Annotated in this window: 118 protein-coding genes, 2 tRNA genes and 1 pseudogene (2 of these 121 only partly in view); 52 read left to right on the plus strand and 69 right to left on the minus strand. The window is 61.3% G+C overall.

Annotation, left to right across the window (positions count from 1 at the left end):
- On the plus strand, positions 1–14 hold the 3' portion of the coding sequence (locus DZG07_RS14885) for an FUSC family protein (RefSeq protein ID WP_119821753.1). Its footprint begins 2,053 nt before the window's first position; 14 of the gene's 2,067 nt are visible here — the last part of the coding sequence; its start codon lies beyond the left edge, outside the window; the stop codon is at positions 12–14.
- Between the two features lie 12 nt (positions 15–26).
- Here the strand turns inward: DZG07_RS14885 and DZG07_RS14890 are convergent, their stop codons facing one another.
- Positions 27–1,148, minus strand: coding sequence for a DUF2336 domain-containing protein (locus DZG07_RS14890; protein ID WP_119818220.1), 1,122 nt, complete (start codon positions 1,146–1,148; stop codon positions 27–29).
- A 154-nt stretch (positions 1,149–1,302) separates the two neighbouring features.
- On the opposite strand from DZG07_RS14890, the gene DZG07_RS14895 reads away from it, so the two are divergent.
- Together DZG07_RS14895 and DZG07_RS14900 are read left to right on the plus strand one after the other, a co-directional pair.
- On the plus strand, positions 1,303–1,758 hold the full coding sequence (locus tag DZG07_RS14895; RefSeq protein WP_119821754.1) for a MaoC family dehydratase: 456 nt from the start codon (positions 1,303–1,305) through the stop codon (positions 1,756–1,758).
- Positions 1,758–2,639: a CoA ester lyase gene (locus DZG07_RS14900; protein WP_119818223.1), complete on the plus strand. Its 882-nt coding sequence runs from the start codon at positions 1,758–1,760 to the stop codon at positions 2,637–2,639. Before DZG07_RS14895 ends, DZG07_RS14900 begins: the two co-directional genes overlap by 1 nt.
- Here DZG07_RS14900 and DZG07_RS14905 read toward each other — a convergent pair.
- Positions 2,636–3,244: a flavin reductase family protein gene (locus DZG07_RS14905; RefSeq protein WP_119818226.1), complete on the minus strand. Its 609-nt coding sequence runs from the start codon at positions 3,242–3,244 to the stop codon at positions 2,636–2,638. The genes DZG07_RS14900 and DZG07_RS14905 overlap by 4 nt on opposite strands.
- A 5-nt stretch (positions 3,245–3,249) precedes the next feature.
- Positions 3,250–3,834, minus strand: a complete 585-nt coding sequence (locus tag DZG07_RS14910; protein ID WP_119818229.1) for a nitroreductase — start codon at positions 3,832–3,834, stop codon at positions 3,250–3,252.
- A 180-nt stretch (positions 3,835–4,014) separates the two neighbouring features.
- Here DZG07_RS14910 and DZG07_RS14915 point away from each other — a divergent pair, with 180 nt between their 5' ends.
- Positions 4,015–4,905, plus strand: coding sequence for a hypothetical protein (locus DZG07_RS14915; RefSeq protein ID WP_348626378.1), 891 nt, complete (start codon positions 4,015–4,017; stop codon positions 4,903–4,905).
- 92 nt (positions 4,906–4,997) lie between these two features.
- Here DZG07_RS14915 and thrS read toward each other — a convergent pair whose 3' ends face one another.
- The 3 genes from thrS to DZG07_RS14930 all read right to left on the minus strand — a co-directional run bounded on the left by thrS (position 4,998) and on the right by DZG07_RS14930 (position 7,715).
- On the minus strand, positions 4,998–6,977 hold the full coding sequence (gene thrS, locus DZG07_RS14920; RefSeq protein WP_119818231.1) for a threonine--tRNA ligase: 1,980 nt from the start codon (positions 6,975–6,977) through the stop codon (positions 4,998–5,000).
- A gap of 108 nt (positions 6,978–7,085) precedes the next feature.
- Positions 7,086–7,460, minus strand: a complete 375-nt coding sequence (gene yidD / locus DZG07_RS14925) for a membrane protein insertion efficiency factor YidD (protein ID WP_119818234.1) — start codon at positions 7,458–7,460, stop codon at positions 7,086–7,088.
- Positions 7,461–7,553: 93 nt separating this feature from the next.
- Positions 7,554–7,715, minus strand: coding sequence for a hypothetical protein (locus tag DZG07_RS14930; protein ID WP_162931628.1), 162 nt, complete (start codon positions 7,713–7,715; stop codon positions 7,554–7,556).
- Between the two features lie 96 nt (positions 7,716–7,811).
- On the opposite strand from DZG07_RS14930, the gene DZG07_RS14935 reads away from it, so the two are divergent.
- Positions 7,812–8,711, plus strand: coding sequence for a LysR substrate-binding domain-containing protein (locus tag DZG07_RS14935; RefSeq protein WP_119818237.1), 900 nt, complete (start codon positions 7,812–7,814; stop codon positions 8,709–8,711).
- Positions 8,712–8,716: 5 nt separating this feature from the next.
- On the opposite strand, the gene DZG07_RS14940 is transcribed toward DZG07_RS14935, so the two are convergent.
- Positions 8,717–9,160 carry an iron-sulfur cluster assembly scaffold protein gene (locus DZG07_RS14940; RefSeq protein ID WP_119818240.1) on the minus strand — a complete coding sequence of 148 codons (444 nt, stop codon included), beginning with the start codon at positions 9,158–9,160 and terminating at the stop codon, positions 8,717–8,719.
- A gap of 236 nt (positions 9,161–9,396) precedes the next feature.
- Here DZG07_RS14940 and folE point away from each other — a divergent pair, with 236 nt between their 5' ends.
- The 3 genes from folE to DZG07_RS14955 all read left to right on the plus strand — a co-directional run bounded on the left by folE (position 9,397) and on the right by DZG07_RS14955 (position 11,590).
- Positions 9,397–10,035, plus strand: coding sequence for a GTP cyclohydrolase I FolE (gene folE / locus DZG07_RS14945; protein WP_091916694.1), 639 nt, complete (start codon positions 9,397–9,399; stop codon positions 10,033–10,035).
- Positions 10,036–10,078: 43 nt separating this feature from the next.
- Positions 10,079–10,534 carry a phosphoribosyl-AMP cyclohydrolase gene (hisI, locus tag DZG07_RS14950; RefSeq protein ID WP_091916693.1) on the plus strand — a complete coding sequence of 152 codons (456 nt, stop codon included), beginning with the start codon at positions 10,079–10,081 and terminating at the stop codon, positions 10,532–10,534.
- Between the two features lie 84 nt (positions 10,535–10,618).
- Entirely contained in the window at positions 10,619–11,590 is a 972-nt protein-coding gene (locus DZG07_RS14955; protein WP_119818243.1) for a patatin family protein, read from the plus strand.
- Here the strand turns inward: DZG07_RS14955 and recJ are convergent, their stop codons facing one another.
- From recJ to DZG07_RS14980, 5 genes are all read right to left on the minus strand, one after another.
- Positions 11,591–13,375, minus strand: coding sequence for a single-stranded-DNA-specific exonuclease RecJ (gene recJ / locus DZG07_RS14960; protein WP_119821756.1), 1,785 nt, complete (start codon positions 13,373–13,375; stop codon positions 11,591–11,593).
- Positions 13,376–13,463: 88 nt separating this feature from the next.
- Entirely contained in the window at positions 13,464–14,441 is a 978-nt protein-coding gene (gene glpX / locus DZG07_RS14965) for a class II fructose-bisphosphatase (protein WP_119818246.1), read from the minus strand.
- A 297-nt stretch (positions 14,442–14,738) separates the two neighbouring features.
- Entirely contained in the window at positions 14,739–16,052 is a 1,314-nt protein-coding gene (locus tag DZG07_RS14970; protein ID WP_119821758.1) for a homoserine dehydrogenase, read from the minus strand.
- 50 nt (positions 16,053–16,102) lie between these two features.
- Positions 16,103–17,320, minus strand: coding sequence for an LL-diaminopimelate aminotransferase (locus DZG07_RS14975; protein WP_091916687.1), 1,218 nt, complete (start codon positions 17,318–17,320; stop codon positions 16,103–16,105).
- Between the two features lie 69 nt (positions 17,321–17,389).
- Complete coding sequence (locus DZG07_RS14980) at positions 17,390–17,770, minus strand: hypothetical protein (RefSeq protein WP_091916685.1); 381 nt, start codon at positions 17,768–17,770, stop codon at positions 17,390–17,392.
- A gap of 107 nt (positions 17,771–17,877) precedes the next feature.
- Here DZG07_RS14980 and phaC point away from each other — a divergent pair, with 107 nt between their 5' ends.
- The 4 genes from phaC to DZG07_RS15000 all read left to right on the plus strand — a co-directional run bounded on the left by phaC (position 17,878) and on the right by DZG07_RS15000 (position 21,935).
- A complete protein-coding gene (phaC, locus tag DZG07_RS14985; RefSeq protein ID WP_119818249.1) occupies positions 17,878–19,710 on the plus strand; it encodes a class I poly(R)-hydroxyalkanoic acid synthase in 1,833 nt (610 codons plus the stop codon).
- A 268-nt stretch (positions 19,711–19,978) separates the two neighbouring features.
- Positions 19,979–21,262 (plus strand): YcbK family protein, encoded by a 1,284-nt coding sequence (locus DZG07_RS14990; protein ID WP_119818251.1) that lies wholly within the window; start codon positions 19,979–19,981, stop codon positions 21,260–21,262.
- A gap of 78 nt (positions 21,263–21,340) precedes the next feature.
- Positions 21,341–21,415: transfer RNA gene (locus tag DZG07_RS14995), tRNA-Glu, on the plus strand.
- Positions 21,416–21,647: 232 nt separating this feature from the next.
- On the plus strand, positions 21,648–21,935 hold the full coding sequence (locus DZG07_RS15000; RefSeq protein ID WP_162931629.1) for a flagellar FlbD family protein: 288 nt from the start codon (positions 21,648–21,650) through the stop codon (positions 21,933–21,935).
- A 51-nt stretch (positions 21,936–21,986) separates the two neighbouring features.
- Here the strand turns inward: DZG07_RS15000 and DZG07_RS15005 are convergent, their stop codons facing one another.
- Positions 21,987–23,090, minus strand: coding sequence for an FAD-dependent oxidoreductase (locus tag DZG07_RS15005; RefSeq protein ID WP_119818254.1), 1,104 nt, complete (start codon positions 23,088–23,090; stop codon positions 21,987–21,989).
- Between the two features lie 70 nt (positions 23,091–23,160).
- On the opposite strand from DZG07_RS15005, the gene DZG07_RS15010 reads away from it, so the two are divergent.
- Positions 23,161–23,508 carry a barstar family protein gene (locus tag DZG07_RS15010; protein WP_119818257.1) on the plus strand — a complete coding sequence of 116 codons (348 nt, stop codon included), beginning with the start codon at positions 23,161–23,163 and terminating at the stop codon, positions 23,506–23,508.
- A complete protein-coding gene (locus DZG07_RS15015) occupies positions 23,505–24,755 on the plus strand; it encodes a cytochrome P450 (RefSeq protein WP_119818260.1) in 1,251 nt (416 codons plus the stop codon). Before DZG07_RS15010 ends, DZG07_RS15015 begins: the two co-directional genes overlap by 4 nt.
- Positions 24,756–24,875: 120 nt before the next feature.
- On the opposite strand, the gene DZG07_RS15025 is transcribed toward DZG07_RS15015, so the two are convergent.
- From DZG07_RS15025 to DZG07_RS15040, 4 genes are all read right to left on the minus strand, one after another.
- A complete protein-coding gene (locus DZG07_RS15025) occupies positions 24,876–25,223 on the minus strand; it encodes a cupin domain-containing protein (RefSeq protein WP_119818263.1) in 348 nt (115 codons plus the stop codon).
- 12 nt (positions 25,224–25,235) lie between these two features.
- Positions 25,236–26,519 (minus strand): O-acetylhomoserine aminocarboxypropyltransferase, encoded by a 1,284-nt coding sequence (locus DZG07_RS15030; RefSeq protein ID WP_119818266.1) that lies wholly within the window; start codon positions 26,517–26,519, stop codon positions 25,236–25,238.
- 147 nt (positions 26,520–26,666) lie between these two features.
- Complete coding sequence (locus tag DZG07_RS15035; protein WP_119818269.1) at positions 26,667–27,188, minus strand: CoA-binding protein; 522 nt, start codon at positions 27,186–27,188, stop codon at positions 26,667–26,669.
- Positions 27,189–27,231: 43 nt separating this feature from the next.
- Complete coding sequence (locus DZG07_RS15040) at positions 27,232–28,050, minus strand: enoyl-CoA hydratase (RefSeq protein ID WP_119818272.1); 819 nt, start codon at positions 28,048–28,050, stop codon at positions 27,232–27,234.
- A 149-nt stretch (positions 28,051–28,199) separates the two neighbouring features.
- On the opposite strand from DZG07_RS15040, the gene DZG07_RS15045 reads away from it, so the two are divergent.
- The 3 genes from DZG07_RS15045 to rpsI all read left to right on the plus strand — a co-directional run bounded on the left by DZG07_RS15045 (position 28,200) and on the right by rpsI (position 29,824).
- On the plus strand, positions 28,200–28,646 hold the full coding sequence (locus tag DZG07_RS15045; RefSeq protein ID WP_091916671.1) for a PaaI family thioesterase: 447 nt from the start codon (positions 28,200–28,202) through the stop codon (positions 28,644–28,646).
- 234 nt (positions 28,647–28,880) lie between these two features.
- The gene (gene rplM, locus DZG07_RS15050) at positions 28,881–29,345 is read left to right on the plus strand and encodes a 50S ribosomal protein L13 (RefSeq protein WP_091916849.1); all 465 of its coding nucleotides are present in this window, start codon (positions 28,881–28,883) and stop codon (positions 29,343–29,345) included.
- Between the two features lie 2 nt (positions 29,346–29,347).
- The gene (gene rpsI / locus DZG07_RS15055) at positions 29,348–29,824 is read left to right on the plus strand and encodes a 30S ribosomal protein S9 (RefSeq protein WP_091916670.1); all 477 of its coding nucleotides are present in this window, start codon (positions 29,348–29,350) and stop codon (positions 29,822–29,824) included.
- Positions 29,825–29,901: 77 nt separating this feature from the next.
- Here the strand turns inward: rpsI and DZG07_RS15060 are convergent, their stop codons facing one another.
- The 4 genes and pseudogenes from DZG07_RS15060 to DZG07_RS24425 form a co-directional block, all read right to left on the minus strand.
- Positions 29,902–30,873, minus strand: coding sequence for a hypothetical protein (locus DZG07_RS15060; protein ID WP_197716859.1), 972 nt, complete (start codon positions 30,871–30,873; stop codon positions 29,902–29,904).
- 172 nt (positions 30,874–31,045) lie between these two features.
- Positions 31,046–31,486, minus strand: a complete 441-nt coding sequence (locus tag DZG07_RS24415) for a hypothetical protein (RefSeq protein ID WP_348626422.1) — start codon at positions 31,484–31,486, stop codon at positions 31,046–31,048.
- Positions 31,472–31,795: pseudogene (locus DZG07_RS24420) on the minus strand (glycerophosphodiester phosphodiesterase family protein); the annotation flags it as partial. The pseudogene DZG07_RS24420 and the gene DZG07_RS24415, both read right to left, overlap by 15 nt.
- A 15-nt stretch (positions 31,796–31,810) precedes the next feature.
- On the minus strand, positions 31,811–32,068 hold the full coding sequence (locus tag DZG07_RS24425; RefSeq protein WP_348626380.1) for a hypothetical protein: 258 nt from the start codon (positions 32,066–32,068) through the stop codon (positions 31,811–31,813).
- Positions 32,069–32,260: 192 nt separating this feature from the next.
- On the opposite strand from DZG07_RS24425, the gene DZG07_RS23880 reads away from it, so the two are divergent.
- The 4 genes from DZG07_RS23880 to DZG07_RS15085 all read left to right on the plus strand — a co-directional run bounded on the left by DZG07_RS23880 (position 32,261) and on the right by DZG07_RS15085 (position 35,337).
- Positions 32,261–32,509: a hypothetical protein gene (locus tag DZG07_RS23880; RefSeq protein WP_162931630.1), complete on the plus strand. Its 249-nt coding sequence runs from the start codon at positions 32,261–32,263 to the stop codon at positions 32,507–32,509.
- A 9-nt stretch (positions 32,510–32,518) separates the two neighbouring features.
- Positions 32,519–33,487 carry an agmatinase gene (gene speB / locus DZG07_RS15075; RefSeq protein WP_091916666.1) on the plus strand — a complete coding sequence of 323 codons (969 nt, stop codon included), beginning with the start codon at positions 32,519–32,521 and terminating at the stop codon, positions 33,485–33,487.
- 71 nt (positions 33,488–33,558) lie between these two features.
- Positions 33,559–34,497, plus strand: a complete 939-nt coding sequence (gene argC, locus DZG07_RS15080) for an N-acetyl-gamma-glutamyl-phosphate reductase (RefSeq protein WP_119818277.1) — start codon at positions 33,559–33,561, stop codon at positions 34,495–34,497.
- Positions 34,498–35,337, plus strand: a complete 840-nt coding sequence (locus DZG07_RS15085) for an aminoglycoside phosphotransferase family protein (RefSeq protein WP_119818279.1) — start codon at positions 34,498–34,500, stop codon at positions 35,335–35,337.
- Here the strand turns inward: DZG07_RS15085 and DZG07_RS15090 are convergent.
- The gene (locus DZG07_RS15090) at positions 35,327–36,418 is read right to left on the minus strand and encodes a COX15/CtaA family protein (RefSeq protein WP_119818282.1); all 1,092 of its coding nucleotides are present in this window, start codon (positions 36,416–36,418) and stop codon (positions 35,327–35,329) included. The two genes, DZG07_RS15085 and DZG07_RS15090, sit on opposite strands and share 11 nt — an antisense overlap.
- Before the next feature lie 206 nt (positions 36,419–36,624).
- Here DZG07_RS15090 and DZG07_RS15095 point away from each other — a divergent pair, with 206 nt between their 5' ends.
- On the plus strand, positions 36,625–36,840 hold the full coding sequence (locus DZG07_RS15095; protein WP_091916662.1) for a DUF2842 domain-containing protein: 216 nt from the start codon (positions 36,625–36,627) through the stop codon (positions 36,838–36,840).
- Positions 36,841–36,843: 3 nt separating this feature from the next.
- On the opposite strand, the gene DZG07_RS15100 is transcribed toward DZG07_RS15095, so the two are convergent.
- Positions 36,844–37,902 (minus strand): polysaccharide deacetylase family protein, encoded by a 1,059-nt coding sequence (locus DZG07_RS15100; RefSeq protein WP_119818285.1) that lies wholly within the window; start codon positions 37,900–37,902, stop codon positions 36,844–36,846.
- 88 nt (positions 37,903–37,990) lie between these two features.
- Between DZG07_RS15100 and DZG07_RS15105 the strand changes: the two genes are divergently transcribed.
- A complete protein-coding gene (locus DZG07_RS15105) occupies positions 37,991–39,208 on the plus strand; it encodes a GNAT family N-acetyltransferase (protein WP_119818288.1) in 1,218 nt (405 codons plus the stop codon).
- Positions 39,209–39,236: 28 nt separating this feature from the next.
- Here DZG07_RS15105 and DZG07_RS15110 read toward each other — a convergent pair whose 3' ends face one another.
- Positions 39,237–41,408: an exopolysaccharide transport family protein gene (locus DZG07_RS15110; RefSeq protein ID WP_119818291.1), complete on the minus strand. Its 2,172-nt coding sequence runs from the start codon at positions 41,406–41,408 to the stop codon at positions 39,237–39,239.
- A 252-nt stretch (positions 41,409–41,660) separates the two neighbouring features.
- On the opposite strand from DZG07_RS15110, the gene DZG07_RS15115 reads away from it, so the two are divergent.
- The 5 genes from DZG07_RS15115 to DZG07_RS15135 all read left to right on the plus strand — a co-directional run bounded on the left by DZG07_RS15115 (position 41,661) and on the right by DZG07_RS15135 (position 47,929).
- The gene (locus tag DZG07_RS15115) at positions 41,661–42,224 is read left to right on the plus strand and encodes a polysaccharide biosynthesis/export family protein (RefSeq protein ID WP_091916658.1); all 564 of its coding nucleotides are present in this window, start codon (positions 41,661–41,663) and stop codon (positions 42,222–42,224) included.
- Between the two features lie 41 nt (positions 42,225–42,265).
- Complete coding sequence (locus tag DZG07_RS15120) at positions 42,266–43,483, plus strand: glycosyltransferase family 4 protein (RefSeq protein ID WP_119818294.1); 1,218 nt, start codon at positions 42,266–42,268, stop codon at positions 43,481–43,483.
- 43 nt (positions 43,484–43,526) lie between these two features.
- Positions 43,527–45,059 carry an undecaprenyl-phosphate glucose phosphotransferase gene (locus tag DZG07_RS15125; protein WP_091916847.1) on the plus strand — a complete coding sequence of 511 codons (1,533 nt, stop codon included), beginning with the start codon at positions 43,527–43,529 and terminating at the stop codon, positions 45,057–45,059.
- Positions 45,056–46,369 carry an O-antigen ligase family protein gene (locus DZG07_RS15130; protein WP_245429493.1) on the plus strand — a complete coding sequence of 438 codons (1,314 nt, stop codon included), beginning with the start codon at positions 45,056–45,058 and terminating at the stop codon, positions 46,367–46,369. Before DZG07_RS15125 ends, DZG07_RS15130 begins: the two co-directional genes overlap by 4 nt.
- A 192-nt stretch (positions 46,370–46,561) precedes the next feature.
- Positions 46,562–47,929, plus strand: coding sequence for a site-specific integrase (locus DZG07_RS15135; RefSeq protein ID WP_245429494.1), 1,368 nt, complete (start codon positions 46,562–46,564; stop codon positions 47,927–47,929).
- 701 nt (positions 47,930–48,630) lie between these two features.
- On the opposite strand, the gene DZG07_RS15140 is transcribed toward DZG07_RS15135, so the two are convergent.
- The gene (locus DZG07_RS15140; protein ID WP_119818297.1) at positions 48,631–48,999 is read right to left on the minus strand and encodes a hypothetical protein; all 369 of its coding nucleotides are present in this window, start codon (positions 48,997–48,999) and stop codon (positions 48,631–48,633) included.
- 133 nt (positions 49,000–49,132) lie between these two features.
- On the opposite strand from DZG07_RS15140, the gene DZG07_RS15145 reads away from it, so the two are divergent.
- Positions 49,133–49,588 (plus strand): hypothetical protein, encoded by a 456-nt coding sequence (locus DZG07_RS15145; RefSeq protein WP_119818300.1) that lies wholly within the window; start codon positions 49,133–49,135, stop codon positions 49,586–49,588.
- Between the two features lie 144 nt (positions 49,589–49,732).
- Positions 49,733–50,584 carry a hypothetical protein gene (locus DZG07_RS15150; protein ID WP_119920267.1) on the plus strand — a complete coding sequence of 284 codons (852 nt, stop codon included), beginning with the start codon at positions 49,733–49,735 and terminating at the stop codon, positions 50,582–50,584.
- 38 nt (positions 50,585–50,622) lie between these two features.
- Here DZG07_RS15150 and DZG07_RS15155 read toward each other — a convergent pair whose 3' ends face one another.
- From DZG07_RS15155 to DZG07_RS15175, 5 genes are all read right to left on the minus strand, one after another.
- Positions 50,623–50,916: a hypothetical protein gene (locus DZG07_RS15155; RefSeq protein ID WP_119920268.1), complete on the minus strand. Its 294-nt coding sequence runs from the start codon at positions 50,914–50,916 to the stop codon at positions 50,623–50,625.
- 102 nt (positions 50,917–51,018) lie between these two features.
- Complete coding sequence (locus DZG07_RS15160) at positions 51,019–52,167, minus strand: AAA family ATPase (protein WP_119818308.1); 1,149 nt, start codon at positions 52,165–52,167, stop codon at positions 51,019–51,021.
- Between the two features lie 91 nt (positions 52,168–52,258).
- Entirely contained in the window at positions 52,259–52,402 is a 144-nt protein-coding gene (locus tag DZG07_RS23885) for a hypothetical protein (protein ID WP_162931631.1), read from the minus strand.
- Positions 52,403–52,490: 88 nt separating this feature from the next.
- Complete coding sequence (locus tag DZG07_RS15170) at positions 52,491–52,682, minus strand: hypothetical protein (RefSeq protein ID WP_119920270.1); 192 nt, start codon at positions 52,680–52,682, stop codon at positions 52,491–52,493.
- 81 nt (positions 52,683–52,763) lie between these two features.
- Complete coding sequence (locus tag DZG07_RS15175) at positions 52,764–53,042, minus strand: hypothetical protein (protein WP_119818316.1); 279 nt, start codon at positions 53,040–53,042, stop codon at positions 52,764–52,766.
- Positions 53,043–53,263: 221 nt separating this feature from the next.
- On the opposite strand from DZG07_RS15175, the gene DZG07_RS15180 reads away from it, so the two are divergent.
- The 5 genes from DZG07_RS15180 to DZG07_RS15195 all read left to right on the plus strand — a co-directional run bounded on the left by DZG07_RS15180 (position 53,264) and on the right by DZG07_RS15195 (position 56,081).
- Positions 53,264–53,959, plus strand: a complete 696-nt coding sequence (locus DZG07_RS15180) for a hypothetical protein (protein ID WP_119920271.1) — start codon at positions 53,264–53,266, stop codon at positions 53,957–53,959.
- 27 nt (positions 53,960–53,986) lie between these two features.
- On the plus strand, positions 53,987–54,826 hold the full coding sequence (locus tag DZG07_RS15185; RefSeq protein WP_119818322.1) for a recombinase family protein: 840 nt from the start codon (positions 53,987–53,989) through the stop codon (positions 54,824–54,826).
- A complete protein-coding gene (locus DZG07_RS15190) occupies positions 54,823–55,224 on the plus strand; it encodes a hypothetical protein (protein ID WP_119818325.1) in 402 nt (133 codons plus the stop codon). Before DZG07_RS15185 ends, DZG07_RS15190 begins: the two co-directional genes overlap by 4 nt.
- On the plus strand, positions 55,224–55,388 hold the full coding sequence (locus tag DZG07_RS23890) for a hypothetical protein (protein WP_162931632.1): 165 nt from the start codon (positions 55,224–55,226) through the stop codon (positions 55,386–55,388). Before DZG07_RS15190 ends, DZG07_RS23890 begins: the two co-directional genes overlap by 1 nt.
- A gap of 616 nt (positions 55,389–56,004) precedes the next feature.
- Positions 56,005–56,081, plus strand: a tRNA-Pro gene (locus DZG07_RS15195).
- A gap of 139 nt (positions 56,082–56,220) precedes the next feature.
- Here the strand turns inward: DZG07_RS15195 and DZG07_RS15200 are convergent.
- Positions 56,221–56,679 carry a YidB family protein gene (locus DZG07_RS15200; RefSeq protein WP_091917791.1) on the minus strand — a complete coding sequence of 153 codons (459 nt, stop codon included), beginning with the start codon at positions 56,677–56,679 and terminating at the stop codon, positions 56,221–56,223.
- Between the two features lie 144 nt (positions 56,680–56,823).
- Here DZG07_RS15200 and DZG07_RS15205 point away from each other — a divergent pair, with 144 nt between their 5' ends.
- Both DZG07_RS15205 and DZG07_RS15210 read left to right on the plus strand, forming a co-directional pair.
- A complete protein-coding gene (locus tag DZG07_RS15205; RefSeq protein ID WP_091917792.1) occupies positions 56,824–57,081 on the plus strand; it encodes a GlsB/YeaQ/YmgE family stress response membrane protein in 258 nt (85 codons plus the stop codon).
- Between the two features lie 180 nt (positions 57,082–57,261).
- Positions 57,262–57,525 carry a DUF2188 domain-containing protein gene (locus tag DZG07_RS15210; protein ID WP_119821760.1) on the plus strand — a complete coding sequence of 88 codons (264 nt, stop codon included), beginning with the start codon at positions 57,262–57,264 and terminating at the stop codon, positions 57,523–57,525.
- A 21-nt stretch (positions 57,526–57,546) separates the two neighbouring features.
- Here DZG07_RS15210 and DZG07_RS15215 read toward each other — a convergent pair whose 3' ends face one another.
- The 7 genes from DZG07_RS15215 to DZG07_RS15245 all read right to left on the minus strand — a co-directional run bounded on the left by DZG07_RS15215 (position 57,547) and on the right by DZG07_RS15245 (position 63,019).
- Positions 57,547–58,281 carry an MOSC N-terminal beta barrel domain-containing protein gene (locus tag DZG07_RS15215; protein ID WP_119818327.1) on the minus strand — a complete coding sequence of 245 codons (735 nt, stop codon included), beginning with the start codon at positions 58,279–58,281 and terminating at the stop codon, positions 57,547–57,549.
- A 136-nt stretch (positions 58,282–58,417) separates the two neighbouring features.
- On the minus strand, positions 58,418–58,957 hold the full coding sequence (locus tag DZG07_RS15220) for a MerR family transcriptional regulator (protein ID WP_091917795.1): 540 nt from the start codon (positions 58,955–58,957) through the stop codon (positions 58,418–58,420).
- Between the two features lie 247 nt (positions 58,958–59,204).
- Positions 59,205–59,528: an integration host factor subunit alpha gene (locus tag DZG07_RS15225; protein WP_091917796.1), complete on the minus strand. Its 324-nt coding sequence runs from the start codon at positions 59,526–59,528 to the stop codon at positions 59,205–59,207.
- Positions 59,529–59,745: 217 nt separating this feature from the next.
- Positions 59,746–60,717, minus strand: a complete 972-nt coding sequence (locus DZG07_RS15230; protein WP_119818330.1) for a beta-ketoacyl-ACP synthase III — start codon at positions 60,715–60,717, stop codon at positions 59,746–59,748.
- 14 nt (positions 60,718–60,731) lie between these two features.
- Positions 60,732–61,790: a phosphate acyltransferase PlsX gene (gene plsX, locus DZG07_RS15235; protein WP_119818332.1), complete on the minus strand. Its 1,059-nt coding sequence runs from the start codon at positions 61,788–61,790 to the stop codon at positions 60,732–60,734.
- A 108-nt stretch (positions 61,791–61,898) separates the two neighbouring features.
- A complete protein-coding gene (locus tag DZG07_RS15240; protein ID WP_091917799.1) occupies positions 61,899–62,456 on the minus strand; it encodes a DUF177 domain-containing protein in 558 nt (185 codons plus the stop codon).
- A gap of 23 nt (positions 62,457–62,479) precedes the next feature.
- Positions 62,480–63,019 (minus strand): ubiquinol-cytochrome C chaperone family protein, encoded by a 540-nt coding sequence (locus DZG07_RS15245; RefSeq protein WP_119818335.1) that lies wholly within the window; start codon positions 63,017–63,019, stop codon positions 62,480–62,482.
- Positions 63,020–63,159: 140 nt separating this feature from the next.
- Here DZG07_RS15245 and DZG07_RS15250 point away from each other — a divergent pair, with 140 nt between their 5' ends.
- On the plus strand, positions 63,160–63,669 hold the full coding sequence (locus tag DZG07_RS15250) for an outer membrane protein assembly factor BamE (protein ID WP_091917801.1): 510 nt from the start codon (positions 63,160–63,162) through the stop codon (positions 63,667–63,669).
- Between the two features lie 80 nt (positions 63,670–63,749).
- Here the strand turns inward: DZG07_RS15250 and DZG07_RS15255 are convergent, their stop codons facing one another.
- The 4 genes from DZG07_RS15255 to ribH form a co-directional block, all read right to left on the minus strand.
- Positions 63,750–65,891, minus strand: coding sequence for a sodium-translocating pyrophosphatase (locus tag DZG07_RS15255; protein WP_091917802.1), 2,142 nt, complete (start codon positions 65,889–65,891; stop codon positions 63,750–63,752).
- Positions 65,892–66,115: 224 nt separating this feature from the next.
- Positions 66,116–67,339: an MFS transporter gene (locus DZG07_RS15260; RefSeq protein ID WP_119818338.1), complete on the minus strand. Its 1,224-nt coding sequence runs from the start codon at positions 67,337–67,339 to the stop codon at positions 66,116–66,118.
- Entirely contained in the window at positions 67,339–67,836 is a 498-nt protein-coding gene (nusB, locus tag DZG07_RS15265) for a transcription antitermination factor NusB (RefSeq protein ID WP_091917804.1), read from the minus strand. Before nusB ends, DZG07_RS15260 begins: the two co-directional genes overlap by 1 nt.
- Before the next feature lie 2 nt (positions 67,837–67,838).
- Positions 67,839–68,294: a 6,7-dimethyl-8-ribityllumazine synthase gene (gene ribH / locus DZG07_RS15270; RefSeq protein WP_119818340.1), complete on the minus strand. Its 456-nt coding sequence runs from the start codon at positions 68,292–68,294 to the stop codon at positions 67,839–67,841.
- A 244-nt stretch (positions 68,295–68,538) separates the two neighbouring features.
- Here ribH and DZG07_RS15275 point away from each other — a divergent pair, with 244 nt between their 5' ends.
- Entirely contained in the window at positions 68,539–68,934 is a 396-nt protein-coding gene (locus DZG07_RS15275) for a DoxX family protein (protein ID WP_091917806.1), read from the plus strand.
- 3 nt (positions 68,935–68,937) lie between these two features.
- On the opposite strand, the gene DZG07_RS15280 is transcribed toward DZG07_RS15275, so the two are convergent.
- The 4 genes from DZG07_RS15280 to glyA all read right to left on the minus strand — a co-directional run bounded on the left by DZG07_RS15280 (position 68,938) and on the right by glyA (position 72,650).
- Positions 68,938–69,555: a riboflavin synthase gene (locus DZG07_RS15280; protein WP_119821762.1), complete on the minus strand. Its 618-nt coding sequence runs from the start codon at positions 69,553–69,555 to the stop codon at positions 68,938–68,940.
- Entirely contained in the window at positions 69,555–70,676 is a 1,122-nt protein-coding gene (gene ribD, locus DZG07_RS15285; protein WP_119818343.1) for a bifunctional diaminohydroxyphosphoribosylaminopyrimidine deaminase/5-amino-6-(5-phosphoribosylamino)uracil reductase RibD, read from the minus strand. The genes DZG07_RS15280 and ribD overlap by 1 nt, the downstream gene beginning before the upstream one ends.
- 3 nt (positions 70,677–70,679) lie before the next feature.
- Positions 70,680–71,150: a transcriptional regulator NrdR gene (nrdR, locus tag DZG07_RS15290; protein WP_091917808.1), complete on the minus strand. Its 471-nt coding sequence runs from the start codon at positions 71,148–71,150 to the stop codon at positions 70,680–70,682.
- A 186-nt stretch (positions 71,151–71,336) separates the two neighbouring features.
- Positions 71,337–72,650 carry a serine hydroxymethyltransferase gene (gene glyA, locus DZG07_RS15295; RefSeq protein ID WP_091917809.1) on the minus strand — a complete coding sequence of 438 codons (1,314 nt, stop codon included), beginning with the start codon at positions 72,648–72,650 and terminating at the stop codon, positions 71,337–71,339.
- 518 nt (positions 72,651–73,168) lie between these two features.
- On the opposite strand from glyA, the gene DZG07_RS15300 reads away from it, so the two are divergent.
- On the plus strand, positions 73,169–74,698 hold the full coding sequence (locus DZG07_RS15300) for an ABC-F family ATP-binding cassette domain-containing protein (RefSeq protein ID WP_119818346.1): 1,530 nt from the start codon (positions 73,169–73,171) through the stop codon (positions 74,696–74,698).
- A 24-nt stretch (positions 74,699–74,722) separates the two neighbouring features.
- Here the strand turns inward: DZG07_RS15300 and DZG07_RS15305 are convergent, their stop codons facing one another.
- The 5 genes from DZG07_RS15305 to DZG07_RS15325 form a co-directional block, all read right to left on the minus strand.
- A complete protein-coding gene (locus DZG07_RS15305) occupies positions 74,723–76,363 on the minus strand; it encodes a Na+/H+ antiporter (protein ID WP_091917811.1) in 1,641 nt (546 codons plus the stop codon).
- A gap of 101 nt (positions 76,364–76,464) precedes the next feature.
- Positions 76,465–77,718 carry a L,D-transpeptidase family protein gene (locus tag DZG07_RS15310; RefSeq protein ID WP_091917812.1) on the minus strand — a complete coding sequence of 418 codons (1,254 nt, stop codon included), beginning with the start codon at positions 77,716–77,718 and terminating at the stop codon, positions 76,465–76,467.
- Positions 77,719–78,068: 350 nt separating this feature from the next.
- Entirely contained in the window at positions 78,069–78,584 is a 516-nt protein-coding gene (locus tag DZG07_RS15315; protein WP_091917813.1) for a winged helix DNA-binding protein, read from the minus strand.
- A gap of 220 nt (positions 78,585–78,804) precedes the next feature.
- Positions 78,805–79,227, minus strand: coding sequence for a DUF6163 family protein (locus tag DZG07_RS15320; protein ID WP_091917814.1), 423 nt, complete (start codon positions 79,225–79,227; stop codon positions 78,805–78,807).
- Positions 79,224–80,267: a 3-hydroxyisobutyryl-CoA hydrolase gene (locus DZG07_RS15325; RefSeq protein ID WP_119818349.1), complete on the minus strand. Its 1,044-nt coding sequence runs from the start codon at positions 80,265–80,267 to the stop codon at positions 79,224–79,226. The genes DZG07_RS15320 and DZG07_RS15325 overlap by 4 nt, the downstream gene beginning before the upstream one ends.
- A gap of 140 nt (positions 80,268–80,407) precedes the next feature.
- Here DZG07_RS15325 and hemB point away from each other — a divergent pair, with 140 nt between their 5' ends.
- From hemB to DZG07_RS15355, 6 genes are all read left to right on the plus strand, one after another.
- Entirely contained in the window at positions 80,408–81,439 is a 1,032-nt protein-coding gene (gene hemB / locus DZG07_RS15330; protein ID WP_119818352.1) for a porphobilinogen synthase, read from the plus strand.
- 54 nt (positions 81,440–81,493) lie between these two features.
- Positions 81,494–82,636, plus strand: a complete 1,143-nt coding sequence (locus DZG07_RS15335; RefSeq protein ID WP_119818355.1) for a serine hydrolase domain-containing protein — start codon at positions 81,494–81,496, stop codon at positions 82,634–82,636.
- A 57-nt stretch (positions 82,637–82,693) separates the two neighbouring features.
- On the plus strand, positions 82,694–84,121 hold the full coding sequence (locus DZG07_RS15340) for a hypothetical protein (protein ID WP_119818358.1): 1,428 nt from the start codon (positions 82,694–82,696) through the stop codon (positions 84,119–84,121).
- Between the two features lie 83 nt (positions 84,122–84,204).
- Positions 84,205–84,675, plus strand: coding sequence for an RDD family protein (locus DZG07_RS15345; protein ID WP_119818360.1), 471 nt, complete (start codon positions 84,205–84,207; stop codon positions 84,673–84,675).
- A gap of 140 nt (positions 84,676–84,815) precedes the next feature.
- Complete coding sequence (locus DZG07_RS15350; RefSeq protein WP_091917820.1) at positions 84,816–85,574, plus strand: arginyltransferase; 759 nt, start codon at positions 84,816–84,818, stop codon at positions 85,572–85,574.
- A 56-nt stretch (positions 85,575–85,630) separates the two neighbouring features.
- A complete protein-coding gene (locus DZG07_RS15355) occupies positions 85,631–86,530 on the plus strand; it encodes a DMT family transporter (RefSeq protein ID WP_119818363.1) in 900 nt (299 codons plus the stop codon).
- 7 nt (positions 86,531–86,537) lie between these two features.
- Here the strand turns inward: DZG07_RS15355 and DZG07_RS15360 are convergent, their stop codons facing one another.
- The 3 genes from DZG07_RS15360 to DZG07_RS23895 form a co-directional block, all read right to left on the minus strand.
- The gene (locus DZG07_RS15360; protein WP_091917822.1) at positions 86,538–86,954 is read right to left on the minus strand and encodes a VOC family protein; all 417 of its coding nucleotides are present in this window, start codon (positions 86,952–86,954) and stop codon (positions 86,538–86,540) included.
- A 122-nt stretch (positions 86,955–87,076) separates the two neighbouring features.
- Complete coding sequence (locus tag DZG07_RS15365; RefSeq protein ID WP_119821764.1) at positions 87,077–87,496, minus strand: DoxX family protein; 420 nt, start codon at positions 87,494–87,496, stop codon at positions 87,077–87,079.
- 132 nt (positions 87,497–87,628) lie between these two features.
- A complete protein-coding gene (locus DZG07_RS23895; protein ID WP_091917823.1) occupies positions 87,629–87,814 on the minus strand; it encodes a hypothetical protein in 186 nt (61 codons plus the stop codon).
- Between the two features lie 357 nt (positions 87,815–88,171).
- Here DZG07_RS23895 and DZG07_RS15375 point away from each other — a divergent pair, with 357 nt between their 5' ends.
- Positions 88,172–88,513: a helix-turn-helix domain-containing protein gene (locus DZG07_RS15375; protein ID WP_244538037.1), complete on the plus strand. Its 342-nt coding sequence runs from the start codon at positions 88,172–88,174 to the stop codon at positions 88,511–88,513.
- A gap of 184 nt (positions 88,514–88,697) precedes the next feature.
- On the opposite strand, the gene parC is transcribed toward DZG07_RS15375, so the two are convergent.
- The gene (gene parC / locus DZG07_RS15380; RefSeq protein ID WP_119818369.1) at positions 88,698–90,974 is read right to left on the minus strand and encodes a DNA topoisomerase IV subunit A; all 2,277 of its coding nucleotides are present in this window, start codon (positions 90,972–90,974) and stop codon (positions 88,698–88,700) included.
- A 231-nt stretch (positions 90,975–91,205) separates the two neighbouring features.
- Here parC and DZG07_RS15385 point away from each other — a divergent pair, with 231 nt between their 5' ends.
- Complete coding sequence (locus tag DZG07_RS15385; RefSeq protein ID WP_119821766.1) at positions 91,206–92,396, plus strand: hypothetical protein; 1,191 nt, start codon at positions 91,206–91,208, stop codon at positions 92,394–92,396.
- Between the two features lie 89 nt (positions 92,397–92,485).
- Here the strand turns inward: DZG07_RS15385 and aspS are convergent, their stop codons facing one another.
- Positions 92,486–94,276, minus strand: a complete 1,791-nt coding sequence (gene aspS, locus DZG07_RS15390; RefSeq protein WP_162931633.1) for an aspartate--tRNA ligase — start codon at positions 94,274–94,276, stop codon at positions 92,486–92,488.
- Positions 94,277–94,479: 203 nt separating this feature from the next.
- Here aspS and DZG07_RS15395 point away from each other — a divergent pair, with 203 nt between their 5' ends.
- Together DZG07_RS15395 and rnd are read left to right on the plus strand one after the other, a co-directional pair.
- Entirely contained in the window at positions 94,480–95,727 is a 1,248-nt protein-coding gene (locus DZG07_RS15395) for an MFS transporter (RefSeq protein WP_091917856.1), read from the plus strand.
- A 70-nt stretch (positions 95,728–95,797) separates the two neighbouring features.
- On the plus strand, positions 95,798–96,952 hold the full coding sequence (gene rnd / locus DZG07_RS15400; RefSeq protein WP_119818372.1) for a ribonuclease D: 1,155 nt from the start codon (positions 95,798–95,800) through the stop codon (positions 96,950–96,952).
- 18 nt (positions 96,953–96,970) lie between these two features.
- Here rnd and DZG07_RS15405 read toward each other — a convergent pair whose 3' ends face one another.
- The 13 genes from DZG07_RS15405 to DZG07_RS15470 all read right to left on the minus strand — a co-directional run bounded on the left by DZG07_RS15405 (position 96,971) and on the right by DZG07_RS15470 (position 109,503).
- Positions 96,971–97,390, minus strand: a complete 420-nt coding sequence (locus tag DZG07_RS15405) for an MAPEG family protein (RefSeq protein ID WP_091917826.1) — start codon at positions 97,388–97,390, stop codon at positions 96,971–96,973.
- 125 nt (positions 97,391–97,515) lie between these two features.
- Positions 97,516–98,055 (minus strand): hypothetical protein, encoded by a 540-nt coding sequence (locus DZG07_RS15415; RefSeq protein WP_091917827.1) that lies wholly within the window; start codon positions 98,053–98,055, stop codon positions 97,516–97,518.
- Positions 98,056–98,060: 5 nt separating this feature from the next.
- Positions 98,061–99,563 (minus strand): IMP dehydrogenase, encoded by a 1,503-nt coding sequence (guaB, locus tag DZG07_RS15420; RefSeq protein WP_119818378.1) that lies wholly within the window; start codon positions 99,561–99,563, stop codon positions 98,061–98,063.
- Between the two features lie 208 nt (positions 99,564–99,771).
- Positions 99,772–100,773 carry a N(2)-acetyl-L-2,4-diaminobutanoate deacetylase DoeB gene (doeB, locus tag DZG07_RS15425; protein ID WP_119821770.1) on the minus strand — a complete coding sequence of 334 codons (1,002 nt, stop codon included), beginning with the start codon at positions 100,771–100,773 and terminating at the stop codon, positions 99,772–99,774.
- Positions 100,774–100,785: 12 nt separating this feature from the next.
- Complete coding sequence (doeA, locus tag DZG07_RS15430) at positions 100,786–101,967, minus strand: ectoine hydrolase DoeA (protein WP_119818380.1); 1,182 nt, start codon at positions 101,965–101,967, stop codon at positions 100,786–100,788.
- 40 nt (positions 101,968–102,007) lie between these two features.
- Complete coding sequence (gene eutC, locus DZG07_RS15435) at positions 102,008–103,000, minus strand: ectoine utilization protein EutC (protein WP_119818383.1); 993 nt, start codon at positions 102,998–103,000, stop codon at positions 102,008–102,010.
- A complete protein-coding gene (gene eutB / locus DZG07_RS15440; protein WP_119818386.1) occupies positions 102,997–103,992 on the minus strand; it encodes a hydroxyectoine utilization dehydratase EutB in 996 nt (331 codons plus the stop codon). Before eutB ends, eutC begins: the two co-directional genes overlap by 4 nt.
- 6 nt (positions 103,993–103,998) lie before the next feature.
- On the minus strand, positions 103,999–104,778 hold the full coding sequence (eutA, locus tag DZG07_RS15445; RefSeq protein ID WP_119821772.1) for an ectoine utilization protein EutA: 780 nt from the start codon (positions 104,776–104,778) through the stop codon (positions 103,999–104,001).
- A gap of 5 nt (positions 104,779–104,783) precedes the next feature.
- Positions 104,784–105,440, minus strand: coding sequence for an ectoine/hydroxyectoine ABC transporter permease subunit EhuD (gene ehuD, locus DZG07_RS15450; RefSeq protein WP_119818389.1), 657 nt, complete (start codon positions 105,438–105,440; stop codon positions 104,784–104,786).
- 1 nt (position 105,441) lies between these two features.
- Entirely contained in the window at positions 105,442–106,101 is a 660-nt protein-coding gene (gene ehuC / locus DZG07_RS15455; RefSeq protein ID WP_119818392.1) for an ectoine/hydroxyectoine ABC transporter permease subunit EhuC, read from the minus strand.
- A gap of 189 nt (positions 106,102–106,290) precedes the next feature.
- On the minus strand, positions 106,291–107,145 hold the full coding sequence (ehuB, locus tag DZG07_RS15460) for an ectoine/hydroxyectoine ABC transporter substrate-binding protein EhuB (RefSeq protein ID WP_119818395.1): 855 nt from the start codon (positions 107,143–107,145) through the stop codon (positions 106,291–106,293).
- 66 nt (positions 107,146–107,211) lie between these two features.
- Positions 107,212–107,997: an ectoine/hydroxyectoine ABC transporter ATP-binding protein EhuA gene (ehuA, locus tag DZG07_RS15465; RefSeq protein ID WP_119818398.1), complete on the minus strand. Its 786-nt coding sequence runs from the start codon at positions 107,995–107,997 to the stop codon at positions 107,212–107,214.
- A gap of 120 nt (positions 107,998–108,117) precedes the next feature.
- Positions 108,118–109,503, minus strand: a complete 1,386-nt coding sequence (locus DZG07_RS15470; protein ID WP_119818400.1) for a PLP-dependent aminotransferase family protein — start codon at positions 109,501–109,503, stop codon at positions 108,118–108,120.
- Between the two features lie 84 nt (positions 109,504–109,587).
- On the opposite strand from DZG07_RS15470, the gene DZG07_RS15475 reads away from it, so the two are divergent.
- Both DZG07_RS15475 and DZG07_RS15480 read left to right on the plus strand, forming a co-directional pair.
- A complete protein-coding gene (locus DZG07_RS15475) occupies positions 109,588–110,085 on the plus strand; it encodes an Lrp/AsnC family transcriptional regulator (protein ID WP_091917837.1) in 498 nt (165 codons plus the stop codon).
- Between the two features lie 119 nt (positions 110,086–110,204).
- On the plus strand, positions 110,205–111,696 hold the 5' portion of the coding sequence (locus DZG07_RS15480) for an NAD-dependent succinate-semialdehyde dehydrogenase (RefSeq protein WP_119818402.1). The gene runs 2 nt beyond the window's last position; 1,492 of the gene's 1,494 nt are visible here — the first part of the coding sequence; it begins with the start codon at positions 110,205–110,207; only part of the stop codon is in view: it crosses the right edge, with 1 base visible at position 111,696.

Below are 111,696 nucleotides of genomic sequence, written 5' to 3' on the forward strand. Positions count from 1 at the left end.
AGGTAGCCGACTGACGAAGCGATCGGTCAGGCTGCGGCGATAGCCAGGGCATGCCCGCGCGCATTGTCCCGCAAGGCTTCGATGTGGATAGCCTTCAGCAGGCCAGCGAGATCGCCCGGCGCAGACGGCCCACCCAATTCCCTGAGCATCAGCCAACTTACTTCCTGGACGCCGGCCACGCGCTTGCCGTTGGCAACTTCGCGCCAGATCTTCAGCGCCCGCAGGATGACCTTGTGTGTCGATGCCGCAAGGCCCGCCTTGCGAAACAGCGCGGACAGCGCAACGTCATGTCCGCCGGCCAGCAGCGCCCTTATGCGTGTTTCCGCCTGCTCCGTCAGCGCCACGATCGCGGCGCCGAAGAAGTCCACCTTGCCATGGGCAATGGTGCGGATGAGAAAGCTAGCGGTAAGATCGCCGCGCAGGCGCAGATGCTCGATCAGTGCGGCGAATTCGTTGGCCTGCGTGTTCTCGATCAGTGTCAGGGATGCCTTGACGCAGGCGTCGCGCATGACGCGCTCGGCTCTTGCAGAGCCCATGAGTGCGGCAACGAGCGGCGAGCGCTTCAATGCCTCGCCAACCTTGACCAGTAGCATATGGCGGCATTCGGACGGCAGGCGCGGATCGGCAATCAGCGCTTCGCGAACCAAAGCAAGATCGCCGTGACGCTCGGCCATCCGGCGGAAGCTGAGCGAGGCGATATCGGCGCCGCTGTTGGCGAGCAGCATCGCGCAGGCTTCGGGTTCGCCGACTTCGGCGATGGCGGCCGATACGGACATCGAGACAAAGGGACGGTCGGCGATGAGCTTTTGCGTCGCCTTCTGGCCCGAAGCGACGCGGTCGATGAGATCGCTATCGGTCAGCAAAGGCGAGCGCGCGAGAACCAGCCCCGCAACTTCAGGCTGGTCATTGGCCAGAACGCTGATGACCTGCAAAGGCGCGTGATGGCTCATCGACAGGGCCTCGGCCATAGCCAGTCGGACCTTGGCTGAGGGATCGTCGAGCAGAAGCGTGAGTGCGGCCTCCGCGGCGCATCGATCCTCGAACGGCAATTCTTTCTGGACATACGCCCGCGCCAATGCACTGGCCGCAGCTGCCCGCTCGGCGACCCGCGCCGTATCGATCCATTTCAGGAAATGCCCGACAATCATTCACGCCACTCGATTTTCCCACCGGAAGATTCTTCCAGCCCCGCAAATGACGTTAGGGAGAAATGGTTTACGAACGGTTCACCATATCCGTTAACCTGCTTGCGGGGGATGCAGGCAGCGACTATCAAACCCACGCGCAATGGAGGATGTGATCATGGCGGGACAGTTTCTCAATGAATTCGTGGTCGGCCAGGTCATCCGCCATACGCTGACCAAGACTGTCACCGAGAGCGACAACATGCTGTTCTCGGTCATGACGCTCAACCCGCAGCCGCTGCATATCGACTTCGACTTCGCCGCCAAAAGCGAATGGGGCAAGCCGCTGGTGAACTCCCTGTTCACGCTAGGTCTGATGATCGGCATTTCCGTGCATGACACGACGCTCGGCACCACCGCCGGCAATCTCGGCATGACGGAAACGGTGTTTCCGCATCCGGTCTTTCATGGCGATACGATCCGGGTCGAGACCGAAATTCTCTCCGTGCGCGAATCGAAATCGAAGCCGGATCGCGGCATCGTCGAGTTCCAGCACCGCGCCTTCAACCAGAACGGCGCGCTGGTGGCGAAATGTACCCGCCAGGCGATGATGCTGAAGAAGGCTGCCGCCTGATGCGCTCGCTGCTGTTCGTGCCTGGCGATTCGGAAAAGAAGCTTGAGAAGGGATTTTCGTCGGAGGCCGATGTCGTCATCGTCGATCTCGAAGATTCCGTGTCGGCGCAGAACAAGATTGCGGCACGCAAGATAGCTGCCGATTTCATTCGCGGCGGGCAAGGCCAGGATGGTCCGGCCGTCTATATCCGCGTCAACGATCTTTCGACCGGCTTGACCGACGACGACCTCGCGGCCCTCGTTCCAGCAAAGCCCGCAGGCATCATGCTGCCGAAATCCAACAACGGCGCCGATGTCCAGCTACTGGCGGTCAAGCTGCGTGTCTATGAGGTGGAAAACAACTTGGCCGATGGCGGCATCGCCATCCTGCCGATCATCACCGAGACGGCAGCCGGCGTTCTGGCGGCGGCAAGCTATGCCGGTGCAAACGCACGCCTTGCCGGCCTGACCTGGGGCGCGGAGGATCTTTCTGCGGCTGTCGGGGCGCGCGCGACGCGCGACGAGCATGGCCGCTACACAGATGTCTTTCGCCTCGCCCGCGCCATGACGATCCTCGCGGCTTCCTCGGCCGATGTGGCCGCAATTGACACCGTGTTTCCGAATTTCCGCGACATGGATGCCTTCCGCACCGAATGCATCGAGGCCGAACGCGACGGTTTTACTGGCAAGATGGCGATCCATCCGGCGCAGGTGCCGGTCATCAACGAAGCCTTCACCCCCTCGCCCGAGGCGGTCGCGCATTCGCGAGTCGTGATCGAGGCATTCCAGGCCGCCGGCAATCCCGGCGTCGTCGCCATCGACGGCCAGATGTACGACATGCCACATCTGCGACGCGCCGAGCGGTTGCTGGCGCGTGCGCAGGCGGCCAAAATCGCGGTCTAATCTTTCTCCCAGCGCGGACGGCGCATGACGAAAGTCTCTGAGATCGCCGAATAATCCATATAGCCAAGCCGGCTAACATTTCCGGCCTTGACCATATCGAACAGACCGTCTGTCAGGAACGCATCGTCGATGAAGATGCCAACCACCTCGCCAGCGACCACCACCGCGCCCGAATCGCTGCCATCGAGCATCTTCGGCCTGAAAATCTCGGTCACCTTGCATTCGAGAGCTGCCGGCACCCCGGCAACGCGCGGCGGCTTGACCATTTGCGACGGCACCATTTCCAGCCCGGCATAGTCGAACTCATTGGTGCCGCGTGGTGCGTTCACGCTTGTAAGATTCATCTTCTCGGCATGATCGCGCCCGACGAGATTGGCGACGAATTCGCCGGTTTCCGCCGTAAACGTAGCGCTGTCCTTCTCCCCGCCCGATGAAAACCAGACGAGGAAGGGATTGGCCGAAAACGCGTTGAAATAGGAATAAGGCGCGAGATTGAGCGAACCGTCGCGCCCGATCGACGAAATCCAGCCAATGGGGCGTGGTGCCACGATCGCCTTGAACGGATCATGCGGCAGGCCGTGCCCTTTCGACGGTTCGTAGAACAAGGCTCTCAGCCCTCCCAGGGACCGGAATAGTCGCCGTAGAGCGAGGTCACATCAGGCCGGGGCCGTTCCGGCACAGTGCCATCGAACGAGCCGATATGAATGAAGCCGACGACGCGCTCATGCGGGGCAAAGCCCAGAATGCGCCGCCCTTCCTCCGTGTCCGAATACCAGTTGGTGATCCAGTTGGTCTTGTAGCCGAGCGCATTGGCCGCGATGACGAGGTTCATGGCGGCCGCTCCTCCGGACAGGAACATCTCCCATTGCGGGATCTTCATGTTTTCCTTCGGGCTCGATACGACGCCGATGACCAACGGCGCACGCGAGAATCGCGCCAGCTCCTGATTGCGTCGGCCTTCCGTCAGCGGCCCTTCGCGCTTTTCCGCGAGTGCCGCCAGTTCTTCGCCGATGCGATGGCGTGCCTCGCCGCGATAGACGATGAAGCGCCACGGCTCCAGCCGGCCATGGTCTGGCACGCGCGAGGCTATACGAATCATCGTCTCGATCTCGGCGTCACCGGGCGCCGGTTCACGCAGTTCGGGTATGGGGGCCGAGCCCCTGCTCAACATGAAATCGATGATCGGTGAGGCCACGGCGTCATTCTCCTGATGTTGCTGGCTGAAGCGACCGGAGTGCAGACGGCGGCTTGGGCTGAATATGCCTTGAAATTGCCACCGCATTGGGCTTCAAAGCAAGCCATGCTCGCCGGATTCCTCCGACCTTTCGCATTCATCTTTGGTGCCTCAGTGTTCACACTGGCATCCGGGCTTGCCATGGCACAGCAGGCAGACCCATTGAAGGGCGTGAAGCTTCCCGATCTGTCGAGCTACGCCTCCCCGCATAGCGGCCGATCGTTGGCCCAAGGTGAAGGCGGCCAACTCACTCTCGCCGCCAAACTGACCGAAGCGAGCGGCGACATCGGCCGCGGGCTGATCTGGCGCGTGTTCCGGCCGGAGCCCGGCCCGGACGGCAAGCTGCCGCTAGTCGCGTCGGCTCAGGGCGGCACCAGCATGTTCCAGCTGGAACCGGGCAGCTATCTCGTTCATGCCTCGTTCGGCCGCGCCGGGGCAACCAAGCGCATCACTGTCGGCCGCGAAGCAAAGCATGAAAGCCTCGTGCTCGATGCAGGTGGCCTGAAGCTCGATGCCGTGCTTGCCGGCGGCGTGCGCATTCCACCGGAAAAGCTGCGCTTCTCCATCTACGAAGCTGAACCCGGTGCTGACGGCGACCGTGCGCTGATCATCCCGGACGTGAGCCCCAATTCCATCGTTCGGCTCAACGCCGGCGTCTATCACGTCGTTTCCACCTATGGCTCGGTCAATGCGGTGATTCGTTCCGACATCCGCGTCGAGGCCGGCAAGCTGACCGACGCGACCGTCGAACACCGTGCCGCCGAGCTGACGTTGAAACTGGTGCGCGACGAAGGCGGCGAAGCGATCGCCGACACGTCATGGTCCGTGCTGACGGGATCAGGCGACCCGGTGCGCGAAAGCGTCGGCGCTTTCGCCTCGATGGTGCTGGCCGAAGGCGAATACACCATCGTCGCCAAGAATCGAGACCGCATCTACCAACGCGATTTCACCGTCGTCGGCGGGCACAATCAGGATGTCGAGGTTCTGGCCAACGACGCCAATGCTGCCGACCCGAACGACGGGGCGGACTGATCCGTCAGTTCCCGCCAACAGTCAAATCTTCGGAATCATGAAAAAGGCGGGGCAAACACATGCCCCGCCTTTTTCGCATCGGTCAAAAAACCTTAGCCTTCTGCCAGCGCCCGCCTGCGATCCGGCGTGATCGCCTCCTCGGCCAGTGCCGCCACGGCCTCGTCCAGCGTCATCGACGTCTGGTCACGCGAGCCGAGCCGGCGGACGTTTACCGTCGCCTCTTCCGCTTCGCGCCTGCCGCAGACGAGGATGACCGGAACCTTGGCCAGCGAATGCTCGCGGACCTTGTAGTTGATCTTCTCATTGCGCAGGTCGGCTTCGGCTGACAGGCCGGCAGCCTTCAGCTTCTTGACCACGGACTGCGCATATTCGTCGGCGTCCGAGGTGATCGTCGCCACGACCACCTGCAGCGGCGCGAACCACAGCGGGAAATGACCCGAATAATTCTCGATCAGGATGCCGAGGAACCGCTCCATCGAGCCGCAGATGGCGCGGTGGATCATTACCGGCTGTTTCTTCTCCGAATCCGAGCCGATGTAGAAAGCGCCAAAGCGTTCCGGCAGGTTGAAATCGACCTGCGTGGTGCCGCATTGCCATTCGCGGCCGATGGCATCCTTCAACACATATTCGAACTTCGGGCCGTAGAAGGCGCCCTCGCCCGGATTGATCGACGTCTTGATGCGATTGCCCGAGCGCGCCCTGATCGTCTCCAGCACATTGCCCATGATTTCCTCGGCATGGTCCCATGCCTCGTCGGAACCGACACGCTTGTCCGGGCGTGTCGACAGCTTCACGCTGATCTCGTCGAAGCCGAAATCGGCATAGGTCGTCAGGATCAGGTCGTTGATGCGGAGGCACTCGTCGGCAAGCTGTTCTTCGGTGCAGAAGATATGCGCATCATCCTGCGTGAAGCCTCGCACGCGCATCAGCCCATGCAGCGCGCCGGACGGCTCGTAGCGGTGCACATTGCCGAATTCGGCAAGCTTTACCGGAAGATCGCGATAGGACTTCAGGCCGTGCTTGAATATCTGTACATGGCCCGGGCAGTTCATCGGCTTCAGCGCGAAGACGCGATCGTCGTCGGTGTCATCGCCGGCAACCGTGACCTTGAACATCGCATCGCGATACCAGCCCCAGTGACCCGACGTCTCCCAAAGCGACTTGTCGAGCACTTGCGGCGCGTTGACTTCCTGATAGCCCTGCGTGTCGAGGCGGCGGCGCATGTAGCTGACGAGGTTCTGGAACATCTTCCAGCCCTTGGCATGCCAGAAGACGACGCCCGGCCCCTCTTCCTGGAAATGGAACAGGTCCATTTCGCGGCCAAGACGGCGATGGTCGCGCTTCTCGGCCTCTTCCAGCATATGAATATACTGGTCGAGCTGCGCCTGGTCGGCCCAGGCCGTGCCATAGATGCGCGTCAGCATCGGGTTGTTGCTATCGCCGCGCCAATAAGCGCCAGCAACCTTCATCAGCTTGAAGGCCGAGCCGATCTGGCCGGTGGAGGCCATATGCGGTCCACGGCAGAGGTCGAACCAGTCGCCCTGCGCATAGATCTTCAGGTCGTCGCCCTCGGGAATGGCGTCGATCAGCTCGAGCTTGTAGGCCTCGCCCTTGTCGCGAAAAACCTGCTTGGCCTTTTCGCGCGTCCACACCTGCTTGGTGAACGGCTTGTTGCGGCCGATGATCTCGCGCATCTTCTTTTCGATGACGGGAAAATCCTCGGGCGTGAACGGCTCGTTGCGGGCAAAGTCGTAATAGAAACCGTTCTCGATCACCGGACCGATGGTGACCTGCGTTCCCGGCCAGATTTCCTGCACTGCTTCTGCCAGCACATGCGCCGTATCGTGGCGGATGAGTTCGAGCGCGCGCGGATCGTCGCGCAGCACGATCTCGACCTTGCCCGACTTGCCGAGCGGGTCGGAAAGATCACGCAGCGTGCCATCGACGGCATAGGCCACGGCCTTCTTGGCGAGCGACTTCGAGATCGATTCGGCAAGTGCCGCACCGGTCATCGACGCGTCGTATTCGCGCACGGAGCCATCGGGAAATGTGAGGGAAACGTTCGACATCATATTCTCCTATCCAGTCCCGCAAACGAGCGCGGGTGGTTAAATTGCCGGATGCGTCCGGCAGCGACGGCCTTTTAGGGGGAGATTGCCACGCCGTAAAGGCGAGAGCGTTCAGCTTTGCGTATCTTGCGGCATTTTTCCGATGCGCCAGTAACGCCACGGCGTGAACCAGCGATACCGCGCCGTCAGCCGTTCGGGCACCCGGTCGATACCATGCGTGCCCCATGGGCCGCAGCGCATCACCCGGAAAAACCCCATCCAGCCGCCCGCCCACAGGCCGTGGCGGGCGATGGCCTCATGGGCATACTCGGAACAGGTCGGAAGGTGCCGGCAGGAATTGCCGACGAAGCCGGACAGCGTGAGTTGGTAAAGGCGAACGAGCGACGTGCCGAAAACCCGGCCCGGCGTTTTGCGCCAGGGGCCGGGCCAGTTCCTGCCGCGCGCGACCGGCCGGGTCGCGTGCGCATGGTGGTGATCGTGGCTCATCCGCCTATTTCAACGCTCCGTCAGCGCCGTAGATGTCGTTTCCCACGCTGTTTTGCAACTGTCCGCCATTTCGACCCTCTGCTCCTGTGCAAGTCAGATGAGGCTGTCGTTGCGCGCAGGCCGCGCGGGCCGCTCCGGGTAACGCACTTCGACCGGATGCTCCTCGCGGCTCGGCCGATCGTGCCGGGAACGCAGCGGCATGGTCTGAAAAGTCAGGATGCGGATGACGTCGCCGAAGATGTTTGTAAGGTTCATGGCCGTAGCCTCCTTGTTGCGCAAGGATTAGACCGCGCCTGTACTTCGTCCTCAAACGAGTATAATTTCGCGCTTGGATAACTTGGGGTTATGCAAATGAAGCGTGGGCGGCTTCCTCTGACGGCCTTACGGAGCTTCGAAGTGGCGGGCCGATTGCTGAGCTTCAGCAAGGCTGCGGAGGAACTTTTCGTATCGCAGGCCGCGATCAGCCGGCAGATACGCGAACTTGAGCAGTTCACCGGCTATGCGCTGTTCGAGCGCCACCACCGCCGCGTCTCGCTGACCGAGAATGGCACGCGCCTGCTGGAACAGTTGACGACGAGCTTCGACGACATTGACCGGCGCCTGACCGAACTGCGCGAGGCGCTGCCGCATGAGACGGTGGCTGTCAGCGTCGAGCCGTCCTTCGCGGGTACATGGCTGGTTCCCCGGCTCAATATTTTCAGCCGGTTACGCCCTGATATCGATGTCTCGCTGAGCGTTGACCCGCGCCTGATCGAATTCCGCAGTCACGAAGCGCAAATCGCGATCCGCTTCAGCGCGACCGAAACATCCTGGCCACGCACCGAATCCACGCGCCTGCTCGACATTTCGGTGGCGCCGGTACTGTCTCCCGAGCTTCTCGCGTCGGGGCCGCCTCTCCTCACCCCCGGCGACCTTCGTCATCACAGCTTGCTGCACGACGAAAACCGCAATGGCTGGTCGCGCTGGTTCGAGGAAGCGGGCATTCACGACATGGCGCCGCAGCGCGGTCCGATTTTCACGGATTCTGCGCTCGCGACCCAGGCCGCCGTGCTGGGACACGGCATCGCGCTCGGCGATATCGCGTTGATCAGCCGGGACCTGCAGGCCAAGAGACTGGTAATGCCCTTCCCGATCGAGGTGCCCTATGGCGCCTACTGGCTCGTTGCGCCGGATTTCAAGGAACTGAGCGAGGCGGCGCAGGCTTTCGCGAGCTGGATTCAAGGGGAATTGAAAGCCGAGCAGGCGGGGTGACCCGATCAGGCCGCGTCGGCGTGTTTCTTCTCGATCTGGCCGATGGCGTCGACAACTGCGTCGAAGGTCAGCATGGTCGAGGCGTGGCGGGCCTTGTAGTCGCGCACCGGCTCGAGATATTTCAGTTCGTCGAAACGACCTTCAGGCGGCGCGCCGTTTTCCTTCAGCATCTTGCGCATGGTCTCGCGCACTTCGCGCAGTTCCTCGGCAGTTGCGCCGACGACATGGCGCGCCATGATCGAGGACGATGCCTGGCCGAGCGCGCAGGCTTTCACGTCATGGGCGAAGTCGGTAACGACGCCGTTTTCCATCTTGAGATCGATGGTGACGGTCGACCCGCAAAGCTTGGAATGAGCCGTCGCGGTGGCGTCTGGATGATCGAGCCGGCCGATGCGGGCGATATTTCCGGCGAAGCCGAGAATTTTCGCATTGTAGACATCGTCAATCATTGTTTTCCAATCCGTCGCCGTTTCGCAGACAGCCTTTGCCGTTTGTACATCTTCCAATCGCCCGGCAAGCCCTTATATAATGCTGGTGTTCCGCTAACGGCAAGGCGACCAACAATGCTGAACCTACGGAACTCAAGTCACGCCGCTTTCGGGCCGGAATTTCCGAACTCCCGCAAAAAGGCTGTGGTCCGTTCAACTCGTCCCTCCTGTGAGAGGGGCTACGGGAGACATCCTTCATGGACGCCGTGATCAAGAAATTGATGCCGAAATCAGAATATCTCGACAAGCCGGAGACCAACAGGCCGTCTCAGGCCGAGGTCGAAGCCGCAGTGCTCACGCTTCTGCGCTGGACCGGCGACAATCCGGACCGCGAGGGTCTTAAGGACACGCCCAAGCGCGTCGCCAAGGCGTATCGCGAGATGTTCAACGGCTACGACATGTGCCCGGCGGAAGAGCTCGGCCGCACTTTCGAGGAAGTAGCCGGCTATGACGATCTCGTCCTGGTCAAGGACATCCAGTTCCATTCGCATTGCGAGCACCACATGGTGCCGATCATCGGCAAGGCCCATGTCGGCTATCTGCCGGATGGCAAGGTGGTTGGCCTGTCCAAGATCGCACGCGTCGTCGATATCTTTGCCCACCGCCTGCAAACGCAGGAAGCGATGACGGCGCAGATTGCCGGCGTCATTCAGGAGGTGCTAAACCCGCGCGGCGTTGCCGTCATGATTGAAGCCGAGCATATGTGCATGGCCATGCGCGGCATTCGCAAGCAGGGTTCCACCACCCTCACCTCAACCTTTACCGGCGCTTTCAAGGACAGTCCCGAAGAGCAGGTCCGGTTCGTGACAATGGTGCGGAACGGCAGTTCGTCCTGATCAAAATCAGATGATTGCCGGGTCCGCGAAAAAGGAGCCGGCAATGGCCCCCATCGCATTTGACGCTACATCGGACAAGAAGACGCTGGAGGAAGGCAAATCCTTCGCGCCGCGCTTCGATGCCAACGGCCTCGTGACCGCCGTGGTGACGGATGCCCGAGACGGCATGCTGCTCATGGTCGCGCATATGAACGCCGAAGCACTGTCCCTGACGCTGGAGACAGGCATCGCGCATTACTGGTCACGCTCGCGCAACGCGCTCTGGAAGAAGGGCGAAACCTCCGGAAACATGCAGCACGTTGCCGAAATCCGCACAGATTGTGATCAGGATGCAGTGTGGCTTCGCGTAAATGTGTTGGGCCACGATGCAACCTGTCATACCGGCCGGCGTTCGTGTTTTTACAGGACGGTGACTGCAAAAGACGGAGTTGCCATCCTAAGTGATGATGGCAGCAGGCCGCTGTTCGACGTTAAAAAGACATATCCAGACGCCAAGTGAACCGCTTAAACTTGAACCGTCGCATAGATTCACCTTTTCGATACGGCCCATGCCTATCATCGGGGTGGGACATGGGAGATTTCGATGCTCGAGTGGGCGTCACTACGCAATAGAGCCGATGTGCGGGAAGCCAATGGCCCCGCTTCGTCCGGCGGCATACAGGAACCGCAGCTCCAGAAGAAATCCGGCATCTCGCTGGCGCTTGGCGGCGGCGCGGCCCGCGGCTGGGCGCATATCGGCGTGCTGAGGGCGCTCGACGAGGCCGGCATCGAGATCGACATGATCGCCGGCACCTCGATCGGCGCACTCGTCGGCGGCTGTTATCTCGCTGGCAAGCTCGACGAACTGGAAGATTTCGCGCGCAGCCTGACAAGGCGCCGCTTCTTCGGCCTGCTCGATCTTCATCTCGGCGGCAGCGGGTTGTTCGGCGGCATGAAGCTGACCGCGCGCATGCAGGAACATATGTCCGGCCTGCGCTTCGAGGATTTGCCGAAGCCTTTCGTCTGCGTTGCTGCTGAAATCAGCACCGGCCACGAAATCTGGCTGTCGAACGGCTCGCTCATCACGGCCATGCGCGCTTCCTACGCGCTGCCGGGCGTTTTCGAGCCGGTGGTTGCCAACAAGCGCATCCTCGTCGATGGCGCGCTGGTCAATCCGGTTCCGGTTTCGGTCTGCCGCGCTTATGAGCAGCCGCTCGTCGTCGCGGTCAATCTGCACTACGACCTTTACGGCCGTGCAGCCGTGATCAAGCACAACGCCGGCGAATTGGTGATCGAAAAAGACGTGCCCGCCGCCGGCCGGAAAAATGCCGACGCGCGCGCAAAAGAAACCCGGCTCGGCATCACTGGTGTCATGGTCGAGGCCTTCAACATCATCCAGGACCGCATCTCGCGGGCGAGACTAGCCGGCGACCCGCCGGATATGTCGATCCAGCCGAAGCTCGGCCATATCGGCCTGTCGGAATTCCACCGCGCCGACGAAGCGATCCGCCTCGGCTATGAAGCGACCAAGGCACATATCACGGAGCTCGAGCGGCTGCAGACCGTACTGGTGTAATCAGGCCGGCGCTGCATCGATGATGCGGAATTGCGCGGACCTGTTGCCGTTCCAGTAGTTCGAGGACAGCGAACCCGCGACATGCACCGTCCCGCCACGGCTCTTGAACAGAAAATCTCCCAGAACCGTATCGAGAGCACGAAACGCTATCGCCTGTATGCGCCCGCCGCCATCCGAGCGCAGATCGACCCTGATATGCGATGACCCGACAAGGCGCGCATCGACGATCTTATGACGCGGAAGAACGAAGACCGGCGCGACATGGCCGGCACCGAACGGTCCCGCTCTTTCCAGCGTGTCGAGCAGCGCGGTCGTCGCACCGTCGGCTGCAAGTGCAGCGTCGATTGCCAGGCTTTCCTCGCCTTGCAGGCGAAATACGTCGGCTGCGGCGCGCTCCTCGAAAAAGGCACGCAGTGCGCCGAGCTTTTCGCGCTCGACGGTGATGCCCGCCGCCATGGCATGGCCGCCGCCCTTGACGATAAGCCCGCGCTCGGCCGCCTCGCGCACCAGCTTTCCGAGATCGAAGCCCGAGACCGAGCGTCCCGAGCCTGTGCCCACACCATTGGGATTGAAGGCGATGGCAAAGGCCGGACGACGGGCATGATCCTTCAAGCGCGAGGCCAGCAGCCCGACAATGCCAGGATGCCATTTCGGCCCGGCCGTCACGATCACAGCGGGGCCGGTGCCGCCGGCGAGTTCGGCATCGGCCTCGGCGCGGGCCTCGGCAAGCATATCCTGCTCCATCGCCTGCCGTTCCTGGTTCAGCCGGTCCAGCGTTTCGGCGATCGTTCCCGCCTCGACCGGATCATCCGTCGCCAAAAGCCTGCTGCCGAGCGCTGCGTCGCCGATGCGCCCGCCGGCATTGATGCGCGGGCCGATCAGGAAGGCCAGATGAAAGGTGCCGATCGGCTCGCCGATGCGCGAGACACGCGCCAGCGCTGCGATGCCGACGTTCTTCTGCTGGCGGATGGCGAGTAGACCTTTCACCACGAAAGCGCGGTTCACGCCGGTCAGCGGAACCACGTCGCAAACAGTCGCCAGCGCCACCAGATCGAGCATCGAAAGAAGATCAGGCGGAGGAGTGTCGAGATTCCTACCGCGCAACACTTTTGCCGTCTGCACGAGCGCCAGAAACACCACGCCCGCCGCGCACAGATGTCCCTGTCCGGAAAGATCGTCATCGCGGTTCGGATTGACGATGGCGCTCGCCATAGGCAACGGCCCGCCGACCTGATGGTGGTCGAGCACCACGACATCGGCGCCGGCCTCGCGCGCGGCATCGATGGAGGCCGCACTGTTGGTACCGCAATCGACGGTGACGATCAGCCGTGCACCACGCGACACGAGTTCGCGCATCGCCTCAGGATTCGGGCCGTAACCCTCGAAAATCCTGTCGGGAATGTAGATTTCGGCCTCGATGCCGTAATGGGCAAGAAATCGCTTCAGAAGCGCCGAGGATGCAGCCCCATCGACATCGTAGTCGCCGAAGATCGCTACCTTCTCACGCCGCACGACGGCGGTGGTGATGCGTTCGGCCGCCGCTTCCATGTCCGTCAGGGAGGCTGGATCGGGCAGAAGATCGCGGATGGTCGGGTCGAGAAAACGCTCTGTATCCTCGGCAAGAACACCGCGCCCGGCGAGCACGCGCGCCACGATGTCGGGCACGCCGTGACCTTGCGCGATGGCAAGTGCTGCCATCTCCTGGCGCTCGCTCAGCCGATGCTCCCAGGCAAGCCCGGTCGCGGAGCGCTTGACGCCCAGAAAGTAGCGCCTTTGCGCAGTCATGCCCGCGATCGACCTATCGTCCATCGATACACGATAGGCGATCGCCCGCGAAAACCAAGCTCAGCAAGGGTAAGTCGGCCAACAGTCCTCAGAATTTATCGAGATCCTGATGGCGCGCCTTGATCTCACGCACCGTCTTGGACGACGAACGCAGCACGATCGTGTCGGTGGTGATCGAATTGCGGCCGAATTTCACGCCGGCAAGCATATTGCCGTCGGTCACGCCCGTTGCTGCGAAAAGCACGTCGCCGCGCGCCATTTCCTCGATGCGATAGACTTTTTCGGGGTCCGAAATGCCCATCTTGGCAGCGCGCGCCACCTTTTCCGGTGTATCGAGGATAAGACGGCCCAGCATCTGGCCGCCGGTGCACCGAAGTGCCGCCGCAGCCAGCACCCCCTCCGGTGCGCCGCCGGTGCCGAGATAGATGTCGATGCCGGTCTCGTCCGGGTCGGTGGTGTGGATGACGCCGGCAACGTCGCCGTCGCCGATCAGGCGGATGGCAGCACCGGTGTTGCGCACCGCTTCGATCAACTTGGCATGGCGCGGACGGTCGAGAATGCAGGCGGTGACTTCCGAAACCGAAACGCCCTTGGCCTTGGCCACGCTCTTGATGTTTTCCTCGGGCGTCGCGTCGATATCGATGACGCCATCGGGATAGCCGGGGCCGACGGCGATCTTGTCCATATAGACGTCAGGCGCAAACAGCAGGCTGCCCTTTTCGGCAATGGCGATGACGGCCAGCGCATTCGGCAGGTTCTTCGCGCAGATGGTCGTGCCTTCCAGGGGATCGAGCGCGATATCGACTTCCGGGCCGTCGCCGGAGCCGACTTCCTCGCCGATATAGAGCATCGGGGCTTCGTCGCGCTCACCTTCGCCGATGACGACGGTGCCCTTGATCGCAAGGCGGTTCAATTCGGCGCGCATGGCGTCGACCGCAACCTGGTCGGCAGCCTTTTCATCACCCCTGCCCCGAAGCCGTGCAGCCGCTACCGCGGCGCGCTCCGTTACGCGAACGAGTTCCATGGTGAGGATCCGGTCGAGACCGGCGACAACGCTTTTCGCCATAGTTTGAGTATTCCCGTGTTCTTGATCTTGATACGCCCGGGACCGGGCAGCCGGACCCTTGTGTCAAAGTGAAATGACAAGGGCAAGACCCGTCGGTCCCGTTCTTGGCAAACGGGGAAACATCAATCGATTAAGCTAAGTGGAAGCAATGCAGAGCCTGCCTGATAACTCGCTCTGCCGAGTCGAATGGCGTGGTTTTCGAGAACCGGAGCGGAGCGGACGTTCGGGTCCGTGAGCACCGGAAGCGCAGAAGACTGCGTCAGTCGGCCGGCAGAGTAGAGTTAGCAGGCAGGCTCTTTAACCCGCCCGCTCGATGCGGATCACTTGCGGCTTGTCGGTCAGGTGACCGTCCTTGGTGATGCCATCGACGGCCTTGCGAACGGCGGCTTCCGTCGTCTCGTGGGTGACGAGGATAACCGTCTTCGACGCATTTTCTTCGGTGCCGACCGCGTGCTGGACAATCGATTCGAGCGAAATGTCGTTGTCGGCCATACGCTTGGCGACGGCGGCAAACACGCCGACGCGGTCATGCACGGTGAGGCGAATGAAATAGCCGCCCTCATGCGCGCGCATCTTGGCGCGTTTGTAGGGTTTCAACTCCTTGGCCGGACGGCCGAAGACCGGGCCGTGCTGGAAGCCAGGGCGGCTCTTGGCGATGTCGGCTATGTCGCTGATCACGGCCGATGCCGTGGCGTTGCCACCCGCACCCGGGCCGGACAGCAGAAGTTCGCCCAGAATATCGGTCTCGACAGCAACGGCATTGGTCACGCCATGAACCTGCGCGATCACCGAAGCGGTCGGCACCATGGTCGGGTGCACGCGTTGCTCGATGCCGCTATCCGTCTGCTGGGCAACGCCGAGAAGCTTGATGCGATAGCCAAGTTCGCCCGCCGCGCGGATATCGGCCTGCGAAATGTTGCTGATGCCTTCCATGTAGATGTCGTCGGCGGAAATCTTGCAGCCGAAGGCAAGGCTGGTCAGGATCGACAGCTTGTGCGCGGTGTCGTTGCCCTCGATGTCGAAGGTCGGGTCGGCTTCGGCATAGCCGAGGCGCTGCGCATCCTTCAGGCAGTCTTCGAAGGACAGGCCTTCGGCTTCCATGCGCGTCAGGATGTAGTTGCAGGTGCCGTTCAGGATGCCGAACACGCGGGTGACGCTGTTGCCGGCCATCGCCTCGCGCATGGTCTTGATGATCGGGATACCGCCGGCGACCGCCGCTTCGTAGTTCAGCAGAACGCCCTTCTTCTCGGCGATCTCGGCCAATGAGACGCCATGCTTGGCAAGCAGCGCCTTGTTGGCGGTCACGACGTGCTTCCCGGCTTCGAGTGCTGCCTTGACGCAGGCGCGCGCCGGTCCCTCGTCACCGCCGATCAGCTCGACGAAAACGTCGATATCGGCGCTCTTGGCCAGTTCCACCGGATCGTCGAACCATTTGGCGGCCGCAACATCGACACCCCGGTTGCGCGAACGATCACGCGCGGAAACTGCGGTCACCACCAGCTGGCGTCCGCACTGGCGGGTGAGTTCGGAAGCCTTCTCCGACAGAACGCGCACGACAGATGCGCCGACCGTGCCGAGCCCGGCTATTCCAATACGCAAAGCTTCGGCCATGATGGCAGCGCCCCTCTTCTCGGTCATTCTGGATGGTTGGCAGCGACGGCTCAGCGATGCGCCGACAGCGGTACCACATTGTTGGGCTGCTTGGCGGTCGTCGCCAGAAAGCGCTTGATGTTACGGGCGGCCTGACGAATGCGATGCTCGTTTTCGACCAGTGCGAGGCGCACATAGTCGTCGCCATGTTCGCCGAAGCCGACACCCGGCGCTACCGCCACGTCGGCATGCTCAATGAGCAGCTTGGAGAACTCGAGCGAACCGAGTTGCTTGAATTGCTCCGGGATCGGCGCCCAGGCAAACATCGTCGCAGCCGGCGCCGGGATTTCCCAGCCGGCGCGGCCAAAGGCATCGACCATAACGTCGCGGCGCTTGTGATAGACCTCACGCACTTCGGCGATGTCGGCACCGTCGCCGTTGAGGGCGGAGGTTGCGGCGACCTGGATCGGCGTGAAGGCACCGTAGTCGAGATAGGATTTGACGCGCGTCAGTGCCGAGATCAGCCGCTCATTGCCGACGGCAAAGCCCATGCGCCAGCCCGGCATCGAGAATGTCTTCGACATGGACGTGAACTCGACGGTAACGTCGATCGCGCCCGGCACCTGCAGCACCGAAGGCGGCGGATTGCCGTCGAAGTAGATCTCGGAATAGGCCAGGTCCGACAGGATGATGATGTCGTTCTTCTTCGCGAAGGCCACCACGTCCTTGTAGAAGTCCAGCGTGGCGACATGGGCCGTCGGGTTCGACGGATAATTGAGGATCAACGCCAGCGGCTTCGGGATCGAATGGCGCACACCGCGCTCGAGCGCCGGGATAAAGCTGTCGTCCGGCTTTGCCTGCAGCGAGCGGATGACGCCGCCCGACATGATGAAGCCGAAGGCATGGATCGGATAGGTCGGGTCCGGGCACAGCACGACATCGCCAGGTGCTGTAATCGCCTGCGCCATATTGGCGAAGCCTTCCTTGGAACCGAGCGTGGCAACGACCTGAGTGTCCGCATTCAGCTTCACGCCGAAACGGCGGGCATAATAATTAGCCTGAGCGCGGCGCAGGCCCGGAATGCCGCGCGAGGAAGAATAGCGGTGGGTGCGCGGGTCGCGCACCACTTCGCACAGCTTGTCGACAATTGCGGTCGGGGTGGGCAGGTCGGGATTGCCCATGCCGAGATCGATGATATCGGCACCGCGCGAACGGGCGCTGGCCTTCAGCCGGTTGACCTGCTCGAAGACATAAGGCGGAAGCCGGCGAATCTTGTGAAACTCTTCCATGACAAATCCAGCAAAGTGGCCATCAAACGTGACGCGCGTATATACCCAATCACAGGGCGGGTCGAGGTATCAGTTGCCTTCGATCTCGGCCAGGGTTTCCTGTGCGTGCGTGGCGGCGATCTTCTTCAATCGAGGCTGGTCGTTGGGCACGCTGCCCGTGCCGGCGGCTGCCTGCGACCCTTGCGCCGACTTCAGCTCGGAAAGCTTCGCCGTCTTCTGGTCCGCCGTGAATTGCTGGTTCGCGACCTTCGGCGGAATGTTCAGGTTTGGAAACGTGCCGGTGTCGTTGGCCTGACCGGAGGAAAGGCCGGAAGGCTTTGCCGTCGAAACCGGAACGCCCTCGTCGATGCTGGTGCAGGCCGACAGCTGCAATGCCGCCAGCGCGATGCCGGCGCCCGCAAGCACCACCCGCAACCTGGAAAAAATGCCGCCGCGATCAAGCTCTGTCATATTATTTCCTCTGCGACCCTATTACACGAAGAAGGGTCGTTGTTGGACCTCTTTCGACGTCCCATGATAACATGTCAAGAATACGCCTTGGAGGATGTGCCCGAACCATGTCGAAGACAGCCGATTCTGGCAAGACAGACGCCGATCCGACACCCTCCGTCGAGCAATATCTCGTCAAGGACCCGGAGCGTTTCGCGCTGAACCTCGCACGGATGGTCGAGCAGGCAGGCAAGGCTGCCTCGGCCTGGGCCGAGCCGCGCGAAAAGGGCGAGATTCGCGACAGCGTAGCTGAGCCGATGGCCGACATGGTCAAGACCTTCTCCAAGCTCACCGAATACTGGCTTTCCGACCCGTCGCGCGCGCTTGAAGCCCAGACGCGTCTCTTTTCCGGGTACATGAACGTCTGGTCGAACGCGATCCAGCGCGCCGGCGCCGGGGAACGTGCGGAGGAAGGCATCAAACCGGAAAAGGGCGACAAACGCTTCCAGGATCCGGAATGGGCCAAGAACGCCTTCTTCGACTTTCTCAAGCAGACCTATCTCGTCACATCGCGCTGGGCGAATGATCTTGTCGAACACGCCGACGGGCTGGACGAGCACACCCGCCACAAGGCCAGCTTCTACGTAAAGCAGGTTTCCAACGCGATCTCGCCCTCGAACTTCATCCTCACCAATCCGGAGCTTTTCCGCGAAACGGTGATGAGCAATGGCGAAAACCTCGTGCGCGGCATGAAGATGCTGGCCGAGGATATCGTTGCCGGCAAGGGCGACCTGAAGCTTCGGCAGGCAGACTATTCGCAGTTCGAGATCGGCCGCAACATGGCAATGACGCCGGGCAAGGTGGTGGGGCGCAGCGATGTCGCCGAAATCATCCAGTACGAACCGGCGACCGAAAAGGTGCTGAGACGGCCTCTGCTGATCTGCCCGCCATGGATCAACAAATTCTACATACTCGACCTCAACCCGCAGAAATCATTCATCCGCTGGGCCGTCGAGCAGGGCCACACCGTCTTCGTCATCTCCTGGATCAACCCGGACGAACGCCACGGCCTGAAAGGTTGGGAAGCCTATATTCGCGAAGGCCTGCAATATGGGCTCGATACGATAGAAGCTGCGACGGGCGAAAAAGAGGTCAATGCGATCGGCTACTGCGTCGGTGGGACACTGCTGGCTGCGGCGCTCGCACTGCTCGCTCAGGAGGGCGACAACCGGATTCAGTCGGTGACCTTCTTCACCACACAGGTCGACTTCACATTCGCCGGCGACCTGAAGGTGTTTGTCGACGAAGACCAGATCGCCGCGCTCGAGCGCTCGATGAACGGCAAGGGCTATCTCGACGGAACCAAGATGGCGACGGCCTTCAACATGCTGCGCTCGGGCGACCTGATCTGGCCCTATGTCGTCAACAATTACATGCGCGGCAAGGATCCCCTGCCCTTCGACCTGCTTTACTGGAATGCCGATTCGACACGCATGGCGGCAGCCAACCATTCGTTCTACCTGCGCAACTGCTATCTCGAAAACAATCTCTCGCAGGGCCGCACGGAACTGGCCGGCCGCACCATCTCGCTGGGCGACATAACGATTCCCGTCTACAATCTCGCGTCGCGCGAAGATCACATCGCACCCGCACTTTCCGTGTTTCTCGGCTGTCAATATTTCGGCGGACCGGTGGAGTATGTGATGGCCGGATCGGGCCATATCGCCGGCGTGGTCAACCCGCCTGCGGCCAACAAATACCAATACTGGACCGGCGGTAAACCAACGGGAAAATTCGACCAGTGGATCGAGAAAGCCAAGGAAAACCAAGGTTCCTGGTGGCCGCACTGGCAAAACTGGGTCGCCGAGAAAAACCCTGCGCAGGTGCCGGCAAGAATACCCGGCGAACACACAAAGACTCTCGGCGACGCGCCGGGCAGCTATGTGAAGGTGCGTGTGTAACACACTGTAATGTGCGGTGAGTTGACCTCTTGGTCAAAGCGGGCGAAATGGTGGCCCGGCAAACTTGATCCGGCCATTTTCGAATTCGATTCCGCTTCAGCGGACAGTTCGTCAGATCGCAAGGTTCAGGCAGGCCGGTGGAGGCAGAATCGTTTCGGTTTTGATTTTTTGAGTGCCGCTTCCTGAATAGGCGCGGCTGAGAAGGCAGAAGGGGACGGGCTTGACTGTAGCAAGGTCGCGCTTTGCGAAAGGGGGGAGCCGTGCCGTTGTGGCAGCGCTGTTCTCCGTTCTGCTGGCGTCCTGCACGTCGACCACCGACCCTAGCCTCGAACTCGGCTCTCCCGGCTTCAACGCGCCCGGAACCGCACCCGCTCAGGCAGCCGAGGCCGCCACGGGTGGTTCGAGCCTTCAGACCAGTTCCGTTACCACCTCTCAGCAGACAGACGCCGGCAGCCCGGCCGTGACGACAGTCATGGAAGAAGGCGACACGGCATTGCCTGCCGAAGTCGCCTATCTGCCGGCCGCCAAGCCCGTCACCGAAAATCCCGCGTTGCAATCGCAAACCGCGGTGAATGCCGAAGCATCGACGCAAACCGCAGCTGCCGCCGCCCCTGCTGAACCCGCGCCGGCATCTGCGCCCGCCGAGCCTGTTGAACAGGCAAAAGTGGTTCAGGCTCCCGTATCGACGGGACGCAACGGCGAAGGTCCCGTAGCGGCAAAACCGGTGCAAGTGGCAAGTGCCGCCACCGAAATGAACAATCCGGTCTATGTGACCGCCGGCGAAGCACCTCAGGCCGAACAGGCCGCGACGAAGAAAAAAGGCTTCCTTGCCTCATTCTTCGGCGCATCGTCCGCTTCCGCGACATCCAAACCCGTCATTGCGCAGCCGAAACAGTCACCTACTGCAGCCAAGGAAGCGGCAGCTGCGGCCGTTCCGATACCGGTAGCTGAAGAGAAAGCCAAGCCGATCATTCAACTGGCTTCCGCTGATTCCGCTGCAAAGCCGCTTGCGCTCGCCTCGCTCAGCGGCGGAAATTCTGCCTCCGACAGCAGCGAAAACGCCCTACCCGGCGTGCGCCAGACCGCCCTTTTCGAAATCAAGCGCAAATCAGGCCTCGACGATGACAGCGATGTCGATCTGCACGAGGAAGACGACGAGCCGATCCAGGTAGCGTCTGCCGCCGGTTTGGCGCGCCTTGCCCCCAATGGCCTTCTCAAGCAGACTGAGAACGTCGATGTTGCCTGCCTGAAGCCTTCGCTAGTCCGTGTCCTGAAGGTGGTCGAACAGCACTACGGCAAGAAGATGATCGTCACCTCGGGCTACCGCAGCCCGAGCCGCAACCGCCAGGCGCGCGGCGCCAAGAATTCGCTGCATATGTATTGCGCGGCCGCTGACATTCAGATCCCCGGCGTCGGCAAATGGGAACTGGCCAATTACGTCCGCTCCATGCCCGGTCGTGGTGGCGTCGGCACCTATTGCCACACGGAATCGGTGCATATCGACGTCGGCCCGGAGCGCGACTGGAACTGGCGTTGCCGCCGCCGCAGGTGAGATAAAAAAAGTTTGTAAAACGGGCTTTTGACGGGTTGCCCATAACAAACAAGCTGACTATAACCCGCTTCGTCTTCCGCGCCCATCGTCTAGCGGTTAGGACACCGCCCTTTCACGGCGGTAACAGGGGTTCGATTCCCCTTGGGCGTACCACCTTCTTTTCCTTGGACAATTCGAGCATTTGTTCACCGGCTGGCTCGGCATGGGAAAGACGTTTGCCTTGCAAATCGCGTCAGTCTGGATTCGGGCATCGAACCATTGCGCTCGCGCAACCGTTGGTAACCTTCTGGCAAACATAAATTAGTTCGCGGTTGCAAATCAAAGCCGTTTGCGCAAGACTTCAATTCCTCAGATGTACGTGGGTCTCATTGAAGCCGCAAATGGCGTGAGGCAGTTCATCCGGCCTGGGTTCTTGGCACGCGAGATGTTTCGCGCTTTGCAGGGGCTCAACATGTGGATTGCACTCACCGATTTTGACGGCAAGCAGATTTTTTTCAACACCACCCATCTGGTTTCCATGAAAGAACATGGTCCGGGCACGATCATCACTCATGTCGTCGGCCAGACGGTCGTCAGCGAAAGCCCCGAAACCATTCGAAAGGTTCTCGGTCTCACGCAGACAACGGCGATGACAAACCCGCTGCACCGCTACGGTGTGGAAGGACGAGCCTGACGACGCACGAATCAGGCTGCATCATCGCTTTATCCAACTGCTCGCGCCGCGTTACACCGTCTCGGCGCGCAGCCAGGATATGAGGCTCTCGGTATCGTCGGCCTGCACCGCGGACGCCACCCGGCGGCCCACCGAAGCGCCGAACTTGTAGCCGTGACCTGAACATGCCGAGACCACGAGGCATTTGCCGAGCGAGCGCGCCAGAAAGCGTTCGTCGGCGGTGAAGGTATAGGCGCACGTCACCACCTCCTTCACCACATATTCTTCTATGCGCGTCATCGGCGGCGAGAACAGGTTGCGTATAGCCTCCCCCTCGCCCTTCACCGGCTGCCTGTTCCAGTTAGCATCGCTGGTCTTGACCTTGTGCAGGCCCGAGCCGAATTTCAGCCCCGCGCCGCCCGAGGGCGGAATGATGTAGCCGTCGGTCTTGCCGCCGACATCCAGAATCACCGGCGCTGCCTCCCAGGCGGCCTTCAGGTCAGCCGGAGGATCGAGATAGACGACCGCGGTGCGATAGGTGGTGAGTTCGAAGCCGAGTTCCGGGAACAGTTTTAGAACCCAGGCGCCTGCGGTGACGATGACGCGGTCGCCCTGCATCGTCTCGCCCGTTTCGAGCGTGACCGTTCCGGCTTCCTGATCGATTTCGACGACCTTGCTGTTCTCATAGACATTCGCGCCATTCGCCTTCAGCCAGCGAACGAGACCGGCGGCGATCTTGCGGCAATGAAGCGCTCCGCCTTCCGGGGAAAAGAAGGCGTAGTTGAAGCTGCCTGCTTCAAGGAAAGGCCAGCGGGCAACGGCATCCGCAGGCTCGACCATTTCTAACGGATAGCCACCGGCCTCCAGCCCTTCGCGATAGTCGTCGGCCTCGTCCCCCGGCTCGCGCGAGACGCACATGAAGCCGCGCGGATCGTAGTGCGTTTCGCCGATATCCGCCCAGAGTTCGTCCCAGGCCTCATAGGCTTCGGTTATCAGCCGACCATAGCCGGTCGAAGCACCATAAGCGCGGCGGATGATGCGGTGATGATCGCCTGAGGCAGCAAGCGGGTTGGGAATCGCCCCTTGCTCGACAATGGTGACCTGGTGTCCCGCCTTGGTGAGCGCCCATGCGGTGGAAAGGCCGGCGATGCCCGCGCCAACGACGATGATGTTCATTCTTTTTCCTGCCCGATTGTGACACCTATCTTGGCATCAAGCTCATGCGGCGCGCAATCGGAGGAATCTTATGAACATCGTTGCGGTTTCCATCGACTGCTCGCGGATTGCGGACAAGGCAAGCTTTCACGCCGTCTTCGCGGAGGCGTTCGGATTTCCATCTTGGTATGGGAACAACATGGATGCCTGGATCGATTGCATGAGTTCATTGGACGATCCAGATGCGGGCATGACGTCGATTTCCGTGCCACCGGACGGCGCAGTTCTCATCAAGCTGGAAAAGGCCGGCGGCATGAAGGCGCGGGCAACGCGACAATTCGACGACGTTGTCGAATGCGCCGCGCTGGTGAACTGGCGTCGCGTCCAAATGGGCGCTAGACCGCTACTCTTTCTTGCCTTCGACGACAAAGACATATGATGATTGCACAACCTTCCTATTTGAGTTTCGACCCTGCCACCCGCCGCTTGCGGCTCGACCCGCACGAGCAGCGTTTTGTCCAGAACCCCTACGAAGCCTACGCCTGGCTGCACGGCACATCGAACGCGTTCTTCTGGGAGGAGTTCGGCTTCTGGTGCTTTGGTGGGTATGACGACGTCAGCCGGCTGCTGCGCGACCGGCGCTTCGGCCGCCAAAATCCGGCCGGCATTCCCGACAGCCGCGGGACCGATCGGGACCGCACCCATCTCAAAGCCTTCGACGCGATCGAGGCCAATTCCATGCTCGAACTCGAGCCGCCAGTCCACACCCGCTTGCGGACACTGGTCAACCGCGCTTTCGTCTCGCGGCAGGTCGAGCGGCTGCGCCCGCGCGTCGAAGCGCTGGCCAACGAGCTGGTCGACCGTTTCGAGCCGGCAGGCAAAGCCGATCTGCTGCCGGCTTTCGCAGCCCCCTTGCCCATCACCATCATAGCCGAAATGCTCGGCGTGCCGGTGGAAATGGGACCGCAACTGCTCGACTGGTCGCACGACATGGTGGCGATGTACATGCATGGCCGCACGCGCGAGACCGAGGAAAAGGCCAACGCATCGTCGCGCGCGTTCTCCGATTTCCTGCGCAGTTACGTGGCCGAGCGCCGCAAGAACCCCGGCGAAGATCTGCTCAGCCTGCTGATCTCGGCGCAGGAAGACGGCCAGAAACTGTCGGAAGACGAGCTGGTTTCATCGACGATCCTGCTGCTCAATGCCGGCCACGAGGCGACAGTCCACCAGACCGGCAATGCCGTGCGCACCATACTCGCGCAGGGCGGCGATCCACGCCGGTTCTTTGGCACAGCGGAAGGGACCGCCGCAGCGGTGGAAGAATGCCTGCGCTTCGATGCGCCCCTGCACATGTTCACGCGCTATGCCTATGGCGAGATCGAGCTCAGCGAAGGCGTGACGGTCAAGCCAGGCGAGCAGGTCGGGCTGCTTCTCGGCATGGCCAATCACGATCCCGTATCATTCACCGAACCGGAGAAATTCATGCCGGGCCGCGGCGACCAGAAAAACGTCTCCTTCGGCGCCGGCATCCATTTCTGCATCGGCGCACCCTTGGCGCGGCTGGAACTGCAGAGTTCGCTGAAGGTGCTGTTCGACAGGCTGCCAGGTCTGGCGCTCGCTGAAGAGCCACGTTTTCGCGACACTTATCATTTTCATGGGCTGGAAGCGTTGCGGTTGCGGTTCTGACGTACGGTCGTGTGGGCGACTACCGGATAATCGCCCACATTGAAGACAGCAGCGTGCGCATTCTGATTGTCCGCGTCGGCAATCGCAGGGATGTGTATAGCCGGTAAGAAGGCGCGACACCTACACCTTGATCACATAATCCTTGCGTGTCGTCTCAAGCACTTCCCAGCTTCCCCTAAAGCCGGGCCGCAGAACAAAACGGTCGCCCGCCTTGACCGTACGCGCCTCGCCGCCATCTTCGGTGATCACCGAGACGCCGGAGAGGATGTGGCAGAACTCCCACTCGTCATATTCGATGCGCCATTTGCCGGGCGTCGATTCCCAGATGCCGGCGTAAAGGCCGCCTTCGGCCTCCTCGGCATTCCAGGTGCGGAATTTGGGATCGCCGGAGATGACACGCCCTTCGGCCGGCGCGCCGTCCTCCGGCTCGATGCTGGTCGTGTCGATCGTCAGGAATTTTTCGGACAAGCCCTTACTCCGTTACGCCTTCGCCAGGCCCTGTTCGAGATCGGCGATGATATCGGCGACATCCTCGATGCCGACCGAAAGCCGCACCACGTCAGGCCCCGCGCCGGCAGCGATCTTCTGCTCGTCGGAAAGCTGGCGGTGCGTCGTCGAGGCGGGATGGATAACCAGCGATTTCGTGTCGCCGATATTGGCGAGATGCGAGAACAGCTCCAACCCCTCGACCAGTTTCACGCCCGCCGCATAACCACCCTTGAGGCCGAAGGTGAAGACCGAACCGGCGCCGAGCGGCGAATATTTCTGCTGCAGCTTGTGGTTCTTGTCGTTGGGCAGGCCGGGGTAGGACACCCAGGCAACCTTGTCGTGTTTCGACAGCCATTCGGCAACCTTGAGCGCATTGTCGGAATGGCGTTGCATGCGCAGCGGTAGTGTTTCCAGTCCGGTCAGGATCAGGAAGGCGTTGAAGGGCGAGATCGATGGGCCGAAGTCGCGCAGGCCCAGAACGCGCGCTGCGATGGCGAAGGCGAAGTTGCCGAAGGTTTCGTGCAGCACAACGCCGCCATATTCCGGGCGCGGCTCCGACAGCATCGGATAATTGCCGGATTTCGACCAGTCGAAGGTGCCGCCATCAACGATGGCCCCACCCATGGAATTGCCGTGGCCGCCGATGAATTTCGTCAGCGAGTGCACCACGATGTCGGCGCCATGCTCGATCGGCCGCAGCAGATAAGGGCTTGCCATGGTGTTGTCGACGATCAGCGGAAGGCCATGCTTGCGTGCGATGTTACCGATTGCCTCTATGTCGACGAATTCGCCACCCGGATTGGCAAGGCTCTCGATGAAGATGCCGCGCGTTTTGTCGTCGATCTGGCTTTCGAAGGTCGAGATGTTGTCCGTGTCGGCCCAGCGCACTTCCCAGCCGAAATTCTTGAAGGCGTGGCCGAACTGGTTGATCGAACCGCCGTAAAGCTTTCTCGCAGCGATGAAATTCTCGCCAGGGCGCAGGATGGTGTGGAACACCAGCAATTGCGCGGCGTGGCCGGATGCGGTCGCAAGCGCTGCCGTTCCGCCCTCGAGGGCAGCCACACGCTCCTCCAGCACGGCCTGCGTCGGGTTCATGATGCGGGTGTAGATGTTGCCGAACGCCTTCAGGCCGAACAGCGAGGCGGCATGATCGACATCGTCGAAGACATAGGCCGTCGTCTGGTAGATCGGCGTGGCGCGCGCGCCCGTCGCTGGGTCGGGCTTGGCGCCGGCATGAACGGCTAGCGTGTTGAAACCGGGAATCCGCTGGGACATTTTTTCCTCCGAAAAGCTCTTCTGAAAATTCGTTGCTATTCTTGGCGGAGCCCTGCCCGGAATGCAAAGAACAAAATACTTCAACGGCATACGTGCTGAGCCGCAACGGCACGAAAAAGCGCCCGGCACGCAATGATTTTGCGAAAACTACTTCTGGCGAACGCCGAAGCTTTGGAAACCGGCGCGCATGATCGGCTTTTTCGAGGACAGAACGCCCGAATTGACGCCATTCCAGCCGATCTCGCCGGCAAGGCGGGCGTATTCGATTTTCGGGCAGCGGTTCATCACCACCTTGAGGCCGGCAGCCTCGGCGCGCGCCGCTGCCTCGTCGTTGCGCACCGTCAGTTGCATCCAGATCACCTTCGGCAAGAGATCGAGCGCCAGCGCCTCGTCAACGATTGCCGGCACGGCATTGGAAGCCCGGAAGATATCGACCATGTCGATCGCGCCCGGAATGTCCTCGAGCTTCGCGTAGGTCATCTGGCCAAGGATCTCCTTGCCAGCCTGCCCCGGATTGACCGGGAACACGGTGAACCCCTTGGCGATCAGATATTTCATCACGAAATAGCTCGGGCGTACATCGTTTGCCGACGCGCCGACGACGGCGATCGTCTTCACCGAATTCAGGATGCCGGAGATGTAGGAGTTGTCGTAGGAATCGTGGTTCATGATGCCTGCTTGTTTGAGCGGAAGGATGCAGCCGTCAAGGCGCCTACTCGCCCGTCCATTTCGGATCGCGTTTTGCGAGGAAGGCGCCGATGCCTTCCTCGGCGTCGCGGGCCAGCATGTTTTCAACCATGACGCGCGAGGCGTATTCGTAGGCGTCGGAAAGCCCCATTTCGGCCTGCGCATAAAAAGCTTCCTTGCCGATCTTCAGCGTCAAAGGCGATTTTGAAGCAATGGTTTGAGCGTATTTGTTCACGATTTGATTCAGGTATTCGCGTGGCACGACGCGATTGACCAGGCCGAATTCACGCGCTGTCGTCGCGTCGATCGTCTCGCCGGTCAGCAGCATTTCCATCGCCTGCTTGCGCGAAACGTTGCGCGACAGCGCCACCATCGGCGTCGAGCAGAACAGGCCGATATTGACGCCCGGCGTGCAGAATGTCGCCTCGTTCGAAGCAATGGCAAGATCGCAGCTCGCGACAAGCTGGCAGCCGGCAGCCGTTGCCAGCCCATCGACCTCGGCAATCACCGGTTTGGGATGGCGCACGATCGACTGCATCAGTTGCGCACAGGCGCCCATGCTGCGTTCGAAGAAGGCCCTGCCCCGGTCGGCATCCGCGCGGTGCAGTGTCATTTCCTTGAGGTCGTGACCGGCGCAGAACAGTTTGCCGCTTGCTGCCAGGATGATTACGCGCACCGCCTTGTCGTCGCGGGCGCGGTCGAATTCGGCTTGAAGTGCTGCCATCGTCGCGATCGACAGCGCATTGGCCGGCGGATTGGACAGCGTCAGGCGCAGCACGCCTTCCTTCAGCACCGAGGTTACCGGCCCTTCCGGCGCAGGTTTTATGGCGACGATCTCAGCCAATATTCATCTCCTTCGTCTCGCCCAAAGAACTAACACGCTGCCGGTTGAAGAACAGGGGGCAAACGTGTTTTCTGGCGACGCTTTCAGGCAGATATAAGCAGCCGGACCCACCGCCGGTAGAACCAGACCCCGCGACAGGAGCAGATCAGATGCCGGCCCAGCAGAAACTCGAACCGAAGATGACGGCCGGCGAAATCAACGATCTGCTGAAATCCGTCTACCCGCAGCTGAACGGCGATCTTACGGCCTTCGAGGCGGTCGAAGTGTTTCCCGGCGGCTGCACGGTGAGGCTGAATGCCGACGAACGCCACCTGCGCCCCGGCGGCACCGTGTCCGGCCCTTCGCTGTTCACGCTGGCCGATATCGGCGGCTATGTCTGCGTTCTTTCCCATGCCGGACCCGACGCGCTGTCGGTGACCACCAATCTCAACATCAACTTCATGCGCAAGGCCGAAGCCGGTCCGATCGACGGCCATTGCCGCATACTGAAGCTCGGAAAAAGCCTGATGGTCTACGACATAGATATCGTCGCCGGACCGGACGGGCACACGGTCGCACATGCGACAGGAACCTATTCGATACCGCCGAAGCGCTGAAATTTGCGTGGTAAAATAATACCCTATACCTAGCGCATTGTTTTTATTGATTTTACTCAGAAAGCGGCTGTTTTTCGTCACTTGACCTTCGGGATGCCCGCAGCCTATAAGCCGACATCGAAACAGCGGCCACATCGGCCGTCGTTTTGTTTTTGAAGCGGCGCGCAGGCGGCGTTTCAATCCAAGCAACAAGAAACGCCTTCTCCGGAAGGTCCGAACCGAAAGCATATGACCATGACAACCTTTTCGCAGAAGCCTGCGGACGTGGTGAAGAAGTGGGTGCTGATCGACGCCGAGGGTCTCGTCGTTGGTCGTCTCGCCTCTATCGTCGCCAACATCCTCCGCGGCAAGAACAAGCCCACCTTCACCCCCCATGTCGACGATGGCGACAATGTCATCATCATCAACGCCGACAAGGTCGCATTCACCGGCAAGAAGTTCACCGACAAGGTGTACTACTGGCACACCGGCCATCCCGGCGGCATCAAGGAGCGCACCGCGCGCCAGCTGCTCGAAGGCCGTTTCCCGGAACGCGTCCTTGAAAAGGCCGTCGAACGCATGATCCCGCGCGGTCCGCTTGGTCGCCGCCAGATGAAGAATCTGCGCGTCTATGCCGGCGCCGAACATCCGCATGTCGCCCAGCAGCCTGTGACGCTCGACGTCGGCGCGCTGAACGCCAAGAACAAGAAGGCTTCGTAATCATGGCTGAGCTCAACTCGCTCGCAGAACTCGGCACCGCTGCCGTTACCGCACAGCCGGCTGCCCCGGTCTATGTCCAGAAGCTGGACAAGCAGGGCCGCGCCTATGCCACCGGCAAGCGCAAGGACGCGATCGCTCGCGTCTGGGTCAAGCCGGGTTCCGGCAAGATCGTCGTCAACGGCAAGGAATTCGCGGCTTATTTCGCCCGTCCGGTGCTGCAGATGATCCTCAACCAGCCGATCGTGGCTGCTGCCCGCGTCGGCCAGTTCGACATCATCGCGACCGTCGTCGGCGGTGGTCTTTCCGGTCAGGCCGGTGCTGTCCGTCACGGCATCTCCAAGGCGCTGACCTACTACGAGCCGGGCCTTCGCGGCGTGCTCAAGAAGGGCGGCTTCCTGACCCGCGACAGCCGTACCGTCGAGCGCAAGAAGTACGGCAAGGCCAAGGCCCGTCGTTCGTTCCAGTTCTCGAAGCGCTAATCGCTTTCGAATTTCAGGTGCTGCTTGCCAGTGCCGAACGAAAAGGCCCCGCTTGCGGGGCCTTTTTGTTTGAACACTTACCGTAAAATGGCTGGCAGCGCGGAATTGCCCGTGGGGGCTGCCGCCGGGATATTCGGCCCCTTGCCGTTCGCCGCATCTGGCATCGCTGACGAACTGTCGACGATTGGGCTCTTTTCTGCTTCGACACCGAAACACACCGCAAACGAAGCATCCATGATCGCCAGCTTCACCGCCTGGGCGGCCATGTAATCCTGAAGAAAGCCCTGCGACACCCACATTACCGAATGGTTCTTCTGGCCATGCCATCCGAGGCTGCCGGCATCCTCGGCCTCGCGAAGCTTTCGCGCGAGGTGAGCCCGCGACAGGGTCAACCACATGCCCAGATTGGTGACCGAGGTTATATCCGTCGAAATACGCGCGGCCTTGATGTCGGCTTTTCGCATCCCGGTTATCAGCCTCTCAATGACGATGCCGCCCTCGTTGAGCCACGAGAAAAGGGAGAAGGTGTTCTTGGGTTCTCTCACCGCGCGGGACTTGAGAAGGCCATCGGAAATGAGTGGCAGAAGCCGGCGCGCGCCGTCAGGCGCGGCCTGGAATGTCGCGAGCCGGTTTTTGCCGTCGAGACTGTCGAGCGTGGTGAGCCCTATCGTCAGCCAGACGCCTATCGCGTCGACACTCAAAGCCGTCGGATGAAACGTCACCGTCCGCTTGTCCTCGATGTCGGAACCATAGCTCGCGAAGCCGTAGTTCAGCATCTCCTTGACGAAGGCGCTGGCGGTATTCTTGCTGGCGACCGAATGGTAATCGATCACTTCGAAAAAGCGGGCAGTGCTTGTCCCGGTCGGGCTGCCGCCTGGATTGCTGCGAAAGTAAAGCGCAACCGCAACCATCGCCATCAGCCAGCGCTGGTGGGTCGCAAAGACTGCTGCCAGCCGCGGATGTTCTTCGGAAACCTGCAAAAATGCCCGCGACTGCCGCTGAATCACGGGAAACAGCGCGGGATGGCTGACAATTTCATCTGCATTCATAGAAGGAAATCCTCAAACCCGCCTTCTACCAGAGCGTGTTCCACGAACACTGTCCAGTTGCTTTTCCAAGATGACGGAATATTGAGAATGTTTGGCTAATATTCGACTTTCCTAACGAGCAAAGCAAATACGATGACTTTCGCGCTGGCGCGTAAGACTATCGTGCTCGACGTCAATTCGTCAGATCATAGGGCGTGCGGTAGCCATTGGCCGTCAGCCAGTCGATCGCCGCTTCGGGCTCGTCTGTCTGGATAATCGTCGCGCCCTGCTCCGCCCAGAAACCATAGGTTTCCTCCGGCAGGCTTGCGAATGTCGCCAGCTCATCGCCGCGGCCGCCGGCCAGCAGGCCGCTTTCCCTGTTCACGATCGGGTAGGTGTTGACCCAGAGGTGCCAGTCGCCCCGGGCAGCAACCGCACGGGCACGCGAACCGAACAGCGGCCCGCCATCGGCTATCATGCGTTGGCCCTGCTGGCGCCAGACAACCATTTCGACCGCATCCGCCGCAAAAGCCTTCGTGGCCGTCTCGATGAAACGCGCGTCCCTGACCGCATCGTCGGCAATGATCGGCATGAAGTGAACGCCCTCGCCCACCTTCGCCATTACTGCCTTCATCTCGGCGATCTTGTTGGTGTTCCAGAGGTTCTGCTTGATCACCACCTGCCGCTCTATGCCCAGATCGCGGGCGACCGCGACCATTTCCGGCAGCGCATCGACGCCTAGCTTGTTGTCGATATTGACCATGATCCGGCCCTTGGCAGAGGCAAGCATATCGCGCAGCGTCGGCACTGTTTCGTCGGTCACTTCGCCCGTGCCTTCAACGATCAGCCGGCAGCCCTTCAGGTCGGCAAGCTTATACTTCACCAGTTCGCCCTTGCAGGTGGTGGTGCGGTCGAGCCAGCTGTCATGCAGCACGACGAGTTCACCGTCCTGCGTCTTCTAGACATCGAACTCGACCATCTCGACGCCCAAGTCGATCGAGTGACGGATCGCGGCAATTGAATTCTCCGGGCGGGTGATTTTTCCACCGGCCTTCCAGCCAGCGCGATGAGCGACGATCATGACGTGGTCGCGCCACTGGTTGGCGTGCTCGAAGCGATCGATGATCTGATCGATACGCGCGTTCTGGGCCGACGCCGGCGTCGAGACTTGCAAGAGGAAAGCGGCCACAGCCGCACCCAGCCACATCATCCGCATGAGAATCGTTTCCTCGCCGGTTTGATGTGGCGAGGAGATAAAGGCAGCGCGTGACAGCGCGGTGAACGCCGCCGGCTACATTTTCGCGGCCCGCCGGACCGCAGGCATGCACCGGTGGGCGAAAAAAAAGTCGACAAACGGGAAAGATGAGCCGATGAAGGCGCTCTGCGAAACGAATCCCGTCGCTGGAAAATGAGAAAGCGCGACCAGGAGAGCGCAGAAACCCCGCCAGGAACGAGCATTTCGAACCATTCGGCGGCGGTCGCCAAAGGCCGCATTCGCGGCAAGATCAATGAAGGAGCTCCCATCGAGGAATGCCGTCTGCGTCAAGATGGTCCGCTTCCTGTCCCGGTGATAATAGAGCCGGGGCGAATTCATTTCCCCACCGAAGCCGCGCAATTTCCGCGCCGCTTCATCAGCCCGTCACAAGACAAGTTTTAGGAAATCGTGATGCCTGCAAAATCCATTGACCATGCTTTCACGGCCAACAAGAACACCGGTCGCTCGGGCGATCCGACCTATGCCGGTGCGCTCTCTTTCATGCGCCGCCGCTACACCAAGAACGTAAAGGGCGCCGACGCCGTCGTCTGGGGCATTCCGTTCGATGCCGCCGTCACCAACCGTTCCGGCGCGCGCTTCGGCCCGCAGGCGATCCGCCGCGCTTCGGCGATCTTCGACTGCGATCCGCAATATCCGTTTCATCTCGATCTGTTCGAGAATCTCGGCGTCGTCGACTATGGCGACTGCCTGCTCGACACCGGCAACCACCAGAAGACGCCGGGAGCTATCGAGCGCGAAGCGACCAAGATTCTGAAATCCGGTGCATTCCTTTTGTCGCTCGGCGGCGATCATTTCGTCACCTGGCCGCTGCTGAAGGCCCATGCCGCCATTCACGGCCCGTTGGCGATGGTACAGTTCGACGCCCATCAGGACACCTGGGACGATGACGGCAAGCGCATTGACCATGGCTCGTTCGTGGCCCGTGCCGTACGCGAGGGCATCATCGACCCGGATCGCTCGATCCAGATCGGCATCCGCACCCATGCGCCCGACGATTTCGGCATCAAGATCATCTACGGCTATGAAGTCGAAGACATGCGCGCATCCGACATCGCCTATGCGATCGCCGAGCGCACCGGCGGCAAGAAGACCTACGTCACCTTCGACATCGATTGCCTCGACCCGGCCTACGCGCCCGGCACAGGCACGCCGGTTGCCGGCGGACCATCAACGGCCAAGATATTTTCGGTGCTGCGCCAGATGACGCAGATCGACATTGTCGGTGCTGATGTCGTAGAGGTTGCGCCGGCCTACGACCATGCCGATATTACCGCGATTGCCGGGGCGACGGTGGCGATGCAATATCTCGGTCTGCTGGCCGAGCGAAAGGCTCGCGAAAACGCCTTGAAGGCGGGTTGACCAAATTGAGGAGATGAATCCGGTTTCGGCTTCATCTCCTTGGAATTGCACAGTTTAACGGACGACAGGGCATGAAACCGAAAATCTTCATCGACGGCGAACACGGCACGACGGGCCTTCAGATCCGCACGCGCCTTGCCGAACGATCCGATCTCGATGTCCTGTCTATCCCGGAAGCCGAGCGGCGCAACAAGGACATGCGCGCCGATTTCCTGAAGTCGGCCGACCTTGCCATTCTCTGCCTGCCGGATGACGCCTCGCGCGAGGCCGTCGCAATCCTGGAAGGCAAGAACTCGACGCGCATCATCGACACGTCGACGGCGCATCGCGTTCATCCCGACTGGGCCTACGGCTTTGCCGAAATGGACGGCGCGCAGCGCGCGCTGATCGCCAAGGCGCGGCTCGTCGCCAATCCCGGCTGCTATCCGACCGGCGCGATCTCGCTGATCCGCCCGCTGGTGGCTGCTGGCATCCTGCCGGCGGATTATCCCGTCAGCGTCAACGCCGTCTCGGGCTACACCGGCGGCGGCAAGCAGATGATCGCGCAGATGGAAGACCCGGCAAACCCGGAGCATATCGCCTCGCCGCATTTCCTCTACGGCCTGACGCTGGCGCACAAGCACGTTCCCGAGATGAAGCAGCATGGCCTGCTCGACCGCAAGCCGATCTTTGCACCGTCCGTCGGCCGTTTCGCGCAGGGCATGATCGTGCAGGTGCCGCTGCATCTGGGCGACCTCAATGGCGCGGTGACGCTCGGCGGCATCCATGCGGCGCTGGCAGCGCATTATGCCGGCCAAGACATCGTCGAGGTCGTGCCGCTTGCCGAAAGCGCCAAGCTGGCGCGCCTCGATCCAACGGAACTCAACGACACCGACCTGATGAAGCTCTATGTCTTTGGCACCGACGGCCAGGGTCAGGTCAATCTGGTGGCGCTGCTCGACAATCTCGGCAAGGGAGCCTCGGGTGCTGCCGTCCAGAACATGGATCTGATGCTCGGGCTGAAGCACTGAATGGACCGGCCTGCCTTTCCGGGTCGCTGGAAGATCAGCGACCCGGTCCTCATTGCAGAAACATTTTCGAGCCGCATCTGGAAGGTGCGCCAGGAAAATGGCGACCCTGCCGTGGTCAAAGCGCTCAAGCCGTTCGATGACGTCGCCGACGAATTGCGCGGCGCGCATTATCTGTCGTGGCGAGACGGCGCCGGAGCAATCCGGCTGCTAGGCTTCGAGGGGCATGACATGCTGCTCGAGTATGCCGGCGACCGGCTGCTCACCGACGAGTTGAACGAGCATGGCGACCGGCACGCGACCGATATCGCGGTCGAGGTGATGGCTGAACTGTTTTCAGCATCCGACACCCCTCCTCCGGTTGAGCTGCAGCCCCTCAGGGAACGTTTCGCCAGCCTGTTCACGAAAGCCAAGGCCGATCGCGACGCTGGAAATGACAGCCCTTATCGGGAAGCAGCGGAGATTGCCGAACGCCTGCTGTCGAACCCGCATGATCTGCGCGTGCTGCACGGCGACCTGCATCACGACAATATCCTGCACGGAAAACGCGGCTGGCTGGTGATCGACCCGAAAGGCCTTCTCGGCGATCCCGGCTTCGACGCGGCGAACTTCTTCTACAACCCGCTCCATCGTCACGATCTCTCGCTGGACCCGGAGCGCATCGCCTATATGGCCGAGGTTTTCGCCCGCGTGCTCGGACAAAACCCGCGCGCGATCCTCGATCATGCCATTGCATGGGGCTGCCTGTCGTCATCCTGGCACGCGGAAGACGAAAACGAAGCCGAAGAGACGAGCGAGCTTGCCGTCGTGGCGGCGGTACGTGCGGTGCGGGCTAACTTCTGACGGAAATCTCGGTCGGCAAGGGATAAGCACCCTTGGTGCCGCGCCAATGCGCGGTCGCGAAGATCAGCACGATCATGGCAAAGCCCTGATGCAGCAGCGCCCAGTGAATGTGTGCCTGCGCCAGCAGGGTGCCGACGCCAATCGCCGCCTGCCCCAGAATGAGCGCCACCAGCACCCAGGCCCGGCGGGCATGCGTGGTTCCCGGAAGCGCCCGCATCGTCACCAAGGCATGCCAGATGGCCGCGACGAGGACCGAATAGGCGAACATGCGATGCACGAATTGCACGGTCTTGGGATTTTCGAACAGGTTGCGCCACGCGGGATCGATGATGAACAGGTCCCCCGGAATGACGGCACCGTCCATCAGCGGCCAGGTGTTGTAGGTGAGGCCGGCATGCAGGCCGGCGACAAGGCCGCCGAGGTAAATCTGAATCAGCACCAGCAGCACCATGATGCCGGCGAAGCGTTGGACGCCACGATTTGCCGGCGCCTCCGAATAGGTCGCCACGCCGCGCGCGATATAGGCCGTCGCCATGATGATGATGCAGGCCAGCGTCAGATGCGTCGCCAGCCGGTATTGGCTGACGGATACGCGCTCGGAAAGCCCGGAGGCGACCATCCACCAGCCGATCGCGCCCTGCAGCCCGCCCAGCGCCAGAAGCCCAACGAGGCGCGGCTTCAGCCCGCGCTCGAGGCGGCCCGACAGCCAGAAGAAGGCTAGAGGAATGGCGACAAGGAAGCCGACGCCGCGGGCGAGCAGGCGGTGCGCCCATTCCCACCAGAAGATGCCCTTGAACTCATCCAGGCTCATGCCCTTGTTGATCTGCTCATACTGCGGAATCTGCTGGTATTTTTCGAACTCTTCCTGCCATTCGGCCTGGTTGAGCGGCGGGATGACGCCGTGGATCGGCTTCCATTCGGTGATGGAGAGCCCGGAGCCGGTCATGCGCGTGGCGCCGCCGACCATCACCAGCGCAAACAGCACGACGAGCACGACATAGAGCCAGCCGCGCACATAGGTGCGGTTGCGCTGTTCGCGGTCGTGCGAGGCAAGCGGTGCAGCGTTGGCGATTGCGGCCATGGCTCTCAATTCCAAACCGTTAGAAACGCGGCGATTGGTGGACCATCGGGACAGCTCTTACAAGGCTATCATGCACGCGACACGCCGTCGCGCTCAAGCAATTCCCGGAAAAGTGTGCAGCGGTTTTCCGCCCGGAATGGCGCAATGGCTTCTCTCGGGTTGCGCAGCGACCTGAGAAGTTTTAGGAGGACGGCGAAGGAAGAACCATGCCCATTCGCCTGAAAAAACTCATCGGAACCGTGCTGCTGATCGTGCTGGTCATCGTCTACGCGCTGGTCGCGACGACGGTGGCGGTGGCGCAGCTGTCGGAATCCGGCCCACTGGTGCATCTGGCCTTCTTCCTGTTCAGCGGCATTCTTTGGGTGGTGCCGGCGATGGGCATCATCAAGTGGCTGATTATCGAGCCACGGCCGAAGCCCTGACCCTCATACAGTCACGAGCATCTTGCCGGCATTCGCCAGGGGCGTCGTGATACCCGACAGCATCGTGCGGATATAGGAAACGCGCTGGTAGCGGCCGTTGATCGAGATGCGCGGCAGCGCATGCAGGTGTCCGGCGTGGTCGGCCCGCAGCACACCATGGCGCGTCGTCACCGCCGAGGCATAGCCGGCAGCCTTCGCCAGCGCCACCTCGCGCTCGCCCACCGCGCTCGGATAACCGTAAGGGTACGCCATATGGCGCGGTTTCTCGCCAAGCTCGGATTCGAGAATGCGCCCGGCATCGATGATCTCGCGCCTTGCCGTCTCTTCGTTCAATCGCTTGAGACTGTAATGGTGCACTGTGTGCGCGCCGATCGTCACCAGCGGGTGGGCGGCAGCAGCCCTCACCTCTTCCCAGCCCATCAGCGTCTTCCTGCCCGGCCCGGTCGGATCGACGCCGCATGAGCGCGCCAGTTCGTGCAAGGCCGTGCGCTGGTCCTCCTCGCGCACGTCGATGGTCAGATATTCCTGAAGCCGCGCATTGGCCTCTGCCCGCTTGGCTGGCGACGAGCAGTCGATCGTCACACGGCCCTCGGCCGTATTCAGGAACAGCATGTCGCGGGCGTTGACGATGTCGTCGATCACCTCCCACCACAAATCCACGGTGCCGTCGATCAAGGCCGGCGCGATGTAGATGGTGATCGGCACACCGTGCCTTTCCAGCACGGGCAGCGCCTCTGTTAGATTGTCGCGGTAGCCGTCATCAGCGGTGAGCGTGGCGAACTGGCCGCCCTTGCCGCCGCGCTTCACGCGCTCCAGCGCCTCGTCCATCGTCACGAATTCGGTGCCGCCTGCCTTCATGTCGGTTATCAGCGCATCGAGAAAGGCCGGCGCGATGTTGAGGTGGCGATTGGCGCCGTCGGGTCTTTCAAGGTTGGCGGTGACCCGATGCAGCATCAGGATCGCGCCGATGCCGCCGACGAGCGGACGGGCGAGCGGCGCCAGGCCGGAATATCCGACCGCGTTCAGCACCAGTCTGCGCAACGTATCGCCCCCGTCGATCATTAATTCACCTTTTGGCGTTACAATCCGTTGAAACAGCGCCTTCCTACGGCAAGACAGGCGACCAGCATTAGCCGCGAAGGATTGAGGTATGGTTGACGCCACCGCGTCATTTGGAATCGAACCGTCCGCGCAAGGGCGTGCTTCGGCTCGCCAGGATGCCCGTGCGACGCAGGCGGAGATTTCGACGGCCACGCCCGAAGCACTCTCCTCCTATGCGCGGCTCTGCGCAAACGGCGTCTTCGCGCCCGCCCAGAGCGCGCTCTGGGTCGAAAACTGGGTCAGGCAGATACGCCCCGACAGTCTGATCGCAACGATCACCAGCAATGAGCAGGCGGTCTTCGCCCTGGCGCTGGAAGTCGTCAAGGTCGGGCCATTTCGTGTCGCCCGCTTCATGGGAGGCACGCATGCCAACGGCAATTTCGCACCTGCCCTCCCGAGATGGCTCCAGTCGGCCAGCGAGGCCGACATCATCAGCCTGACGCAGGCTATCGGCAAGGCGCGGCCGGATATCGATGCCCTTATGCTCCAGCGCGTCGCCACCGACCTCGACAGCACTGCCAATCCCCTGCTCGCCCTTCCCCATGCCCCCACCCCGAACATCGCGCTCAGCGTCAATCTTGATGGCGGGTTCGACGCCGTTCTGGAGCGCACGAGCGCCAAGCGAAAGCGCAAGAAGCATCGGGCGCAGACGCGGAAATTCGAGGCAGCCGGCGGCTATCGGCGTCTCATCGCGCAAACCAGCGATGAAACGCAGCGCCTGTTCGACGCATTCCTTGCGATGAAGGTGGAACGCTTCCGCAAGATGGGTATCGCCAATGTTTTCGAAGAGCCTGACCTGCAGGCATTTTTCCATGCCCTGTTTGCAGAGAGCGTGAAAACCCACCAACCGATCTTTACGCTGGAAGCGCTCGAAGTCGGCGGCGTGTTGCGCGCGGTCACCGGCACCAGCCAATGCGGCAAGCGCCTCATCTGCGAGTTCGGCGCGATCTCCGACGATGAACTGGCGGCCACCAGCCCCGGCGAGTTCCTGTTCTATGACAATATAAATGCCGCCTGCGCTGACGGTTTCGGCATCTACGATTTCAGCGTCGGCGACGAGCCGTACAAGCGGCTCTGGTGCGATATCGAAACGCGCCATGTCGACATCGTCCTGCCGCTCACGGCCAAGGGGCGGATGTTCGCGGCCAGCACGCGAGCAACCGCGCGCCTCAAGGCGTTCGTAAAGAACAGCCCGTTTGTCTGGAAGATCGCAAAGGCGGTGCGCAAGCGGGCTGCAGGCGGAACGGCGACGCCGGCAGAAGAGTGATCCAACGGAAACGAAGGGAATGCGGCGCTTACGCCACGTTCCTGCCGGGGACCGGCGAAGTCGGCAATTCGTAGCCGGCAGGCGTCACCAGGATAAAGCCGTGGTAGCCGCCTTCGCGCAGGTTGTCGGCGGCTGACAGAACCTCGTCGTCCGGCTCCAGCATGCTGATGAAGATTTCCGTACCCTCGCCGACAAGCCGGCGGATGCCATCGGCATCGATCGGGCCGCATTCGACCACGACGATGTCGTAAGCGGTCGTCAGCGATTCCAGGATGATCGGCAGGCGATCGGCGGCGCGCATGGCTCGAACCGGATCGGCAGTGCCTACCGGAATGACGTGGCAATCGGAATAATGGTCGGCATGGATGACTTCGGTGAACTGCGCCTGCGCCGACAGCAGATTGGTTATGCCGGGATAGTGGCCGCTGTCGAGCATCGGACGCGAAGCAGCACCCGATGCGGTAAGATCGAGAAGCAGCACCCGCAGTCCGGCATCCGAGACCTCGCGGGCAACCATGACCGAGGTCGCAGCCGCCTCGTCGCCCTCGGGCGACACGAAAATCGCGCGCATGGCGCCACCGGCAATCAGCTTTTCAGCGGCGCGCTCGATGCCGATCTCGCCCAGCATGCGCTCAGGCCTGGACAGTTCGCCGTGATCATCCTCGATATCCGGCTCCGCTTCGGAAGAAACGATCGGCGCGGCCTGATCATATTCCTTCGCGGTCGGTTCCTCATGCGGCTCCGTTTCGAGGACGGGCATCGCCACCTGCTCGACCGGCTCGAAATGCGCACCGGGCGCCGGGCGCATTGCACGGCCGGAGAACAATTCCTGCAGAAGCGTCACCACAGCCATAAGCAGCAGCGAGGCGACGAAGGCAGCACCCACGATAGGCACGATCTTCGGGAAGTATGGCTCCGCGGGAACGACGGCGCGCGAGAAGATGCGGGCATCGGCCGGCAGATAGTTGCGATCCTTGCGCGATGCCGCCTCGCGATAGCGGGTCATGTAGGATTCGAGCAGTTGCCGCTGCGAAGTCGCCTCCCGCTCCAATGCGCGCAGTTCGACCTCCTGCTCGCCGGAGCGTGCGGAAGCGGCCTTCAATGTATTGAGATCGGCCACGATCTGGCTCTCGCGCATTTGCGCGGTCTGCGCCTCCGTCACGATGCTTTTCAGCACATTCTGGGCTTCGATGCGGATTTGACGGTCGAGGTCTGCAAGCTGCGAATTAAGCGCGCGAACGCGCGGGTGATTCCCCAGCAGTGTCGTCGACAGGTCGGCGATATCGGCCTTGAGCTGCACCTGGCGCTCGCGCAGCCGCTGTATAAGCGGCGACGACAGGACGCCCGGCAACGCATCGACCGAACCGCCGCCTTGCAGCACCTTGCGCATGCTTTCGGCGTTTGCCTCGGATGCCGCACGGCTGGCACGCACCCGCGACAATTCGGAAGACAGTTCGGAAAGCTGCTGCGTCGACAGGACCGCGTTGTTCTGTCCGATCAGCAGATCCGACTTGCCGCGATAGTCGGCAACACGCGACTCGGCTTCCTTGACGCGCTTGCTGAGGTCGGCGATCTCGGGCGCCAGCCAGTCGGTGGCGTCGGAATTCGACAGGAGCTTGGCATCCCGGCTCACCGACAGATAGGCGTCAGCAACGGCGTTCGGCACCTCGGCTGCAAGCCTTGGGTCTTCAGACGAGAATTCGATGACGATAACGCGTGACTTTTCAACGCGATAAACCTTCAGCTTCTCGCGGAATGCCTTCAGAACGCGCTCGTCGGCAGGAATTTCATGCGGATCGCTTTTCAGGCCCGCGATCACCAGCAACCGCGTCGCGAGCGACATATTGGCGGCGGGATCGAACTCCGGCAGCTTCGAAAGGCCGAGCTTCTGCGATACCTGCTTGAGGATGTCGGTCGACGAGATCACCTCGACCTGACTGGTTACCCCTTCCTCGTCGAGAATCGGGCGGTCAGCCTCTGCATTGCCCGTATCCGGCCGGGTAAACACGGATTCGCGGGTTTCGATCAGGATGCGGGTTTCGGCCTTGTAGTGCGGCGTCGCCATCCAGGCGAGGACGAAAGCAATTCCGGTAACAACGAGCGCGACCAGCAGGATGCGCAGCCAGTTCCTCGCCAGCGAGGCGAAGAGCTTTCCAAGATCGACATCGATATCGTTGGCAGTTGATTGAGCGCCTGACATGCATCCTGCTCCAGTATCGGATGCTTCTTATGGTAAACATCTATGGTAACCCATCGGTTAAGATGCTGGAAAGAATCTGTTTTCCTTGATTGATAGAGCGTTAATGAGCCGACCCTAATGCAACTATACGTAGTCGGATCGACCCAAAAGAGCAGCGGGCTTTACCGGGCATTAACCCTAACAGGATGATAACAGCGACATCGAAGTCGCTGAACTTGAGTCCAGCGCTCAGCCAAAGGTGTCCGTCCGGCCATGAAAAGCTTTCGCCCCGCCTTTCACGCACTGCTCGTCGCGGCATTGCTTGCCGGCTGCTCCAGCTATCGCCCAGCGCCGGCAGCCTTCCATGAAGCGCTTGACCAACCCTACCGGCTCGGCGCTGGCGACCGCATTCGTGTGACGGTGTTCGAACAGGAAGGCCTTACCAACACCTACAGCGTGGATCAGTCTGGCTACATCGCCTTCCCGCTGGTCGGTGCGGTACCGGCGCGCGGCAACACCGCCCAGCAGGTCGAGGCGGCGCTTGCCGCCAAGCTGCGGCAGGGTTTTCTGCGCGACCCGGATGTTTCGGTCGAAATCGATCGCTACCGTCCGATCTTCGTCATGGGCGAAGTGGGCGCTGCCGGCCAGTATTCCTACGTTCCGGGCCTGACGGTGCAAAAGGCGATCGCCATTGCCGGCGGCTTCTCGGCGCGCGCCAACCAGGCGAATGTCGATATCACCCGCGATATCAACGGCAAGGTGATGACCGGAAGGGTCGTGACTTCAGACCCTCTCCTGCCCGGCGACACAATCTACGTTCGCGAACGTCTTTTTTAATCCATCGTCCGTAAGATTGGTTTCGACTTACGGAAGAGACCATGAACCAGCATGCAAATGGCAGCGAGAGGAGCGCGGGCGAACGGCTTCGTATCGTTCACTGTTTTCGCTCGCCGGTCGGCGGCATCTTCCGTCATGTCCGCGATCTCGCCGAGGCTCAGGTAGCGGCCGGGCACCAGGTCGGCATCGTCTGCGATTCGACCACCGGCGGCGACTATGAGGAACGCCTGTTTTCCGGCATGAAGGACATGCTGGCGCTCGGCATATGGCGCACGCCGATGCAGCGCCATATCGGCCCCGGCGATATGACCGCCGCCTGGCGCACATACAGGATCATCAAGGAATTGCAGCCGGACGTCCTGCACGGACATGGCGCCAAGGGTGGCGTCTATGCCCGCATGTTCGGCTCGCTGTTGCGGGTTTCAAGGTCTCGCGTCGCCCGCCTCTATTCGCCGCATGGCGGCAGCCTGCACTACGACGAAACGACCACGACGGGAAAAATGTTCTTCGGGCTCGAACGCCTGATGGAGCGTTTCACCGATCACCTGCTGTTCGTTTCGGATTATGAGCAGCGAACCTTCCGCCGCAAGATCGGCACGCCGCGCCCGCCGCACGGGCTTGTCTACAACGGTCTTCGCGCCGCCGAATTCGAACCCGTCCCGGCTGCAGCAGACGCCGCCGATTTCCTCTATATCGGCATGATGCGCGATCTGAAGGGCCCAGACCTCTTCATTGACGCGCTCGCCGCCACCGAGGCAAAACTCGGACGCAAGGTCACCGCCGTGATGGTCGGCGACGGCGAGGATTTGCCGCGTTACCACGCACAGGTGAAGCGCCTCGATCTGGCCGACCGGGTGCGCTTCCTGCCGCCCATGCCGGCGCGAAAAGCCTTTTCACTGGCGCGGTTTATCGTCGTTCCCTCGCGCGCCGAGGCGATGCCCTACATCGTGCTCGAAGCGCTCGGTGCCGGCATGCCGATGATCGCGACTGCCGTTGGCGGAATCCCCGAAATCTTCGGCATCGGCTCGCCGGCGCTCGTCTATCCCCTGACCAGCCAACTGACCGATAAGATGAGCGAAGCGCTTCTCGATCCCGACGCTTACCGCGCCCTCATGCCGACACCGGTCGAGCTGAAAGCCAGGTTCGGCGCCGACGTCATGGCCGCGCAGATCGAAAAGACCTATTTCGCGGCCCTCGGCCGGAAGATTTCCGAGCCGAAGGATGGTCTGAAGCGACCGATAGTCTCAAGGGTTTCTTAGCCCCTGACTGTTAGATATGATCCGTAATCTGCGGGTCTTGACCATGAACGAGATTGAACCTCCACACCGCTTTTCGATCAATGCGGTCCGGAAAGTTGACGCTGGCTCCTCAGGCCAGCCCGTCAAGCTCAACAAGGTTGCGCTACAGGTCGCCTCGCAATATCGCCGTGATACGATGTCGCCGATCATGGTCAGCGGCGTCATGCGCCTCGTTGAATTCATGCTTCTGTTCCTGCCGGGCTTCGCGCTCTTCGCGTTCCATGTCGGGCTGACCACGCATCTGTTCTGGCACTATCCGGTCATTATCGGCGCGGCTTCGCTGCTGATGGTGATCCTCCTCGAGTTCAACGATCTGTACCAGATCTCCGCGCTGATGCGTCCGCTCTCCAGTTTCGGGCGCATCCTGCTGATGTGGTCGGCCACCTTCGCGCTGCTGGCGCTTGCCGGCTTCTTTCTCAAGATTTCGGAAGGGTTCTCGCGACTCCTGTTCGGCTCCTGGTTCGTCATCGGTTTCGCGCTGATCTTCGGCTTGCGGCTGATCCTTTCGCGCGTGATCCGGCAATGGGCGCGCAACGGCCGGATGGAACGCCGCGCCGTCATCGTCGGCGGTGGCAAATCCGCAGAATCCCTCATTCGCTCGGTCGAGCAGCAGCCCTATAACGACATCCGCATCTGTGGCATTTTCGATGATCGTGACGACAAGCGCTCGCCGCCCATCGTCGCCGGTTATCCCAAGCTCGGCAATGTCAGCGAGCTGATCGAATTCGCGCGCATCGCCCGCATCGACATGCTGATCGTGTCGCTGCCGATCACCGCCGAAGCGCGCGTGTTGCAGCTTTTGAAGAAGCTCTGGGTGCTGCCGGTGGATATCCGGCTGTCGGCGCATTCCAACCAGCTGCAGTTCCGGCCGCGATCCTATTCGTTCATCGGCTCGGTGCCGATGCTCGACATATTCGACAAGCCCATCAACGATTGGGATTCGGTCGCCAAGCGCGCTTTCGACATCATCTTCAGCCTGTTCGGCATCATCGTCTTCTCGCCGGTGATGCTGGCAACCGCAATCGCCATCAAGCTCGACAGCAAGGGGCCGGTTCTGTTCAAGCAGAAGCGCCACGGCTTCAACAACGAGATCGTCGAGGTCTACAAGTTCCGCTCGATGTACACGGACATGTCGGACCCCTCCGCAAAGAAGAGCGTCACCAAGAACGATCCGCGCGTCACCCGCGTCGGGCGCATCATCCGCAAGACCTCGATCGACGAGTTGCCGCAATTCTTCAATTCGCTGTTCGGCAGCCTGTCGCTGATCGGCCCTCGCCCGCATGCCATCGCCGCCCAATCGCACAACCTTCTCTACAACGAAGTCGTCGACGGTTATTTCGCCCGCCATCGCGTGAAGCCCGGCGTCACTGGCTGGGCGCAGATCAACGGCTGGCGCGGCGAGATGGATACCGACGAGAAGATCAGGATGCGCACCGAATATGACCTGTTCTATATAGAGAACTGGTCGCTCTGGCTGGACCTGAAAATCCTTTGCCTGACGCCCGTGCGGCTGCTCAACACGGAAAACGCCTATTGAGCGCGATCACCCATGAACTGCCGCGAGCCGCGGTCAACGCCAAGCTGATCGCGCTGATCTCGTCGGGCGCGGTCGGCCTTGGCGTGCTTCTGTCGGGCTTCGTCATCAACGAACCGGCCCCGTACGAACTCTATATGGCCGGACTGATCGCCATATGGGCGTTGTTCGGCCTCCGCCTGTCGCGCTCCGTCGTGCCGCTTCTGGTGCTGCTGGTCACCTTCAATATCGGCGGCATGATCTCCATGAGCCAGATGTCGGACCTGATGAACACGCCGCTCTATCTGGCCGTGTCGCTGTTCCTCGCGTTTACGGCCGTGTTCTTCGCTGCCGTCACGGAGATGCAGCCCGGTCTCTACCGGGTCATCTTCCTGGCCTATGTCATTGCGGCGGTGTCGACTTCGCTGCTTGGCATACTGGGTTATTTCCACGCCTTCCCCGGTGCGGACATGTTCACCAAATATGAGCGCGCCGCCGGCGCTTTCCAGGACCCGAACGTCTTCGGGCCTTTTCTTGCTTTGCCCGGCATCTACCTGCTTCACCGCCTGCTGACCGGCAGCCCTGCGAAAATGTTCATTTACGCAGTGCCGCTGCTCATCATCGTCGGCGGCATCTTCTTCTCGTTTTCGCGCGGCGCCTGGGGGCTTTTCGGCGCGTCCGCGATCCTGCTCACCGGCGCACTGTTCCTGCAAAGCTCGAGCGGCCGCTTCCGCCTGCGCATCGTCGTCATGAGCGTTGCGGCATTTCTGTTTCTGGCGCTGGCCCTGCTGATCGCGCTGCAGATACCGAGCGTTGCCGAACTGTTCACCGCACGCGCCCAACTCGCGCAGGACTACGACAGCGCCCGCCTCGGCCGTTTCGCCCGCTATGGCATCGGCTTCATGCTGGCACTTGAAAAGCCTTTCGGCATCGGCCCACTGGTCTTCGGCCAGATCTACGGCGAGGACACGCACGACATCTGGCTGAAAGCGCTGATGGATTACGGCTGGCTCGGCTTCGTCTCCTGGCTGACCATGATCTGCTGGACGCTAGCAGGTGGCTTCCGCATCCTGTTCCGTGACCGGCCATGGCAGCCTTACGTCCTATGCGCCTATGTCGTGCTGATCGGCCATATCGCACTCGGCACCTTCATCGACACCGATCACTGGCGGCATTTCTATCTCCTGCTCGGCCTGATCTGGGGCGGGATAGGGCTGGAATACCGGCACCAGCACGCCATTCGCGCAGATGCACAACGAACTCGGTCACAGCCGCGAATTTCGGTTGACCGACAAAGGCATATGCAGATAGACAGCAACCGGTCCGGAGTGTAGCGCAGCCCGGTAGCGCACTTGACTGGGGGACATGATTTTAGGGGTCTCACCGGGTCTCAAGTCAAATCATCATACCCCTTATTTTCGTTGAAATTCTGCGGTTTTAAGCCTATTGTGACCCTCTGATATTCGCATGGGGTAACACTCCTTATCACCCGGTTTTGTTACCCCTGCATTACCCCGGAGGCGCAGGTGGCAAGCAACAAGGCACTCACTGCTCTCGCTATTGAGAAGCTGAAACCGGACCCGAACAAGCGAATGGAAATTCCCGTTGGTGGCGTCTCGGGTCTGTATCTCGTGATCCAGCCGAGCGGCAAAAAGTCGTGGGCGCTCCGCTATCGGTTCAATGACAAGCCGGCAAAGCTGACACTGGGCGAAGTCCTCTTTCAGCGCATAGGCAAGGCTCCCGATAAGCTGTCTCTAGGCGTGCCAATGACCCTCGCGGAAGCCTTCACCATGGCCGCGAACATTCGGCAGGCCATTGAGGAAGGCCGCGACCCATCGGTTGAGAAGAAAACCGAACGGGCAAAGCAAAAGCTCTCCGACGACGATCTAGTGCGGACGCTAGGCGCGGCCTACGTCGAGCGCTACGCCAAGCCGAAAAACCGCTCATGGGCCGAAGTGGAGCGGCAATTCAAAGCCGAGATAAACCCGAAGTGGGGTGACCGCCGCGCCCGGGACATCACCAAGGCGGACGTAAAGACGCTGCTAGACGGGATCGTCAAACGCGGCTCCCCGGTTACGGCCAATCGTGTGCTTGCCACGCTGCGGACCTTTTTCGGATGGCTCGTCGCTCAAGACGGGGACATTTCCGTTTCGCCGTGCGACGGCGTTAAGCGCCCCGTGGAGGAAAAGGAACGCGAGCGTGTCCTGAGCGATGGGGAAATCCGCCTCTTTTGGAAAGCCGCAAGCGGCATGGAGTATCCCTTCGGGCCTATGTTCCGGCTCCTTTTGGTCACGGGACAGCGCCGGGCCGAAGTCGCAAAGATGACCCGGAAGGAACTGGACCTAGACGACAAGAAGCTTTGGACCCTGCCGAGCGACCGGACCAAGAACGGCGAACTGCACCGCGTACCGCTGTCCCCGCTCGCAGTTGAAATCATCGAAACCGCCTTGCCCATGAGCGGCGGCAAAGCCGGCTATCTTTTCACCATGACCGGAGGTGAGACCGCTTCGACGGGCTACAGTCGCGCCAAGGACCGGCTAGACCTAGCCATGGCCCGGATCATGGCAGAGGAAGCAAAGCAGCGTGGCGATGACCCGGAAGGCGTTGAGCCACTACCGCATTGGACCCTGCACGATCTGCGCCGCACGTGTGCGAGCGGCATGGGCGAACTAGGCACCGCACCGCACGTGATCGAAGCGGCCTTGAACCATAAGTCCGGTCTGATCAAAGGCGTGGCGAAGATTTACAACCGCTACACTTATGACAAGGAGAAGCGCGAGGCGCTGGAAAACTGGGCCGCGTTCCTGACCGGCCTTGTCAGCGACAAGCCTAGCGCGGACGTTCTGCCGATGGCGCTGGCTGAGACACGTAGCCGGGCCGCTGAACGCGCCTAGGGCCTGCAACGGCTGGGTCTGCCCGGTTTCACGCACAAGGACTTGGACCGCAAGTCCGGCATCTGAAGGCCGTAGGGGAAAGCAGGCCGAAACCTTTCTTGTCTAGGCTCCCGGCGTCTTCGCTCGCGGTCAATGCCGGTCGGGTTCAACGTGATCCTCCGCTTTGACAGACGCGCACATGACTTAGAGACAAGGCAAGACGGGCAGAGGTCTTCTGTTATCTTATTGATATTATTATTCTTTCTTTCCCGCACCAAAGCCATGTTACCCGAACGGGTATCGTCAGGGTAACGGCAAGCACACTGCGCACGGCAGGGGGGTGGGGGTCTTTTGCGCGAAGCAACCCTACCCCGGGGGGTTCCCCCATGCCAGTACCGGAGAGCGACGGGGCCTTGGAGGCTCCAACACCCTAGGTCTACCGATGAAACTCGAAATCACTTTTAGAACAATGACTTAGGAAATTCAAAAAATACAAAAAGCAAAATCCAAAACCAGTACGGCGGGTCCATGAAACTTAGCCAGCGCCGGTTACACTCTGCTAGCGATTTGATTTGATTTCGGAAATCGGCAAACGGCCCGCGAGGGTCGCTTCGCTCCCCGCTCCCTGTCCGGCAAAAGGGGCTCGGAAAGACGGCCACAATAGCCCGCAAAGCCTTAGTCGCAGCCGTTTCAGAGCCGTCTAACGCGCTTGCGGCAATGCCTCACCGGCCCTTGGCCGCTGCATATGCATTCCGCGCCGCTTCCGGCTGGGGAGCGACATTGGAAAGCTCGTAGCGGCTCCCTTTTATCGCTGCGAACCAAGCTCGTTCGACCTCGCGAGCCGCCTCCCGTGCGCTGGGCTCAACGCCTGAAAGCTTTCCGATATTCCGGCTGACATCGTCACCATGAGCTTGCATCGCCCAAAACCACGAGCCCTGTTGCGGGCCGGTGTCAAACAGATAGATGCGGCCAACGCTGCCTTGGAAGTCAGCGACCTCGCAAACAAAGTCGCTTTCCTTCTCAGGCCACGTCTGCCGCCACTTCAGGCGCAGGATGATCGCTTCCGGGGTGCTGGGTGTGTCGTCGCTCATGACGGGAACGATACGTCTTAAATGAGAACGAAGCAAGAACAAATTCCTATTCACTCAGCGCTGCCGCCGCCCAGCGGAGCACAGCTAGATTGCAGATTTGCGGAATGTTAAGTTGTGCGCATAGGGGGAAACTATGCATTTTGTTGGAATAGCACTTGTCGCAATAGTTCTGGTCGCAATGTTTCCAAGAGCAGCGGGCTTCATTTTGCTTGCTGTGGCGGGGCTGATAGTCTTCTTCGTATTGAATATCCTAGAGGCACGCCGGAACCGTGAGAACGTTCTGGAGCGTATGAGCATCGGAGTAATCTATAGCGAGGCGGAATGCTCATCTGCCTATCCAATTCAGGTAACGTTCTCCAATAAATCAACTAAGACGGTTACGAAATACTCAATCGATCTGACGGCACATATCGCCGGGCGATCCAGTGTAGTGTTCAGCCAAACGATACAGGATGATAAGATTATCAATCCGGGTCAGGTTTACTCCTCGTGCTGGAGGCTATCCGGCCTCGATCAAGCCGGCACCGTGCGCGGCGTGCCACCTCGCGAACTGCAATGGTCCTATCGTTATGGAAGGGTGGATTGGTAAAGACACCTTCATTCCGCCCGAGGCTGGTTCTGAGTTATCCCCATCCCCAACAGTTATCCCCATGGTCACGGAATATTCACTGTTCTTCCGCTTGTCAGGGAAACGTTGTTAGTTAAGTTCGCCCGCATTGGGAGATGGGGCTAGATGACAACACCAAAGCCATTCGCGTTCGTACTCATGCCGTTTGATGCGGCATTCGACGATATATACAAACTCGGGATCAAAGAGGTGGCTTCTCAGCTTGGCGTGGTCGCCGAACGGGTGGACGAACAAATCTACGCAGAGGGAATGCTTGAACGGATTTACCGACAGATTGACGCGGCAGATTTCATCATTGCAGACATGACGGGCCGTAACGAGAACGTCTTCTATGAGGTCGGCTACGCGCACGCCAAAGGCAAGCTTTGCACTCTTCTGACAAAGTCCACGAAGGACATCCCGTTCGACCTGAAGCACCATCGGCATTTGGTGTATGGAGATTCCATTCAAACCCTTCGCGCAAAGCTGGCTACAGAAATTGCGTGGTTGAAATCCGAGGCAGAAAAAAAGAAGTCATCGTATTTCAGCGTGTCAGTTAAGTCGGCGGAAGGGTCGCTGACAAAAGTCTCTTGGGCGGACACGGGTTCTATTGAAATAGTTATCGATATTCACAACAACACGGACAAGAAGTCTCCCGAGATAGAGGCAATTTACCTTCACACGCGAAAAGGATGGAAGTTTTCGCAATCGCAAGAGGAATGCCCGTCCACCGATTCAAACTTGGAAGACTATGAAAAGCGGAATTTTGTAAAGGCCTCCAACAATCGATTGTCTCCGGGCGGCTGGGCTCAAATTCGTGTTTCGGGCGAACGAACCTTATGGACGAACTTCGGCAAAAAGGAGCGCAAAGAGAGCTACACAATCAGGGGCAGAGTGTTGCTTGAGATCGTGACCGCAGAAGGCACCTTTCAGCAGAAGTTGAACCTAGAGATAGAACTGGACGAAATTCCATTTTAGCGAAGAAGATCGGGGACGTTTCCATACGCCCCTTCCCACTACAGTCCGGTGGGAGGACCGTTGTCCAACACCTTCTCCGCACTAAGTTTGCGGATGCCGTATTTATCCCGAGTCCCTGCTACGCCGTTGATCTCATCCAGTAGATCATCGCACATGGCTTTCAAGGCTCTTAGAGCGGATTTGGCCCGGATTGACCCTCTCTTATCTGGCCTGAAAAGGATCGCCAGCGTAAGCGTTTTGCTGTCACGGTAAACGGGTTCGCCTAAGCGGAAATCCACTTCCTTATTTTCATTGTTGATACCTTCGAATTCTGGAAACACAGGGTCTTGCACGCCTTCCTCCTATTCGTGGGCTGTGCGGTTTGTGCGGGGCTCTATAGAGAGCCCCTCCGCACGTACAAACCCGCACCAATGCCAAGTTTGTGCGGTTTCGCACTAAATCCGCACATAAACACCATCCGCACCTAATTCGATTTTCTTGTTTGTTTTCAATCGTGTAAGTGCATCATCGAAGGTGCGCTTTTTCTGCTTCGACGCCTTGAGCAGATCGGTATAGGACAGCCCCTCTGGATGTTTGTCCAGCGCTGCCAAAACCGCACTATCTGACCTTGGCAACGATCGCTGCTTCGCCGGCTGGTCAAGAAAGTCACTCCACTCGGGATCAACCTTCCATGTCAGGACAGCCGACTTGCCGGCGGACACAAGACGGAAGTTCATCGCGCCGAACGGTTCTGCGTCCTTCTGCTTTTCGCCTTTGATGTACCCGGTGGGGGTTTTGGGATCGCTATGAACTTCGATTGCGGTATCCGCCGCGCCCATCAGCACCGTGGAACCGCGCGTACCCTTACGGCTGTCTTTGCCCGTGTGATGGATCACCAACACCGTGCAGCCGGGAAACGCAGAGCGGAGTGCGTCGCAGCCAGTTACGAAGGCATTCATATCCTTCGCTGTGTTCTCGTCCCCATTGCCGAAGTTGCGAGCCAAGGTGTCCACGATCAGCAAGCCCGGACGATACCCTTTCGAGCCAATTGCGGTGACGAAATCCCGGACCACGCGCGGGTTCGCAACATCAATGCCGTGGGGCTGGAAAAGCAACCGTTTCGGTTCCCGCTGACGGTCGTCCTGCCAAGCGCGGTTGCGGAGTTTCAGGCCCGATACGCCTTCGGAATAGATGTAAACCACGTCCCGTTGCTGCACGGCGTGGCCGGCCCACGGTAGGCCCGTGGCGATAGAGCTAGCCCAGTCGAGGCCAATGAAGGATTTCTTGCTACCGGCAGGGCCAAACAGGACGACGAAGCCGCTTTGCGGCAAAAGCCCGTCGATTAGCCATTCAGGGTCTGGCAGGTGCGCGATGTCGGAAACGGTCAAAAGTCGAAAGTTCGGAGCCGAGCCGGGCTTGTTGTCATTCTCTGGTTCGCCTGCCGGGTTCTTAAGTCTAAGTCGCTTATCTGGCCCACGTTCGTAGTCAGAAAGCGATGCAAACTTCGATATGGTAATAACCGAAATATCCCCGGTCGTCCTATTTACAATCTCTGCTCGTTCTTGAAGTTCTTCATCTGAAAGTCTATATTCAACTTGTGTCATACGGATGATCCTTTCTCGTTTGGGTTGTCCTTTTTACAGTGAGTGTCAACTACAAGGGGCTGGGAAACTGGCCCCTTTTCTTTTGCCTTGCTCATATAAGATCGTCGGGCTCGTTCTCCCAACACGAGGCGACCTGCGACGGCCAGCGGTGCGGGTTGATCCGAATGACCCCACCAAACGCCTCAGCCGCAGCTTCGAGCCAGTCAGCGATCTCCAGCCCATCCATAAGCCGCATAGGAATGATTTCCTTCTCGGCGGTATGAAGATGCCCCGGACGAGCCGCGTGCGCGTCCACGGGCCCGCCTGCCCCGCTGGGGGCCATTTCACGCTTCATGGTATGTCCCTGTGGTCAGGACACTGTTTGCCATCTCCGCTAACTTCGCCCGGCGCGCGTATTCCGCGATCATGGCTTCAAGCAGTTCCGGGAACTGGTTTTCCGGGGCGGTAGACGCCGCGTCGAGTTGCGCCTTCGTCAGCGTGGTCAGGTCCGTTGTCGTCAAGATCATGTTTTCCATTGTCGTCTCCTTTGCTGTTTGCGAGCGCGGCTAAGCGTTGCTCGCGGTTGATGATGCCGGCATGTGTGTTGGTCAGCGCCTTCATGCGGCGGCCTCTAGGTGAGGCAGCGGATGCGCCTTGCGGACCCGCTTCGCCGTACGCATGGTCAGATATCGGGACACCCAGCGAACACCCTCGTCGTAGTCGATAGCCGACTTACGGCCCGGCACTCTGACCCGGTTGGGCCCGTTGCCCTTTTGCCAAATGCCGCGATAGAGCCACTGAACGCTGACGCCAGTTAGGGCCGCGAACTCACGGACGGTGAAATACCCGCGCTGTCCCGGCGTCGTTAGCTGCTCAAGCTTCTTCTTACTTTGCATAAGTTCTCCTTTTCAATTTAGGGGAAATTTGAAGTTCTTATTCTATTTGGTCTCACAGTATTTATCAACTTCCTCGTGATTACACCCGGAACAATGGCAGCAAAATCCACGAGAAAGTGGATCGATTTCCTGAAATATGCTAAAAGATAGCTTGGTTTTGACGCTACAACGTCAATCTATACTCAATTGGTCTCAAACGATAACAAAAGGAGGCTCATCGCATGGCTAAGAATTTCTCAAAAAAGATGGAAAACTACGAGGCCCGCAAGAAGGAGCTTCATCAGCAGCTTCAAAGCACCATCGAACGCCTGCCGGCAGGGTTGCTTTCCGGCGGACGACCCGTCGTAGATGAAGGCGATAGCAGCACATGGAGGTATTCAGCCGATCCCGAGCAACGCCGCTGGTACAAGGAACTCTACGGAGAGCCGCTGTTTGACAGCGAAGGGCTGACGGCTGGCGAAAAAGTCCGCCTCTACGCAGAAGGTCGGCGTCAGATCGACGCTGTCACCCCGGATCATGTTGCGGAGAGCCGCAAGCTCGCCAAGCGCGGCAACAAGGCGTCGGACGCACTCTGGAACGACTTCCGCGTGACCTATCCCGAATACGCGAACAACCCGGATGCCGTGGGTAGGGCTGCGGAGCGGCTGGCGGCATCTTCCGGCATGACGACGGCTGACTTGATTGATCTCGCAAAGCGCAGACCGAACGAGGTTATCGAGCGCATAGCCGACGAGCTTTACAACGACAACAGCGGCCAGAGCTACGATTACGGTTCCGACTACAGCGGCTATTCCGATTACAGCGCCAACGTTCCCTCAGGCCGTCCCGCCCGCCAGCCGGCGAAGGCCGATGAACCGGAAGCGGACATGTTCGAGGAAATGTCGGACTGGCAGGTCCGCAACGGCTTCCACCGCTAATCAACTCAAGGATGAAAGGAAAATCTCATGGCAGCAACCTACGCTTACTCACGCCCGACCGAGCACCTTGGCGCGACGGTTGAAATTCGACGCCAGCAAGAGGCGTGCCGGCACTTCGCCAGCCTGTACGCGCTGAAGATCACGACGCAGGAAGGTGGCGGCTGGATCGAAGAACAAAGCCCGCTCGACCGACACCGGTTTGAGGTTCTTATGACCAAGCTCCAGCCGAACGATACCGTCATCGTGGCAGAACCCGGCGTGCTTGGGGCTTCACCTTCGGAGCTTCTGGCGACCGTTTCCCGGCTTATCGCTTCCGGCGTCCGCGTCTTGGTTGTCAGCCTTGCGGGGGAAATCAACCTGCCGGTTCTCCGAGCATACGTTACTCCGATGCTGAAGCTGGAGACCGCACTGGCGAAAGAGAAGTCCGAACGCGTTCAGGACGTGGAGAAGTTTCAGGCTGATCTGGACGATTTCCAGAGCCGCTATGAAAAAAGCATCCTATCCGCGCTTTCGGCCCGGGGGATCAACCTCGTGTCCCTGCTCCGCCCTGAAGACGCTGGCGAAGTCGCACCGAAGGACATAGCGACCGCGCAGAGCCTTCTTAAGATGCGCGTGGACCTCGACCTGACCCAAGAGGAAGCCGGCGCACTCGTAGCGCCGAACCTGTCGAAAGCGACTGTCTCACGGCTCGAAAACGAAGGCCGTGGCGCGAAGCTTGGCGAATACCGCACCGCCCTGATCCTCGAAACGCACAAGCGCAAGAAGGCTGAGAAGGCGAAACTGCCGGGCAGCGGCCCGACACCAATGGAGCTCGAAGCATACCAGCGGGCCGGCATTCCAACGGCAACCATGGAGGCAATGAAATGAAGATCGATCTTGATAGAGGCGTTCATATCCGCCGGCACCAAGATATGGGCGGCATGCACGTTTACATGTACGCAGACACCCCCGGCGTTTATCTTAACGAGGATGGCGTGAGGCTGCCTGAAGCCATCGCGGAAGGGGCCGGTTATCCTGTCGCGGAACATGCCCGGGCACGCCTGAAGAAAGAACGCATGGATGCGGCAATCGCTGAAGTCGAGGCCCAGCTTGATATCGCCACGGAGGGCGCAGTGCTCGCCGCTCGCGGCGGCTATCAGGTGCTTTCCAGCGGGGCGAACCGGGCCAAGGTGATTGATGACACCGGCGCGCTACTAACACCCGTGCCGATACCGCATCACGAGGCCATGGCGCTGCTGGCGTTGCTTGTCCCGGAGGATGCCTGATGGCCCGGCGACGCTTCAAGTTCAAGCCCGGCGTGCTCGCCAACATGCAGACAACTGACGCCCGGGCCAGCGCAAGGCGAATGGTGGCAGCGGGCCTTTCCCGATACCTCAGCGCTGCCGAGCGTCAGTTGATTGGCGACACCGACCCCGACGAGGACGAGTAGACTTGAAGGCTCCGGGCAGTGATACCATTTGATCCGCATGTGCCCGGGTAACGCTTCCGGGGTAACAAGGAGAAGAACCTATGACCAACCAAAATGAGGCCCCGGTGCTGGCAGACGACCGCCACACCGCTCGTGACTGATGACTGTCGAGGCGGGGACAAACCCCGCTGAAGAACGCTTCCTGAACGGGAAGCAAGTCCGCGCCCGGTACGCGGGCATAAGTAAGATGACGCTGCACCGCTGGGTTAACGGCTACACGGACCAAAGCGGCAAGCACCATCCCCCACATTTCCCTGAAGCTATCCGCATCGGCCATATGCCGTTGTGGCGGCTGTCCGATCTGGAAACGTGGGAGCGCAGCCGAGCCGCAACCCGGCACTGACCGCGTTTAAACGACCTGAAAAAGCATCTGCCCCGTTAGGCCGTGATAAGCCGAGCGGGGTTGCTTTTTGCCCCTTTCCTTTTGCAACGCCATGCGCTATCCGTTCGCTCGGTCGAACGGGCGCACCCCTTGCTCATTCGGCTAGTTTGTTACCCTCAGCGTTACCCCGGCAAATAAAGCGGGTTTTCACAAAGGGACAAAAATCAGGCTAAGTCATTGTTTTGACGGCCAAATCGGAGTGTAGCGCAGCCCGGTAGCGCACTTGACTGGGGGTCAAGGGGTCGTCGGTTCGAATCCGGCCACTCCGACCAATCTTCCCTTGAAATTTCCCCAGCAAATCATCGCCAAAATCCTCGGCAGCGCATTCGCGGCCGGCAGAGACAAAAAATCCTGCTCCGGAAGGCCGAAGCAGGATCTGCAATCGATCTGTTGGCGGAAAAGCTTTTCTGCCTATTTCCGCCAGGCCGAAGCAACCTGTTCCTGACTTGGAACCTGTCCGCCCGGTGTCAGCTTGTCGACAAGGCCCGGAAGCGCCGTGGAGAGCTGCTTGAGCAGCTCGTCTTCACTGATGCCGGTTCTCTCGGCGATCATCTTGATCGTCTGCGCGCCGAGCGCCTTGCCGAGATCGTTGGCGGCGATTGGCTTGTTCTCGCCGGTGCCGACCCAGGAATCGGCGGCGGTACCGTGTCCGGCTTCCTTCAGCTTGTCGAGCAGCCCGCCAAGGCCGCCGAGAAGGCCACCATCGGCTTCAGCCGTGGTATCGGCAGGTTCCGGCTCCTGAGGAGCCTGAGGTGCTGCTGGCTGGCTGCTTTTGCCGCTCAGCATCTTGCCGACCAAGAGTGCGCCGAGCGCGATAACCAAGGGTTTAGCGATATTGCCGCCAGGTACGGCGTCGTCGAAAAGTCCCATATTGGCCTCCATGTGCCAGGATTGTCGCCCCCGCACCTACAATAGTGGCACTGTGCAGCGGCTTTTCAAGCCCACAACCGAACAGTTGTGTTTATTTCGTTCCTGTGGAACTCTCGGTCGTCTGACGTTGGAGGAGAATTCTGTATGTCGGTCATCGCTTGGATCATTCTCGGCCTCATTGCGGGCTTCCTGGGCAGCAAAATCGTCAACAAAAGCGGACAAGGCATGCTGATGGACATCGTCCTCGGCATTGTCGGTGCGGTTGTCGGCGGTGTTATCTTCAACTTCTTCGGCGCGGCCGGCGTAACCGGCCTCAACATCTACAGCCTGATCGTCTCGGTTATCGGCGCCATCGTCGTGCTGTGGCTCTATCATACGCTGGCCGGACGCAGCAGCGTCTAGCCGACGGCCTGTCAAAAGCGCTCGCTTCGCAGCGAAGCGGGCGTGCAGTGCCAATATCGGGGGTTTGCCGCGTGTCTCGGCGCGGATATGTTTTTGTTTATCCGCAGCCCGCGAAACGCCTGTTCAGTCGGGAACAACGGACAGCCGCATTCGTTCATCCGCTCAGACAGGAGCATGACGATGACAAAAGTGACTTATCAGATCGTGGAGCATGATGGCGGCTGGGCCTACAAGCTCGGCGACGTCTTTTCCGAAACCTTTCGCACCCATGAAGCGGCGCTGAACGCTGCCAAGGCAGCGGCCTCCGAGCAGCAGCTTGCCGGCAAGACCGAAGGCATTTCCTATCAGGACGCCGACGGCAGATGGCATGAAGAGATCGCACAGGGCAGCGACCGTCCCGAAGCCGACGTCACCGACAGCGGCCGGAAAGACGACCGCGGCTAGCGCCCTCCCCAACCGGAACGATCAGGCGAGAACGACTTCATCTCCGACGCGCAGAGCGCCGGGCGTCGTGACATTGACCTGTATGCCGAAGCCGCCGCCGCCGTGGCGCGCGATGGTGTGGAGCACCGGCGGCGCGAAAGGCAAGCCGCCCTGCGCCAGCGCGACGAAACTGCAACGTTCGCAAGGTTCGACAACGATTGCTCTGGCTGAACCGATGGCAAGGCTGCGGTTCAGCCATTCCTTCTCGATGAAGCCTTCGAGCTCCGGCTCGGTCTCGATCACCACATTGGCGCGAAACCGCCGGACATCCACCTGAACGTCGGCAGGCGCCAGAGACGCCAATCTTGCCAGCGAGGCGGTTGTCAGCACATGCAGGTGGGCGCGATCGTATCGGGGCGCGGATGCAGCAGTCTCGCCTTTCGGGAATGGGTCTTCATAGCGCCGGAACTCCACCGGAAATCCGAGAATTTCGGTTGCCGCCGACGCCGCTTCCGGCGTGCCGACGGCCCGCCACACTCCATCACCGGCCAACACCTCGACTGCGTCGTCCACCAGCCGCGACTGCATTTCCGGCGCGACGCGCCATCGTTTTTCCTTTTCCGGAGCAGCCACCTTGCCGGCCTCGACATCGAAGAGGCCCCAGCGCCGGTCCCCGACAATCCCATGCGCATCGAGAGCCGCTTCCTCCAGCCGCTCACCGCGCAGTGAACTGACCGGATATCGCCATAACTCGATGATCTTGCCGACTTTTGTCATGGCCGCAGCGTAATGGTTTCATCCGTGAACGAAAGCCGGGAAGGATCGAAATTCCGTCAGCAGAAAACAGATTTTCGTTATGCCACCGCAAGCTCACACACCGGGCTCGATGATTCCGCAAAAGAACCGCCTCAGTTCAACGCACCTGGTCGAGCAGCCGCTTGCATTCGAGAAGGTCGAAAAGCGCTTCCTGAAGCAATGCACGGTTGTCGCGGGACAGTTTTCCGCTGTCCGGCTGCACCGGGCCTTCGTCGTCGGCCTTGCCAAGTCCGAAGAAGCGACGGTTCGGCTTGGCCTTCGGCTCGCCAACCAGCATCTCGTCGTCGGTGCGCGGTTGAGCGCCGGCGGTCATTGGCGCGGCCTCAGCCTGCTTGCGCTGGGCGATCGCTTCCACGGCGGCAACATCGCCGTTGCCTATGGCGACAAGGAACTGATTGCCGTTCTCGCGCAGCAGCTTCTGCACGCCCTTGATGGTGTATCCCTGATCATAAAGCATGTGGCGGATGCCCTTGATCAGTTCGACATCCTGAGGCCGATAATAGCGGCGGCCGCCGCCACGCTTCATCGGCTTGATCTGGTTGAAGCGCGTTTCCCAGAAACGCAGGACATGCTGGGGGAGATCGAGGTCTTCAGCGACCTCGCTGATGGTACGGAAGGCGTCGGGGCTCTTGTCCATGGGGCGCAACTCTCGCTCGGAACGCCTGTCCGTTACGAGGATTTCGCAACGCGGCTCTTTCCAACAGTTCGAGCGCAATCCTTTCCGACATCGGTCCCGCCACTCAGGATCACGCCCGGAAACCGATTCGTACACTATTTCAGCGCGTTGCGCGCTAACATTCAAGCCCGGCCTGAATCAGACCAGGGTTTGTCAACCGTATTCAGAAAGATCGACCGCTGAGATAAGGCAAAAGGCGCCGGCAAAACTACTTTGCGGCTTTGTCCTTGCTGTTCTGATGGGTGCGCAGGATGCGGCTCTTCAGGACATTGGATGCCTTGAAGGTCATGACGCGGCGCGGCAGGATCGGCACTTCCTCGCCCGTCTTGGGATTGCGGCCGATGCGCTCATTCTTGTCGCGGACATGGAATGTCGCGAAGGACGACAGCTTTACTGTCTCGCCGCGTACGATCGCTTCACAGATTTCGTCGAGCACTGCCTCGACCAGTTCGGCGGATTCGGTTCGGGAAAGCCCTACCTTGCGGTAGACGGCTTCGGCTAGATCGGCGCGCGTAAGCGTTTTTCCCCCCATGCGACCGTCAACCATCCTCAAACAACAGATTTCGTTACAAACGCCGAGACGTTAGAAAATTGACCCGTCTAGGTCAAGGCCCTGAATGCTTTGACTTTTCCGAAACCGACGAATCTGATTCATGCTGCGTTGCGTCAAAGCGAGCCGGTTTCCATTTGGCCGGCAAATCGACCGCAAATTGCAGCCGGGAACCCTTATCGCAACCCGAATCTGCCTGCTACCAGCGCAAAAGCACCGCGCCCCAGGTGAAACCGCCACCCATGGCTTCCAGCAGCACGAGATCGCCTTTTTTGATGCGTCCGTCGGCAACTGCCACCGAAAGCGCCAGTGGAACGGACGCTGCAGACGTATTGCCGTGCAGATTGACCGTCACGACGACCTTTTCCTCGGCAATGCCGAGTTTTTTGGCGGATGCGTCGATGATGCGCTTGTTGGCCTGATGCGGCACGAACCAGTCGAGATCGTCGGAGGTGATGCCGGCTTCCGAATAAGTCGCCTCGATCACGTCAGTTATCATGCCGACAGCATGTTTGAACACTTCGCGGCCTTCCATGCGCAGCATGCCGACTGTTCCGGTGGTCGATGGGCCGCCATCGACATAGAGCTTGTCCTTGTGGACGCCGTCCGAGCGCAGGCTGGCCGCGAGGATGCCGCGATCGGCGATCGTGCCCTCGCCCTCCGCCGCCTCGATCACCAGCGCGCCTGCGCCGTCGCCAAAAAGCACGCAGGTCGAACGGTCGTTCCAGTCTAGAATGCGCGAAAACGTTTCGGCGCCGATGACGAGAACGCGCTTGGCGAGCCCGCCGCGAATGTAAAGGTCGGCCGTCGTGATCGCATAGACGAAGCCCGAGCACACCGCCTGCATATCGAAGGCAAAGCCGTGATGCATGCCGAGGCGGTTCTGGATTTCGACGGCGGTTGCCGGGAAGGTGTTGTTGGGGGTCGAGGTGGCGAGCACGATCAGGTCGATATCGGTCGGCGTCAGGCCGGCATTGTCGAGGGCTGCGCGCGCGGCCGCCTCGCCCAGCGATGCCGTCGTTTCGTCGTCTGCCGCAATGTGGCGCTGGCGAATGCCGGTGCGCTGGGCGATCCACTCGTCGGAGGTCTCGACCATGCCTTCGAAGTCGGCATTCTTCATGATGCGGCGCGGCAGCGCAGACCCGATGCCACGCACAATCGATCTGATCATAGAATATCCTGTTCCTAATTCTCGTCCGCGAGTTCCGACGATCTCGTCGCCTGCGGGTGGCGGGCGTGGAAAAGATCGAGATCAGCCTCTATGCGGTCGAGAAGCCCGTTCCTGACCATGTCATAGCCGAGTTCGATCGCCGCTGCGAAACCTTCCGCGTCGGCGCCGCCGTGACTTTTTACCACAATGCCGTTGAGCCCGAGGAAGACGCCGCCATTGGCGCGGCGCACATCCATCTTCTCGCGCAGCGTATCGAAAGCTCCCTTGGCGAAGAGGTAGCCGATCTTGGCCATCAGCGTCCTGCTCATCGCAGCGCGCAGGTAGCCCGCGATCTGGCGTGCCGTGCCTTCGGCCGTCTTCAGCGCGATGTTGCCGGCAAAACCCTCGGTGACAACGACGTCGACGGTGCCCTTGCCGATATCGTCGCCCTCGACGAAACCGTGGTAGTCCATCGCCATCTTGCCGGCTTCGCGCAGCAGGCGGCCGGCTTCCTTGACCTCCTCCTGGCCCTTGATCTCTTCGACGCCGACATTGAGCAGGCCAACTGTCGGGCGCTCCATGCCGAACAGGGCGCGCGCCATGCCGGTGCCCAGGATGGCGAAGTCGACCAGCTGATGCGCGTCAGCACCGATTGTCGCGCCGACGTCCAGGACCACGCTTTCGCCGCGCGCCGTCGGCCAGATCGCGGCGATCGCCGGGCGGTCGATGGTTGCCATGGTGCGCAGGCAGAATTTCGACATGGCCATCAGCGCGCCGGTGTTGCCGGCAGAGATGCAGGCTTCCGCCTCACCGTTCTTGACGGCCTCGATCGCTTTCCACATGGAAGACTTCCAGCGGCCATGGCGCAGTGCCTGGCTCGGCTTGTCATCCATCCTCACCGCGATGTCGCAGTGGAAAAATTCGGTGATTGCCGCCAGTTTCGGATATTTGTTGAGTTCGGGACGAACGGCATCCTCGCGCCCATACACCAGGAAGCGCACGTCGGTACGGCGCTGGGCGACCGTCAGAAGTGCGGGAATGAGGACTCCCGGCCCGTGGTCGCCGCCCATGGCGTCGATGGAAATTCTGATCACGCGGTATTCATCTCACGTTTATCGAACGGCGGGCCTTGGTTAAGGCTTCGCGAAAATAGCGGTTTTAAGCCGCCACACAACCGACATTTCACGCGAAACACACGCCATTCAGCGTTTTTGCGTCAGCGCGCGAAGCTTTCGTTGCAATTCGTTCTCGACCGGCTCTTCGGCCAAGTTATGGCTTGGTTGGCGTAATTCAGCGCCCTTCTTGCGCGGATAGGGATCGATCGCAAGGCCAAAAAATTCTTCGGCGAGCGCGCCGACGTCGATGGTCTCGCCGGAAAAGAGTTCCGGGCTGTCGGGACCGTCCGCATCAAGCATGATCTCCCCGCCCTCGCCGAAACCGTGCCGTGCGAGTTTCGAATCCTCCGGCAGGAAAAGTCCCGAAACTTCTTCGCTGACATGCGTTTCGATCGGCTCCAGCGTGACCACGCAAGCCTGCACGATGTCGGCCTCGACAGTTCCCGAAACCCTGATGCCATTGCGTTTCCAGGCGGTGACCAGCAATTCGGCCCGGTAGCGCTCGACCGTTTCCAGCCCGTGCTCTTCGGCAAGAGCCGCACGCTGCTTCTCGTCGGCCTCGATCACCACCGGCATGCCCTTCTGGGGCAGCCGCGCAACGTTGGCCACGAAGGAAACCGGGCTTACTGGCATTTCATGTTTCATGACGGTCTCCTTTCCTTGTTTCATCAGGCAGCACCCGCGACCGGAAAGCGGACCGATCCCGAAAGGATCGCCTCCGACGCCTGCTCGCGCAGCATATTGTCCGCCTCTATCACATAGGCTGCAAGGGCGTCTGCCTGCGGCCAGGCTTCGCTGTCGGGCCTTATGTTTCGGGCCAGTGCTGCGGTGAGCGCTTCCCTGTCGCCGCGCTCGAGCGCATCGGCATAAGCGGCCGTGCGCCCGTAAAACATGCGGCCGAGCTTCTTCATCCGCTTCGGCACGCCCATATCGCCTATTCCGAGATCCCGCAGGGAGTGCTCGACTTCGGCGAAGAAATCATCGGTCAGGATCTGCGCGACCTCGCGTGCCGCGCCAGCCTCGCCGTGCAGGCGCTGCTGAAACAGGAACATATGCAGGGAAAGCATCTCGAAACGCCCAAGCGGCGTGTCGGGCGCATCCCAATCAGAATAAAATACCGGCTGCCGCGCCGCCGCCACGATTTCGGCGTAGAGCGCGTCCGTTATCGTACGATTGCTGCGTTCGCGGCCGAAAAGGCGTTTGAACATGACGGGCGGGTCTCCTCGGGGAACCGTTTCGCGGGGTGGCGTTGTTGCATCGGCGCGCAAGCTGGTTTACCGGTTTTGCGGCTCCGTGCAAGGTGGGGGCGGCAAGACATATTGCCAAGATCGATTTGAAGGAGTTGTTGTTGGGCTCGCTGAATTTCAAGACCATTTATTCGCCTGCCGCCGTCGGAGCGGCTTGCATGCTTGCCGCAGTGGGGCTTTCCGGCTGCAACTCGTCAAAGGTTCTGGGCGACCTGACGCCAGGCGAGACCCTGACGCAGGGCTATGTCATCGACCAGCAGCAGATCGATCTCGTGCCCGTCGGCTCCAGCCGCGAACAGGTTATTCTGGCGCTCGGCAGCCCGTCGACCACCGCGACCTTCGACAACGAGGTGTTCTATTACATTTCGCAGACGCGCAGGCGTTCGGTCGCCTTCCTGAATCCAAGACTGGTCGACCAGCGTGTTCTGGCCGTCTATTTCGGCCCCGACGGCCGCGTCACGCAGATCGCCAACTACGGCAAGCAGGACGGCAAGATCTTCGACTTCATCGCGCGGACCACGCCGACCGGCGGCAAGGACCAGAACTTCATCGGCCAGCTCATTGCCGGCGCGGGTGGCAAACCGACCCTGCCGATCGGAACGACGCAGTAAGCGCTGCCACTTCATTGACCAATCAAAAACCCGCGGGATCGCTCCCGCGGGTTTTTTCGATTCGAGCGAACCGTTGGCTCTTATGAGTGCGCCAACACTGCCAGCAGCAGCAATGCGACGATGTTGGTGATCTTGATCGCCGGGTTGACGGCCGGACCGGCGGTATCCTTATAGGGATCGCCGACCGTATCGCCGGTCACCGAAGCCTTGTGCGCTTCGGAACCCTTGAGATGCTTGACGCCGTCCTTGTCGGTGAAACCGTCTTCGAACGACTTCTTGGCATTGTCCCAGGCACCGCCACCCGAGGTCATCGAGATGGCGACGAACAGGCCGTTGACGATAACGCCGAGCAGCGAAGCGCCGAGTGCGGCAAACGCCGAAGCCTTGGAACCGGAGATGAGCAGCACGCCGAAATAGACGACGAGCGGCGCCAGCACCGGCAGCAGCGACGGGATGATCATCTCCTTGATCGCCGCCTTGGTCAGAAGGTCGACGGCGCGGGCGTAGTTGGGCTTGGAAGTGCCCTTCATGATGCCCGGATCCTCGCGGAACTGGCGGCGAACCTCCTCGACGATTGCTCCCGCAGCACGACCGACGGCGGTCATGGCGATGCCGCCGAAGAGATAGGGAATCAGGCCGCCGAAGATCAGGCCGGCAACGACGTAAGGATTGGAGAGGTCGAAGGAGACTTCGCCCATGCCCTGGAAGTAGGGATATTTGTCGCCATTGGCGGCAAAGAACTTCAGGTCGTTCGAATAGGCCGCAAACAGTACCAGCGCGCCGAGGCCGGCCGAACCGATGGCATAGCCCTTGGTGACCGCCTTGGTGGTGTTGCCGACAGCGTCGAGTGCGTCGGTGGAGTGCCGCACTTCCTTGGGCAGGCCGGCCATTTCAGCGATACCACCGGCATTATCCGTGACCGGGCCGAAGGCGTCGAGTGCCACGATCATGCCGGCAAGGCCGAGCATGGTGGTTACCGCGATCGCCGTGCCGAACAGGCCGCCGAGCTGGTAGGTCGAAATGATGCCGCCGACGATGACGATTGCCGGAAGTGCAGTCGATTCCAGCGAAACCGCCAGGCCCTGGATGACGTTGGTGCCGTGGCCCGTCACCGAAGCCTGGGCGATGGAATTGACCGGGCGCTTGTTGGTGCCGGTGTAGTATTCGGTGATGACGACGATAAGACCGGTCACCAGAAGGCCGACAAGGCCGCAGACGAACAGGTTCTGCCCGGTGACGGTGACGCCGCCGCCGGTACCGATCTCGCCCCAGCCGACGGTGAGCGACGTTGCAGCACCCAGGCCGATGATCGAAAGCAGGCCGGTGACGATCAGCCCCTTGTAGAGCGCGCCCATGATCGAGCCGTTGGAGCCGAGCTTGACGAAGAAGGTGCCGATGATCGAGGTGATGATGCAGGCGCCGCAGATGGCCAGCGGATAGAGCATGACGCTGCCGAGAACGGCAGTGCCGCCGAAGAAGATCGCCGCCAGAACCATGGTGGCGACGACGGTCACCGCATAGGTCTCGAACAGGTCGGCTGCCATGCCGGCGCAGTCGCCGACATTGTCGCCGACGTTGTCGGCAATGGTCGCCGGGTTGCGTGGGTCGTCTTCCGGGATACCGGCTTCGACCTTGCCGACGAGATCGCCGCCGACGTCGGCGCCCTTGGTGAAGATGCCGCCGCCGAGACGGGCGAAGATCGAGATCAGCGAAGCGCCGAAGCCGAGCGAGACGAGCGCGTCGATGACTGTGCGGTCATCGGGCGCCAGGCCCATCGGGCCGATGAGAACCCAGTAGTAGACGGACACGCCGAGCAGCGCGAGGCCTGCCACCAGCATGCCGGTGATGGCGCCCGACTTGAAGGCGATGTCGAGGCCGGCTGCCAGGCTGTTGGAGGCTGCCTGTGCCGTGCGCACATTGGCTCGCACAGACACATGCATGCCGATGAAACCGGCCACGCCCGAAAGCACTGCGCCGATCAGGAAACCGATTGCTGCGGTCGCCGATAAAAGCCACCAGGCCAGAAGGAGAACCACCACGCCGACGATGGCGATGGTTGTGTATTGACGCGCAAGATAAGCCTGTGCCCCCTCCCGGATGGCGGCTGATATTTCCTGCATGCGTGCATTGCCCTGGTCGGCTGCAAGAACCGACTGTGTCGCCCAGATGGCGTAAAGGACAGAAAGCAGGCCGCAGGCAATGACGACGTAAAGCATGGTCATTATGCCGATCTTCCCTGATTGTGAGCCCGGTAGAACCCCTCCCCGGGCGCTGCGATGAAGACCGGTTGGCCGTGTAGCCGGAATCCGGTCTGCGACTATTTGTCCGCAACGGATCGGCCAACGTCAAGTCAGTGTTGAGTTTTTGCCGGATTTTTGCCGTTTTTGATTAGGCCAAGCGACTGCCAAGCCTAGAGCCTCACGACAGGCGGGGAGTATCCAGGCCCTTACGGGCGCCGCACGGCAGACGTGTCCGGCACGTGCCTGCGCGAAACAACCAGCCATACCAGCGCCACGAGGCAGATCGCCGTCACCGGGAACACCACCCAGTTCAGCATCTCCCAGCCATAGGCGTTGTAGACCTTGCCGGACATCAGCGAAGCGAAGGCGACACTGCCGAACAGGACGAAATCGTGAAAGCCCTGTGCCCTGCCCTTTTCGGACGGGTGATAGGTTTCCGCCACAAGCGCGGTCGCGCCGATGAAGGCAAAATTCCAGCCGAGACCGAGCAGGATCAGCGCTGTCCAGAACTGCCAGAGCTGGATGCCCGAAAGCGCAACCAGCGCGCAGCCGATCAGCAGGATGAAGCCCGTCGCAACAATCGTATTTACGCCGAAGCGGTGGATCAGCCGGCCCGTAAAGAAACTCGGCGCAAACATCGCCATGACATGCCAGGAAATGCCCAGCGTCGCCTCGTCCGGCGAAAAACCGCAGCCGACCATGGCAAGCGGCGCGCCGGTCATGACGAAAGTCATCAGAGTGAAGGACCCGACGCCGCAAAGCAGCGCCACGATGAAGCGTGGCTGCGAAATGATCTCACCGAGCGGGCGGGCACTTCGGTGATCGACCGCTTTCTTGTGCGTATCCGGGCTCGTGCGCAGAAACGACAGAACGATCGCGCCGGCCGCCGAAAGCACGAGGATCGCCGCGAAGGAACCGGCAAACATCACCGGCGCGAACAGTTCGCGCGTGAAGATGACGATCTGCGGCCCGAGGATCGCGGTAATCACGCCGCCGGCCAGCACGAAGGAAATGGCGCGCGCCTTGAATTCGCGCGGCGCATTGTCGGCAGCCGCAAAACGGAACTGCTGGACGAAAGCGCCGCCAATGCCGACGATCATCAGGCCGGCAGCAAACAGCCAGAAGTTGGATTGGAAGAGCGCCAGCGTCGCAACGAGCCCGCCCAGCGCCGTCGCCAGCGTACCAGTCATAAAGCCGTTGCGCTGACCAAGCCATCTCAACACCGCCGCTGCCGGCAGCGAGCCCAGCGCAACGCCGAGGTTGAAGCCAGTAACAGGAGCGGTTGCTAGCGACTTGTCGGCGCCGAGCAGATAATGGCCGGCAAGCGCGCCGAGCGAGATGCAGATGGGAGCGGCCGAGCCGACAATTGCCTGCGAGGCTGCGAGGATGATCGCCGTTCGCCGTGCGTTGCTTTGCGCGGCGTCGCTCATCAGGCGTCTTTGCCGCGTCCTTCGCCGCGCACGCGGCGCGACACCCGGTCGAGCACGGCGTTCACCAGCTTCGGCTCGTCTTCGACATAGAACGCCTTGGCAATGTCGACATATTCCGAAACGATGACGGCAACCGGCACGTCCGGACGCTGCATCAACTCGTAGACGCCGGAACGCAGGATAGCGCGCAAAGTCGAATCGAGACGGGAAAGCGGCCAGTCCTCGGTCAAAGCCTGACGGATGACCGGATCGACCGTCTTCTGATTCTCGACGACACCGGCAAGGATAGCGCGGAACCACTGCGCATCAGCTTCGCGATAGAGCGCGCCGTCGACTTCCTTGCCCAGCCTGAAGGCTTCATATTCGGCGGTGATTTCGAGCAGGCCGGCACCCGCCACATCCATCTGGTAGAGCGCCTGCACGGCGGCAAGGCGGGCCGCGCCACGCTTGTTGGCCTGGCGGATGGGGGGCTGACCGTTTTCGGCTGGCTCAGTCACGATCAGGCTCCAAGGCGTTCGCGCAGGGCGATCATGGTGAGTGCGGCGCGCGCTGCGAAGCCGCCCTTGTCGCCCTCATGGCGCTTGGCGCGCGCCCAGGCCTGGTCGTCGTTTTCGACGGTCAGGATGCCGTTGCCGATCGCAAGCGATTCCTTGACCGCGAGGTCCATCAGCGCACGGCTCGATTCGTTGGCGACGATGTCGAAATGATAGGTCTCACCGCGAATGACGGTGCCAAGGGCGACATAGCCGTCATATTCCGTGCCGCCTTCCTCCGCGCCATCGAGCGCAAAAGAGATTACGGCAGGCACTTCCAGCGCGCCGGGAACCGTCACGACATCATAAGTCGCACCCGCATCGTCGAGCGCAGCCTTGGCGCCTTCGAGAAGCGCGTCGGCGAGGTCGTCGTAAAAACGGGCCTCGATTATGAGCAAATGCGGTTTTGTGGAACTGGCCATGAACGTCTCCGGGAACGTCGGTGACTTAGGCCGAAGCCGGTCAGTTCGCAAGCGGAAGATTGCCGGACGACCGTTCGAGGCGCTCCATCTGCGGCATCTTCGGCTGCGATGAAGGACGCGCTCTGAAACCGCACGCTCCGGGGCTCTTATGAAATGAGAAACAAATTCCGGCATCATCGATGTCGGAAACAGCGTTTTCCATTCGTCCTATGTGGGCCAAACGACACCGTGGAGGACCAATCAAATGAGCAAGACCGTTGCAATTCTCATCGCAAGGCTGATTTTCGGCGGCGTTTTCGTCATGGCCGCGAGCTTCAAGTTTCTCGGCATGGAAGCGACAGCCGGCTACATCGCCGCGGCGGGTTTTCCGTTTCCGCTGTTTCTCGCCTGGGTCGCCGCCTTCTTCGAGGTCGCGCTCGCTCTCGCATTGCTGACCGGCGCGTTCTTCTCGGAAGCCGCCATCCTTGCGGCAGTCTATGTGCTGTTCCTGGCCTTTGCCTTTCACGGCCCGTCGCACTGGGAAGGCAATCAGGCGGAATTCGGATTCTTCATCGATCACTTCACCTTCATCGCCGGCCTTTTGTTCGCCGCGGTTCATGGACCGGGCGAAAAGCTGGCAATCAGGAAGAGCGTTTTTTGAGCCTCAAAGCCCCTCTTCCGCCGCCTGCGAAAGCCGCGCCGCATAGCGCGCCATGGTGTCGATCTCGAGATTGACGCGGTCGCCGACCTTTCGCTCGCCCCAGGTGGTGACGGTCAGCGAATGGTGGATCAGGAGCACGTCGAAGCGGGTGCGCTCGACCTTGTTGACGGTGAGCGAAGTGCCGTCGAGCGCCACGGAACCCTTGGGCGCGATGAATTTCGCCAGCTCGCGCGGCGCTTCGAGCGTGAAGCGCACGGCGTCGCCCTCGTCCTGCCGCGCGACGATTTCGGCCATGCCGTCGACATGGCCGGAAACGATGTGGCCGCCGAGTTCATCACCGATCTTCAATGCGCGTTCGAGATTGATGCGCGTACCGGCGTCCCAGCCAGCGGCAGTCGTCAGACGCAGCGCTTCTTCCCAGGCCTCGACCTCGAACCAGCGGCCGTTCGCGCCGGCTTCCGGCAGGGTGACGACGGTCAGGCAGACACCGCCGCAGGAGATCGATGCGCCGATGTCGATGGTTTCCGGGTCGTAGGCTGTGTCGATGCGCAGCCTGACGCCCTCGCTCAGCGGCGAGACGGAGGCGACTGAACCAACATCGGTGACAATTCCGGTAAACATCAGAAATTCCTTGTCCATTCGGCATAGCTGTCGTCGCCGAAGCGCGCCTGGCGCGTAAGGCGAAACCCTGCCGGCATATGGTTCTCATCAACCGGTGCTGCAATGCCGCCCGCGCCCAGTTCGATTGGACCACGAAAAATCACGATGCGGTCGACCGTATCGTCGGCGAGGAAATTGCGCGCCGTCTCCGCCCCGCCCTCCACCATGACATTCATCATGCCAAGTGCTGCGAGATCCTCCAGCAATTCCGGCAGCGCGATGCGGCCGTCATAGGTGTCGGTGGCGAGCAATTTTACCCCGAGCGCTTCAAGTGCGGCTTTGCGCGCCACATCCGCTTCCGGCCCAACGGCCACGAATACGGGAACGGCTTCCGCCGTCCGTGCCAATTTGGAAGCCGGATCGAGCCGTGCCTGCCGGTCGAGCACGATGCGCACCGGCGAACGGGCCTCCAACCCCGGCAACCGTACCGTCAGTTCCGGGTCGTCGGCGAGCGCCGTGTTGATGCCGACCACGATCGCATCGGCCTCGGCGCGCATCAGATGCACCTGCCGGCGCGAGATCGCACCTGTGATGGCGATCTGCCCCTCGCCTAGCCGGCCAATCATGCCGTCGGCGGAAAGCGCAAGTTTCAGAGTCACTTGCGGACGTTTTTTCAGAGATCGAGTCAGATAACCGGCAAGCTGATCGGCAGCCTCGTCGGCCATCACCCGCTCGACTACCTCGATGCCGGCTTCGCGCAGGATGGCATAACCCTTGCCGGAAACGCGCGGGTCAGGGTCGCTCGCAGCACCCACAACGCGGGCCACGCCTGCCGAAACCAGCGCATTGGCGCAAGGCGGCGTGCGACCGTGATGGGCGCAGGGTTCGAGCGTCACATAAGCGGTCGCGCCACGCGCTTTTTCCCCGGCTTCGGCCAGCGCCTCGGCTTCCGCATGCGGCCTGCCACCGATGGCAGTCACGCCGCGCCCGACGATGACCGGGCCGTTGCCGTCGTCACGAACGAGCAGCGTGCCGACGGCGGGGTTCGTCGCCGTCAGGCCGGCATGTTTTCGCGACATGCGAAGGGCTGCAGCCATGAAGCGGCGGTCAGTCGCCTGCTGGTCCTTATCGCGGCCAGCCATGGCTCAGCCGAGGTCCTCTTCGTCCTCGCCCTTGAGCTCGCCGAGAACGTCATGAAAGTCCTTGGCCTCACGGAAATTGCGATAGACCGAAGCGAAGCGGACATAGGCGACGTCGTCGAGCGACTTCAGCGCCTCCATGACCAGACGTCCGATCTCGCCAGTCGTCACTTCGGTTTCGCCCGAGCTTTCGAGCTGGCGCACGATGCCGGTTACTGCACGGTCGATGCGTTCGGGATCGACATTGCGCTTGCGCACGGCGATTTCCATCGAACGCAGCAGCTTGTCGCGGCTGAACGGAACTTTTCGGCCGGACTTCTTCACCACGACCAGGTCGCGCAACTGCACGCGTTCGAAGGTGGTGAAGCGCCCGCCGCAGTCGGGGCAGACGCGACGCCGCCTGATCGCCGCGCCGTCTTCGGCGGGGCGGGAATCTTTGACCTGTGTGTCTTCCGACTGGCAGTAGGGGCAGCGCATGTCTCAGCTTTGTCCTTCGCGATTCCTCTCGCGAAAGGCTTAGAGCATGATTGCGAAAAGTGGAAACCGCTTTTCGGTGCTGCCTGCGTCGCAAGCGAAGACAGAGCGTTCGTTTTTGCGCCGCAAATGAAATTTCGTTTTACACCGCAAATGAAAAGGGCGGGAAAACCCGCCCTTTTCAACCGTTCACCCCAGATAGGGATAAAGCGGGAAGCGGTCGGTGAGTTCGACCACCTTCTTCTTCACGGCAGACTCGACGGCCGCATTGCCTTCATCCGAATTCGCGACCTTCAACCCGTCGAGCACTTCGGCGATCAGATTGCCTATCTCGCGGAACTCAGCCTCGCCGAAGCCGCGCGTCGTGCCGGCCGGCGTGCCGAGGCGAACGCCCGAGGTGACGAAGGGCTTTTCCGGGTCGAAGGGAATGCCGTTCTTGTTGCAGGTGATGTTGGCGCGGCCAAGGGCTGCCTCGGCGCGCTTGCCGGTGGCGTTCTTGGGGCGCAGGTCGACCAGCATCAAATGGTTGTCGGTGCCGCCCGAAACGATATCGAGACCCGTTCCCTTCAGGCTATCGGCCAGCGCCTTGGCGTTGGCGACGATGTTGGCGGCGTAGGTCTTGAATTCCGGCTTCAGCGCCTCGCCGAAGGCGACCGCCTTGGCGGCAATCACATGCATCAGCGGGCCGCCCTGCAAGCCGGGGAACACCGCTGAATTCATCTTCTTGGCGATTTCCTCGTCATTGGTGAGGATCATGCCGCCGCGCGGGCCGCGCAGGGATTTGTGCGTGGTCGTGGTCACGACATGGGCATGCGGCAGCGGCGACGGGTGCTGGCCGCCGGCAACGAGACCGGCAATGTGGGCCATGTCGACCATCAGATAGGCGCCGACTTCGTCGGCGATCTCGCGGAAACGCTTCCAGTCCCAGATGCGGGAATAGGCGGTGCCGCCGGCGAGGATCAGCTTCGGCTTGTTCTCGCGGGCAAGGCGCGCAACCTCGTCCATGTCGAGCAGGTGGTCGTCCTGACGCACGCCGTAGGAGACGACCTTGAACCATTTTCCCGACATATTGACCGGCGAGCCGTGGGTCAGGTGACCGCCCGAATTGAGGTCGAGGCCCATGAAGGTGTCGCCCGGCTGCAGCAGCGCCAGGAACACCGCCTGGTTCATCTGGCTGCCGGAGTTCGGCTGGACGTTGGCGAAATTGCAGCCGAACAGTTTCTTGGCGCGCTCGATGGCGAGCGTCTCGGCGACATCGACGAACTGGCAGCCACCGTAGTAGCGCTTGCCCGGATAGCCTTCGGCATATTTGTTGGTCATGATCGAGCCCTGCGCTTCCAGCACGGCGCGGCTGACGATGTTTTCCGAGGCAATCAGCTCGATCTCATGGCGCTGACGGCCAAGCTCGTTGCGGATGGAGCCGAAAATCTCCGGATCGGCATCGGCGAGCGTCGTGCCGAAGAAGGATTCGAAATGTTGCGAGGCGGCCGAGTCTCTTGCCATGTCAGGTAAATCCTTAGCTGGGGCGGTGCTCTGTTGCGCGGACATCATCCCTTGGGGAAGGAGATCATGTTCCATGCGGCGCGCCATTAGCACACTTGCTTGGACCTCGCCACGTTCGCCGCGCGAAATTTGGTGGTCGCTTTGCGGCAGAACGGCGCGGCGCACCCGAAAAGCGTGCCCTGCCCGCTTCCACGCCGGTTGCATATTGCGCCCAGCGCGGGTATTTCTGGCCTGCAACTCGTCATGATCAAGAAAGGAGGGCTGCGTGAATACGTTTTTTCGTCATCATCGTCAGCGTGGCCCAGTCAACGCCCTGCAAATGCGTTTGCAGGGCTGACCAGAACGATCGCCGACAAAGCATCTCTCCCGGTCTGCCCTTCGTGGTGACGCAGCTCTGAGCCTTGAGGTTTAGCGCCTGCGTATCGTGAATTTTCACCGAGTTTTGACTGCCAGAATCCGCATTTTGCAGTGCTCACCGCGGATACGGCACGTCGCTCGGCACAGACCAGAGAACGACAATGGCTTTGATCAATCTGCGCAATCTCGGCGTCACGCTTGGCGCTCCGCTCTTTTCCAATCTCAATCTTTCTGTCGAGGCCGGCGACCGGCTTGGCATCGTAGCGGCCAATGGCAGAGGCAAATCCACGCTTCTGCGATGCATAGCCGGCAGCTTCGAGCCGACGGCCGGTGACATCACGCGTTCGCGCGGCCTGCGTATCGGCCATGTCGAGCAGGATATCCCCGCCAAGCTGCTCGATATTCCCTTTTATGAGGCCGTCCAGGAGGTTTTGTCCCCGGAACAGGCTCATTCGGAGAGCTGGCGCGTCGATGTCGTGCTCGACTCCCTCGACGTGCCGGAAGCGATGCGCGAAAAACCCCTCGCCCAGCTCAGCGGCGGCTGGCAGCGGCTTGCCATGCTCGCCCGCGTCTGGGTGACCGATCCCGACGCCCTGCTCCTGGACGAACCGACAAACCACCTCGACCTCGCCCGTATCCGGCAGCTGGAAGACTGGCTGAACGCGCTTCCGCGCGATGTTCCGGTGATCATTTGCAGCCACGACCGGGCGTTCCTCGACGCCACGACCAATCGCACGCTGTTCCTGCGTGCCGAGCGCTCGCAGGTCTTTTCGCTGCCCTATTCACGAGCCCGCGCCGCTTTGGACGAGGTCGACGCCTCCGAGGAGCGGCGATACCAGAAGGACATGAAGGTCGCTCAACAGCTGCGCCGTCAGGCCGCCAAGCTCAACAATATCGGCATCAATTCGGGCAGCGACCTGCTGACGGTCAAGACCAAGCAGCTCAAGCAGCGCGCCGAGCGCATGGAGGATGCCGCTCGGCCCGGATATCAGGAGCGATCGTCGGGCGCGATCAAGCTTGCCAATCGCGGCACGCATGCAAAGATCCTGATCACGCTCGACGATGCGTCCGTTGAGACGCCGGACGGCACGCTGCTGTTCAAGACCGGCAGGAAGTGGCTCTGCCAGGGCGACCGCATCGTCCTTCTCGGGCGCAACGGTGCCGGCAAGTCACGCCTCGTTCACCTGATCAGGAAGGCGATAATGGAGCCAACCGCATCAGCGGAAACGGTCAAGGCCACGCCTTCCCTCGTGCTCGGCTATGGCGACCAGGGACTGTCCGACCTCGCCGACGACGACACGCCGCTCGCCACCCTCAGCCGCCGTTTCGAGGTCGGCGACCAGCGCGCCCGCACCTTGCTGGCGGGTGCCGGGATGACGGTCGAAATGCAGGCCAGCGCCATTGGCCGGCTTTCGGGCGGGCAGAAGGCGCGGCTGGCGATGCTGGTGCTGCGGCTGACCAATCCAAACTTCTATCTGCTCGACGAGCCGACCAACCATCTCGATATCGACGGGCAGGAAGCGCTGGAAACCGAGTTGATGGCGCATGAGGCAAGCTGCCTGCTGGTCTCGCACGACCGAAGCTTCGTCAGGGCCGTCGGCAATCGCTTCTGGCTGATCGAGAAACGGCGGCTGGTCGAGGTCGAAAGTCCGGAAGAATTCTTCGCGTCGGTTGTCGAGGCGGACGGCTGAATGGAGGCGAGGCCCGGGCAGCACTCAATGCCCGGCGCTGCCCTTCTTCTTGGCAATGAGGGCCAAGGTGAGCGTCACTTCGCTCATGATCGCGCGCATTGTCGTGTCGTTGATCTTGTGTGACCGCAGAAGCCCGACAAGGGCCGCGCGCTCCGCGTCCAGTGCTGCCTCCGTCATGGCGCCGATCACCGGCAAAAGGTCCTGTGCAGCCGGATCGTCTGCGTCGCCAAGCACGATCCGCTGCCGGTAGAAAGGGATCAACTGCTGCGACGCAGCCATCCGTGTCTCGTAGATCGCCGGGTCGTCGCGGCTTTCCTCCACCATCTGCTCGATGCGGGCGATTGCTGCCTCCGCCGCCGTCACCCGCGCCAGGCGCTCTTCGTTGGCAAGCACGTCCTCTTCCTCCAGCGGAATGCCGCGCGCGACCGCCGGCAAAGCGACACTGGCCACCACCAGCGAGCATATGATCACGCCGGCTGCGATGAAAATGACCAGATCGCGCGCCGGAAATGGCGAACCGTCCTGCAGGACGAGCGGCAGCGACAGGATACCGGCCAGCGTGATCGCACCGCGAACCCCGGCAAGCGTCATCACCACTTTCAGCCGACCGGTCAGCCGCTGCACGTTGCGGCCGCGCCAACGATCGATCGCGCCGCGCACTGCCGAACCGAAGACGATCCAGGCAAAGCGGATCGCGAGCAGGATCAGCGTCAGCGTCAACACCGCCAGCACCGGCTCCCACACCGTGCCATACAGCGACAGCTCGGACGGAACCGTGCGGATGATGCCGGGCAGTTGCAGGCCGAGCATGAGGAAGATTGCGCCATTGAAGGTGAAGGACAGGACGTCGACCAAAGCGGCATTCTGCATGCGCGCCGGAATGCTCAGCGCGCCGAACAGACCCGTGCGGCTGGTGTAGAGCCCGGCCGTCACCGCTGCCAGAATGCCGGAAGCGTGCATCTCCTCGGCCAGAAGGTACGCGGCAAAAGGCAGGAGGATCAGGATCATCACCTGCACCTCGGGCCTGATATCACCGATCTTTGCGACGATGCGCAGCACCGTCGACGTGCCCCACAAGGTCACCAGCCCGGCAAGGACGCCGCCCAGCGCAACCAGCCAGAACGTGACCGCTGTTTCGCCGAGCGAGAAATGCCCGGTGAGTGCGGCGGCGACGGCAAAGCGCAGAACCACCAGGCCGGACGCATCGTTCAGCAGGGATTCGCCTTCGAGGATATGGCGGATGCGGGCCGGCACCATGTCGCGGCCGACGATGGAGGAAACCGCGAGCGCATCGGTCGGCGACAGAACGGCTGCCAGCGCAAAGGCTACCGGCAGCGGCACCACCGGCAACAGCCAGTGCAGCGCATAGCCGAAGACGACGACCGTGAAGAAGACCAGCCCGAAGGCAAGGCCGAATATCTGCGGCGCAAGTTCCCTGAACTCCCGCTTCGGCAGCAGAAGGCCTTCTATGAACAGCAAGGGCGGCACGAAGACGAGCAGGAATAGCGCCGGCTCCATCTCCACATGCAGCCCGTCGATCGGCCAGGCCAGGAGAATGCCGAGCACGATCTGGATGATCGGCAGGGGCAGCGGCAGGAAGCGCACCAGCACGCCGGAAACAGCCACCAGCACCAGAAGCAGCAGGATCAAAGTCGCGACGGCCAAGCTATGCTCCAGAACCAAGGCGGCCTTGCCGCAAAAACCGATCCAGCAGAAATGAAAAAAGCCGCCTTGTCAGGCGGCTTTTTTCATTTGTTCGCAGGCGCTTACAGCGCCGAGGAAATCTTCAACTCGTCGACGCCGTCGCGGCCGTAGATATCGTCGCGGAAGTGCACGACAGCATCGCCGGTCGACCACGCGGAAATGTAGGTGAAGTATACAGGAACCGGATTGGTAACCTGCACCGGCGTGGTCGTGCCGGTCTTGATCGTCTGCTCGAAATGCTGGCGGCTCCAGCCGGGCGTGTCGCGCAGGATCCAGGTGACGAGATCGCGCACGTTCTGGACGCGCACGCAGCCCGACGAATCGAAGCGCATCAGCTTGCCGAACAAGCTCTGCTGCGGCGTGTCATGCATGTAGACGCCGTCCGGGCTCGGGAAGTTGATCTTCACCGAAGCCATGGCGTTGCCGGCGCCCGGGTCCTGACGGAAGCGATACTTGGCGGCCTCCTCGGTCGACCAGTCGACATTGATCGGATCGACCTCGCTGCCATCCGGCGCAAACAGGCGAATGTGGCTGTCGGCCAGATACTTCGGATTCTTGCGCATCAGCGGAATGATATCCTTGCGGACGATCGAAACCGGTGCGTTCCAGTATGGATTGACGATGATCTCGTTGATCTTCGAATTGAGGATCGGCGTCTGGCGGTCGATCTTGCCGACGATCGCGGCATGACGCAGCACGACGCGGCCATTCTCGACAGCCTCGATCTGCGCGGCAGGAACGTTGACCATCACATAGCGCTGGCCGAGGTCACCCGACATGGAGCGCAGGCGCACGAGGTTGGTCTCGAGCTGGCCGAGACGCACCGGCGCGGAAATGTTCATCGCGGCGTAGGAATATTTTCCGAGGACGCCGTCTGCCGGCAGGCCGTGACGGGCCTGGAAGCGCTTCACGGCGCTGTCGACATAGGTATCGAACACCGGCGAGATGCCCGCCTGGGCCGAAAGATCGCCGGAAACCATCAGGCGCTGGCGGAGCGCCTTGACGTCTGCGTCTTCCACGCCGAGCTGCAGTTTCTTGGTCGAAGGCACTTCCGGCCAGCCGCCCTGCGAAACGATACCCTGGTACTGGCCGATTGCCTGTTCGACATAGGATACGGTCTGCGGCGAAAAGATCGGCTGGTTGGAAGCTACCTTGCCGCCCTGGGTGGCGCGCGCATCGAACGTGTCGTCCCAGTTGCCGCGACGCGAGGAGCTGAGAATTTCACCGATCGCGTCCTGCGCGAAGGCTTTTCCGGCGAGAGCAGTTCCCGCAAGCGCTGCGGCTGTAGTCAGAAAGGAACGGCGGGTCGTGTTCATGGACATTCCAGACATCTATCCTGCGTTGCATCGATCGGATGAATTCATCCGTAGCTTATGGCGACTATGCTTAACAATTAGCCAACCATAACTCCGCGTCGGAAGCGCTTTACAACGCACGTCGTCGTCCGGAGTTCCCCCTCAGGCAATCCCTCGATACCTGACGGTCCATTTCACCCTTCCGCATAGTCATCGGAATATGGCGTTTGCGTGGCCATTAAGGGACGCGAAGCGCCTATGCCAGAAAAAAGATGAGCCGGCGCCCCTCGGCACCGGCCCTGACTGGAGAATTTGTCCTTGCCGTGGTTCTTTCGCCACGGTCCATATTGTTCGCCCGACAGAGCGGGTTCTTACATGCGGTAAGCGATCGTATCGTTCCAGAAGCGATCCAGGCGCTGGAGAGCCCGGTTCATCTGCTTGAATTCCTCAGTATTGATGCCGCCAACCTGCTCGATCGAGCCGACATGGCGCTCATAAAGGCCTGCAACCACCTCTGCCACTTCCGAACCCTTGTCGGTAAGGCTGACGCGGACCGAACGGCGGTCGATGCGCGAACGCTGGTGGTTGATGAAGCCAAGTTCGACCAGCTTCTTGAGATTGTAGGAAACGTTCGAGCCGAGATAGTAGCCGCGGGAGCGCAGTTCGCCCGCCGTCAGCTCCGAATTGCCGATGTTGAACAGCAGCAGCGCCTGGATCGCATTGATGTCGCTGCGTGCGTTGCGGTCGAACTCATCCTTGATAACATCAAGAAGACGGCGGTGCAGTCTTTCAACAAGCTGCAGGGATTCCATGTAAAGCGAGCGGATTGCTTCGCGACGGTCATCGGATACGCTAGTGGTCTTCGCCACTGGACGGGAAGTGTTCATTGTCTTTGCCTCTCGTTTGTCGCCCGGTGATTGTTTTGTTTTTCTCACCTTGATCGCGACACTATCGAATACGTCTAAAATTCGACTTAAACGTCAGGCTTAACAAGGGCTTACCCTTGGGTGGTTTCGTAAGAAGGTTAACAAACGGCCAGCCGAGGGGCGAAAATTAACCTAAACATTTAGGTAACGCCTGAGATCCCCGGGCAACGGCCGAAACGGCTCAGATCTTGGCCTGCCGTTTCTGGAAGAAGATCACCACGCGGAAGGCGATATAGAGCAAGGCCACGAAGGCGTGCGAAATGACGATGGCGAAGCGGTGGCCGAACAGGTCGGGAAAGCCGGCATACATGGTCACTTCCGTCGCCGCGCAGATGAACCAGATCACCGGCCCCCACGAAGCCAGCATCCAGAGGCCGATGCCGGCGAAGGGGTAAAAGACCGCGAGGATCACCGCCGTCACCTGCCAATAGACCGGCATGGTATCGAACCGCCACAGCGGCTCGTCGTACAGTCCGATCAGCCTTATCCAGTAGAGCACGCCGAACAGCAGGCAATAGGCCGCGATGATGCGCAGGAACCACGCGAACGTCGACTCTGCCACCGTAGGCCCGATCGCCGGCGATCTGACAGCGCGCTCGCTCACAACTCAAGGTCTCCATTCGGCAACGGCGCGAAGTAAGCGTCGATCGCTGCCGGATCGATTTCCTCCAGCGTCGCGGGCGACCAGACCGGCGTCGAGCCTTTGTCGACGATAGCCGCGCGTATGCCTTCGTAGAAATCCCGGCCGTCCAGCATCCGGTTGAGGATGCGGAACTCCATGCGCATGCAATCGTCCATCGACATGGTCGATCCCGCCGTGATCTGGCGGAAGGCGACATTGAGGCTGGTCGGCGAGCGCAGGCGCATCGTCGCCAGCGTCTTGGCCGCGAACTCATCGTCGGCAGCGTCTCTCTCGAGGCTTTCCAGCACGGCGTCCAGCGACGGCCGCGAAAAATGCCGCGCGATCTTCTCCAGCGTTTCCCGGTCGATCTCGCGCCGGGCCGCCATGAATGTCTCGCGCAGCGTCAAGTCGGTCTCGCCCGGCTCGAACAGCTCTTCGAGCAGTGCGCCGATGTACTGCGCCTGTATCGTGTGCGTCGCCAGGCCCGACCAGAGCGCGTCGCCATAGCGGATGCGGTTGCCGGTAAGGCCGAGATACATGCCGAAGCTGCCGCCGAGGTCAGGCAGCAGGTGGCTGCCGCCGACATCCGGGAAAAAGCCGATACCGACTTCCGGCATGGCGAATTGCGCATTCTCGGTCATGACGCGGTGCGAGCCATGGAAGGATACGCCGACCCCTCCCCCCATCACGATGCCGTCGATGAGGGTGATGTAGGGTTTTGGAAACCGGGCGATCTGTGCGTTCAGCCGGTATTCGTCAGCGAAGAAGGCGAGAGATGCGGCCGAGCCCGGACCGGCCTGATAGACATCCATTATGTCGCCGCCGGCCGAAAACGCCCTGCCCTCGGCCTTGACCACGACGCGCATCACCTGCGTGTCCGTCTTCCACGCGTCCAGCGCCCGCGACAGCGCCTTGACCATATTGTGCGTGATGGCGTTCAGCGCCTTGGGCCGCGTCAGCGTGACGACACCGGCCATGCCGATGTGCTCGAACCGTATTTCGTCGCCGCCGCCAAAGTCCATGCACAGAATCCCTTCCCTATCGACCGGGACTGCAAGTGCTAAGGAATGCGGCAAGGTGCGTCAATCTTGCTGGCCTCATTCGCATGGCTTGGTGAACTGCAAAGCCGCATGTTAAAAAACGCGCAACTGGAGATCATGCGATGAACAGACAGACCCGCCTGAAGCCCGCCGGCGCGCGCACCGTTGACGAGATCACCGGCAGCAGACGGCTGAGGCGCATGCGCAAGGCCGACTGGTCGCGCCGTCTCGTCCAGGAAAACCATCTGACGGTGGATGACCTGATCTGGCCGATCTTCGTCATCGACGGCAAGAATGTGCGCGAGCCCATTCCCGCCATGCCCGGCGTCTTCCGCCTGTCGGTCGATCTCGCAGTCAAGGAGGCGGAGCGTGCGGCCAAGCTCGGCATACCGGCCATCGCCACCTTCCCCAATGTCGATATGAGCCTGCGCGACCAGACCGGCTCGCATATCCTCGACCCGCAGAACATCATCAACCGCACCACCAGCGCCATAAAGGCGGCAGTACCCGAGATCGGCATCATCACCGACGCAGCGCTGGACCCCTTCACCAGCCATGGCCATGACGGCATCCTGCGCGACGGCATCATCGTCAATGACGAGACTGTGGAGCAGGTCACCGCCGCTGCCGTCCTCCAGGCCGCCGCCGGCGCTGACATCATCGCGCCTTCCGACATGATGGACGGCCGCATCGGCGCCATTCGCGACGCGCTCGACGCCAACGGCTTTCAGGACGTGGCAATCATGTCCTATGCGACGAAGTTCGCCTCGGCCTTCTACGGCCCCTATCGCGAGGCCATCGGGACGCAGGGACTGCTGAAAGGCGACAAGAAGACCTATTACATCGACCACGCCAACAGCGACGAGGCGATCCGCGAGGCCGAGCAGGATCTGGCCGAGGGCGCCGACATGCTGATGGTCAAGCCCGGCCTGCCCTATCTCGATATCATCCGCCGGCTGAAGGACGAATTCCAGGTGCCGACCTTTGCCTACCAGGTGTCGGGCGAATATTCGATGATCAAGGCCGCAAGCGCCAACGGCTGGATCGACGGCGAGAAAGCCATGCTGGAAAGCCTGCTCGCCTTCAAGCGCGCTGGCTGCGACGGCATCCTGACCTATTTCGCGCCGGAGGTTGCGGAGATGCTGAAGGGGTGAAGCGCAGAGGACGGCGTGCTACTTCCCGTCTTCGCTTCGCTCAATAGGCCCTGCATGAACCGTATCGACTACATTTCCAGCCTTTTTACGGGCGCCAGCCAGCGCGACAATTTCCAGCGATTGGACAGCATCTTCCCTGTCGCGACGATGACGGCAGCACAAGCGCCGTTCCGCTTCACCGAAGGTCGGCCGCTGCAACTTCCCGACCAATATTCTCATGACGGCGGCCCTCCTAAAAGCGTCGAGGATTTCCTGTCGCTCACGGAAACGATGGCGCTTCTCGTCATCGAGGATGGGGCGATCCGCTTCGAGCGTTACGCGCCGTGGGGCGGACACGAAGCGAAATGGGTTTCCATGTCGGTCGCCAAGAGTTTCGTGTCGGCTGCGATCGGGATAGCGGTACAGGATGGGTTCATCGGTGATGTCAGCGAGCCGATAACCGCATACCTGCCTGCGCTGGCCGGCTCCGCCTATGACGGCGTGCCGATCAAGGACATCCTGCAGATGTCCTCCGGCGCAAGATGGAACGAAGATTACAGCGACCCTGAATCCGACATAAACCGCTTCGCCGCCATCTTCGCGCAGGGTGGGTCATTCGACGCCTTCCCCGCCACGCTCTCGCGTGACCGCGCATCCGGCACGTTCAACCTCTACAACAGCACCGACACGCAGGTTCTCGGCATGCTGCTGGTCGCAGCTACCGGCCGAACCATTGCAGACTACATGCAGGAAAAACTCTGGCACCCGCTTGGCATGGAAGCGGACGGACAATGGCTGCTCGACTCGACCGGAATGGAAATGGCATTTGCCGGGTTGAACGCCGTCGCACGCGACTACGCCAAGCTTGGCGAGTTGTTCCGCAATGGCGGCGTCTGGCAAGGACGGCAGGTCGTCCCGGCTGGCTGGGTAAAAGCGTCCTTGACGGCTGACGGCCCGCATCTCCAGCCCGGCGATACCGGACTATCCGACTCCCTCTTCGGTTACGGCTACCAATGGTGGCTGATGGACGGGGAGGAAGGCGAATTCGCCGCGATCGGCGTCTACAACCAGTTCGTCTACGTCAATCCGGCGAAAAAGCTGGTCATCGTCAAGCTGTCGTCCAGCCCGGACTATGGCACGGTCAATGACGAGAGCACCTACCGTGAATATGAAACGATCTCCCTGTTCCGCGCCATCGGCAAGGAATTGGAGGACTGACGTTCTCATATGGCTCACCCTGACGAAAACCGCCGTGCTTAAACCGGAATCCGATCGATGAAAGACCGCCTTCTGCTATGGGTCGTTCTAGGGGCGGTTGTTCTTTATGTCGCGTCGGCGGCTATCAACAAAAATCGCTTCGTTCCTCCACCTCCCATAGTTCCGATCGACAGCAATCCCGTCACTGAGCGTGTTTTCCGCGATAAATCCGGCCATGAGATCCGGTTCAAGACGCCGTTGCTCGACGCGTTCCACTACGAGGGCGATGCCGGTTTCTGCGCTGAGTTGAAAAAACTGTCGCCGCCAGCCGACGCGTTTGTGGAAACCTCCGAAGCATCCTGTGCGGCGCTTTCCAGCGCCAAACCGGAAGATCGCCCCCGGCAACTGGTCGAACTGGCCACAACGATTGCGACGGCAACTTCCGACCGCGACAACGCCGGCAAAGACAAAAGCGTGACACTGGCTTTGTCGGCGCTGCGGGCAGCACTCGATGAAGTCCCGGCGGATGCACCAGACCAGGTTTCTGAAATTCTCGATAAGTTCTGGGTCGCGCAATTCGCCAGCAACACCTTTCCCGGCTACCAGCCCTCATTTCTGTTCGGCGCGGCCATGGAGGTCGAAAGCGGCGAGGCAGAGATCGCCTTGTGCCCCATCACCGGCCGAACGGATTGCAATCTCTACGTTCCCGACAAGCTGATGCAGGCTTTGACCGATCTCGGACGGTGGAAATCCGACGAGGCGCTGCTGTTGCGCGCCGCCGAAATGCTGGAGCGCAACTATCGCCGCAAGGCGGGTCCCAGCAAGAATGACGAACTCGACTTCGCCAAGGACTACATCCGCACACTCGGATATGCCGGTGAAATCAGCGCCGAAAGAGGCGCCGACCACGTCAGGAAAGGTGCCGCGCCGCTCGAGGCGTGGCTGCAAAAATACGAGAAGGACACGCTGGGCTACGAGCTCGAGCCGATCTACGGCCACCTCGGCGCCGCCTATGGCCGGATCGCCGACAAGACCAAGGCGCTGGACGACGCGAAAAAGGCCATGCAGTTCGATACCCAGGCCTATCAGCTGAGCATGAAGTACCGCAGCGGCGAGGCCAGTTGGGAAGACATGGCCAATCTCGGCGATTCGACCCTGCTGGTTGGCGAACTCGAGCGCAACGAAGACCAGATAAAGCGGGCGCTCGAACTTCATCGCGAAGCCTTCAAGATCACCCACAAATCCAACGACGTCGAGGAAACCAGCTACATGGAAATGAAGCTGGCGCGTACACTTCAGCATTATGCGGCAGCCGATCTGTCTTCCGTTTCTGACGCCGAAAGAATCCCGTTGATCGAGGAGAGCGTGTCCCTGGCGAACGGCGTCATTCCATTCTTCGAAAGCGCAGGCTCCCGAATCTATCTCAACATCACGCGCCATGTTCTGGACCAGGCGCAGATCCAGCTTGCGAAACTTAGGGAAGCAAAGGATGCGTCCCAGCAATAGACGCTAAGACTTCTTGAATTCAGACCGGCAATTACCATGTTTTGGGAAACGGGTTTTCCCGGAACGGAGCTTTTTGGAAAAACATGAACACACGTGTTCTCGACGGCGAAATCATTGCGACGCGGCTTGACGACGTTCGCGCCTATGACGGCGTGCTGTCGCGCCGGGTTTTTGCCTTCTGCATCGACTATTTGATCATCGGCCTGCTGATGATCCCATTCGCTATCCTGGTGGCGATTCTGGGTGTCATCACGCTCGGCATCGGCTGGGCTCTGTTCGGCGTGCTGTTTCCGATGGTCGCTATCATTTACGTCTGGAACACACTGGGCGGCCGGAACCAGGCTACGGTCGGCATGCGCATGATGGGCATCCGTCTCGACCGCCTCGACGGCAAGCCCATCGATGGCATGCTTGCAGTCGTCCACACCGTGCTGTTCTGGGCCGGCAATGTCGTTTTGACGCCGCTCATCCTGCTCGCCTCGCTCTTCACCGAGCGCAAGCGCACCATCCACGACCTGCTGCTCGGCACGGTGGTGACGCGCGACGACCGCTAAGTTTTCAGCTTTTGGGTGGACGAATATAAGCCCTTGCGCGGATTTGTGACTGTGCGGTGACTGGTGGTATCAATATCCAGTTGAATTTTTCGCGGCTGCCGCCAAGGTAGAGCGACTCGTGGGAATTGAATCGACGTGCCATGACGCACCATACTACCCAGTCGCCGCAATTCTTTCTGACCGCGCCGTCGCCGTGCCCCTATATCGACGGCCAGTTCGAACGAAAGGTGTTCACGCACCTTGTCGGCGATAAAGCGCCGGAGATGAACGACCTACTTACGCAGGGCGGTTTCCGCCGGTCGCAGAACATCGCCTATCGGCCTGCCTGCGAGACCTGCCGGGCCTGCGTGTCGGTGCGCATCCTCGTCAACGAGTTCCAGCCTACGAAGAACATGAAGCGCGTCACTCAGCGCAATTCCGACCTTGTCGGCGCTATGCACGACGCCGAGCCCTCGACCGAGCAGTATTCCCTCTTCCGCAAATATCTTGATGCCCGCCACCGCAAGGGCGGCATGTCGGACATGACCGTGCTCGATTACGCGATGATGGTCGAGGATACCCACGTCAACACCAAGATCATCGAATACCGGCGGCGCGGGCCGGACAGTTTCATCACCGGCCATGGTCACGGCGAACTGATCGCGGTCGCCCTGTCGGACCAGATGGCCGACGGCCTGTCGATGGTTTACTCCTATTTCGACCCGGAGATGGACGAGCGCTCGCTCGGCACCTTCATGATCCTCGATCATATTGCGCGGGCGCGCGCGGCGGGCCTGCCCCATGTCTATCTCGGCTACTGGGTCAATGGCTCGCGCAAGATGAATTATAAGGTCCGTTTCACGCCGCAGGAACATCTGGGGTCGAAAGGCTGGGAGCGCTACGCGCACGAAGCCGTCTAATCGGCTTTTTGGACGCAACCGCGCAACAGTTCCCGTCCTTTCCGGAGTAGTTCCCCTTGCCCGCAAAATTTTCCGACCATGCGAAGGGTCTCGCCCTGACCGCTTTCGGCGGTCTCACGCTCACCGTCGACATTCCCCTTATCAGGCTCGCCAACGGCGACCACTGGTCGATCCTGTTCATGCGCACCGGCACGACGCTGATCGCCGCTCTTCTCATCTGGGCGATATGGCGCTTCTTCAGCCCGAAAGCACCGCAGCTCATTCCCGGCCGCGCCGGGCTGGCGGTGGCCGCCCTCTACGGCCTCGGATCGATCGTCTTCATTACCGCCGTCTACAACACCTCGACCGCAAATCTCGTCTTCATCCTCGCCTTCAACACGATGTTTGCAGCACTCCTGTCGTGGGTTTTCCTGAAGGAGCGGCCGCGGCCGGCAACGCTCATTGCCATGCTGTTCATGATATTCGGCGTGCTGATCATCGTCGGCGACTCGATCGGCACCGGCCAGATGTTCGGCAACGTCATGGCGCTGCTGTCGACGCTCTGCATCGCCGGCGCTATCACCATCACCCGCGCCAGCGGCAAGGATATGGGCTTCACCTCGCTCGTCGGCGTGGTGTTCCCGTTCGCGGTAGCCGTTCTGATGGTGTCGAAAACCGGCATCAATGTCGCCGCACCCTGGTGGATCATCCTCAACGGTGCGGTGGTCATGCCGATCGCGTTCTTCTGCCTCGCCAACGGACCGAAATACATTTCCGGCCCGGAAGTGGCGATGTTTTATCTGCTGGAGACGATTCTGGCGCCTGTCTGGATCTGGATGATCTTTGCCGAGGCCCCGAGCCGAAACAGCATGATCGGCGGCACGATCCTCATCGTCACGCTGGTCGTCCATTCGCTCTGGCAGCTTCAGGATGGGCGCCGGCGCCGAGCCGCACTGGCGGTTCGGCATCCGGCATAATTGATCGTCAGGCGGCAGCCGCCTCGCAATTGACCATCCACGGTGTGCCGAACTGGTCTATCAGCATGCCGAAACCCTCGGCCCAGAAGGTCTTTTCGAAGGGCTGCTTGACTTCGCCCTTCTCTGCAAGGGCGTCGAAAACCCGCTTGGCCTCCGCCTTGTCGGTGAATTGCAGCGATATCGAAAACCCGTCCATCTTGGTTTTGTATTGCGGCGGCGCGTCCGAGCCCATCAGCACCTGGTCGTCTCCGAAGGTCAGGCGCGCATGCATGATCTTGTCGCGCCATTCCGCCGGAACATAGCCTTCCGCCGGCGTGCCGGCATGCGGCATCATCATCACGATCTTGCCGCCCAGCACCTTCTCGTAGAATTTGAACGCGGCCTCGCAGGTTCCGTTGAAGGCGAGATACGTATTGGATTTCATGGTCTTCTCCCTGTGATTTCCACCGATTGATTGCCGGTGGTTCTGATGCCCTTCGCCTCGCATATGCCGGGCATGATGGACCGACCGGGTGACATTCCTATGGCCGGCCCACCGATTTCGCCTCAACGCCCCAGCGGTATCAATGCGCGCAGCCGCTCGTCGCGCAGATAAAGCCCGCCCCAGGCCATGACGCCGAGATAAACGCCGAACAGCGTGTGGGAAAACAGCGGATTGCCGATGCGTACGTGGGTTGCGATCGCGCCGCCGAGATAGGCCGTCAGCAGGATAGCGCCGAGCACGGCGGTGCGCGGAATTGCGTAAAGTATCGTGCAGGCAAGCGTCAGCACGCCGAGCGTGCGCGCCATGGATACCGTCGTGGGCCAGCCGAGTTCGCCCATGGTCTGGGTGACAATGTCGAGCGGCACCAGCTTGATCGCCCCGTCGAAAGCCAGGAACAGGATGAGCAGGCCGCTGATTGCCCACCCTGCCCGATAGGCGTTCTTCGAGACTGATGTTTCGGCGGTGTGGATCGCGGATTGCATGTTCATTTCTCCAGATGTCCTCGGCCTCTCTCAGGGCCCAATCCAAGGACGAACGGGAATTGCGGCTCCCGACAGGGGTCCGAAAATTTCTTGAAGTCCGGAGACGCGCTCGCGCCGATCGGGAACTCGCAATCATTTCCGCTTCAGTTGCTGCAGATAGGCGCCCAGTCGGTCGAGGCTATCGCCCCAGAAACGCCGATAATCCCGCAGATGTCCGGCGAGATCGTCCATCTGTGTTCCTTTGAGGCGCTGAAGCCCGGCGCTCGCCTTGCGCGCGGCCAGAAAGCGTTCCCAGGGTGAAATCCTGTCCTTGCTCATCTTGGCCAGCCTCCCGCGGTGACGGCCGCCTGGACAACGTAGCGCTGTCCAGCCGAGTTATATTTAACCTACTAGTTAATAATAATGTCAAGCACTTGCATGCTTCCACCCTGCCGCCACGGCGTCCATTCATCACGACACCGTGCCGCCGGCAGTCATAAATTCAACAAAACGTTAGAAGAGACAGGCAGCCGCAATCAATCTCGGGCTTCCTTTTCTCTGGGCGAATACCCATCTTCCGCGCTTGCGCCAGCCGACAGAATGAAAAATCCGAACCTGATGAAAAATCAAGACAATGGAACGGCGGGCGAAGACGCCTGCGATGGCGAACAGCCTTACCTGCCCTTTATCGAAGCCATGCGGCCTTTGACCGGCAAATGGAAAATCGAGATCATGTGGGCGCTGGCCCATAAAACCCATCGCTTCGGCGAATTGCGCCGGGCGCTCCCCGGCATCACCCAGCATATGCTGGCGCAGCAACTGCGCGATCTGGAGACGGACGGGCTGGTCAAGCGCACCGCCCATGCTGTGGTTCCGCCACGCGTGGAATATGAGGCCACCGAAGCGGCCTACGGCCTGAAACCGGTGTTCAAGGCGTTCATAGCATGGTCGGAGCAATATGGTCCGATCGCGCGCCGGCAAAAGGCGTGGGAAGAAAAGACAATGCCGGAAAGCTGGCAGGCCGCGCCGCCTGCCTAGGGCGCTGTGTGCCCGTTTGCAGCGCTCCGGGTTAACACTCCAGGGTATGTTGAGATTCGGGTCAGGGCGAGCCGAGAACGGTAGCTTTCGAGAACCGGCGCGGAGCGGACTTTTTGGTCCGTGAGCACCGGAAGCGCAGAAAACTGCCGTTCGCAGGCCGCCATCACCTGAAGATCAATATGCCCTATCCGAATTTGCCGGTACGCGGGAACCCCTTCGGCACCATGCGGCCGGCGGCGGCGCGGTTGCCCAGCCATTCGGTCAGTTCCTCGCGCGTCCGCACGAAGGTGCGGTCGGCCGAATCCTGCCAGGACAGACCGTTCTCCATCGCAAACAGCTTTATGTCGAGCACGCCGCCGTCCTTGTAGCGCTGCAGGCGAACGCCCTTGCCGCGCGTCATTTCCGGGATTTCGGAAAGCGGGAACACCAGCATCTTGCGGTTTTCGCCGACGACTGCGACATGATCGCCAGCCACCGGCACGCAGCGCTTGGCCTCGTCCGGCGACTTGACGTTCATCACCTGCTTGCCCTTGCGGGTGTTGGCGACGACTTCGGCCTCCGGCACCACGAAGCCATTGCCGTCGTGCGAAACGAGCAGCAGCCTGCGCTTGGGATCGTGGACGAAGGCGGTGACGATGTCCTGGTCGTTGTCCATGTCGACGATGATGCGGATCGGCTCGCCATGGCCGCGCCCGCCCGGCAGCCTGTCGGCGCCGATGGTGTAGAACTTGCCGCCGGTGGTGAAGACAAGGATCTTGTCCGTCGTCTGGGCATGGAAGGCGAGCTTCAGCCCGTCGCCTTCCTTGAAGGTGAACAGCGAATGGTCGTTGAGGTGACCCTTCATCGCCCGCAGCCAGCCCTTTTCCGAGACGACGACCGTTACCGGCTCCTTCTCGATCATGGCGTGGTGGATGTCGCTCAGATCGTGATCGGGCGCCTCGGCAAAGGTGGTGCGGCGCTTGCCGAGCGCTTCGTTTTCTTCGGGGCCGAAGTCGCGGCGAACCTTGTGGACCTGCCAGGCTATCGTCTTCCACTGCTTGGCGTCGGACGCCAGCAGCGCCTCGATTTCCGATTTCTCGGCGCTGAGCCCGTCGAATTCCTTGCGGATCTCGATTTCTTCCAGCTTGCGCAAGGCGCGCAAGCGCATGTTGAGGATCGCTTCGGCCTGGACGTCGGTGAGCGCCCAGCGGGCCATCATCACCTGCTTGGGCTCGTCCTCCTCGCGGATGATGCGGATCACCTCGTCGAGATTGAGATAGGCGATCAGATAGCCGGCGAGGATTTCCAGGCGGCGTTCGATCTCGGCAAGGCGGTGCTTCGAGCGGCGCACCAGAACTTCCTTGCGGTGCTCCAGCCACTCCTGAAGAATGGTCTTCAACGACAGCACGTTCGGCACCTTGCCGCGCGACAGCACGTTCATGTTGAGCGGGAAGCGGCTTTCGAGCTCTGTGAGCTTGAACAGCGATTCCATCAGCAGCGCCGGGTCGACAGAACGGCTCTTCGGCACCAGCACGAGGCGAATGTCCTCGGCGCTCTCGTCGCGCACGTCTTCCAGCAGCGGCAGTTTGCGGGCGATCAGCAGTTCGGCGATCTTTTCGATCAGCCGTGCCTTCTGCACCTGATAGGGAATTTCGGTGACGACGATGTTCCAGGTGCCGCGGCCCTGATCCTCTACCGAATAGCGCGCACGGACGCGGAAGCCGCCGCGGCCTGTCTCATAGGCATCGAGGATCGACGCACGGTCGTCGATGATGATGCCGCCTGTCGGAAAGTCCGGTCCCTGCACCAGCCCGTCGCCGGGCTCCTTGCTCATCAGATCCTCGACCGACGCGCCGGGATTGTCGATCAGAAGCAGGGCTGCCGTGCAAAGCTCGGCGGCATTGTGCGGCGGGATCGAGGTCGCCATGCCCACCGCGATGCCCGACGAGCCGTTGGCGAGAAGGTTCGGGAAGGCACCCGGCAGGACGACCGGCTCCTCGTCTTCCTCATTGTAGGTTGGGCGATAGTCGACGGCATCCTCGGTGATGCCTTCAAGAAGCGCTGTCGACACCTCGGTCATGCGCGCTTCGGTGTAGCGCATGGCGGCGGCATTATCGCCGTCGATATTGCCGAAATTGCCCTGCCCGTCGACCAGCGGATAACGGACGGCAAAGTCCTGCGCCAGGCGCACCAGCGCGTCGTAGATCGACTGGTCGCCATGCGGGTGGAACTTACCCATCACCTCGCCGACGATGCGCGCGCATTTGGCAAAACCCTGGTCGGGATTGAGCCGCAGCAGCCGCATTGCATGCATGATGCGGCGATGCACGGGCTTCAGCCCGTCGCGCACATCCGGCAAAGCACGGTTCATGATGGTCGACAGCGCGTATGAAAGATAACGGTCTTCCAGCGCCTTCTTCAGATCAACCGGTTCAATGTTGTCGCCGCCGCCGGCACCTGGCGGTAAGAGCCCTTTTCCCATGGCTTTCGACTATCCGAAGGGGTGATTCGCGGCAAGAGCCTGATGGTCAAGCCCCGAACTTTCGAAATCGCACGCCTATTAGCTGATACTAACCTTCAATTGCGCAGCGATCTTCCAATTGCCTTTTGCACGCATTTTTGAGCATGGTGTGCCGAAGTTGCCATTTTCCGGTCGGGTTCTTCACGGACAGGAATGGCGGCACGGATTCATTCCAGTTTCAGGAAAAATATGATGACGATCCACCGTCCGCTTTTTTACAAACTCGCTTTTTCCACCATTCTGTTCACCCTGCCCCTGCAAGGCGCTTACGCACAGGACGCCAATGCGGTCGCCGCGCGTTTCAAGGAATTGCTGGCCGCGCAGAGCGTCGACCTGAATTGGTCCTCGGTCAGCGGAGACGCCTCCAAAATGGTGTTCGACGGCGTAACCTTCAACGCCCCGGGCGAAAAGGAACCGTTCCCGATCGGCAAGCTGACTTTCGAAGGCGTGACCGAGGAAAACGGCGGCTACAAAGTTGATACGGTGAGCACCGAGCCATACCACCTCACCGAAGACAAGGCGGTCATCGACGTCAGCGCCATGACGTTCTCCGGCGTGAAACTGCCGGCTGCGAATCCAGCCGACCCGCTGGCATCGCTGCTGATGTATGATTCCGCCCAGATCGACAGCGTCGGCATCAAGGTTGCCGACAAGCAGGTCTTTTCGCTGGCCAACATGAACATCGAAGTGACCCCGCCGGTGGACGACAAGCCGATGGAATTCACCGGCTCCGCTGAAAAATTCACGGCCGACCTTACGGCCCTCGAGGATCCCCAGTCGAAAGTCATCATCGACGGCCTCGGTTACCAGAACCTCAGCGGGAACTTGGAAATGGCCGGTTCCTGGCAGCCGTCCGATGGTCGCATGGCGCTGTCGCAGTACGATATCACGGTCGATAATGCCGGCACGCTCGGCATGAAGTTCGACTTCGGCGGCTACACGCTGGCCTTCGTCAAATCGCTTCAGGACATGCAGAAGAAGATGGCCGATCAGCCGGCCGGCGCCGACAATTCGGCGCAGGGCCTCGCCATGCTCGGCCTGATGCAGCAGCTCACCTTCCATGGCGCCAACATCCGCTTCGACGACGATTCGCTGACCGGCAAGGTTCTCGCATATGTCGCCAAGCAGCAGAGCATGCAGCCGAAGGATATCGCCAACCAGGCAAAGGCGATCGTTCCCTTCCTGACCGCCCAGCTTAACAACCCCGAGCTGTCCGGCCAGATCACGGCTGCCGTCAACAAGTTCCTCGATGATCCGAAGAGCCTGGAGATCGCCGCTGCCCCCGCCTCGCCTGTGCCGTTCGCGATGATCGCTGCCGGCGCAATGTCGGCGCCGACGGAGCTGCCCAAGACGCTCGGCGTCACCGTAACGGCTAACGAGTAATTCGCCGTTTCAACCCGATCGGAAACGAAAAAGCCCGGCAGCGATGCCGGGCTTTTTGCTGAGTCGAATGAATAGATTAACCCGCCAGCTTAAGCTTCTTTCTTAGGCGCGGCCGGGCGCAATTCCAGTTCGCGGAGTTGCTGCGGCGTTGCCGGCGACGGCGCGCCCATCAACAGGTCGAAGGCCTGCTGGTTCATCGGGAACATCGTCACCTCGCGCAGGTTCTTCGCACCGACCAGCAGCATGACCACGCGATCGATGCCGGCTGCCATGCCGCCATGCGGCGGCGCGCCATACTGGAAGGCGCGGTAGAGGCCGCCGAAGCGATCCTCGACCGTCTGGCGATCCAGGCCAACCATCTCGAAGGCTTTCACCATCGTTTCCGGCAGGTGGTTGCGGATGCCGCCAGAGGCGATCTCGAAGCCGTTGCAGACCATGTCGTACTGGAACGCCTTGATGCCGAGCGGCTCGGCGCCGTTCAGCGCGTCGATGCCGCCCTGCGGCATGGAGAATGGGTTGTGCGCGAAGTCGATGCGCTTCTCGTCCTCGTTCCATTCGAAGAACGGGAAATCAACGATCCAGCACAGCTCGAAACGGTCGCGGTCCACGAGGTTCAGCTCCTCACCGGCGCGCGTGCGGGCAGCGCCTGCGAAGGAGACGAATTTTTTCGGATCGCCGGCAACGAAGAAGGCCGCGTCGCCATCCTCAAGGCCAAGCTGCTGGCGAATGGCTTCGGTGCGTTCCTCGCCGATGTTCTTGGCGATCGGGCCGGCGCCCTCGAGCTTGTCGCCTTCCTTGCGCCAGAAGATATAGCCGAGACCCGGCTGGCCTTCGCCCTGCGCCCAGGAGTTCATGCGGTCGCAGAAAGCGCGGGAGCCGCCGGTCTTAGCCGGAATGCCCCAGACTTCGGCCTTCGCATCGTTTGCCAGAATGCCGGCGAACACCTTGAAGCCCGAACCGCGGAAATGCTCGGAGACATTGTCCATGACGATCGGGTTGCGCAGGTCAGGCTTGTCCGAACCATATTTGCGCATCGCGACATCGTAAGGAATGCGCGGGAATTCCTGCGTCACCGGCTTGCCGTTGGCGAAGGTCTCGAAGACGCCGCGCATGACCGGTTCCATCGTCGCCAGAACGTCGTCCTGCTCGACAAAGCTCATTTCGAGGTCGAGCTGGTAGAATTCGCCCGGCAGGCGGTCGGCGCGCGGGTCTTCATCGCGGAAGCAGGGCGCGATCTGGAAATAGCGGTCAAAGCCCGACACCATGATCAGCTGCTTATACTGCTGCGGCGCCTGCGGCAGCGCATAGAAATTGCCGGGATGAATGCGGCTCGGCACCAGGAAGTCGCGCGCGCCTTCCGGGCTCGAAGCGGTCAGGATCGGCGTCGAATATTCGGTGAAGCCCGATTCGCCCATGCGCTTGCGCATTTCGGCGATGATCTTGGTGCGCTGGACGATATTCCGGTGCAGCGTGTCGCGGCGCAGGTCGATGAAGCGGTACTTCAGCCGGATGTCTTCCGGATAGTCCGGCTCGCCGAACACCGGCAGCGGCAATTCCTTGGCCGCCGAAAGAACCTCGATCTCGCGGGCGAAAACCTCGATCTCGCCGGTCGGCAGGTTGGCGTTGACCGTCTCGGCCATGCGCGCCTTGACCTCGCCGTCGACGCGGATGACCCATTCGCCGCGAACCGTCTCGGCGATCTTGAAGGCCGGCGAATCCGGGTCGGCGACGATCTGCGTCAGGCCGTAGTGGTCGCGTATGTCGATGAACAGCAGGCCGCCATGGTCGCGGACGCGATGGACCCAGCCGGAAAGGCGGACGCTCGATCCGACGTCGGATTTCCTCAACTGAGCGCAGGTATGGCTGCGGTAACGGTGCATGGTCAAATTTCCGGTCCGGGATGTTGGCGTGATCAGGCCGGCGCATTTTTGCCGCCGGCTCCAAAATTCGCGCGAAAAGCGCATGCGAGCCCGGTTTTGTCAAGGCAATGCCGCGTTTTGGTCCAATGGCTGTCGGGTTTGCCGCTGGCAATCGCCAGGGCGATGGTTCACTACTGACGCTTCATTGCCAGACTGAAAGCCTGATGTCTTCCATACGCCCGCTGATACCCCTGCTCATTGCCGCCGGCATCCTCCTCGGCGGCAACGGCCTCCAGGGCACGCTCATTGCGCTGCGCGGCGCCCAGGAAGGCTTTTCCGCCTCGACCATCGGCTTCATGGGCACATCCTATTTTGCCGGCTTCCTGCTCGGCTGCATCGCCATAACCCGCATCATGAAGGCGGTCGGCCATGTCCGCTCCTTCTCGGCGCTGGCGGCCATCGCCTCGGCCGGAACGCTGATGCTCGTCCTGGTCATCGATCCAATCATGTGGTCGGCCATTCGCTTCGCAACAGGCTTCTGCTTTGCCGGCCTGTTCACGATCATGGAGAGCTGGCTGAACTCCGGCGTGCAGAATCACGACCGCGCCCGCGTGCTGGCGCTCTACCGCATCATCGACATCGGCTCCGTCACCGGTGCGCAGTTCATGATTCCCGTCTTCGGCGCCGGTGGTTTCACCATCTTCGCCATCATGTCGATCATGATCACGCTGTCGCTGGTTCCGGTATCGCTGGGCGACCGCTCGAACCCGAAACCGCCGGAAGACGTGAAGCTCGATCTGGCCAGGGTCTGGCGCATCTCGCCGCTCGGCTGCATCGGTTGCATCGCCGTCGGCGTTACCAACAGCGCGTTCCGAACGCTGTCGCCCGTCTATGCCGAGCAGATAGGCATGTCGGTGGCCGACGTCGTCACCTTCATCAGCGTCGGCATCATCGGCGGTGCGCTGATCCAGTATCCGCTCGGCTATCTCTCGGACCGCTGGGACCGGCGCAAGGTGCTGCTTCTGACCACCTGCTGCGCGATGCTGTCGGCGCTGGCCATCGTGTTCCTGGCCGGAAGCACCGTCATCGCCAATTTCGCCTTCGTCTTCGTCTTCGGCTCCTTCGCCATGCCGCTGTTTTCGCTTTCGGCCGCACACGCCAACGACCGCGCCGGCAAGGGCGAGTTCGTTCTGGTCAATGCCGCGCTGATGCTTTTCTATTCCTTCGGCGCCATCGGCGGTCCGCTGGCTGCGTCAACGGTGATGCAATATTTCGGCCCGCATTCGCTTTTCACCTTCATGGCGGCGATCTATGCGATTTTCATATTGATCACGCTTTACAGGATGGGCGTGCGCTCACCCGTGCCAGCCAATCATCGCGGCCGCTTCACGGCTCTTTTGCGCACGTCGACGATTTTTGCCCGGCTTGCCCGCCGGACCGGCGATTCAGCCAAATCGGGTAAGGACGAATGAGCCTCGACGCTTGACGAAAGCGTCTGGGACTGAAAGGAAATGACGTTGCTTTTTAGGTCAAAGAAATTTCATGCACGTCATAACGACCCAGCAAGAACTTGAAACTGCCGTCGCGGCGCTCGAAAAATCCGCTTTCGTAACCGTCGATACCGAGTTCATCCGCGAAACCACCTTCTGGCCGGAACTCTGCCTGATCCAGATGGCCGCTCCCGGCGTCACCGCGCTGGTTGATCCGCTGTCGCCTGATATCGACCTGAAGCCGTTTTTCGCGCTGATGGCGAACGAGGCAGTGATCAAGGTTTTCCACGCCGCCCGGCAGGACATCGAAATCATCTTCCACCTCGGCGGGCTTATCCCCCACCCGGTGTTCGACACCCAGGTGGCGGCGATGGTGTGCGGCTTCGGCGACAGCGTCTCCTACGACCAGCTCGTGCAGAAGATCACCGGCACGCATCTCGACAAGTCCTCGCGCTTCACCGACTGGCGCCACCGGCCGCTGTCGGAAAAGCAGCTCACCTACGCGCTGGCCGACGTCACCCATCTGATCGACGTCTACCAGCACCTCCAGGCGCAGCTCGATCGCGACAACCGCGCTCACTGGCTGAACGAGGAAATGGAGGTGCTGACCTCCCGCGAAACCTACGATCCGCACCCAGACGATGCCTGGAAGCGCCTTAAGATGCGCCTGCGCAAGCCCGTCGAGCTTGCCGTGGTGCAGGCGGTTGCCGCATGGCGCGAGCGCGAGGCGCGCGAACGCAACGTGCCGCGCGGGCGCGTGCTGAAGGATGACGCCATCTACGAGATCGCGCAGCAGCAGCCGCGCGACGCAACGGCGCTGTCGCGCCTGCGCACCGTGCCGAAAGGCTGGGAACGCTCCTCCACCGCAACGACGCTGCTTGAAATCGTCAACAGCGCGCTCGGCATTCCCAAGGAACAGATGCCGCGGTTGCCCAAGGTCGTCCAGGCGCCCGAAGGCACCAGTGCGGCTGCCGAACTGCTCAAGGTGCTGCTGCGGCAAGTGGCCGAAAAGGAAGGCGTGGCTGCCAAGGTCCTTGCCTCGAGCGATGACATCGACCGTCTCGCCGCGGATGGCGAAGAAGCCGACGTGCCGGCCATGCACGGCTGGCGGCGCGAGGTGTTCGGCGACATCGCCGTGCGCCTGGTTCGCGGCGAACTGGCGCTCAAATTCGAAAACAAGAAGATTACGGTGTTCGAAAACAAATAGAGCGCCCTGCCGGCACTTTCAAACCACTGCCAGCAGATGCAGCCCAAACCAGATCCAGAGCGCGGCCAGCGCGAGGAAGCCGAGCGAGAACGCCGGCTGACGATAGCGAATGCGATTGCCCGTCAGATGCACCCAGGCGTGCACATAGCGTGAAATGGCGAAAAGCCAAGCCAGTGCCACCGGCACATAGGCGACGCCGCTGGTAACGAACAGCGCCAGGCAAACGACGTGAAACAGGACCGGAAGCTCGAACTGGTTCATCAAATTGTTCGAGGCGGTGGCGCTGCTTGACGGTTCGTCCGTGCGGCCACGGAATTGCGAGGTCTTCGCCTCGCCCGACTGCACCGCATGGTAACGCCGCTTACCCACGACCGCATAGACGATGTAGACCAGCACCACATGGGCAATGACCGGCCAGAAGATTGCCGTCGGATTCATGGTTGGCCTCCCACCCGGAGCAATTCCAGGAAAACTGTGTAGCGGTTTTGCGTCCAGGATTGCGTAAAAACAGATACTTAGAGCGGTTCGGCGTTTCGACCAGAAGCTGAACCGCTCTGGCTTTCTCAGCTTTCCCTTTGGCCTGCCAGGACCAGTGCCACAATGACGATGATCGGAATTGCGCCGAGCGCGAATTTCGCGACGATCAGCCCAGAGGCCAGCGAGAGCGTATCCGGATTGGCTGCAACCGGGTCCGATAGTACCCGCGCAACCGCAATATTCTGAGCATAGTCTGCAACCGTGTAGGGCAGCACCAGGCCGAGCGCGAAACTCGAGCGTGCGTTTTCGGACAGGGCCGAAAAACGCCGAAGCCGGTTTCCCGCAGCCAGAATCAGGGCGACCAGCGTCACCGACAGCAATGCCGGGAACAGAAGATCGAATGTCAGATAGTGCCAGACGAGGATGTTCTCGCTGCCGCGCCGCCCCAGCGCTGTCAGCCACTCCATGCCTTCATCCGGCGTGAAACCGAAATAGCGCATGTCGAGCGACGGCAGCCCACCGCTCAGACTGCGGAAATAGAAGAATTCCAGCAGGACCATTGCGGCAAATACACATGCCGAGGCAACGCAGAGCGCCCCGGCATGCCGTGCCAGTCTGGCAACCATCAGCTTCAGAAGCCGCCGGGGTAGTTCGGGCTTTCGCGCGTGATCGTCACGTCATGGGTGTGGCTTTCACGCAGGCCCGCATTGGAGATGCGCACGAAGGTGGCGCGCTCGCGGAAGTCTGCAAGATCGCGGCCGCCGACATAGCCCATCGCAGCCTTGAGGCCGCCGGCAAGCTGATGCAGCACGCCCGAGACCGGGCCCTTGTACGGCACCTGACCTTCGATGCCTTCGGGAACCAGCTTCAGCGTGTCGCGCACTTCCGCCTGGAAGTAGCGATCGGCCGAGCCGCGCGCCATGGCGCCGACCGAACCCATGCCGCGATAGGCTTTGAACGAGCGGCCCTGATAGAGATAGACCTCGCCGGGGCTTTCGTCCGTGCCGGCCAGCAGCGAGCCGACCATCGCAGCACTGGCGCCAGCGGCCAGCGCCTTGGCCAGGTCGCCGGAATATTTGATGCCGCCATCGGCGATGACCGACACGCCGGATTTATGCGCCGTCTCGACAGCCGACATGATGGCCGACAATTGCGGAACGCCGACGCCAGCGACGATGCGCGTCGTGCAGATCGAGCCCGGCCCGATGCCGACCTTGACGGCATCCGCGCCGGCATCGATCAGCGCCTGCGTTCCCGCCGCCGTCGCCACGTTGCCGGCCATGATGCGCACCGAGTTCGACAGCTTCTTTGCGCGAGTGACGGCGTCGAGAACGCGCTGCGAATGGCCGTGCGCGGTATCGATGACGAGCAGGTCAACGCCGGCATCGATCAGGCGTTCGGCGCGCTCGAAACCGTCCTCGCCGACGCTGGTTGCAGCGGCAGCGCGCAGGCGGCCCTGCGAATCCTTGGTGGCGTTCGGGTTGAGCTGCGACTTCTCGATATCCTTGACGGTGATAAGGCCGACGCAGTTGCCGGCCTTGTCGACCACAACCAGCTTCTCGATGCGGTGCTGGTGCAGCAGCCGCTTGGCCTCGGTCTGGTCGACGTTCTCCTTGACCGTGATCAGGTTTTCCCGCGTCATCAGCTCATAGACTTTCTGAGCGGGATCGGTGGCGAAGCGCACGTCGCGATTGGTCAGGATGCCGACAAGCCGGCCAACGATCTGCCCGCCCGAGCCGCCATTCTCGACGACCGGAATGCCGGAGATGCCATGATTGCGCATCAGCGTCTGCGCATCGGCCAGCGTCGCATCCGGCCCGATCGTGACAGGGTTCACAACCATGCCGGACTCGAACTTCTTGACCTGGCGTACCTGCTCGGCCTGCTCGGCAGGCGTGAAATTGCGGTGGATGACGCCGATGCCGCCGGCCTGGGCCATGGCAATGGCCAGCCGTGAGTCGGTCACGGTATCCATGGCCGCGGAAAGGATCGGAATGTTGAGTTCTATGTCGCCGGCAATGACGGTGCGGACGTCCGTCTCACCCGGCATGACTTCCGAATGGCCGGGCTGCAGGAGCACGTCGTCAAAAGTAAGCGCCGTCGCGCCCGTCGCGGTTTCTATGATTTTTGCCATGGCCAGCCCTTGATGCGTTAAGCCAGCGCTGGCTCGTATGAGCTGCGCAGACTCTTTCTTTCCCTTTCAGGATTGGCACGGGCTGGTAACACGTCTCGGTGCCGATGAAAAGTATGGGGCGTGCGGATTCGCTATCGTGTCACAGCTTCCCGCCAACGGCTGAGGCGGGAAGGAGCGTTGCGATATGATCAATCGACCGGCACGATGATCAATCGACCGGCACGGCGACCACTGCCGCGCAATCGCCAGGCTTGACCAGACCGGGGAAATGCCGGGCCGTGAGGATGCCCGAAAGCCCGGCCTTGATTTCAGCCGGCGCCTGCCCGGTGCGTCCAACCGGATAGATGCGGGCGACCACCTGCCCTGCCTCGACCGCGTCGCCCAGATCGACAACAGGCTCGATCATGCCTTCGTCTTGCGCGAAGGAAAAACAATCGCCTGACGGCATGTCGAGCCATTGCGTTGGCTGGCTGTCGACCGCACCGGCAACGATGCCGGCATGGCGCAACACATTGAGCGTGCCGCGTTTGGCGATGCGTACGGTTTCGGCGCGCGACGTGCCGCCGCCGCCCAGCTCGGTCGTGACGAAGATCTTGCCCATTTCCTCGGCGGCGGTGTCGTACATGCCGACCGCATCGATCTCCAGCATGCGCATGGAGAAAGGCGCTGAGAACGCCTTTACGGCAGCAAATGCCTGTTCTTCCTGCTTCTTGTCGGGAAGGATGTGGGCGGCGCAGAACGGAACGAAATCAAGTGTTTTGCCGCCCGAATGAAAGTCGAGCACGACATCGGCGCGCGGCAGCAGTTCGCGCTGGAAATAGTCGGCGATCTTTTCCGTCACCGTGCCGTCCGGGCGCCCCGGAAAGCTGCGGTTCATGTTGCCCTTGTCGATCGGCGATGTGCGCGTGCCGGCGCGGAAGGCCGGATAGTTCATCGCCGGCACGATGATGACCGTGCCGGAAACATCTTTCACATCGAGCGTGCGGGCAAGGTCGAAAAGTGCGATCGGCCCCTCATATTCGTCGCCATGGTTGCCCCCGGTCAGCAGCGCCGTCGGCCCGCTGCCGTTCTTCACCACCGTCAGCGGGATCATCACCGAGCCCCAGGCCGAATCGTCCCGGCTGTAGGGCAGCCGCAGGAAACCGTGCTGCACGCCGGGCTTGTCGAAATCGACGGTGGGCGTGATTGGTGAGGGGCGCTGATTTGCCATGAGCATCGACCTTTAGTCCTTCACGAAAAGCTGGCGCGGCACGTTGGCCAGGCACTCCACGCCGGTTTCGGTGATCAGGATGCTTTCGGTGATCTCCAGCCCCATCGTTTCCAGCCACAGGCCGGTCATGAAATGAAAGGTCATGCCGGGCTTCAGCTCGGTCTTGTCGCCGGGACGCAGGCTCATCGTGCGCTCGCCCCAATCCGGCGGATAGGAAAGGCCGATCGAGTAGCCGGTGCGGTTGTCCTTGACGATGCCGTACTTCTTCAGCACCGCGAAGAAGGCATTGGCGATGTCCTCGCAGGTATTGCCGGGCTTTGCAGCGGCTAGACCAGCCTCCATGCCTTCCAGCGTCGCCTTCTCGGCATCAAGGAATTCCTGCGTCGGCTTGCCGAGAAAGACGGTGCGCGACAGCGGCAGGTGATAGCGATTGTAGCAGCCGGCGATCTCGAAGAAGGTGCCCTCGCCGCTCTTCATCGGCTTGTCGTCCCAGGTCAGATGCGGCGCAGACGCATCGACGCCCGACGGCAGCAGCGGCACGATCGCCGGATAGTCGCCGCCAATGCCATCAACACCGCGCGTGCCGGCATCATAGATCTCGGCAACCAGATCGCATTTGCGCATGCCGACCTCGATCTTGTCGACGATGCGTTGGTGCATGGCTTCGACGATGCGCCCGGCCTTGCGCATATAGTCGATCTCCTGCGCGCTCTTGACCGCGCGCTGCCAGTTCACCAGCGCTGTCGTGTCGACAAAACGCGCATTCGGCAGATGCTTCTGCAACGCAGCGTAGGCAGCAGCCGAAAACCAGTAATTGTCCATCTCGACGCCGATGGTGAGCTTGTCCCAGCCGCGCGATGCAAGCGTCTCGGACAAAAAGTCCATCGGATGGCGCTCGGTCGACTGCACATAATGATCGGCGTAACCGACGATGTTGTCGTGTGCTAAATAGGCGGTGCGCTTGGCGCCGTTGGCATCCTGCCCGCGACCGTACCAGACCGGCTCGCCCTGCGGCGGCACGATGACCGCTTGATGCACGTAGAACGACCAGCCGTCGTAACCGGTCAGCCAAGCCATGTTGGACGGATCGCTGACGATCAGCAGATCGACGCCCTTGGCTTCCATGGCGCGCCGCGTCTTGGCGAGGCGATCCGCATATTCGCCGCGCGAAAATTTGAGGTTTGGTCCGGTCATTCTCTGTCGTTTCCTCGTGTTTTTGGGCCGATGGCCAAAATCAGCTTTCGAATGTAGCGCCGGCACCTGCCGCCTTGGCGCGCTCGCTTGCCAGCGTAGCGATTGCCGTGTCCTGCACGCCTGTGCCGGTCAGGTCGGCGACAGTGATGTGCCGATCCGACGCGCGGCCCGGCTTCGCTTTCGCGATCACCTCGCCGAGTTCGGCAAACACCGCGCTCTCCACAACCAGTCCTGCCTTGATCGCGTGATGCAGTTCGCCCAGCAGCCGCGTCTGGCTCAGCCTGTCGGCGACGTAGAGATCGGCCTTGGCAATGATTGCGGGATCGAGTTCGTTCTTGTGCTCGGAATCCGAACCCATGGCGGTGATATGCTGCCCCGGCTCCAGCCATTCGGCTTTCAGGATCGGACGGTCGGAAGGCGTGGTGGTGACGATGATGTCGGCGCCCGCAACGGCCTTTTCGGCGTCGGGTTCGGCGCGCACCACAATTCCAAGGCGTTCGGCAAACTGCTGCGCCGCGATCTCGGCCTTGCCCAGATCGCGCGCCCAGATGCGCGCTTCCCTTATCGGGCGCACCAGTGTGAGTGCCTCAAGCTGCAAACCGGCCTGAACGCCTGCGCCAAAAATCGCAGCAATTTGCGAATCCTCGCGCGCCAGATGCTTTGCCGCGACAGCACCGGCAGCGGCGGTGCGCACGTCGGTGAGGTAGCCATTGTCGAGCAGCAGCGCCTCGACCAGACCGGTTCGCACTGAGAGCAGCACCATCATGCCGTTGAGGCTCGGCAGGCCGAGCTTGGGATTGTCGAAGAAGCCGGGGCTGATTTTGATGGCAAATCCGTCGATGCCCGGCACATAGGCCGTCTTCACGTCGACCTCGCCGCGATGCTCGGGAATGTCGAGCCGCAGGATCGGCGGCATGGCGACCGCTTTCGTCGCCAGCGCATGGAAAGCGTTTTCGACGCAGGCGACCGCTTCCAGATCGAGCGTGACGATCTTGCGCAGATCGGCTTCGGTGAGGATGGTCATGCGGCTCATGCGGCGATCTCCGCAAACGGGTCGCGCTCGCCGCAGACGATCTTCCGGTGCAATTCCATGTCGATATTGCGTCCGGACAGGACCAAGACGACCGGGCCGCTCGATTTGATCTTGCCGGCAAGCAGCGCGCCGATGCCGACTGCCGCTGCCCCTTCGACGATCTCGCGCTCGACCGCATAGGCATGCCGGATCCCGGTTGCGATCTCGTCTTCGGACAGCAGCACCAGATCGTCGAGCAGGTCGCGGCACATCGCAAATGTCATGCGGTTGTCGAGGCCGATGCCGCCGCCTAGCGAATCGGCAAGGCTCTGCATTTCCTTTACCAGCACCGGCCGGCCAGCGTCGAAGCTCGCCTTCATCGCCGCGCCGCGTTCCATAGAGACGCCGACGACTTTTATGGAAGGTTTGAGGCCCTTGACGGCAGCGGCGATGCCGGCTCCAAGCCCCCCGCCCGAAACCGGCACCACCACCGTCACGGTGTCCGGCACGTCGTCGAGCATTTCCAGCCCGATGGTTCCCTGACCCGCGATGACCGCCGAATGATCGAACGGCGGTACCATCACAAGTTGCCTTCCAGCCACCAGACGGTCAACCTCTTCCTGCGCGTCGTCCTGGGATTTTCCAACGATGCGTATCTCGGCACCCAGCCTGCGGATTTCATCGACCTTGTTCTGCGGCACCAGGCTGGACATGCAGATGATCGCGCGAATGCCTTCCAGCGAGGCGGCATAGGCCAGCGCGCGGCCATGGTTTCCGGTCGATGCAGCCACCACGCCGCGCTTTCTTTCGTTATCCGAAAGCATTGCAACGGCGTTGGATGCGCCGCGCAATTTGAATGCACCGGTTGTCTGGCGATGCTCGAGCTTCAGGAAAACCGGCACGCCGGCGATCTCCGACAGCGCTACGGACTGCACGGTGGGCGTGTGGACGATCTTGCCGGCGATGTGTGAACGCGCGGTCTGGATGTCGTGAAGGGTAACGAAATCAGTCATGGCAAATCAGTCTGCCGCCAGCGGCATGGTCATCAGCCGGCCGAGTTCTGGATGCGCTTTGTCGTCTCCGCACAGGCGCAGACAGTTCCAGGCGCTGGCGAGATTGCTGGTAACGACAGGCCTGCCGATCGCCTTCTCGATATCGGCAGCGACGCCAGCAGCCCGCAGAGCCGTGCAGGAAATGAACAGCGCTTCCGCACCCGGCGCGATGGCATCGCGCGCCAGCTCGATCAGCAGCGCAGGCGGTATCCGCGCCATCTCGCGATCGTCGTCGAAACCAAGGCAGGTGAAGTTGACGAGCTCAAAACCGTGGCCGGCAAAGTAAGCCGCCATCGGCCGGCTCGTCTCGACCGTATAGGGCGTCAGCACGCTGATCTTGCCGACGCCGAGCGCCCGCAGGCCGCGCACGCTGGCCAGGGTCGGCGTAACGACCGGCACACCGGGCTTTGCCGCCTGGATTGCCGCCGTTATTTCGTCGTCGCCGATCACCGCCGAAGCGGAGGTGCAGGAATAGCAGATCGCGTCGAGTTCCTCGCCCGGCAGGATCAGCCTTGCGCCTTCGGTCAGCGACGGCTGCATCTTGCGCAGGTTTTCCGGCGTCGTCGGATTGGCGTAGTCGATGCGGGCGACATAGACGCCGATGCGTGGACCGGCGACCATGCGCTGGAAATCGACCTCCGAGGTGTGGTCGGTCGCAAGCGCGATCAGGCCGACACGCTTCGCCATCGGGCGATCGTCGAGCATCGGGCGCGCCTGGCTCATCCTGATTTCGGGCAATGGTTTCATGATCTTCAACCTATCCGCCCATACCGCCGTTCCAGCCAGCGCAATGCGAAGACCGAGATCAGGCTGATGATGAGGAAGAATGCGCCGACCATGGTGATCGGCTCGACATAGCGGTAGCTGGAATTGGCGACGCTCTTGGCCTGGTTCATCAGTTCCAGCACGGTGATGGCCGAGAGCAGCGGCGTTTCCTTGAACATGGCGATGAAATAGTTCGCCAGCGCCGGGATCATCGGCGGCAGAGCCTGCGGCAGGATGATCTGCATCCAGGTCTGGCGCGCGCTCAGATTACAGGCCTTCGCCGCCTCCCACTGGCCGCGCGGCACATTGTCGATGCCGGCGCGGTAAACTTCCGCCGTGTAGGTACCGTAATGCAGCCCAAGCCCGATCACGCCCGCCACCATTGGCGACAGCGTGATGCCGATATCGGGCAGCACGTAGAAGATGAAATAGAGCTGGACCAGAAGCGGCGTGCCGCGAATGAACTCGGCGAGAAAGCCGACCGGCCGCGACAGCAGCTTGTTCGGCGAGCGGCGCGCCAGTGCAATGCCGAGCCCGACGACCGCCGCCAGCACAGAGCCGAGCAGCGTCGCCAGAATAGTGATCTTCACGCCCTGGATAAGGGTCGGCATGATCTGCCAGACGAAATCCCAATCCCACTCCATGTCAGCTCCTCACGCCGTCGAGGCCGCGTGCCATGCGCCGTTCGAGCGCGCGCATGCCGTAGGAAATCACGCAGGCGATGGCGAAGTAGAGGATCAAAATGGTGGTGAAAGGCACCAGCGTATTGCCGGTCTGGGCGCGCACCACCTGCGCCTGAAAGGTCATGTCTGTCAGCGAAATCAGCGAGACGACGGCGGTCGCCTTCAGAAGCTCGATCGCATTGTTGCCGAAGGTCGGCAGCATCAGGAGAAACGCCTGCGGCAGGATGACGTGGCGCATCGCCTGCCAGCGGCCGAGATTGAGCGCAACGCAGGCTTCATATTGCTCGCGGCCGATGGACTGCACCGCGCCGCGCACCACTTCGGCACCATAGGCGCCGACATTCAGGCCCAGCGCCAGCACGCCCGCCTGCAACGGCGTCAGCGTGATGCCCATGAACGGCAGCACGAAATAGGCCCAGAAAAGCTGGACGAAGATCGAGGTGCCGCGGAAAAACTCGATATAGGTCGTGGCCAGCGCCCGCACCGCCCAGAAGCGCGACAGGCGGCCGAGCCCCGCGACGAAGGCCATCACCAGCGCCAGCGCCGAGCCCATTACCGTCAGTTCGACGGTAACGACGGCGCCTTGCAGGATGAGGCCTAGATATCCGGACCAGTCGATCATGAATTCAGCGGTTTCCCAGATCGTGATTTCGCGCAGGGGCGGTTTTTCAGCCCCTTCTCCCCGTTCACGAGGAGAAGATGCCGGCAGGCAGATGAGGGGCGGCGTGAACCTGGCAGAGTGTGGTGCTGCCCCTCATCCGGCTCTTCGAGCCACCTTCTCCCCGCTTGCGGGGAGAAGGAAGATGGCGCCTTACTTTGCCGAGCAGAGCTTTTCGCGCGTCGTCGACATCGCTGCCTTGGCCGAGAAGCCGTAGGGCTCGATGATCTTGGCGAATTCGCCGGATTCCTTCAGCTTGGCGAGCTCCACGTCGAAGGCATCGCGCAAAGCTTCGTCGCCCTTCTTGAAGGCGGCGCCATCGCAATAGACCGGCGCGCCGACGACTGGAGCAACGACTTCGAGGCTCGGGTCGTTGGCCTTCTTGACGAGATCGTTGATCGACAGAACCGGCAGCGAATAGGCGTCGATGCGGCCGTCCTGCAGCATCTTCAGGCCGCTCTGGCCGTCCGGAACGACGATGACGCGGTCACGCGGCACGCCGGCTTCGAGCGCCAGCTTTTCCTCGGTGCCGCCGCCCGGCGCCCCGATCGTGCCCGACGGGTCCTTGGCGATGTCGGCATAGCTCTGGAAACCCTTCGGGTTGCCCTTCTTCAAGAGGAAGGCTTCGGCGTCGCACAGCACTGGCTCGGAGTAAGCGACTGCAGCACAGCGCTCAGGCTTCATGAAAAGCCCGGCGGTGACCGCATCATGGCGGCCGGCCTGCAAGCCAGGGATCATCGCGCCATATTCCGAGATGGAGGCCACGACATCGGCGACGCCGAGGCGCTTGAAGATTTCACGCGCCACGTCGGGGGCCGCGCCCGAAACCTTGCCGTCTGCGCCGACCGCGGTGAAAGGTGGCTCGTTGGCGATGGCGATGCGGGCAAAGCCCTGCGCCTTCAGCTGCTCCAGCTTGCTGTCGTCAGCCGAAACCGGCCCAGTCGCGACAAAGGCAGCAAGCGCGACCACGCAGGCCGTTCCTGCCAATAAAACCTTGATCTTGTTCATAGTTCCCAGCTCCATTTCGTTTCTTGTGGTTGTATTTCGAGCGGCCCCGCCGCCCATGCATTGCGGTCAGACGCGGTGTCCGGCCGCTATGATCTTTCTGAGGAATGCCTGCGTGCGTTCCTGCTTGGGATGGCGGAAGATGTCGTCGGGCTTGCCTTCCTCAACGATCTTGCCGCGATCGAAAAACAGCACGCGGTCGGCGAAATCATGGGCAAAGCCCATTTCATGCGTCACCAGCAGCATCGTCATGTCGGTCTCGGCCGCCAGCTTGCGCATGACGTTCAGCACTTCCTCGACCAGTTCCGGGTCGAGTGCGGAGGTGACTTCGTCGAACAGCATGATCTTGGGCGACAGCGCCAGCGCGCGGGCAATCGCCACGCGCTGCTTCTGGCCGCCGGAAAGCTGCGCCGGCATCGATTTCGCCTTGTCGGCCATGCCGACCATGTCGAGCAGTTCCATCGCCCGCTTTTCGGCGTCGGCTTTTTTCACGCCCTTGGTCAGCATCGGCGCCAGCGTGACATTCTCGATGACGGATTTGTGCGGAAACAGGTTGAACAGCTGGAAGACCATGCCGATCTTCTGGCGCATTCTGGCCAGATGCCGCTCGTCGGCCGGCAGCAACTGGCCGTTGCGCTCCATGTGGTAGAGATGCTCGCCGTCGATCTGGATATGGCCGCCATCGATGCTTTCCAGCGTCATCAGGATGCGCAGGATCGTCGTCTTGCCGGAACCGGACGGGCCGATCAGCGCCAGCTTCTCAGCCGGCTTGACCTCCAGCGAGAGGCCGTCGAGCACCTTGAACGAGCCGAAGCTCTTGGTGATGCCGTCGATCTTGATGATAGGCTGGGACATGTGTCTCTCCTGTTGGGAGAAGCGAATGCCCAAACGATGGGGAGTTTATGAAATCATGTCAATTCATAAAATAATATCATGACAATTTTTCGAAATATGCTGGATTTCAAGGCATTTTGTCTAAATCGCCAGCAGCAGCAATTCAGGATCGCCGAGCAGCAACTTAGCCACCACGCCCAGCCCTGCCCGCAATTCGCCTTCGGTCGTCGAGCCGAGCGAGATGCGCACTGCCGGCTGCCACTCTTCCTGCGAGATGCGGAATGAAACCCCGGGCGCAATGGCAACGCCCTGAAGCCGCGCCTGCGAGACGAACCCCTCCTCCGTGCGCTGGTCGGGCAGCGGCAGCCAGATGTGCAGGCTGTCACGATGCGCCAAATAGCCGACACCGCCCAGCATCTCGGTCGCGATCTCGTGGCGGCGGCGAAGCGCTTCGCGCTGCCAGCGAACCAGTTCCATGGCTGTCCCGTCCGCCACCCAGCGCGAGGCGATCTCGACCACCATGGGCGTCGCCATCCAGTTCGAGACGAGATGACGGTTGGCGACGGCAGCGACATAACGGTCCGGCGCGACCAGATAGCCGACGCGCAGGCCCGGCACGACGATCTTGGTGAAGCTGGTGACGTAAAGCGTGCGTTCGGGTGCGAAATAGGCCATCGGCGGCGCGCGATCCTGCACCAGCGGCCCGAGTACATCGTTCTCGATGATCGCGATATCGTGCCTGCGCGCGACCTCGGCGATTTGCGAACGCCGCACCGAGCCCATCAGCGTTGCCGTCGGATTGATGACCGAAGGTTGCACGAAAACGGCCCGGATCGGCGATTTCCGGCAAGCTTCGTCAAGCGCTTCGGGGATCATGCCCTCGTCGTCGATCGCCAGCCCTTCCAGGTCGAAGCCGAGATAGGTCGCAAGCGGTATCAGCGTATGGTGGCCAATCGCCTCGGTGGCGACGATCGAACCGGGCGGCGCGACACTCATCAGCGCGACCGTCATGCCGGCGGTCGCACCATTGGTGATGCTGATATTTTGGGGCGAAACCTCCAGCCCGCAGCCCCGCAGCCAGTCCGCGGCAATGGCGCGATGGCGCGGGAACACAACGTTCGGTCGGAACGATAACGCCGCGCTCGATGTCAAATTCTCCGAAAGCCAGCCCAGCGCCTGCTTCATCTTCTCCAGATGCATCGGCTCGCAGACGGGTTTCAGGATCGACAGGTCGATCACTTCGCCAAGCCGCTCCGGCAGATAGGGTGGGTCCGGCTCCTTGCGCTGCGTCTGCACGAAACTGCCGCGCCCGATCTCGCCCGAGATCAGCCCGCGCCGTATAAGCTCCTCATAGGCGCGGCTGACGGTCTGGACAGAGAGTTTCAGGTCGTCGGCCATGCGCCGATGCGTCGGCAATCTTGCCCCGCTTTCAAGGCGTCCATCATGGATCGCCCGCGCAATCTGTTCGGCAAGCGAAAGATAGGCGGGGCGGCGAATGAGGGCAGGATCCGGGCGCCAGAATGTCATGATTTATATGAGACCATAATCAGTGCAATTGACAATCGAAAAAATGCGCGGTCATGGTCCATCGACGGAATTCACAGGCAAGCCATGTCCTCGATAAAACTCGATCCGATCGATCTGCGCATTCTCGATGCGATCCAGCGCGACGGGCGCATCACCAAGCTGGCGCTTGCCGAGCGGGTCGGCCTGTCGCCGACACCATGCTGGATGCGGCTGCGCAAGCTTGAGAAAGCCGGCATCGTCACCGGCTATCACGCCAAACTCGCCATGCGGCTGGTGGCACCTGTCGCCACGGTGCTGATGGAGGTGACGCTCGGCGCGCACCGGCAGGCCGATTTCGACCGTTTCGAGCGCGCGATCCGCGACATTCCCGAAATCGTCGCCTGCTGGTCGGTCGGCGGCGGCGTCGACTATGTGCTGAAGGTCATGGCGCGCGACATCGATGCCTATCAGCGGCTGGTCGACGGCCTCCTGGAGCGCGAGCTCGGCATCGACCGCTACTTCACCTACATCGTCATCAAGACGGTGAAGGAAGAGACCGCGCTGCCGCTCGAGGAATTGCTGCCGCCGGACGCCAGCCAATAGTCGATCTCTCTGGCAACGAGCGCCGCGCTAGACAATCTCTCTCCTGGCGTCCCCCGGAAAAGTCTCTTTCTCCGGTCCGCCGCGCCTACCCTCCGGGTGAACAACTTCGGAGGAACCCGATGCCCGCCCAATTCGCTCGCGCCCATCGACAGGATGCCCTCGATCGCCTTGCCGACCGCCGCCTGCTGCGCGAACTCGCCTATGTCGACGGACACTGGACGGCTGCCGAAACCGGCCAGACCTTCGAGGTGCGCAATCCCTCGAATGGCCAGACCTTCGCCTGGGTTGCCTCGCTGGATGCCGCCCAGACCTCGCAAGCCATCGATGCAGCCAGCCGCGCTTTCCCCGCCTGGCGTTCGCTTCTGCCGCAGCAGCGCTCGGCGATCTTGCGAAAATGGTTCGAGCTGATCATCGCTGCGAAGGAAGACCTCGCCCTGATCATGACGCTGGAACAGGGCAAGCCGCTCGCCGAATCCCTTGGCGAAATCGACTATGCCGCATCCTTCATCGAATGGTACGCCGAGGAGGCAAAGCGCCTCAACGCGGAGAGCGTCACCAGCCATTTGCCCAACGCTGAGATGATCGTTCGCCGCGAGCCGCTTGGCGTCGTCGGCGTCGTCACGCCTTGGAATTTCCCATCAGCAATGCTGACCCGCAAGGCTGCCGCCGCACTCGCCGCCGGCTGCACCATCGTTGCCCACCCCTCCTCCGAAACGCCGCTTTCAGCGCTCGCATTGGCCGAACTTGGCGAGCGCGCCGGCCTGCCGGTCGGCGTGTTCAACATCGTCACCGGCAATGCCGCGACCATCGTCGGCAGGCTTTGCGAGGATGCACGGGTTCGCGCGCTCAGCTTCACTGGCTCGACAGAGATCGGCCGGCTGATCGCCGCCCAATGCGCCCCGACCATGAAACGCCTCGTCATGGAACTCGGCGGGCACGCACCGTTGATCGTCTTCGATGATGCCGATCTGGATCGTGCCGTGAAAATCGCCATCGACGCCAAATTCGCGACCTCCGGGCAGGATTGCCTGGCCGCCAACCGCATCTATGTGCAACGCTCCGTCTATGATGCCTTCTGCACCAAATTCGCCGAGCGCATCGCAGCACTCAAGGTCGGCGACGGCCTGAGCGACGGCGTCGACATCGGCCCGCTTATGCATGAGCGCGCCGTCACCAAGGTCGAGGAACAGGTTGCCGACGCCATAAAACGCGGCGCGCGTTGCCTGACCGGCGGCAAGCGCATCGAGCCCGGCGCACTGTTTTATCAGCCGACCCTGCTCACGGACCTCACCGACAATGCGCTCATCATGCGCGAGGAAACTTTTGGACCGGTCGCTGCCGTCACGCCATTCGACACCGAGGACGAAGTGATCGCCCGCGCCAACGACACCGAATACGGCCTCGTCGCCTATGTCGTCACCGAAAATGGTGCGCGGCAGCTGCGGCTCGGCCGCGCGCTGGAATACGGCATGGTCGCCATCAACCGTGTAAAGATCACCGGCGCGCCGATCCCCTTCGGTGGCGTCAAACAGTCCGGCCTCGGCCGCGAAGGCTCCCGCCACGGGCTGGAGGCTTTTACCGAACTCAAATATCTCTGCCTCGACGCAGCCT

The sequence above is a fragment of the Mesorhizobium sp. DCY119 genome (assembly GCF_003590645.1).
GTDB lineage: Bacteria > Pseudomonadota > Alphaproteobacteria > Rhizobiales > Rhizobiaceae > Mesorhizobium_M.

Coding starts and splice junctions, on each gene's coding strand:
- DZG07_RS15175 (WP_119818316.1), bottom strand. CDS start 53,042: ATGCAAAGTAAGAAGAAGCTTGAGCAGCTAACGACGCCGGGACAGCGC.
- DZG07_RS15090 (WP_119818282.1), bottom strand. CDS start 36,418: ATGGCCGCAATCGCCAACGCTGCACCGCTTGCCTCGCACGACCGCGAA.
- DZG07_RS15310 (WP_091917812.1), bottom strand. CDS start 77,718: ATGAACACGACCCGCCGTTCCTTTCTGACTACAGCCGCAGCGCTTGCG.
- DZG07_RS23895 (WP_091917823.1), bottom strand. CDS start 87,814: ATGAGCAAGGACAGGATTTCACCCTGGGAACGCTTTCTGGCCGCGCGC.
- DZG07_RS15475 (WP_091917837.1), top strand. CDS start 109,588: ATGTCCTCGATAAAACTCGATCCGATCGATCTGCGCATTCTCGATGCG.
- DZG07_RS15215 (WP_119818327.1), bottom strand. CDS start 58,281: ATGACAAAAGTCGGCAAGATCATCGAGTTATGGCGATATCCGGTCAGT.
- glyA (WP_091917809.1), bottom strand. CDS start 72,650: ATGGCAAGAGACTCGGCCGCCTCGCAACATTTCGAATCCTTCTTCGGC.
- DZG07_RS24415 (WP_348626422.1), bottom strand. CDS start 31,486: ATGAAGGCAGTAATGGCGAAGGTGGGCGAGGGCGTTCACTTCATGCCG.
- DZG07_RS15350 (WP_091917820.1), top strand. CDS start 84,816: ATGACGCACCATACTACCCAGTCGCCGCAATTCTTTCTGACCGCGCCG.
- DZG07_RS15315 (WP_091917813.1), bottom strand. CDS start 78,584: ATGAACACTTCCCGTCCAGTGGCGAAGACCACTAGCGTATCCGATGAC.
- DZG07_RS15115 (WP_091916658.1), top strand. CDS start 41,661: ATGAAAAGCTTTCGCCCCGCCTTTCACGCACTGCTCGTCGCGGCATTG.
- DZG07_RS15245 (WP_119818335.1), bottom strand. CDS start 63,019: ATGTTCAAACGCCTTTTCGGCCGCGAACGCAGCAATCGTACGATAACG.
- DZG07_RS15210 (WP_119821760.1), top strand. CDS start 57,262: ATGACAAAAGTGACTTATCAGATCGTGGAGCATGATGGCGGCTGGGCC.
- DZG07_RS15100 (WP_119818285.1), bottom strand. CDS start 37,902: ATGATCGACGGGGGCGATACGTTGCGCAGACTGGTGCTGAACGCGGTC.
- DZG07_RS15190 (WP_119818325.1), top strand. CDS start 54,823: ATGAAGATCGATCTTGATAGAGGCGTTCATATCCGCCGGCACCAAGAT.
- ribD (WP_119818343.1), bottom strand. CDS start 70,676: ATGGCTGGCCGCGATAAGGACCAGCAGGCGACTGACCGCCGCTTCATG.
- phaC (WP_119818249.1), top strand. CDS start 17,878: ATGTCGAAGACAGCCGATTCTGGCAAGACAGACGCCGATCCGACACCC.
- glpX (WP_119818246.1), bottom strand. CDS start 14,441: ATGGCGAAAAGCGTTGTCGCCGGTCTCGACCGGATCCTCACCATGGAA.
- DZG07_RS15255 (WP_091917802.1), bottom strand. CDS start 65,891: ATGACCATGCTTTACGTCGTCATTGCCTGCGGCCTGCTTTCTGTCCTT.
- DZG07_RS15110 (WP_119818291.1), bottom strand. CDS start 41,408: ATGTCAGGCGCTCAATCAACTGCCAACGATATCGATGTCGATCTTGGA.
- DZG07_RS15035 (WP_119818269.1), bottom strand. CDS start 27,188: ATGAACCACGATTCCTACGACAACTCCTACATCTCCGGCATCCTGAAT.
- rnd (WP_119818372.1), top strand. CDS start 95,798: ATGCACGTCATAACGACCCAGCAAGAACTTGAAACTGCCGTCGCGGCG.
- DZG07_RS15275 (WP_091917806.1), top strand. CDS start 68,539: ATGAGCAAGACCGTTGCAATTCTCATCGCAAGGCTGATTTTCGGCGGC.
- DZG07_RS15220 (WP_091917795.1), bottom strand. CDS start 58,957: ATGGACAAGAGCCCCGACGCCTTCCGTACCATCAGCGAGGTCGCTGAA.
- DZG07_RS14890 (WP_119818220.1), bottom strand. CDS start 1,148: ATGATTGTCGGGCATTTCCTGAAATGGATCGATACGGCGCGGGTCGCC.
- DZG07_RS15170 (WP_119920270.1), bottom strand. CDS start 52,682: ATGGAAAACATGATCTTGACGACAACGGACCTGACCACGCTGACGAAG.
- DZG07_RS14975 (WP_091916687.1), bottom strand. CDS start 17,320: ATGGAAGAGTTTCACAAGATTCGCCGGCTTCCGCCTTATGTCTTCGAG.
- argC (WP_119818277.1), top strand. CDS start 33,559: ATGAAACCGAAAATCTTCATCGACGGCGAACACGGCACGACGGGCCTT.
- DZG07_RS15200 (WP_091917791.1), bottom strand. CDS start 56,679: ATGGGACTTTTCGACGACGCCGTACCTGGCGGCAATATCGCTAAACCC.
- DZG07_RS14895 (WP_119821754.1), top strand. CDS start 1,303: ATGGCGGGACAGTTTCTCAATGAATTCGTGGTCGGCCAGGTCATCCGC.
- DZG07_RS15125 (WP_091916847.1), top strand. CDS start 43,527: ATGAACGAGATTGAACCTCCACACCGCTTTTCGATCAATGCGGTCCGG.
- DZG07_RS15205 (WP_091917792.1), top strand. CDS start 56,824: ATGTCGGTCATCGCTTGGATCATTCTCGGCCTCATTGCGGGCTTCCTG.
- nrdR (WP_091917808.1), bottom strand. CDS start 71,150: ATGCGCTGCCCCTACTGCCAGTCGGAAGACACACAGGTCAAAGATTCC.
- DZG07_RS15120 (WP_119818294.1), top strand. CDS start 42,266: ATGAACCAGCATGCAAATGGCAGCGAGAGGAGCGCGGGCGAACGGCTT.
- DZG07_RS15085 (WP_119818279.1), top strand. CDS start 34,498: ATGGACCGGCCTGCCTTTCCGGGTCGCTGGAAGATCAGCGACCCGGTC.
- eutB (WP_119818386.1), bottom strand. CDS start 103,992: ATGACTGATTTCGTTACCCTTCACGACATCCAGACCGCGCGTTCACAC.
- DZG07_RS15300 (WP_119818346.1), top strand. CDS start 73,169: ATGGCTTTGATCAATCTGCGCAATCTCGGCGTCACGCTTGGCGCTCCG.
- DZG07_RS15340 (WP_119818358.1), top strand. CDS start 82,694: ATGAAAGACCGCCTTCTGCTATGGGTCGTTCTAGGGGCGGTTGTTCTT.
- DZG07_RS14900 (WP_119818223.1), top strand. CDS start 1,758: ATGCGCTCGCTGCTGTTCGTGCCTGGCGATTCGGAAAAGAAGCTTGAG.
- DZG07_RS23880 (WP_162931630.1), top strand. CDS start 32,261: ATGAGAAAGCGCGACCAGGAGAGCGCAGAAACCCCGCCAGGAACGAGC.
- DZG07_RS14915 (WP_348626378.1), top strand. CDS start 4,015: ATGGCACAGCAGGCAGACCCATTGAAGGGCGTGAAGCTTCCCGATCTG.
- DZG07_RS15105 (WP_119818288.1), top strand. CDS start 37,991: ATGGTTGACGCCACCGCGTCATTTGGAATCGAACCGTCCGCGCAAGGG.
- DZG07_RS15150 (WP_119920267.1), top strand. CDS start 49,733: ATGACAACACCAAAGCCATTCGCGTTCGTACTCATGCCGTTTGATGCG.
- DZG07_RS15365 (WP_119821764.1), bottom strand. CDS start 87,496: ATGCAATCCGCGATCCACACCGCCGAAACATCAGTCTCGAAGAACGCC.
- DZG07_RS14955 (WP_119818243.1), top strand. CDS start 10,619: ATGCTCGAGTGGGCGTCACTACGCAATAGAGCCGATGTGCGGGAAGCC.
- yidD (WP_119818234.1), bottom strand. CDS start 7,460: ATGAGCCACGATCACCACCATGCGCACGCGACCCGGCCGGTCGCGCGC.
- DZG07_RS24425 (WP_348626380.1), bottom strand. CDS start 32,068: ATGCGGATGATGTGGCTGGGTGCGGCTGTGGCCGCTTTCCTCTTGCAA.
- eutC (WP_119818383.1), bottom strand. CDS start 103,000: ATGAGCCGCATGACCATCCTCACCGAAGCCGATCTGCGCAAGATCGTC.
- DZG07_RS15225 (WP_091917796.1), bottom strand. CDS start 59,528: ATGGGGGGAAAAACGCTTACGCGCGCCGATCTAGCCGAAGCCGTCTAC.
- DZG07_RS14970 (WP_119821758.1), bottom strand. CDS start 16,052: ATGGCCGAAGCTTTGCGTATTGGAATAGCCGGGCTCGGCACGGTCGGC.
- DZG07_RS15375 (WP_244538037.1), top strand. CDS start 88,172: ATGCGGCCTTTGACCGGCAAATGGAAAATCGAGATCATGTGGGCGCTG.
- DZG07_RS15160 (WP_119818308.1), bottom strand. CDS start 52,167: ATGACACAAGTTGAATATAGACTTTCAGATGAAGAACTTCAAGAACGA.
- DZG07_RS15030 (WP_119818266.1), bottom strand. CDS start 26,519: ATGTCCCAGCGGATTCCCGGTTTCAACACGCTAGCCGTTCATGCCGGC.
- recJ (WP_119821756.1), bottom strand. CDS start 13,375: ATGACTGCGCAAAGGCGCTACTTTCTGGGCGTCAAGCGCTCCGCGACC.
- thrS (WP_119818231.1), bottom strand. CDS start 6,977: ATGATGTCGAACGTTTCCCTCACATTTCCCGATGGCTCCGTGCGCGAA.
- doeA (WP_119818380.1), bottom strand. CDS start 101,967: ATGACCGGACCAAACCTCAAATTTTCGCGCGGCGAATATGCGGATCGC.
- DZG07_RS15405 (WP_091917826.1), bottom strand. CDS start 97,390: ATGAATCCGACGGCAATCTTCTGGCCGGTCATTGCCCATGTGGTGCTG.
- DZG07_RS15335 (WP_119818355.1), top strand. CDS start 81,494: ATGAACCGTATCGACTACATTTCCAGCCTTTTTACGGGCGCCAGCCAG.
- DZG07_RS15185 (WP_119818322.1), top strand. CDS start 53,987: ATGGCAGCAACCTACGCTTACTCACGCCCGACCGAGCACCTTGGCGCG.
- folE (WP_091916694.1), top strand. CDS start 9,397: ATGGACGCCGTGATCAAGAAATTGATGCCGAAATCAGAATATCTCGAC.
- hisI (WP_091916693.1), top strand. CDS start 10,079: ATGGCCCCCATCGCATTTGACGCTACATCGGACAAGAAGACGCTGGAG.
- DZG07_RS15005 (WP_119818254.1), bottom strand. CDS start 23,090: ATGAACATCATCGTCGTTGGCGCGGGCATCGCCGGCCTTTCCACCGCA.
- DZG07_RS15345 (WP_119818360.1), top strand. CDS start 84,205: ATGAACACACGTGTTCTCGACGGCGAAATCATTGCGACGCGGCTTGAC.
- doeB (WP_119821770.1), bottom strand. CDS start 100,773: ATGGCAAATCAGCGCCCCTCACCAATCACGCCCACCGTCGATTTCGAC.
- hemB (WP_119818352.1), top strand. CDS start 80,408: ATGAACAGACAGACCCGCCTGAAGCCCGCCGGCGCGCGCACCGTTGAC.
- DZG07_RS15260 (WP_119818338.1), bottom strand. CDS start 67,339: ATGAGCGACGCCGCGCAAAGCAACGCACGGCGAACGGCGATCATCCTC.
- DZG07_RS15010 (WP_119818257.1), top strand. CDS start 23,161: ATGAACATCGTTGCGGTTTCCATCGACTGCTCGCGGATTGCGGACAAG.
- speB (WP_091916666.1), top strand. CDS start 32,519: ATGCCTGCAAAATCCATTGACCATGCTTTCACGGCCAACAAGAACACC.
- DZG07_RS15360 (WP_091917822.1), bottom strand. CDS start 86,954: ATGAAATCCAATACGTATCTCGCCTTCAACGGAACCTGCGAGGCCGCG.
- DZG07_RS14980 (WP_091916685.1), bottom strand. CDS start 17,770: ATGACAGAGCTTGATCGCGGCGGCATTTTTTCCAGGTTGCGGGTGGTG.
- rpsI (WP_091916670.1), top strand. CDS start 29,348: ATGGCTGAGCTCAACTCGCTCGCAGAACTCGGCACCGCTGCCGTTACC.
- ehuA (WP_119818398.1), bottom strand. CDS start 107,997: ATGTCCCAGCCTATCATCAAGATCGACGGCATCACCAAGAGCTTCGGC.
- DZG07_RS23890 (WP_162931632.1), top strand. CDS start 55,224: ATGGCCCGGCGACGCTTCAAGTTCAAGCCCGGCGTGCTCGCCAACATG.
- DZG07_RS15240 (WP_091917799.1), bottom strand. CDS start 62,456: ATGAAACATGAAATGCCAGTAAGCCCGGTTTCCTTCGTGGCCAACGTT.
- DZG07_RS14940 (WP_119818240.1), bottom strand. CDS start 9,160: ATGATTGACGATGTCTACAATGCGAAAATTCTCGGCTTCGCCGGAAAT.
- DZG07_RS15325 (WP_119818349.1), bottom strand. CDS start 80,267: ATGGACTTTGGCGGCGGCGACGAAATACGGTTCGAGCACATCGGCATG.
- rplM (WP_091916849.1), top strand. CDS start 28,881: ATGACAACCTTTTCGCAGAAGCCTGCGGACGTGGTGAAGAAGTGGGTG.
- DZG07_RS15180 (WP_119920271.1), top strand. CDS start 53,264: ATGGCTAAGAATTTCTCAAAAAAGATGGAAAACTACGAGGCCCGCAAG.
- DZG07_RS15145 (WP_119818300.1), top strand. CDS start 49,133: ATGCATTTTGTTGGAATAGCACTTGTCGCAATAGTTCTGGTCGCAATG.
- DZG07_RS15230 (WP_119818330.1), bottom strand. CDS start 60,717: ATGATCAGATCGATTGTGCGTGGCATCGGGTCTGCGCTGCCGCGCCGC.
- ribH (WP_119818340.1), bottom strand. CDS start 68,294: ATGGCCAGTTCCACAAAACCGCATTTGCTCATAATCGAGGCCCGTTTT.
- DZG07_RS15470 (WP_119818400.1), bottom strand. CDS start 109,503: ATGACATTCTGGCGCCCGGATCCTGCCCTCATTCGCCGCCCCGCCTAT.
- DZG07_RS15385 (WP_119821766.1), top strand. CDS start 91,206: ATGACGATCCACCGTCCGCTTTTTTACAAACTCGCTTTTTCCACCATT.
- DZG07_RS15060 (WP_197716859.1), bottom strand. CDS start 30,873: ATGAATGCAGATGAAATTGTCAGCCATCCCGCGCTGTTTCCCGTGATT.
- DZG07_RS15015 (WP_119818260.1), top strand. CDS start 23,505: ATGATGATTGCACAACCTTCCTATTTGAGTTTCGACCCTGCCACCCGC.
- DZG07_RS15045 (WP_091916671.1), top strand. CDS start 28,200: ATGCCGGCCCAGCAGAAACTCGAACCGAAGATGACGGCCGGCGAAATC.
- DZG07_RS15095 (WP_091916662.1), top strand. CDS start 36,625: ATGCCCATTCGCCTGAAAAAACTCATCGGAACCGTGCTGCTGATCGTG.
- ehuD (WP_119818389.1), bottom strand. CDS start 105,440: ATGGAGTGGGATTGGGATTTCGTCTGGCAGATCATGCCGACCCTTATC.
- parC (WP_119818369.1), bottom strand. CDS start 90,974: ATGGGAAAAGGGCTCTTACCGCCAGGTGCCGGCGGCGGCGACAACATT.
- eutA (WP_119821772.1), bottom strand. CDS start 104,778: ATGAAACCATTGCCCGAAATCAGGATGAGCCAGGCGCGCCCGATGCTC.
- guaB (WP_119818378.1), bottom strand. CDS start 99,563: ATGGCAAAAATCATAGAAACCGCGACGGGCGCGACGGCGCTTACTTTT.
- DZG07_RS15395 (WP_091917856.1), top strand. CDS start 94,480: ATGTCTTCCATACGCCCGCTGATACCCCTGCTCATTGCCGCCGGCATC.
- DZG07_RS23885 (WP_162931631.1), bottom strand. CDS start 52,402: ATGCGGCTTATGGATGGGCTGGAGATCGCTGACTGGCTCGAAGCTGCG.
- ehuB (WP_119818395.1), bottom strand. CDS start 107,145: ATGAACAAGATCAAGGTTTTATTGGCAGGAACGGCCTGCGTGGTCGCG.
- DZG07_RS14935 (WP_119818237.1), top strand. CDS start 7,812: ATGAAGCGTGGGCGGCTTCCTCTGACGGCCTTACGGAGCTTCGAAGTG.
- DZG07_RS15140 (WP_119818297.1), bottom strand. CDS start 48,999: ATGAGCGACGACACACCCAGCACCCCGGAAGCGATCATCCTGCGCCTG.
- ehuC (WP_119818392.1), bottom strand. CDS start 106,101: ATGATCGACTGGTCCGGATATCTAGGCCTCATCCTGCAAGGCGCCGTC.
- DZG07_RS15280 (WP_119821762.1), bottom strand. CDS start 69,555: ATGTTTACCGGAATTGTCACCGATGTTGGTTCAGTCGCCTCCGTCTCG.
- DZG07_RS15415 (WP_091917827.1), bottom strand. CDS start 98,055: ATGGTTGCCAGACTGGCACGGCATGCCGGGGCGCTCTGCGTTGCCTCG.
- DZG07_RS14930 (WP_162931628.1), bottom strand. CDS start 7,715: ATGAACCTTACAAACATCTTCGGCGACGTCATCCGCATCCTGACTTTT.
- aspS (WP_162931633.1), bottom strand. CDS start 94,276: ATGCACCGTTACCGCAGCCATACCTGCGCTCAGTTGAGGAAATCCGAC.